This window comes from Allobosea eneae, assembly GCF_042657265.1.
GTDB lineage: Bacteria > Pseudomonadota > Alphaproteobacteria > Rhizobiales > Beijerinckiaceae > Allobosea > Allobosea eneae.
Genome location: NZ_JBHSLW010000026.1, coordinates 1 through 112,495, shown reverse-complemented (window position 1 = coordinate 112,495; position 112,495 = coordinate 1). Strand labels below are relative to the sequence as shown.

At 68.0% G+C, this 112,495-nt stretch carries 105 protein-coding genes, 1 other RNA gene, 1 pseudogene and 1 riboswitch (1 of these 108 cut by a window edge); of the genes and pseudogenes, 58 read left to right on the top strand and 49 right to left on the bottom strand.

Going from position 1 to position 112,495, the window contains the following annotated elements; translation table 11 throughout:
- The 5 genes from ACFPOB_RS16665 to ACFPOB_RS16645 form a co-directional block, all read right to left on the bottom strand.
- Positions 1–644 carry the start of a xylulokinase gene (locus ACFPOB_RS16665; protein ID WP_377799533.1) on the bottom strand. The gene continues 901 nt to the left of window position 1, outside the view, so the window shows 644 of its 1,545 coding nt (coding positions 1–644); it begins with the start codon at positions 642–644; its stop codon lies beyond the left edge, outside the window.
- Positions 645–675: 31 nt separating this feature from the next.
- Positions 676–1,977 (bottom strand): NAD(P)/FAD-dependent oxidoreductase, encoded by a 1,302-nt coding sequence (locus tag ACFPOB_RS16660; protein ID WP_377799532.1) that lies wholly within the window; start codon positions 1,975–1,977, stop codon positions 676–678.
- Positions 1,978–1,987: 10 nt separating this feature from the next.
- On the bottom strand, positions 1,988–2,719 hold the full coding sequence (locus tag ACFPOB_RS16655) for an amino acid ABC transporter ATP-binding protein (protein ID WP_377799531.1): 732 nt from the start codon (positions 2,717–2,719) through the stop codon (positions 1,988–1,990).
- Positions 2,716–3,378 carry an amino acid ABC transporter permease gene (locus tag ACFPOB_RS16650; protein WP_377799530.1) on the bottom strand — a complete coding sequence of 221 codons (663 nt, stop codon included), beginning with the start codon at positions 3,376–3,378 and terminating at the stop codon, positions 2,716–2,718. The genes ACFPOB_RS16655 and ACFPOB_RS16650 overlap by 4 nt, the downstream gene beginning before the upstream one ends.
- Positions 3,379–3,471: 93 nt before the next feature.
- Entirely contained in the window at positions 3,472–4,224 is a 753-nt protein-coding gene (locus ACFPOB_RS16645) for a substrate-binding periplasmic protein (RefSeq protein WP_377799529.1), read from the bottom strand.
- A 136-nt stretch (positions 4,225–4,360) separates the two neighbouring features.
- On the opposite strand from ACFPOB_RS16645, the gene ACFPOB_RS16640 reads away from it, so the two are divergent.
- The 4 genes from ACFPOB_RS16640 to ACFPOB_RS16625 all read left to right on the top strand — a co-directional run bounded on the left by ACFPOB_RS16640 (position 4,361) and on the right by ACFPOB_RS16625 (position 7,216).
- Positions 4,361–4,948, top strand: coding sequence for a helix-turn-helix domain-containing protein (locus ACFPOB_RS16640; RefSeq protein ID WP_377799528.1), 588 nt, complete (start codon positions 4,361–4,363; stop codon positions 4,946–4,948).
- A 313-nt stretch (positions 4,949–5,261) separates the two neighbouring features.
- Positions 5,262–6,131: an alpha/beta fold hydrolase gene (locus ACFPOB_RS16635; protein WP_377799527.1), complete on the top strand. Its 870-nt coding sequence runs from the start codon at positions 5,262–5,264 to the stop codon at positions 6,129–6,131.
- Between the two features lie 80 nt (positions 6,132–6,211).
- Complete coding sequence (locus tag ACFPOB_RS16630; RefSeq protein WP_377799526.1) at positions 6,212–6,601, top strand: c-type cytochrome; 390 nt, start codon at positions 6,212–6,214, stop codon at positions 6,599–6,601.
- Positions 6,602–6,769: 168 nt separating this feature from the next.
- Complete coding sequence (locus ACFPOB_RS16625; protein ID WP_377799525.1) at positions 6,770–7,216, top strand: NUDIX hydrolase; 447 nt, start codon at positions 6,770–6,772, stop codon at positions 7,214–7,216.
- A 9-nt stretch (positions 7,217–7,225) separates the two neighbouring features.
- Here the strand turns inward: ACFPOB_RS16625 and ACFPOB_RS16620 are convergent, their stop codons facing one another.
- A complete protein-coding gene (locus tag ACFPOB_RS16620) occupies positions 7,226–7,966 on the bottom strand; it encodes a 2OG-Fe(II) oxygenase (protein WP_377799524.1) in 741 nt (246 codons plus the stop codon).
- A gap of 182 nt (positions 7,967–8,148) precedes the next feature.
- On the opposite strand from ACFPOB_RS16620, the gene ACFPOB_RS16615 reads away from it, so the two are divergent.
- Together ACFPOB_RS16615 and cueR are read left to right on the top strand one after the other, a co-directional pair.
- Positions 8,149–10,689 carry a heavy metal translocating P-type ATPase gene (locus tag ACFPOB_RS16615; RefSeq protein ID WP_377799523.1) on the top strand — a complete coding sequence of 847 codons (2,541 nt, stop codon included), beginning with the start codon at positions 8,149–8,151 and terminating at the stop codon, positions 10,687–10,689.
- Positions 10,686–11,078, top strand: a complete 393-nt coding sequence (cueR, locus tag ACFPOB_RS16610; protein WP_377799522.1) for a Cu(I)-responsive transcriptional regulator — start codon at positions 10,686–10,688, stop codon at positions 11,076–11,078. The genes ACFPOB_RS16615 and cueR overlap by 4 nt, the downstream gene beginning before the upstream one ends.
- Positions 11,079–11,162: 84 nt before the next feature.
- Here the strand turns inward: cueR and ACFPOB_RS16605 are convergent, their stop codons facing one another.
- Positions 11,163–11,444, bottom strand: a complete 282-nt coding sequence (locus ACFPOB_RS16605) for a hypothetical protein (RefSeq protein WP_377799521.1) — start codon at positions 11,442–11,444, stop codon at positions 11,163–11,165.
- A gap of 213 nt (positions 11,445–11,657) precedes the next feature.
- Here ACFPOB_RS16605 and ACFPOB_RS16600 point away from each other — a divergent pair, with 213 nt between their 5' ends.
- The 3 genes from ACFPOB_RS16600 (at position 11,658) to ACFPOB_RS16590 (ending at position 15,807) form a co-directional block, all read left to right on the top strand.
- Positions 11,658–13,082 carry a cytochrome P450 gene (locus tag ACFPOB_RS16600; RefSeq protein ID WP_377799520.1) on the top strand — a complete coding sequence of 475 codons (1,425 nt, stop codon included), beginning with the start codon at positions 11,658–11,660 and terminating at the stop codon, positions 13,080–13,082.
- Positions 13,083–13,447: 365 nt separating this feature from the next.
- Positions 13,448–13,903: a glycine zipper domain-containing protein gene (locus ACFPOB_RS16595; RefSeq protein ID WP_377799519.1), complete on the top strand. Its 456-nt coding sequence runs from the start codon at positions 13,448–13,450 to the stop codon at positions 13,901–13,903.
- 68 nt (positions 13,904–13,971) lie between these two features.
- Positions 13,972–15,807 (top strand): hypothetical protein, encoded by a 1,836-nt coding sequence (locus ACFPOB_RS16590; RefSeq protein ID WP_377799518.1) that lies wholly within the window; start codon positions 13,972–13,974, stop codon positions 15,805–15,807.
- A 17-nt stretch (positions 15,808–15,824) separates the two neighbouring features.
- On the opposite strand, the gene ACFPOB_RS16585 is transcribed toward ACFPOB_RS16590, so the two are convergent.
- Positions 15,825–16,397 (bottom strand): hypothetical protein, encoded by a 573-nt coding sequence (locus ACFPOB_RS16585; RefSeq protein ID WP_377799517.1) that lies wholly within the window; start codon positions 16,395–16,397, stop codon positions 15,825–15,827.
- 203 nt (positions 16,398–16,600) lie between these two features.
- On the opposite strand from ACFPOB_RS16585, the gene ACFPOB_RS16580 reads away from it, so the two are divergent.
- The 6 genes from ACFPOB_RS16580 to ACFPOB_RS16555 all read left to right on the top strand — a co-directional run bounded on the left by ACFPOB_RS16580 (position 16,601) and on the right by ACFPOB_RS16555 (position 31,258).
- Positions 16,601–18,988 carry a hypothetical protein gene (locus ACFPOB_RS16580; protein ID WP_377799516.1) on the top strand — a complete coding sequence of 796 codons (2,388 nt, stop codon included), beginning with the start codon at positions 16,601–16,603 and terminating at the stop codon, positions 18,986–18,988.
- Positions 18,985–22,524 (top strand): hypothetical protein, encoded by a 3,540-nt coding sequence (locus ACFPOB_RS16575; protein ID WP_377799515.1) that lies wholly within the window; start codon positions 18,985–18,987, stop codon positions 22,522–22,524. Before ACFPOB_RS16580 ends, ACFPOB_RS16575 begins: the two co-directional genes overlap by 4 nt.
- Positions 22,525–22,764: 240 nt before the next feature.
- Positions 22,765–24,252 (top strand): hypothetical protein, encoded by a 1,488-nt coding sequence (locus ACFPOB_RS16570; protein WP_377799514.1) that lies wholly within the window; start codon positions 22,765–22,767, stop codon positions 24,250–24,252.
- The gene (locus tag ACFPOB_RS16565) at positions 24,249–26,906 is read left to right on the top strand and encodes a penicillin-binding transpeptidase domain-containing protein (protein ID WP_377799513.1); all 2,658 of its coding nucleotides are present in this window, start codon (positions 24,249–24,251) and stop codon (positions 26,904–26,906) included. The genes ACFPOB_RS16570 and ACFPOB_RS16565 overlap by 4 nt, the downstream gene beginning before the upstream one ends.
- A complete protein-coding gene (locus ACFPOB_RS16560) occupies positions 26,903–29,938 on the top strand; it encodes a hypothetical protein (protein WP_377799512.1) in 3,036 nt (1,011 codons plus the stop codon). The genes ACFPOB_RS16565 and ACFPOB_RS16560 overlap by 4 nt, the downstream gene beginning before the upstream one ends.
- Positions 29,939–30,094: 156 nt before the next feature.
- A complete protein-coding gene (locus ACFPOB_RS16555; RefSeq protein WP_377799511.1) occupies positions 30,095–31,258 on the top strand; it encodes a helix-turn-helix transcriptional regulator in 1,164 nt (387 codons plus the stop codon).
- A gap of 49 nt (positions 31,259–31,307) precedes the next feature.
- Here the strand turns inward: ACFPOB_RS16555 and ACFPOB_RS16550 are convergent, their stop codons facing one another.
- From ACFPOB_RS16550 to ACFPOB_RS16530, 5 genes are all read right to left on the bottom strand, one after another.
- The gene (locus ACFPOB_RS16550; RefSeq protein ID WP_377799510.1) at positions 31,308–32,840 is read right to left on the bottom strand and encodes a hypothetical protein; all 1,533 of its coding nucleotides are present in this window, start codon (positions 32,838–32,840) and stop codon (positions 31,308–31,310) included.
- A gap of 183 nt (positions 32,841–33,023) precedes the next feature.
- Positions 33,024–33,581 (bottom strand): hypothetical protein, encoded by a 558-nt coding sequence (locus ACFPOB_RS16545; RefSeq protein ID WP_377799509.1) that lies wholly within the window; start codon positions 33,579–33,581, stop codon positions 33,024–33,026.
- On the bottom strand, positions 33,578–35,140 hold the full coding sequence (locus ACFPOB_RS16540) for a hypothetical protein (RefSeq protein ID WP_377799508.1): 1,563 nt from the start codon (positions 35,138–35,140) through the stop codon (positions 33,578–33,580). The genes ACFPOB_RS16545 and ACFPOB_RS16540 overlap by 4 nt, the downstream gene beginning before the upstream one ends.
- Before the next feature lie 185 nt (positions 35,141–35,325).
- Complete coding sequence (locus tag ACFPOB_RS16535) at positions 35,326–36,276, bottom strand: hypothetical protein (RefSeq protein WP_377799507.1); 951 nt, start codon at positions 36,274–36,276, stop codon at positions 35,326–35,328.
- A 48-nt stretch (positions 36,277–36,324) separates the two neighbouring features.
- Entirely contained in the window at positions 36,325–36,672 is a 348-nt protein-coding gene (locus ACFPOB_RS16530) for an OmpA family protein (protein ID WP_377799567.1), read from the bottom strand.
- Here ACFPOB_RS16530 and ACFPOB_RS16525 point away from each other — a divergent pair.
- The gene (locus tag ACFPOB_RS16525) at positions 36,553–36,984 is read left to right on the top strand and encodes a hypothetical protein (protein WP_377799566.1); all 432 of its coding nucleotides are present in this window, start codon (positions 36,553–36,555) and stop codon (positions 36,982–36,984) included. The genes ACFPOB_RS16530 and ACFPOB_RS16525 overlap by 120 nt on opposite strands.
- A gap of 252 nt (positions 36,985–37,236) precedes the next feature.
- Complete coding sequence (locus ACFPOB_RS16520; protein WP_377799506.1) at positions 37,237–38,199, top strand: hypothetical protein; 963 nt, start codon at positions 37,237–37,239, stop codon at positions 38,197–38,199.
- Positions 38,200–38,210: 11 nt separating this feature from the next.
- On the opposite strand, the gene ACFPOB_RS16515 is transcribed toward ACFPOB_RS16520, so the two are convergent.
- Complete coding sequence (locus tag ACFPOB_RS16515) at positions 38,211–39,182, bottom strand: D-2-hydroxyacid dehydrogenase (protein WP_377799505.1); 972 nt, start codon at positions 39,180–39,182, stop codon at positions 38,211–38,213.
- Positions 39,183–39,287: 105 nt separating this feature from the next.
- On the bottom strand, positions 39,288–40,292 hold the full coding sequence (cobD, locus tag ACFPOB_RS16510; RefSeq protein WP_377799504.1) for a threonine-phosphate decarboxylase CobD: 1,005 nt from the start codon (positions 40,290–40,292) through the stop codon (positions 39,288–39,290).
- Between cobD and cbiB the strand changes: the two genes are divergently transcribed.
- Complete coding sequence (gene cbiB, locus ACFPOB_RS16505) at positions 40,291–41,271, top strand: adenosylcobinamide-phosphate synthase CbiB (RefSeq protein ID WP_377799503.1); 981 nt, start codon at positions 40,291–40,293, stop codon at positions 41,269–41,271. The genes cobD and cbiB overlap by 2 nt on opposite strands.
- On the opposite strand, the gene cobO is transcribed toward cbiB, so the two are convergent.
- Both cobO and cobU read right to left on the bottom strand, forming a co-directional pair.
- Positions 41,268–41,879, bottom strand: a complete 612-nt coding sequence (cobO, locus tag ACFPOB_RS16500; RefSeq protein ID WP_377799502.1) for a cob(I)yrinic acid a,c-diamide adenosyltransferase — start codon at positions 41,877–41,879, stop codon at positions 41,268–41,270. The genes cbiB and cobO overlap by 4 nt on opposite strands.
- A gap of 15 nt (positions 41,880–41,894) precedes the next feature.
- Positions 41,895–42,407, bottom strand: coding sequence for a bifunctional adenosylcobinamide kinase/adenosylcobinamide-phosphate guanylyltransferase (cobU, locus tag ACFPOB_RS16495; protein WP_377799501.1), 513 nt, complete (start codon positions 42,405–42,407; stop codon positions 41,895–41,897).
- A 57-nt stretch (positions 42,408–42,464) separates the two neighbouring features.
- Positions 42,465–42,645: riboswitch (cobalamin riboswitch) on the top strand.
- A gap of 35 nt (positions 42,646–42,680) precedes the next feature.
- On the opposite strand from cobU, the gene ACFPOB_RS16490 reads away from it, so the two are divergent.
- The 9 genes from ACFPOB_RS16490 to cobJ are packed head-to-tail and all read left to right on the top strand — an operon-like array spanning position 42,681 to position 52,097.
- Positions 42,681–42,854, top strand: a complete 174-nt coding sequence (locus ACFPOB_RS16490; protein WP_346364335.1) for a CbtB domain-containing protein — start codon at positions 42,681–42,683, stop codon at positions 42,852–42,854.
- A gap of 10 nt (positions 42,855–42,864) precedes the next feature.
- Positions 42,865–43,608: a CbtA family protein gene (locus ACFPOB_RS16485; protein ID WP_377799500.1), complete on the top strand. Its 744-nt coding sequence runs from the start codon at positions 42,865–42,867 to the stop codon at positions 43,606–43,608.
- A 48-nt stretch (positions 43,609–43,656) separates the two neighbouring features.
- Positions 43,657–44,082 (top strand): DUF1636 family protein, encoded by a 426-nt coding sequence (locus ACFPOB_RS16480; RefSeq protein ID WP_377799499.1) that lies wholly within the window; start codon positions 43,657–43,659, stop codon positions 44,080–44,082.
- Positions 44,079–45,128, top strand: a complete 1,050-nt coding sequence (gene cobW / locus ACFPOB_RS16475) for a cobalamin biosynthesis protein CobW (protein ID WP_377799498.1) — start codon at positions 44,079–44,081, stop codon at positions 45,126–45,128. The genes ACFPOB_RS16480 and cobW overlap by 4 nt, the downstream gene beginning before the upstream one ends.
- 4 nt (positions 45,129–45,132) lie before the next feature.
- Positions 45,133–48,630: a cobaltochelatase subunit CobN gene (gene cobN / locus ACFPOB_RS16470; protein ID WP_377799497.1), complete on the top strand. Its 3,498-nt coding sequence runs from the start codon at positions 45,133–45,135 to the stop codon at positions 48,628–48,630.
- Positions 48,627–49,931, top strand: a complete 1,305-nt coding sequence (cobG, locus tag ACFPOB_RS16465; RefSeq protein ID WP_377799496.1) for a precorrin-3B synthase — start codon at positions 48,627–48,629, stop codon at positions 49,929–49,931. The genes cobN and cobG overlap by 4 nt, the downstream gene beginning before the upstream one ends.
- Entirely contained in the window at positions 49,928–50,560 is a 633-nt protein-coding gene (locus ACFPOB_RS16460; protein ID WP_377799495.1) for a precorrin-8X methylmutase, read from the top strand. Before cobG ends, ACFPOB_RS16460 begins: the two co-directional genes overlap by 4 nt.
- The gene (locus ACFPOB_RS16455) at positions 50,557–51,309 is read left to right on the top strand and encodes a precorrin-2 C(20)-methyltransferase (RefSeq protein WP_377799494.1); all 753 of its coding nucleotides are present in this window, start codon (positions 50,557–50,559) and stop codon (positions 51,307–51,309) included. Before ACFPOB_RS16460 ends, ACFPOB_RS16455 begins: the two co-directional genes overlap by 4 nt.
- Positions 51,306–52,097: a precorrin-3B C(17)-methyltransferase gene (gene cobJ / locus ACFPOB_RS16450; RefSeq protein WP_377799493.1), complete on the top strand. Its 792-nt coding sequence runs from the start codon at positions 51,306–51,308 to the stop codon at positions 52,095–52,097. Before ACFPOB_RS16455 ends, cobJ begins: the two co-directional genes overlap by 4 nt.
- Here the strand turns inward: cobJ and ACFPOB_RS16445 are convergent.
- A complete protein-coding gene (locus ACFPOB_RS16445) occupies positions 52,040–52,801 on the bottom strand; it encodes a cobalt-precorrin-6A reductase (RefSeq protein WP_377799492.1) in 762 nt (253 codons plus the stop codon). The two genes, cobJ and ACFPOB_RS16445, sit on opposite strands and share 58 nt — an antisense overlap.
- Here ACFPOB_RS16445 and cbiE point away from each other — a divergent pair.
- The 5 genes from cbiE (at position 52,800) to bluB (ending at position 57,297) form a co-directional block, all read left to right on the top strand.
- Positions 52,800–54,050 carry a precorrin-6y C5,15-methyltransferase (decarboxylating) subunit CbiE gene (gene cbiE, locus ACFPOB_RS16440; protein WP_377799491.1) on the top strand — a complete coding sequence of 417 codons (1,251 nt, stop codon included), beginning with the start codon at positions 52,800–52,802 and terminating at the stop codon, positions 54,048–54,050. The two genes, ACFPOB_RS16445 and cbiE, sit on opposite strands and share 2 nt — an antisense overlap.
- Before the next feature lie 151 nt (positions 54,051–54,201).
- On the top strand, positions 54,202–54,582 hold the full coding sequence (locus ACFPOB_RS16435) for a cobalamin biosynthesis protein (RefSeq protein WP_377799490.1): 381 nt from the start codon (positions 54,202–54,204) through the stop codon (positions 54,580–54,582).
- Positions 54,579–55,346, top strand: coding sequence for a precorrin-4 C(11)-methyltransferase (cobM, locus tag ACFPOB_RS16430; protein ID WP_377799489.1), 768 nt, complete (start codon positions 54,579–54,581; stop codon positions 55,344–55,346). The genes ACFPOB_RS16435 and cobM overlap by 4 nt, the downstream gene beginning before the upstream one ends.
- Entirely contained in the window at positions 55,343–56,668 is a 1,326-nt protein-coding gene (locus ACFPOB_RS16425) for a cobyrinate a,c-diamide synthase (RefSeq protein WP_377799488.1), read from the top strand. Before cobM ends, ACFPOB_RS16425 begins: the two co-directional genes overlap by 4 nt.
- Positions 56,665–57,297, top strand: a complete 633-nt coding sequence (gene bluB / locus ACFPOB_RS16420; protein WP_377799487.1) for a 5,6-dimethylbenzimidazole synthase — start codon at positions 56,665–56,667, stop codon at positions 57,295–57,297. The genes ACFPOB_RS16425 and bluB overlap by 4 nt, the downstream gene beginning before the upstream one ends.
- On the opposite strand, the gene ACFPOB_RS16415 is transcribed toward bluB, so the two are convergent.
- The gene (locus tag ACFPOB_RS16415) at positions 57,294–58,490 is read right to left on the bottom strand and encodes an MFS transporter (protein WP_377799486.1); all 1,197 of its coding nucleotides are present in this window, start codon (positions 58,488–58,490) and stop codon (positions 57,294–57,296) included. The two genes, bluB and ACFPOB_RS16415, sit on opposite strands and share 4 nt — an antisense overlap.
- A gap of 147 nt (positions 58,491–58,637) precedes the next feature.
- Here ACFPOB_RS16415 and ACFPOB_RS16410 point away from each other — a divergent pair, with 147 nt between their 5' ends.
- Positions 58,638–59,552, top strand: a complete 915-nt coding sequence (locus ACFPOB_RS16410; RefSeq protein ID WP_377799485.1) for a LysR family transcriptional regulator — start codon at positions 58,638–58,640, stop codon at positions 59,550–59,552.
- A 194-nt stretch (positions 59,553–59,746) separates the two neighbouring features.
- Here the strand turns inward: ACFPOB_RS16410 and ACFPOB_RS16405 are convergent, their stop codons facing one another.
- Together ACFPOB_RS16405 and ACFPOB_RS16400 are read right to left on the bottom strand one after the other, a co-directional pair.
- Positions 59,747–60,400 (bottom strand): 3-oxoacid CoA-transferase subunit B, encoded by a 654-nt coding sequence (locus ACFPOB_RS16405; RefSeq protein ID WP_377799484.1) that lies wholly within the window; start codon positions 60,398–60,400, stop codon positions 59,747–59,749.
- 15 nt (positions 60,401–60,415) lie between these two features.
- Positions 60,416–61,123 (bottom strand): CoA transferase subunit A, encoded by a 708-nt coding sequence (locus ACFPOB_RS16400; RefSeq protein ID WP_092157350.1) that lies wholly within the window; start codon positions 61,121–61,123, stop codon positions 60,416–60,418.
- Between the two features lie 196 nt (positions 61,124–61,319).
- Between ACFPOB_RS16400 and ACFPOB_RS16395 the strand changes: the two genes are divergently transcribed.
- From ACFPOB_RS16395 to ACFPOB_RS16375, 5 genes are all read left to right on the top strand, one after another.
- On the top strand, positions 61,320–62,588 hold the full coding sequence (locus ACFPOB_RS16395; protein WP_377799483.1) for a phosphopantothenoylcysteine decarboxylase domain-containing protein: 1,269 nt from the start codon (positions 61,320–61,322) through the stop codon (positions 62,586–62,588).
- A gap of 6 nt (positions 62,589–62,594) precedes the next feature.
- Positions 62,595–63,080: a dUTP diphosphatase gene (dut, locus tag ACFPOB_RS16390; RefSeq protein ID WP_377799482.1), complete on the top strand. Its 486-nt coding sequence runs from the start codon at positions 62,595–62,597 to the stop codon at positions 63,078–63,080.
- Positions 63,077–63,529 (top strand): RrF2 family transcriptional regulator, encoded by a 453-nt coding sequence (locus ACFPOB_RS16385; protein WP_377799481.1) that lies wholly within the window; start codon positions 63,077–63,079, stop codon positions 63,527–63,529. Before dut ends, ACFPOB_RS16385 begins: the two co-directional genes overlap by 4 nt.
- Positions 63,530–63,635: 106 nt before the next feature.
- Entirely contained in the window at positions 63,636–64,610 is a 975-nt protein-coding gene (gene cysK, locus ACFPOB_RS16380; RefSeq protein WP_377799480.1) for a cysteine synthase A, read from the top strand.
- Positions 64,607–65,059: a GNAT family N-acetyltransferase gene (locus ACFPOB_RS16375; RefSeq protein WP_377799479.1), complete on the top strand. Its 453-nt coding sequence runs from the start codon at positions 64,607–64,609 to the stop codon at positions 65,057–65,059. Before cysK ends, ACFPOB_RS16375 begins: the two co-directional genes overlap by 4 nt.
- Positions 65,060–65,062: 3 nt before the next feature.
- Here ACFPOB_RS16375 and ACFPOB_RS16370 read toward each other — a convergent pair whose 3' ends face one another.
- From ACFPOB_RS16370 to rpmH, 6 genes are all read right to left on the bottom strand, one after another.
- The gene (locus ACFPOB_RS16370; RefSeq protein ID WP_377799478.1) at positions 65,063–65,917 is read right to left on the bottom strand and encodes a VOC family protein; all 855 of its coding nucleotides are present in this window, start codon (positions 65,915–65,917) and stop codon (positions 65,063–65,065) included.
- Positions 65,918–66,130: 213 nt separating this feature from the next.
- Positions 66,131–66,796 carry a ribosome biogenesis GTP-binding protein YihA/YsxC gene (gene yihA, locus ACFPOB_RS16365; RefSeq protein WP_377799477.1) on the bottom strand — a complete coding sequence of 222 codons (666 nt, stop codon included), beginning with the start codon at positions 66,794–66,796 and terminating at the stop codon, positions 66,131–66,133.
- Positions 66,797–66,946: 150 nt separating this feature from the next.
- On the bottom strand, positions 66,947–67,579 hold the full coding sequence (locus ACFPOB_RS16360; protein WP_377799476.1) for a CatB-related O-acetyltransferase: 633 nt from the start codon (positions 67,577–67,579) through the stop codon (positions 66,947–66,949).
- Positions 67,580–67,699: 120 nt separating this feature from the next.
- The gene (gene yidC, locus ACFPOB_RS16355) at positions 67,700–69,589 is read right to left on the bottom strand and encodes a membrane protein insertase YidC (RefSeq protein WP_377799475.1); all 1,890 of its coding nucleotides are present in this window, start codon (positions 69,587–69,589) and stop codon (positions 67,700–67,702) included.
- 44 nt (positions 69,590–69,633) lie between these two features.
- Positions 69,634–70,017, bottom strand: coding sequence for a ribonuclease P protein component (gene rnpA / locus ACFPOB_RS16350; protein WP_377799474.1), 384 nt, complete (start codon positions 70,015–70,017; stop codon positions 69,634–69,636).
- Between the two features lie 53 nt (positions 70,018–70,070).
- On the bottom strand, positions 70,071–70,205 hold the full coding sequence (rpmH, locus tag ACFPOB_RS16345; protein ID WP_038364779.1) for a 50S ribosomal protein L34: 135 nt from the start codon (positions 70,203–70,205) through the stop codon (positions 70,071–70,073).
- 232 nt (positions 70,206–70,437) lie between these two features.
- On the opposite strand from rpmH, the gene ffs reads away from it, so the two are divergent.
- The 4 genes from ffs (at position 70,438) to recR (ending at position 73,552) form a co-directional block, all read left to right on the top strand.
- An RNA gene (gene ffs, locus ACFPOB_RS16340) (signal recognition particle sRNA small type) lies at positions 70,438–70,534 on the top strand.
- 121 nt (positions 70,535–70,655) lie between these two features.
- Positions 70,656–72,506 (top strand): DNA polymerase III subunit gamma/tau, encoded by a 1,851-nt coding sequence (locus ACFPOB_RS16335; protein ID WP_377799473.1) that lies wholly within the window; start codon positions 70,656–70,658, stop codon positions 72,504–72,506.
- A gap of 15 nt (positions 72,507–72,521) precedes the next feature.
- Complete coding sequence (locus tag ACFPOB_RS16330; protein ID WP_377799472.1) at positions 72,522–72,842, top strand: YbaB/EbfC family nucleoid-associated protein; 321 nt, start codon at positions 72,522–72,524, stop codon at positions 72,840–72,842.
- A gap of 104 nt (positions 72,843–72,946) precedes the next feature.
- Positions 72,947–73,552, top strand: coding sequence for a recombination mediator RecR (recR, locus tag ACFPOB_RS16325; RefSeq protein WP_092157376.1), 606 nt, complete (start codon positions 72,947–72,949; stop codon positions 73,550–73,552).
- A gap of 6 nt (positions 73,553–73,558) precedes the next feature.
- On the opposite strand, the gene ACFPOB_RS16320 is transcribed toward recR, so the two are convergent.
- Positions 73,559–73,846, bottom strand: a complete 288-nt coding sequence (locus ACFPOB_RS16320) for a hypothetical protein (protein WP_377799471.1) — start codon at positions 73,844–73,846, stop codon at positions 73,559–73,561.
- Between the two features lie 211 nt (positions 73,847–74,057).
- Between ACFPOB_RS16320 and dapD the strand changes: the two genes are divergently transcribed.
- Complete coding sequence (dapD, locus tag ACFPOB_RS16315) at positions 74,058–74,900, top strand: 2,3,4,5-tetrahydropyridine-2,6-dicarboxylate N-succinyltransferase (RefSeq protein ID WP_377799470.1); 843 nt, start codon at positions 74,058–74,060, stop codon at positions 74,898–74,900.
- 121 nt (positions 74,901–75,021) lie between these two features.
- Positions 75,022–75,615: a hypothetical protein gene (locus ACFPOB_RS16310; protein ID WP_377799469.1), complete on the top strand. Its 594-nt coding sequence runs from the start codon at positions 75,022–75,024 to the stop codon at positions 75,613–75,615.
- Between the two features lie 37 nt (positions 75,616–75,652).
- On the opposite strand, the gene ACFPOB_RS16305 is transcribed toward ACFPOB_RS16310, so the two are convergent.
- Complete coding sequence (locus tag ACFPOB_RS16305) at positions 75,653–76,207, bottom strand: DUF1269 domain-containing protein (RefSeq protein ID WP_377799468.1); 555 nt, start codon at positions 76,205–76,207, stop codon at positions 75,653–75,655.
- An 85-nt stretch (positions 76,208–76,292) separates the two neighbouring features.
- The gene (locus ACFPOB_RS16300) at positions 76,293–77,786 is read right to left on the bottom strand and encodes an MDR family MFS transporter (RefSeq protein WP_377799467.1); all 1,494 of its coding nucleotides are present in this window, start codon (positions 77,784–77,786) and stop codon (positions 76,293–76,295) included.
- A gap of 160 nt (positions 77,787–77,946) precedes the next feature.
- Between ACFPOB_RS16300 and ACFPOB_RS16295 the strand changes: the two genes are divergently transcribed.
- The gene (locus ACFPOB_RS16295; protein WP_377799466.1) at positions 77,947–78,324 is read left to right on the top strand and encodes a hypothetical protein; all 378 of its coding nucleotides are present in this window, start codon (positions 77,947–77,949) and stop codon (positions 78,322–78,324) included.
- Positions 78,325–78,416: 92 nt separating this feature from the next.
- Complete coding sequence (locus ACFPOB_RS16290; RefSeq protein WP_377799465.1) at positions 78,417–78,821, top strand: hypothetical protein; 405 nt, start codon at positions 78,417–78,419, stop codon at positions 78,819–78,821.
- Here the strand turns inward: ACFPOB_RS16290 and ACFPOB_RS16285 are convergent.
- Positions 78,818–79,279 carry a winged helix-turn-helix transcriptional regulator gene (locus ACFPOB_RS16285; RefSeq protein ID WP_377799464.1) on the bottom strand — a complete coding sequence of 154 codons (462 nt, stop codon included), beginning with the start codon at positions 79,277–79,279 and terminating at the stop codon, positions 78,818–78,820. The genes ACFPOB_RS16290 and ACFPOB_RS16285 overlap by 4 nt on opposite strands.
- Before the next feature lie 115 nt (positions 79,280–79,394).
- Here ACFPOB_RS16285 and ACFPOB_RS16280 point away from each other — a divergent pair, with 115 nt between their 5' ends.
- Positions 79,395–80,672, top strand: coding sequence for an MFS transporter (locus ACFPOB_RS16280; RefSeq protein WP_377799463.1), 1,278 nt, complete (start codon positions 79,395–79,397; stop codon positions 80,670–80,672).
- An 85-nt stretch (positions 80,673–80,757) separates the two neighbouring features.
- Here the strand turns inward: ACFPOB_RS16280 and ACFPOB_RS16275 are convergent, their stop codons facing one another.
- Complete coding sequence (locus tag ACFPOB_RS16275) at positions 80,758–81,240, bottom strand: hypothetical protein (RefSeq protein WP_377799462.1); 483 nt, start codon at positions 81,238–81,240, stop codon at positions 80,758–80,760.
- A gap of 79 nt (positions 81,241–81,319) precedes the next feature.
- Positions 81,320–82,294 carry a sensor histidine kinase gene (locus ACFPOB_RS16270; RefSeq protein WP_377799461.1) on the bottom strand — a complete coding sequence of 325 codons (975 nt, stop codon included), beginning with the start codon at positions 82,292–82,294 and terminating at the stop codon, positions 81,320–81,322.
- Between the two features lie 200 nt (positions 82,295–82,494).
- Between ACFPOB_RS16270 and ACFPOB_RS16265 the strand changes: the two genes are divergently transcribed.
- The 9 genes from ACFPOB_RS16265 to ACFPOB_RS16225 all read left to right on the top strand — a co-directional run bounded on the left by ACFPOB_RS16265 (position 82,495) and on the right by ACFPOB_RS16225 (position 91,270).
- A complete protein-coding gene (locus tag ACFPOB_RS16265; RefSeq protein WP_377799460.1) occupies positions 82,495–83,298 on the top strand; it encodes a DeoR/GlpR family DNA-binding transcription regulator in 804 nt (267 codons plus the stop codon).
- A gap of 100 nt (positions 83,299–83,398) precedes the next feature.
- Positions 83,399–84,934 (top strand): glycerol-3-phosphate dehydrogenase, encoded by a 1,536-nt coding sequence (gene glpD / locus ACFPOB_RS16260; protein WP_377799459.1) that lies wholly within the window; start codon positions 83,399–83,401, stop codon positions 84,932–84,934.
- Entirely contained in the window at positions 84,931–86,016 is a 1,086-nt protein-coding gene (locus ACFPOB_RS16255; RefSeq protein WP_377799458.1) for an ABC transporter ATP-binding protein, read from the top strand. Before glpD ends, ACFPOB_RS16255 begins: the two co-directional genes overlap by 4 nt.
- A gap of 1 nt (position 86,017) precedes the next feature.
- Entirely contained in the window at positions 86,018–87,112 is a 1,095-nt protein-coding gene (locus ACFPOB_RS16250; RefSeq protein WP_377799457.1) for an ABC transporter ATP-binding protein, read from the top strand.
- The gene (locus ACFPOB_RS16245) at positions 87,109–88,008 is read left to right on the top strand and encodes a carbohydrate ABC transporter permease (RefSeq protein ID WP_377799456.1); all 900 of its coding nucleotides are present in this window, start codon (positions 87,109–87,111) and stop codon (positions 88,006–88,008) included. The genes ACFPOB_RS16250 and ACFPOB_RS16245 overlap by 4 nt, the downstream gene beginning before the upstream one ends.
- Positions 88,008–88,805, top strand: coding sequence for a carbohydrate ABC transporter permease (locus tag ACFPOB_RS16240; protein ID WP_377799455.1), 798 nt, complete (start codon positions 88,008–88,010; stop codon positions 88,803–88,805). The genes ACFPOB_RS16245 and ACFPOB_RS16240 overlap by 1 nt, the downstream gene beginning before the upstream one ends.
- Positions 88,805–89,161: a hypothetical protein gene (locus ACFPOB_RS16235; RefSeq protein ID WP_377799454.1), complete on the top strand. Its 357-nt coding sequence runs from the start codon at positions 88,805–88,807 to the stop codon at positions 89,159–89,161. Before ACFPOB_RS16240 ends, ACFPOB_RS16235 begins: the two co-directional genes overlap by 1 nt.
- Positions 89,154–89,435, top strand: a complete 282-nt coding sequence (locus ACFPOB_RS16230) for a DUF2160 domain-containing protein (RefSeq protein ID WP_377799453.1) — start codon at positions 89,154–89,156, stop codon at positions 89,433–89,435. Before ACFPOB_RS16235 ends, ACFPOB_RS16230 begins: the two co-directional genes overlap by 8 nt.
- 77 nt (positions 89,436–89,512) lie before the next feature.
- Positions 89,513–91,270 (top strand): ABC transporter substrate-binding protein, encoded by a 1,758-nt coding sequence (locus tag ACFPOB_RS16225; RefSeq protein WP_377799452.1) that lies wholly within the window; start codon positions 89,513–89,515, stop codon positions 91,268–91,270.
- A gap of 88 nt (positions 91,271–91,358) precedes the next feature.
- Here ACFPOB_RS16225 and ACFPOB_RS16220 read toward each other — a convergent pair whose 3' ends face one another.
- Entirely contained in the window at positions 91,359–91,763 is a 405-nt protein-coding gene (locus tag ACFPOB_RS16220; protein ID WP_377799451.1) for a VOC family protein, read from the bottom strand.
- Positions 91,764–91,830: 67 nt separating this feature from the next.
- Positions 91,831–92,295 (bottom strand): MarR family winged helix-turn-helix transcriptional regulator, encoded by a 465-nt coding sequence (locus ACFPOB_RS16215; RefSeq protein WP_377799450.1) that lies wholly within the window; start codon positions 92,293–92,295, stop codon positions 91,831–91,833.
- A gap of 68 nt (positions 92,296–92,363) precedes the next feature.
- On the opposite strand from ACFPOB_RS16215, the gene ACFPOB_RS16210 reads away from it, so the two are divergent.
- Positions 92,364–93,095 carry a DUF899 domain-containing protein gene (locus ACFPOB_RS16210; RefSeq protein ID WP_377799449.1) on the top strand — a complete coding sequence of 244 codons (732 nt, stop codon included), beginning with the start codon at positions 92,364–92,366 and terminating at the stop codon, positions 93,093–93,095.
- 115 nt (positions 93,096–93,210) lie between these two features.
- On the opposite strand, the gene ACFPOB_RS16205 is transcribed toward ACFPOB_RS16210, so the two are convergent.
- The 14 genes from ACFPOB_RS16205 to ACFPOB_RS16140 form a co-directional block, all read right to left on the bottom strand.
- Positions 93,211–93,492, bottom strand: coding sequence for a hypothetical protein (locus ACFPOB_RS16205; protein WP_377799448.1), 282 nt, complete (start codon positions 93,490–93,492; stop codon positions 93,211–93,213).
- Positions 93,493–93,616: 124 nt separating this feature from the next.
- Positions 93,617–94,651 (bottom strand): GSCFA domain-containing protein, encoded by a 1,035-nt coding sequence (locus ACFPOB_RS16200; RefSeq protein ID WP_377799447.1) that lies wholly within the window; start codon positions 94,649–94,651, stop codon positions 93,617–93,619.
- A 148-nt stretch (positions 94,652–94,799) separates the two neighbouring features.
- On the bottom strand, positions 94,800–96,260 hold the full coding sequence (locus ACFPOB_RS16195; protein ID WP_377799446.1) for a polysaccharide pyruvyl transferase family protein: 1,461 nt from the start codon (positions 96,258–96,260) through the stop codon (positions 94,800–94,802).
- Positions 96,257–97,456: a hypothetical protein gene (locus tag ACFPOB_RS16190; protein WP_377799445.1), complete on the bottom strand. Its 1,200-nt coding sequence runs from the start codon at positions 97,454–97,456 to the stop codon at positions 96,257–96,259. The genes ACFPOB_RS16195 and ACFPOB_RS16190 overlap by 4 nt, the downstream gene beginning before the upstream one ends.
- Positions 97,453–98,658 carry a polysaccharide pyruvyl transferase family protein gene (locus tag ACFPOB_RS16185; protein ID WP_377799444.1) on the bottom strand — a complete coding sequence of 402 codons (1,206 nt, stop codon included), beginning with the start codon at positions 98,656–98,658 and terminating at the stop codon, positions 97,453–97,455. Before ACFPOB_RS16185 ends, ACFPOB_RS16190 begins: the two co-directional genes overlap by 4 nt.
- Positions 98,659–98,798: 140 nt before the next feature.
- Positions 98,799–100,103 carry a glycosyltransferase family 4 protein gene (locus tag ACFPOB_RS16180; protein ID WP_377799443.1) on the bottom strand — a complete coding sequence of 435 codons (1,305 nt, stop codon included), beginning with the start codon at positions 100,101–100,103 and terminating at the stop codon, positions 98,799–98,801.
- Between the two features lie 2 nt (positions 100,104–100,105).
- Entirely contained in the window at positions 100,106–102,286 is a 2,181-nt protein-coding gene (locus tag ACFPOB_RS16175; RefSeq protein ID WP_377799442.1) for a hypothetical protein, read from the bottom strand.
- A 4-nt stretch (positions 102,287–102,290) separates the two neighbouring features.
- Positions 102,291–103,058, bottom strand: a complete 768-nt coding sequence (locus ACFPOB_RS16170) for a hypothetical protein (protein ID WP_377799441.1) — start codon at positions 103,056–103,058, stop codon at positions 102,291–102,293.
- Positions 103,055–104,308 (bottom strand): glycosyltransferase family 4 protein, encoded by a 1,254-nt coding sequence (locus ACFPOB_RS16165; RefSeq protein WP_377799440.1) that lies wholly within the window; start codon positions 104,306–104,308, stop codon positions 103,055–103,057. Before ACFPOB_RS16165 ends, ACFPOB_RS16170 begins: the two co-directional genes overlap by 4 nt.
- Positions 104,305–105,135: a class I SAM-dependent methyltransferase gene (locus ACFPOB_RS16160; protein WP_377799439.1), complete on the bottom strand. Its 831-nt coding sequence runs from the start codon at positions 105,133–105,135 to the stop codon at positions 104,305–104,307. Before ACFPOB_RS16160 ends, ACFPOB_RS16165 begins: the two co-directional genes overlap by 4 nt.
- Positions 105,132–107,447, bottom strand: coding sequence for a glycosyltransferase (locus tag ACFPOB_RS16155; RefSeq protein ID WP_377799438.1), 2,316 nt, complete (start codon positions 107,445–107,447; stop codon positions 105,132–105,134). The genes ACFPOB_RS16160 and ACFPOB_RS16155 overlap by 4 nt, the downstream gene beginning before the upstream one ends.
- A 70-nt stretch (positions 107,448–107,517) precedes the next feature.
- Positions 107,518–108,312 (bottom strand): calcium-binding protein, encoded by a 795-nt coding sequence (locus ACFPOB_RS16150; protein WP_377799437.1) that lies wholly within the window; start codon positions 108,310–108,312, stop codon positions 107,518–107,520.
- A gap of 309 nt (positions 108,313–108,621) precedes the next feature.
- A complete protein-coding gene (locus tag ACFPOB_RS16145) occupies positions 108,622–109,977 on the bottom strand; it encodes an HlyD family type I secretion periplasmic adaptor subunit (RefSeq protein WP_377799436.1) in 1,356 nt (451 codons plus the stop codon).
- Positions 109,974–111,716: a type I secretion system permease/ATPase gene (locus ACFPOB_RS16140; RefSeq protein ID WP_377799435.1), complete on the bottom strand. Its 1,743-nt coding sequence runs from the start codon at positions 111,714–111,716 to the stop codon at positions 109,974–109,976. The genes ACFPOB_RS16145 and ACFPOB_RS16140 overlap by 4 nt, the downstream gene beginning before the upstream one ends.
- 435 nt (positions 111,717–112,151) lie before the next feature.
- Here ACFPOB_RS16140 and ACFPOB_RS16135 point away from each other — a divergent pair.
- Positions 112,152–112,391: pseudogene (locus tag ACFPOB_RS16135) on the top strand (MarR family transcriptional regulator); the annotation flags it as partial.
- Between the last annotated feature and the right edge of the window lie 104 nt (positions 112,392–112,495).

The following is a 112,495-nucleotide window of genomic DNA, read 5'->3' as shown; positions in this document are numbered from 1 at the left end:
TGGACCGGCGCTACCTGCTCCCAAGGCTCCAGCATCTCCGGCAGGATCGTAACGGGAATGCCGGCCGCAGCCAGCAGATCATGGCTGCCATGCGGGCTCGCAGCAGCCAGCAAGCGCGCCAGCGAGACGGGGTCGCTGGCCCGCCGACCGGTCAGGCGGAAATTCAGATAGTCCTTCGGCTCGAGCAGGCAGGCGAGCCTGCCAAAAACCTCAGGCTCCTGCTCGCGCAGCCAGGCGAGGCGGGCGAGCGGATGGAAGGCGTTGACCGCCGCACTTTCGGGATGGGCCGGATCTAGTTTCTCGCGCAGGCGCGCCGCGAGCGCATCGGCGCGCGTATCCTTCCAGGTCATCGCGGGACGCAACGAGCTTCCATCGCGATGGAGAAAGATTTGCGTGCGGGTGACGCCGCAGATCGCGATGGCCTCGACTGCATCGAACAGCGCCGGCGCCTCGGATGCCAGTCCGGCACAGGCCTCGACCAGCAGGGCCCACCAGGCCTCCGGCTCGATCTCGGAGCCACCCGAGCGAGCGTCACGACTCACCGGCCCGGCAATGGCGTGCTGGGCGCGGATCGCGCCGGTGTCATCGACGAGGGCGGCGCGAAAGGAGGTGCCGCCGAGATCGCAGGCGAGGACGATGCTCATGTCCCCGCCCTGCGTCAGGAACCGGCGCCGGTCAAGCGGCGCGGTCCTTCATGCCGCCATCGGTCAGGCGATACCAGGCGATGATGGCGGAGACGTAGAGCTCGTTCAGCGCGTGCAATGGCAGCGGGGTGATCGAGGTCACCGGGAAAGGCAGGCTCGCTTTGTCGCCGGTCGAGAGATAGAGCGCCATCGCCCGGCCCATCGCCGTCTGCAGGCCGACGCCCCGGCCCATGCAGCCGATATCGACGAGCAGGCCGGGCTCCGGCTCGTGCAGATGCGGCAGGAAATCGCGGGTCAGCGCGACGCGGCCGCACCAGCGATAGTCGAAGCGCAGCCCCTTGGCCTGCGGGTACATCTTGCCGATGACACGCTCCAGATGAGACCAGTCGGCGGCGTCCCGCGGCTCGCGGAATGGGCCGCGCCCGCCCATCAGCAGGCGATTGGTGTGGTCCTTGCGGAAATAGAGCAGGAGCTGGCGGGTGTCGGAGGTGACCTGCCCCTCCGGCAGGATCGTGCCGGCGATATTGTCGGAGAGCGGCTCGGTCGCGACGATGAAGGAGTTCGGCCGGATCACGGTCTGGCGCAGCTTTGGGATCAGGTCGCCGGTATAGCCGTTGGTCGCGATCACCACGCGCGGCGCAGTAACGGTCGCTCCCTGAGCGGTGCGCACGATCCAGTTACCACCGTCGCGAAGAAGGCCGATCACCGGGCTCTGGCCGTGGATCGCGGCGCCTGCTTTCAGCGCGGTACGGGCGAGGCCGCGGGCATAGGCGAGCGGCTGGACGCCGCCGCCGCGCGGGTCGAGCCAGCCGCCGAGATAGCGGTCTGTGCCGATCAGGCGGCTGGCAGCATCGGCGTCGAGGAAGCGCGCGCCGACGCCGCGCATCGCCCATTCGTCGGCCCGGCGCTTCACCGTCTCGACCATGGCCGGCGTATGCGCGCCCTGGATCCAGCCGGCGCGGCGATGCGGCACCTCCATGCCGTGCTTCTCGATCAGCCCGAAGACGAGATCGGCCGTGGAGGCGACGAAGGAGACCAGGGCCGCGCCCGCTTCGGTCCCGTATTTCGCGACGATCTCGCTGGGGTCGTATTTGATGCCGGGGATGACCTGCCCGCCGTTGCGGCCCGACGCGCCCCAGCCCGGTTCGCGCGCTTCCAGCACGACGACGGAGACGCCGGCCTCGGCGAGATGCAGCGCGGTCGAGAGGCCGGCATAGCCGGCGCCGACGATGCAGACATCGGCGCGGGCATCGCTCGCGAGCGGCGGCGTCTCAGCTGCCGCAGGGGCGGTCGCATGCCAGAGCGAAGGCTGCAGCGGAAAGGGCTCGGCCATGTCGGTGTCCTCAGATCGGCTTGAGCACGCGGCGCAAAAAATCCTGCGTACGCGGATTGCGTGGCGCGCTCAGCACTTCGCGGGCAACGCCTTCCTCGACGATGACGCCGCCGTCGAGGAAGAGGACGCGATCGGCGACTTCGCGGGCAAAACCCATCTCGTGGGTGACGACCAGCATGGTCATGCCCTCCTCGGCGAGGCTCTTCATCACGCCGAGCACCTCGCCGACCAGTTCGGGATCGAGCGCCGAGGTCGGCTCGTCGAACAGGATCGCCTTGGGCTGCATGGCGAGCGCCCGGGCGATGGCGACGCGCTGCATCTGGCCGCCCGAAAGCTGGGCCGGATACGCTTCGAACTTGTCGGCGAGACCGACGCGGGCGAGCAGGTCGCGGCCACGCGCCAGCGCTTCGGCGGGCGGCTCCTTCTTCACATGGATCGGCCCTTCGACGACGTTCTCGAGCGCAGTCCGGTGCGGGAACAGGTTGAAGCGCTGGAACACCATCGCCATGGCGGTGCGGATGCCGACGATCGAGCGATCGGCGCGGTCGACCTTGGCGCCATCGACCGTGATCGCGCCGCCATCATAGGATTCGAGCCCGTTGATGCAGCGCAGGATCGTCGACTTGCCCGAGCCGGAGGGACCGATCAGGCAGACGACCTCGCCGCGCTGGACGCTGCCGGTGATGCCCTTCAGCACCTGATGGGAGCCAAAGCTCTTGGTGACGCCGGAGAGCTCGATCATCGCCTGGCTCCCTTGCCGAAGCGGCGTTCGAGCCAGCCGACGAAAGCGATCAAGGGCAGGCTCATCGAGAGATAGAGCAGCGCCACCAGCGTGTAGACCGTCATGTTCTTGAAAGTCGAGGAGGCCAGCAGCGACCCTTGCAAGGTCAGCTCCGCGACGGTGATGGTCGAGGCCTGCGAGGAATCCTTCAGCATCATGATCATGATGTTGCCATAGGGCGGCAGCACGACCTTGACCGCCTGCGGCAGGATCACCCGGCGCATCATCAGGAACCAGCCCATGCCGATCGACTGCGCCGCCTCGACCTGGCCGTGGTCGATCGCCTCGATGCCGGCGCGAAAGTTCTCGGCCTGATAGGCGGAATAGGCGATGCCGAGGCCGAGGATCGCCGCCTGCAGCGCGCTCAGTGCGAGGCCGAACTCCGGGAAGACGAAGTAGATGTAGAAGAGCTGCACCAGGATCGGGACGCCGCGCAGCGTGTTGACGACGAGCTTGGCGACCAGCACCAGCGGCGCCACGCCCGAGACGCGCATCAGCGCCCAGACCAGGCCGAGCACGGTCGAGAGCGCCAGCGAGCCGAGCGTCACGAGGATAGTGAACTTCAGCCCCTGCAGCAGCAGCGGCAGGAACTGGGCGGCATCGCGCAGAAAGGATTGCATCGCAGGTCAGTTTCGACGGGTGATCGCGGAAGCGCCGCCGGCCTCTCCTCGCCGATCAGACGGCGAGGCGAAGCCGGATTGCCACGGGAGCGCTTATTCCAGGCCCCACTTCGCCAGGATCTTGTCGAGCGTGCCGTCCGCCTTGACCTTGGCGAGACCGGCATTGACCTTCTTCAGCAGCTCGCCGTCGCTCTTGCGCACGCCGATGCCGACCGAGCCGGTGATGATCGGCTTGTAGGACTTGACGAGCCGGACGTTCGGAAACTGCCCCTGCTTCAGCGTGTAGGCCATGATCGGTGCGTCGGCGAAAGCAGCCTGGACGCGGCCGGCGTTGACGTCGGCAAGGATGTCCGGCGAGGTCTTGTAGAGCTTCACCTCGGGGAACAGGCCGGTCTTCTGCAGCGCATCGACATAGGCCGTGCCGATCTGGGCGCCGACCGTGTAGCCCTTCATGTCGGCGAGCTCGACATAGTCCTTCTTGTCCGAAGCCGGGACGAGCAGACCCTCGCCATACGTATAGATCGGGTCGGAGAAGTCGATCACCTCCTTGCGGGCCGGGGTAATGTACATCGCCGCCGAGATCAGATCGATCTTGTTCGCGGTGAGCGAGGCGACCAGCGTCGAGAACTGCATGCCCTCGACCTCGACTTTCAGGTCCGACGCCGCGGCGATCGCCTTGACCAGGTCGACCATCACGCCTTCGATCGTGTTGGTCTTGGTGTCGAGAAAGGTGAACGGCATGCCGGTCGGCGTCGAGCCGACCTTGAGGACGGACTGGGCGGCGGCCGGCGAGACCGCAGCGGCAGCGCCTCCAGCCAACAGGGTCAGGAAGGTCCGGCGTTCCATGGCAATGTCCCCTCATTTGTCCGTACGCCCAGGCAGGCGCCGGCTCATATTTTCATGAGTATGAAGATACGAGCATAGGACGAGCTTGCCGGCAAGCGATTTTCATGCACATGAAATAAGCCGAGAAGGAATTGCGATGAGCCTGCCTGCCGCCGACCTGCCGCATTTGCATGTCGACCGTGAGATCGGGGCGCGGCTGCGCCAGCTCCGGCGTGCGCGCCGGCTTTCGCTGGAAGAGCTCGCGAGCCGCACCGGACTGTCGATCGGCTTCCTCAGCCAGATCGAGCGCGGCCTGTCCTCGCCGACGCTGCGCGTGCTCGCCGCCGTCGCCGACGCGCTCGGCACCGCAATCTCCGAGCTCTTCCCGGCCGATCAGCGGCAGGCCGACCCGACCGCCACCATCGTGCGTCAGCCGGACCGCGGCGAATTGCAGCTCTGGCGCTCCGGCATCCGCAAGCAGTTGCTGACCCCGCAGGCGGAAGGCGCCAAGCTCAACCTCTTCATCGTCGAGATGGAGCCCGGCGCCAGCACCGGCGACGAGCACTACATCCATCACGGCGAGGAAGCCGGTCTCGTGCTGAGCGGCGCCATGCTGCTGAATGTCGAGGACGAGAGCTGGGTCATGCGCGAGGGCGACAGCTTCCGCTTCCTCTCGTCGCGCCCGCATCGCTTCGCCAACCAGCATGATGGCGTCACCCGCGTACTCTGGGTCAACTGCCTGTAGCGGCATCAACCTGCGTCAGACGCATGACGAAGCCCTTTTCAGCTACCCCGCTCTGCGTCTAAGCCAATGCCGCCATGAAGAAAGGCGGCTGGACAACACCGCCTCCCCCGGCGCGATCATTGGCCAGGGGAAACGCAGGGGAGGTCGGCATGGCAGGGCAAGCCGCCAACGGGACCGTCCCGCTCGGCTCTTCGCGAGCCGTCGCGATGCAAGTGCGATTTGATCCAAGTCAAGGAGCCGCGCAGGCACGCGCCGAACGATCACGCTCTTCCTGCCCGACAGACAGCCCGACCGCGCCAGAGGACAAGCAGCCATGACACAAGCGCGACGGCACCAGCACCAGCATCCCGAAGCAGCGCCCGGCGCGACCGGAGGAGGCGCGGTCAACGGCGAGTTCCGGGTGACTTTGCCGGACGGCGCAACCTTGCGCGCCCTGTCGCAAGGCGAGGGGCGGCCGCTGCTGCTGGTCAGCGGACTCGCCGGCAGCACCGCCTTCTGGGACGACAATGCCGCGACGCTCGCCCGCTCCTTCCAGGTGTTGCGTTTCGATCAGCGCGGCATCGGCGCCAGCGAGCGCGGCAGCGCGCCCTGTACCGTCGACCAGCTGGCCAAGGACTGTTTAGCTGTGCTCGACGCCGCCGGCGTCGACCGCGCCACGGTTCTCGGCCATTCGACCGGCGGCTGCATCGGCCTGTCGCTGGCGCGCCAGGCGCCGGACCGCTTCGACGGGCTGATCGTCAGCGGCAGCTGGCTAAAGCAGAACCGCTACATGACCGCCCTGTTCGAAACCCGCCTCGCCATTCTCGACCAGCATCCACGTGCCTATGCGGCGAGCGCGGCGCTGATGACCTATCCGCCGACCTGGCTCGAAGCGCACTGGAGCGTCTACGAGACCGCGGTCGCGTCGGCACCCGACACGCCGGACGCGAAGCAGATCGTGCGCGAACGGATCGGCGCGCTGCGCGCCTTCGACGCTTCGGGCTGGGCCGGAGAAATCGCTGCGCCGACTCTGATCCTCGGCGCGCGCGATGATATGATCGTCCCTGCTTTCCTCCAGGAGGAACTCGCCGCGGCCATGCCCGGAGCCCGCAAGACCCTGCTCGATACAGGCGGGCATTACTTTCCGATCTCGCGTCCCGATGCCTTCACCGCCAATGTCGCCGAGTGGATCGGCGCCCTGTAGCGGCCGCGACGAACTGCCCCGTATCCAAGGAGGCAGGCTGCGCTATCTCAGAAGGCGTCTAAACTGAGGAGAGACGCCTGATGAGACTGATTGCCAGCGCTACCCTGCTCGCCCTCGCCGCGATGGCTGCCTGCCCCGCCTCGGCGCAGGATGTCACAGCCGGCGAACGCTCGTGGAACAAGTGCCGCGCCTGCCACCAGCTCGGCGAGGGCGCCAAGAACCTGGTCGGCCCGCAGCTCAACGGCCTGTTCGGCCGGCACACCGGCTCCGTCGAGGGCTACAGCTATTCGACCGCCAACAAGAACGCCAACATCACCTGGGACGAGGCGGTCTTCGCCGACTACATCAAGGATCCCAGGGCCAAGATCCCCGGCACCAAGATGGTCTTCGCCGGCATCAAGAACGAGAAGGAGATCGCGGATCTCACCGCCTTCCTCAAGCAGTTCGACAAGGACGGCAAAAAGATGTGAGACGAGCAGGGTTGACCCGGCTCGCCAATTCGTGAGGGCAGCCAGCGGATTGCGGCGTCTGCACCGCCTCCACTGAAAAGAATTGCCGGCTACGGAATCTACTGGCGAGTTCAGATGCGAATCACCATATGCTGCCGCTTGGGCAGGATATTAGGTAGGTTGGCCAGAGTGGCGAAGGCGGCAGCCGGCAAGCGAACGGCGGAGCCGAAGGTGCAGATCGGCGCCATACCATACCGGCGCAGGCCGGATGGCATCGCCGAGATCATGCTGGTGACGACGCGCGAGACGCAGCGCTGGATCGTGCCGAAAGGCTGGCCGATCCGCGGGCTGAAGGGACATGAAGCCGCTGCGCGCGAGGCCAGGGAGGAAGCCGGGCTCGTCGGCGAGATCGGCAAGAAGCCCGTCGGACGCTACACCTATTGGAAACGGCGCACCCACGATTTCGTGCTCTGCAAGGTCAGGCTCTATCTGCTCGCGGTGACGGAACAGCTGCCGACCTGGCCCGAGCAGGAACAACGCCGCTGCCAATGGTTCATCCAGGCCGACGCCGCCGACCTCGTCGACGAACCCGTGCTCGGTGCGATCATCCGCGGGCTGAAGCTGGACGAGGCCTGAAGCGGCCCGTCAACGCGCATCGTGGAAGATCAGCCCGGTCGTGTAGCGCTCGCCGGAGCGCACCCGGCTGACGCCATGGCGCAGGTTGACACGATAGGTTCCGCGCGTTCCCTGCACCGGCCGATGCTGCACGGCGAAGATCGCCGCCTCGCCCTGCCGAAGCGGCACGACCTCCGGCCGCGATTGCATGCGCGGGCGCTGCTCGACCACGGTGAATTCGCCGCCAGTGAAGTCCCGGCCCGGCTCAGACAGCAGGATCACCATCTGGAACGGGAAGAACAGGTCGCCATAGAGATCCTGATGCAGGCAGTTGTAGTCGCCGGCGCCGTATTTCAGGAGCAGGGGCGTGGGCCGCTCCTGGCCTCGCGCGTGACAGAGCGCGAGGAAGTCGTCGAGCGCGTCTGGATAGCGCTGGTCGATTCCGAGCGAAGCGTTCCAACGATTGGCGATTGGCGCGAGCCGGGTATAGATCAGCGGCCGCAGCGCCGCGATCGCCTCAGGCAGCGGATGGGCGAAGTACTGATACTCGCCGCGTCCGAAGCCGTGACGGGCCATCACGATGCGGCTGCGGAAATGCTGCGGCTCGGCATAGAGCGCCCGCAGTGCCGCACAGGCGCCGGCATCGAGCATCGGACCAGTCAAGCCGACACCATACTCGTCCAGTTCGCTCTCTATCCCTTGCCAGTCGAGCGCCGCCACGCGCTCTTCGATCGTTTGCACTCTTGCGCTGCCGATCGCTGTGGTCGCCATCGTCCAATCCCTTCGCAAACCCTGGGCGGCGATGAAACGCCCAGCGGCCGGCTGGCGACACCCGGTTTCTGTCTCGCCAGTCGCTGGACGAACCTGCTCGTTGCCGGAAAAAACAACCGCTTGACCTTCCCATGATGGGAAGGTGTAGCCATCTTCCAGCAAGAGAAGGAAGATGATGCGTCATGACGATGCATGCGAAGCATAAAGCACCTGCAAGCGGCCTCAGCGTGATCGATATTCCGGTCGACGGGATGACTTGCGCGTCCTGTGTCGGGCGGGTGGAAAAAGCGATCACGGCCGTTCCCGGCGTGAATGGCGCCGAGGTCAACCTGGCCACAGGCAAGGCGCGCGTGACGCTCGCCGGGGCCGACACCGGCGCGGTGGCCGATGCGATCCGTGGCGCCGGCTATGAACCGCGCGCGACGACGATCATCCTGGCGATCTCCGGCATGACCTGCGCCTCCTGCGTCGGCCGCGTCGAGAAGGCCCTGCGCGCCGTGCCGGGCGTCCTGAGCGCGGACGTCAATCTCGCCACGGAACGGGCGACCATCCGCATCGCCGACGGCGGCATCACGGCGGCACTGGTCGCTGCCGTCGCAGCCGCCGGCTACGAGGCAAAGCCGCTTGATCAGGGCCGCAGCGACGGCGATGACGAGGCCGGCAAGCGCCGCGAGGCCGACCAGAACGCCCTCTTCCGCTCGGTCGTCGTCGCGGCGCTGGCGACCCTGCCGCTGATGATCCTTGAGATGGGGCCGCATCTGAGCGAAGCCTTTCATCACTGGCTCTATGCCCGCATCGACGCCTTCGTGCTGAAGCTGATCGCCTTCGGCCTCACCACCATCGTGCTGTTCGGGCCGGGCCTGCGCTTCTTCCTCAAGGGCTGGCCGGCGCTGCTGCGGGCTGCGCCCGACATGAACGCGCTGGTTATGCTCGGAGCCGGTGCCGCCTATGCCTATTCGGTGGTCGCAACCTTCGCGCCCGGCTGGCTGCCCGATGGCACCGACTACACCTATTTCGAGACAGGCGCAGTGATCGTCACGCTGATCCTACTCGGGCGCTGGTTCGAAGCCCGCGCCAAGGGTCGGACCAGCGAGGCGATCAAGCGGCTGGTGCAATTGCAGGCGCGTTCGGCCCGCGTGCTGCGCGACGGCGTCGAGAGCGAGGTCGCGATCGAACATGTCCGGGTCGGCGATCTCGTGCTGGTGCGACCGGGCGAAAAGATCCCGGTCGACGGCGAAGTCGTCGAGGGCGCGTCCTATGTCGACGAAGCCATGGTCACCGGCGAGCCCGCGCCCGCCCATAAGAGCGTCGGCTCGGCCGTGATCGGCGGCACCATCAACCGCAACGGCGCGCTGCGCTTCCGGGCGGAGAAGGTCGGCGCCGACACCTTGCTGGCCCAGATCCTGCGCATGGTCGAGCAGGCGCAAGGCGCCAAGCTACCGATCCAGGCGTTGGTCGACCGCATCACCAACTGGTTCGTGCCAGCCGTGATCGCCGTCGCGCTCATGACCTTCGCGGCTTGGCTCGCCTTCGGCCCTTCGCCCGCCTTGACCTATGCGCTGGTCAATGCCGTCGCGGTGCTGATCGTCGCCTGCCCCTGCGCCATGGGGCTGGCGACGCCGACCTCGATCATGGTCGGCACCGGCCGCGCCGCCGAGCTCGGCATTCTGTTCCGCCAGGGCGCGGCGCTGCAGGGCCTGAGCGAGGTTTCGACCATCGCATTCGACAAGACGGGCACGCTGACCAAGGGCCGGCCCGAAGTGACCCATTTCGTCGTCGCCGAGGGATTTGCGGAAGACGAGGCCTTGCGCCTCGCCGCCTCCGCCGAGAGCGCCTCCGAGCACCCCTCCGCGGAGGCGATCGTCGCCGAAGCGAAGCGGCGTGGCCTTGCGCTAGCACCAGCCACTGGCTTTGCGGCCGAGCCCGGCCTCGGCATCTCCGCCCGTGTCGAGAGCCGCGAGATACTCGTCGGCTCGCGGAAGCTGATGGCGCAGCACAGCGTCGCGCTCGGCGACCTGGCCGACAGGGCCGCCGCCTTCGCCCGCGACGGCGAGAGCCCGCTCTATATCGCGATCGACGGCAGGCTCGCCGGCCTCGTCGCAGTCGCAGATCAGGTCAAGCCGGGCACGCAGGCCGCAATCGCGGCCCTGAAGGCGCTCGGCCTGCGCATCGTCATGGTGACCGGCGACAACCGCGCCACCGCCGAGGCGATCGCCGCCCGGCTCGGCATCGACGCGGTCGAGGCCGAAGTGCTGCCGACCGACAAGGCGGCGATCGTCGAGCGGCTGCAAAGCGGCAGCAACAAGGTCGCCTTCGTCGGCGACGGCATCAACGATGCGCCCGCCCTCGCCCAGGCCGATATCGGCATCGCCATGGGCGCCGGCACCGACATCGCGATCGAGAGCGCCGACATCGTGCTGATCTCGGGCGATCTCACCCATGTGCCGGAGGCGATCGGCCTGTCCAAGGCGACGATGACCAATATCCGCCAGAATCTCGGCTGGGCCTTCGGCTATAACGTCCTGCTGATCCCGGTCGCGGCCGGCCTGCTCTACCCGCTCTGGGGGGTGCTGATGTCGCCGGTCTTCGCCAGCTTCGCCATGGCCTTCTCCAGCGTCAGCGTTCTGGCCAACGCACTCAGGCTGCGCCGCTTCGCGGCCCGGCAGGACATCACAGCGACAGCGCCGGGAACCCCGGCCACCGCTTTCGGGAGGATAGGATGAATATCGGACAAGCCGCCGAAGCCTCCGGCGTCAGCGCCAAGATGATCCGCTATTACGAGCAGATCGGGCTGATCGAGCCGCCGGCGCGCTCGCAATCTGGCTACCGGGTCTATGCCGAGCCGAACGTCCATACACTGCGCTTTGTGCGCCGTGCCCGCAGCCTCGGCTTCTCGGTCGAGGAGACCGGGGCGCTGCTGGCGCTCTGGCGCGACCGCTCGCGGGCGAGCGCCGATGTGAAGTCACTGGCGCTGAAGCATGTCACCGAACTGGAAGAGAAAGCCGCCGCATTGCAGGCGATGGCGGCGACGCTGCGCCATCTCGCCAGCCATTGCCATGGCGACCAGCGGCCGGAGTGTCCGATCCTCGACACGATCGGCTCGTCGAGCTGAGACGCCGAAAAGCAAAATGCCGGAAGCCTTTCCAGGCCCCCGGCATTCGCCGATACGGGAATAACGCGTGATCGGCTGCGGCGTTCAGCGCCGCATCGCATCGGCGAGGCGCGGCGAGAAGGTGCGGGTCGGACGGCGGACCACGACGACCGAGCGGTTCGGCGTCATCACGGTGGTGCGGTGCGCGGCCTTGCGGATCAGCGGCACGACATCGGCGACAGGCACGCCCATCAGCTGGGCGGCGAGCTCGGCCTGCTGCTCCGGCGAATCGCTCATGCACTGCGCCGCCGTCACCGCCTCCTCGAGAGTCGGCAGTTCGACGCGGGGGCGCAGGACGCGTGGGGGAGGATTCTTGTACTCGGGCATCTCGATAGCTCCTTGGGCGCCTAAAATAGCACTTATTGTGCACTGCACAAGATTGCGCTGCATTATTCTCTGCAATGCAACAATCGCAGAGCGAGCTGGCACGCGGCTTGCGCCTTCGGAATGCCTAAAACCATCAGGACATTGTCGCGCTCAGAGCCGGTTCCGATCGGACTGTTCGAAACGGCCGACCTCGGCTCCGCAAGGAGAGATCCCATGAGCGCAGCGAACGCGACCCTTTCGGCGGTCCAGGCTCGCCGGCGTCGGCCGCCAGCACCGGTACCGGAAGAACATGAATTCGGCAGGCTCGAACTGCTGCTGCGCCTGCGCCGCAATCCGCTGACGATCTGGCGCACGCGCCATTTCCGCGAGCCGATCGTCGCCGGCGAGGGCCTGTTCGGCTATGGCGTCGTCGTCTCCGACCCGGAGGTCGTCCGGCATGTGCTCGTCGAGAACGCGGCGAACTACCGCAAGGACGATCTCCAGCGCATTGTCCTCGCCCCAGGTCTCGGAGAAGGCTTGCTGACGGCCGAGGGCGAGGCGTGGAAGCGGGCAAGGCGGACCCTGGCGCCGCTGTTCACGCCGCGCTCGGTCGCGACGCTGGCGCAGCGCATGGTGGCACCGGCGGAGCGGACAGTCGAGCGCATGGCGCGCCGGCGCGGCGGCCGCATCGTCGACATCTCGGCGGACATGACCCGCGTCACCTACGACATCCTGGCCGAGACGATGTTCTCAAACGCGATCGCCGGCGGCGCCGACGCCTTCGGCAAGGCATTGACCCGCTATTTCGAGACGCAGGGGCGCATCGACCCGCTCGACGTGCTCGGCGCGCCGTCCTGGCTGCCGCGCATCGGCCGTTGGATGGCGCGGCCGGCGATCAGCTTCTTCGAGGCCCAGGTCAAGGCGATCATCGCCGAGCGCCAGGCGCTGCACGCGGGCGGAACTCGGCGGCCGGAGAAGCCGGATCTGCTCGATGCCCTGCTCGCGGCGCGCGATCCCGAGACCGGGACCGGGCTCAGCGACGCCGAGGTCGGCGCCAACATCGTCACTTTCATCGGTGCGGGCCACGAGACCACCGCCAACGCCCTGACCTGGTCGCTCTATCTCATCTCGCTCGCTCCGGACGTGCGCGAGGCGCTCGAGGCCGAGATCGATGCGGCCGGCGACGATCTCGCCGCTGCAGCCCTGTCTGGGAGCCGCCTGGCGCTCACCCGCGCCGTCATCGAAGAGGCGATGCGGCTCTATCCGCCGGTGCCGTCGCTGTTGCGCACGGCGCTGGCCGATGATGCCACGGGCGCATGCTTCATCCCCAAGGGCGCGCTGGTGGTGGTCTCGCCTTATCTCTTGCACCGGCACGAGACACTCTGGCAGGCGCCGGACCGGTTCCGCCCGGAACGCTTCCTGCCGGGAGCCCGCGAGGCCATCTCGCGCTTTGCCTACCTGCCCTTCGGCGCCGGGCCCCGGATCTGCATCGGTCAGCAATTCGCCATGGTCGAAGCGGTGATCGTGCTGGCCGCGCTGCTGCGGCGACTGCGCTTCGACCATGCCGGAGAGGAAACGCCGATGCCGGTCCAGCGCATCACGCTGCGCCCGGACCGGGGCATGCCGATGCGAGTGATGTTGCGACGCCCCGTGCAATGATGCTCGCCGCCGACCGAGGCGAATTAACCACAGCTGCCGGAAAAGCGTTAAAGATGAACTCGGTGTTTTTAAAGATGTCGCGCCAGCGGCGCTCGATGCGGCCGAACAGCCTTCAGGCGAAACTCCGCAAGGCCCTGTCATTCTTGGCTCGACGGGCCGTCGCCTGCACGCGAACAATTTAAAACTTGGCAAAATCGTGACAAACTGCGGCGGCCCTTGCCCAAAAAAGGCCAATATGGAACAGATGCCAGGTGTGGTGCCGTATGGTCCCGCCCGCTTCTGCGAAACTGGCTCTGCCGGCTGCAAGGGCTACCAGATTGTTGGCACCATCCATTTTGGAAGCAACTTTTTACTGGGGTGACGTGATGCATGCCAAGACCATGAAAGCCGGAACCATTCTCGTCGCGGGCGCGCTCGCGCTTGGCGGCTGCACCCAGTCGCAGGAGCGTGTCGCGGCTGGTGGCGCGCTCGGCGCCGGTGCCGGCGCCCTGATCGGCGGCGCGGCCGGCGGCTGGCGCGGCGCTGCGATCGGCGCCCTCATCGGCGGTGTCGCCGGTCTCGTCATCGCCGACGCGATTGAGAGGGAGCGGGCCCGCGAGGCGGCTTACATCGCCGCGCGCTCGGGTGGCTCGAACGTCCAGAGCTTCCGCAATTCGAGCGGCCAGGCGGTCGTCGTGCGCGCCCGCACGGTGCGCACTTATAACAACAGCCAGGGCCAGCGCATCCGCGTGGTCGAGCGCAGCGTGACCCGCGAGGGCAAGGCCGCCGGTACCGACCAGGTCGAGGTCAATCTGGCCACGAACGAAGCCTCCGGCATCTGAGCCGCGGGTTAAACCAGAACCGGTCCTCCCTCGTCCGCGAGGGAGGACCTCATGAGTACCGAACCGAAATGACTGCGAAAGCGCTGACGAGACGGATCCTTTGCCTGACGGTTGCCGGCCTCACGGCGGCATCGCCGGTGAAGGCGACGGCGCAGACGCAGATGATGCAGGGCTTCGACCCCTACAACCCGTTCGGCTCCGCAGCCCAGATCCTGTGGCAGCGCATCCAGCAGCAATGCCCCCAGCTCAAGCTGCCGGTCACCATCGGCATCGCCTCCCGTCCCGTGACGCGCGACGCGTTCACGACCGACCAGGGCAATAATATCATGCAGCAGATCCGGGCTGCATTCTCGAACATCCCCGGCATCACCATGGCGCCCTGGCTCGACCTCGACCCGATCAAGGGCATCGTCGACACCGGCGTGCTCGACAATCCGCTGGCCGGAGACAACAAGGAACAGCTCAGCAAGATCCAGATCGAGGTGCGAGCCTCCGGCTACAAGGTCGGTGCGGCGACGCGCTTCAACCTTTCTGCGCATGGCTGGAACGGCTATGAGAGCTGCTCGCCAAGCCTCGACCCCTTCCCCGTCTCGCAGGATTTCATCGGCGAGGAGTACAGCTCGACCGACGAGCTTTTCAACCGGGTCGCGGCCGGCGTCTGGGCCGCCTCGGTCGATACCTCCAATCCGGTCACGCTCTCGGTGAGGATGCTCAGCGGACTGCCGGTCAGCCCCGGCTGGCAGGAATTCTTCTCCGACAAGCTGCGGCGCGCGCTGAGCAAGCAGAACGCCGAGGAGAAGGAAACCAAGATTCGGGCCGAACGCCATGTTTCGCTCGTCATCGCCCATGATCCGGCCGGCGCCGAGGACAAGCGTTGGGAGGGCATGGTCACCGTCGACCCGCGCCCGCTCGGCTATCGCATCTCCGTCAGCGTCAACCGCCGGAACACCACTCCCGTCTCCGAGGACGGGTTGGTGACGCTCGACGAGCTGCCGACGATGCAGCAATGGGCTGCGCTTGGCCCGGAGACGCAGACTCCGCGGCTCGACCAGACACCGATGCGGATCAATGCCCGCATTGAAGGCGGCCGCGCCCTGCAGCAATATCCTTTCCTGGTCGCGCAGGAATCCTATGTCGAGGTCGACATCCCGACCGGCAGCGTGCGCGGGCCGCACCCGGCCGTCCCCGTCGACGTGCTCGGGCGCAACAACACGCCGATGAAGACGATCCACATCGCCAATCCAAGCCGGCCGAACCTGCGGCGCTACAAGCTTGGCCCCGGCGAGTATACGATCCGCGTCGCCAGCGCCGGCCCGGTCGCGCAGGACTTCCAGCTGCGGGCACGTGCGGTCAACACCAGCGACATGCTGATGCCGGAAGCGCCGGGCCGGTTGCTGCGCCGCTTCCAGGACTGGTACGCCAGCGTCTCTGAGGATCCGCGCACCGGCCAGCGCACCTGCTTTGCCTATACCGCGGCACAGGAAGCCGGGCCGCGCTACTGGCGCGAGCAAGCGCCGTTCATCCTGCTGCAGGCGAGCAGTGCCGGGGTCGGAAACGGCGATCTCCAGCACCTGATCGAGGACAAGCGCTACTACAAGCCCAATACGCCGTTCGAGGCGGTGATCCGGGAAGGCGGCGGCATGGCGCGCCGGCTCAACGCGGCGCCGACCGCGGCGGGCAACTTCATTCGTCCGATGAAGCAGGGCTCGAACGGCCAGCCGATCCTCGATATGGACGCGGTCGCCGGCTACAACCGGGGCACGACGCTCGAGATCAGGGGCACCGCGCCCGACGGCCGGCCGGCGCATGTGATCTATTCGCTGCAGGGCTATCGGGCCGCCGTCAACGCCATGTCGCTCGAATGCGGCCGGCGCGACCTCGCCAACGCCCTGGTCTGGAAGTAACCGGCCTGTCGATGCGCTCAGGCCAGTGCCAGCGCCACCCGCGCAGGTCCCGTATCATCGGCAAGCTCGAAGCGAACCAGGCCGCGACGGACCCCGGCAGCCGCGTCGAGCACGGCCGGAAGCGAACGGGCCGAGCGTTCGAGGACGCCGAGCATGGCGGGCACGAGTCGCGGATCGCTCCAGACCTCCTCGACGCGGCGGCTGAATGGCGCCAGGAAAGGCTCCATCCCACTCCAGGCGAGGATGATTTCGCGCGGGCGGGCCACCGCAGCCTCGAGCCCCGACAGGATCCGCTCGATGATCGGCGCCCAGACGCCATCGTCATAGCGTCCCACCGGCAGCAGGACGATCAGCCGGCCGGCACCCTGAAGCGCCTCCTGGGCCTGCGAGGCAACCTGGGCGGAATCGCGGAACAGCCGCGGCAGCAGGCGCGGCGCGATAAAGCTCGCTTCGATCTCGTGCGTCTCCGCCCCGGCAGCCTCGGACAAGGCCAGCCGGCGCAGCGCAACGTCCTCGCCGGCAATCGCCTGAGCCAGCGCGGCCGGCAAAGCAGCCGGCAGGGCGGCGAAGCAAACCGTTTCTGCGCTCATTGCATTCTGCTCCATTCGAGCCGCCACCATGCCGCAGCCCATGTCCCAGGCAGGCAGGTTTCCGCAGAGGTGGCCAGATGGCCGCAAGATCAGGCCCGCGTGACGAAAGTCGAGCCCGGGGCCTGTCTTGCAAGACGGCGGGCCATCGCGCAAGGTCCGTCCCCGTCGTTCCGCTCAGCTCGTCTTCCCCGGAGCCCGTTTCCGTGACTCTTTCCGTGGCGCCGGTCGCCGTCATCTGGGACGGCTCAGGTCATATCGCCGCGCTCTGGCGGCATAGCGCACCGGTCCGCTTCCTCGCGGCGGAAGAGGCCGGCGGGCGCATCAGCCTGATCGCCGCCGCCGACGCCGGAACGGCGCCGCTGTTCGCGCTTCTGCCTGCCGGGAGCCGGGCCGTGCACGCCGTGACGGTGGAAGCCGACGGCCGGCTGAACACGATCCCGGTGCAGCTCGACGACCGGCTCTCTCTCGCCGAGGCCGACCGGAACGCCGGCGGCCTGGCCCTGGTGCAGGCTCATCTCGACGACGCCGGTGCACTGACCGTCCAGACCGGACCGGCCGGTGCCGGCTCAGCTCCGGAAGCGGCGCCCATGGCCTCCGGGTTGAACCGCGCCAGCGGCTCGGAGAGCGAGGGCTATCGGCTGCTGGTCGGCCCGTTCCTGCATCCGGAGGACGAACGCGCCGCGACGACCGTGCTGACGGCGCGCCGTCGCGAGGCCGGCGGGCTGACGCTCGCTTTCACCGGCGATGGCAGCGAGACGATCGCCGAAGGGCTGCTGGTGGCGCATCTGCCGGCGGCGATGCGCGAGGCCAGGCAGGCACTGTCGCAGATCGACCAGGACCTGCGGCTCGCCATCGAGGCCGAGTTCGACACCTTGGCCGCGGCACCGGCTGACGAGCGCGACGTCGATGCGACGGGCCTTGGCCGCGTCGCCGCGCTGCGCCGCGGCTTTCGCCTGCTGCGGCCGCGCGCCGAGGCCAAAGATGGTCTGCTCTCGCTTCCCGACTGGATCGAGGAGGACGACATCATCGTCTTCGCCGAGCCGCGCCGCCAGCTCGTCTGGAACGGCGACGGCGAGGCAGTCAGCGGCAGCCCAATGACGTTGCGCTGGCAGGATGGCGCCTTCGCGGCGACCCCGCATGGCGCGCGCTACAGCGCGTCTGCCGCGACGGGGCTGACTATCGGCCAGGCCGGTGGCAATGCTCTCGTGGCGGCGGCGCCCGGCACAGCCGCGCCGCTGCACGACGATCTGTCGCTCGCCGCCGGGCGCCGGGCCGAAGAGCTGTGGCGGGCGACGAGCGCAAGCCGACCGGCGCGGCTCGGCACGCTGCTGGGCGAACTCGCTCTGCGAGCCGCTCACGCGCCGACCGGCCCGCTGGCTCGGCTCGATGCACGAGCCAAGACCTCAACGACCAAGGGCCCCGCGGCTTCGGCCGGCCTGCTCGAAGCCCTGGCGACCGCCACCGGAATCGATGCGGGCCGGATCGACGAGCTCGGCGAACGCGCGCTCGGCGAGCAGATCGCCATGCTGCTGCGGATGAGCGCGCAGCCAGAGCTCGCGGCCCGTGCCTGCGCGGTCCGGCTGCTCCTGCCCCTACCCGGGGCGGATCGATCGGAGGCGGAGCTGGCGCGGCTTCTCGCCTGGTACGAGGACCCGGCGCTTCCACAGGCGCTCGCCCGCGAGGCGATGGCGCTGGCCGGGCACGACCGGCGCGCCATGCGCCTGCTGCACGATGTCGCCGCCAGCGCCCATCAGAGCTGGATCGAGCCGGAACTCGCCGCCGAGGTCGAGCAGGCGATGGCGGACGCCGCCACGCGCAGCGGCCAACGCCGGTTCTCGCCCCTCGATGCCTTGTTGTTCGAGCTGCGCCGGCAGCCGCAACGGCAGCCCGCCCCCGGCCTCGAGACGATCGCCCGCATGCGCAGCGAGCTCAGCGATGCGGCGCGGCAGGCAAGCCAGCCGGCGGCGTTCACCGATGAGTTGGCGCGCCGGCTCGGCGAACTCACCCCCGGGGAGATCGTCCTGCTGCATGGCCATTTCGCCAGCTTGCGGCGGGAGGTGGAACAGGCCGCGGCCGCCGCAGACCTCATCCGCGATTGGGAAGGCGTGGCCGGATATCCCGGCCTCGCCGCCCGGGCCCATCGCAGCGGCGACCCCGTCAAGGGCGCTGCGCGGCTCACCGCGAGGAGTCGCCCGTTCGCGGGTTCGCTCGCACATATCGAAAGCCTCGCCCCAGCCCTCACGGGACTTTCGGCGCAGATCGACGCATTGCTCGGCCCGGCCGGCGGCGCGACGGAACGGAACCAGGCGCTGCGCGCGACCCTCGAAAGCTATGGCCGCCTGCTTCTGGCGCAGATGGCGCTGCATGAAGCGGATGCCGCCTTCGCCAGCGTGCCCTTTGCCGGAAAAGCGCTGGCTGATCCGCACGATACCGGTTTCGGCGCCGCCTATCGCCGGCTCAGGGCCGGCAGCGGCGACCTGCTGGCGCGCTATCTCGCCGCCGCTGCCGCGCTGACCGGGCTCGATCATCATTGGGGCACCGCGCTCGCCGGTGAAGTCACGGCAAACACCGGTTCGAGGCAGGACGCATGACCACTCTGCCCTGCTACAATCTCGAGACCCGGCTCGGGAGTTTTGCCGCGACCATCGCGCTCGACCGGAGCGGCGAGCTGATCGACCTCCTCGCCTTCGAGGCGCCAGAGGACATGGTCAGGGCGGTCACGGTCTCGCTGGTCTCGCATGCGCCGGGTCTCGCCAGCGGCGCCGACATCGGCTGGCTGCAGGGCAATACGCTGCTCGACAAGGCCGCGATCCGCGCCGGCGAGCGGCTGGTGCTAGGATTGAAGCGCGAGGCCGTGATGCGCGCGGTGGCGAGCCACCGGGCCCAGGCCGATGTCGACAGCGACGCCAGCCTCGAAATCGCCTTCTCCACCATTGTCGAGACCGCCGGCGGCACCCGCGCATCGCCGCGGCGCCTCATCAAGATCGCGGCGCTCGCCGGCGCCTCCCAGCCGGAATGGCGGATCGAGCCGGTCGAGATCGACCTGGATTCGCTGCAGACCGGCAAGCAGCTCGCGGTCGGCCAGATCGCGGTCGACATCCCCCGCGACATCGTGCTCGAAGGTCGGCGCGGGCTGACGATCGAGGCGAGCTGCTTCGGCCTGAAGGCGCAGCATCTCTCGCTCGGCGTCGCCGCGCCGATGGATCATTCGGTCTCGCTGCGGCACTTCCCGGATAGCGGCACCTCGACCAGTCGGCATCTGATCTGGCTCGCCGACGCCCCGGCGCTCGCCGGCCAGGAGGTGCGGCTCGATGTGACGTTGACGCGCGATGCCTTGCTCGACTTCGTCGACGAGACCAGCCAGGCCAATCCAAAGGCGCCACTGCAGATCAGGTTCACCGCCAAGCTCGGCGGCTGGGTCAGCCAGGACGGCGCCGGCCACGACAGCGATGGTCCGGCCAAGCCTTGGTCGAGCGCACTCGAATCGCGCTCGGTGCCGATCCGCAGCCCGAATCGCGGCGAGGTCGCGCTGACGATCGCCGGAGAGCATTTCACCTGCCCGCTCGGCGGCACCGCGCAATTCGAGATCGCGAGCGGTCTCAACGCCGAGGTCGACCCAGACGACGAGACCTCGATCGTGCGCTGCGACGGGCTGGTGATCGATCTGCGCCGCTGGCCGTTGACCCGGACCGCGCCGCTGACCGTCGAGGTCGGCAGCCGCATGGGCGAGAGCGAGATCGCCGAGCCGCCGACACCGTTCCCGCTCGAGATCGTGCGTGATGGCGATTTCGGCCGGCGCGGCCGCATCGTCGTGCCGATGCAGAACTTGACGACGAGCTTGTCGCGGGCTGTGCGCACCAGCGGCGCCAATGTGCTGCGCGGCGAGATCACCGTGTCGCTGGCGATCAAGGCCGGCGACGAGGGGGGCCGGGCCTTCGCGCAGGCGAGCCTGCCGTTGCGCTACAGCCGCCGCGTCCACCGCCTGCCGATCTGCATCGACCTTGGTGCATCCGCCACCTCGATCTGGTCGGGCGCACCGCGCGCCGCCGGCCGGGCGACCGAGATCAAGCCGCTGGCGCTGGGCACCTGGCTCGCCGCTCATGTCGATCCGCGCCATGGCGAGGCAGCCCTGCAGGATGCCGGCGCCGCGCCGCTGATCCCGAGCCATGTCGGCCTCGATTCCAGCAATAATCTGCGCGCCGACCATGCACCGCACAGCCTGCCCGACCTCGCCTTGATCGGCTCCGACCGCGCCAGCGTGGCGCGCCGTCTCAAGGCCTTCGCGCGGCGCTATGACGTCTCGGCACCGGCCCCGCCGCCGCAGCCCGGCCTGCCCGAAAGCGGCAAGCGGATCGACTCGCTCAAGCACGCGCTGACCTCGGGCGCGGTCTCGCTGACGCTGAACGATCAGGTCCACCGCTACGACGCCGCCACCGACCGCGTCGTCGCCACCAACACGGTCGAGATCGCGCCCTTGGTCGCTGATGTGCTCGACGAGCTGGTCGACCTTTATGTGCTGCGCCTGGGCGAAGACCGCCTGCGCGTCGAGGACCATGCGCCGCCGCCGGTGGTGCCGCGCATCCTGGTCTCCTGCCCGAGCGGCATCGGCGACGAGATCGCCTCGCGCTATCGTGCCGCGCTCGAACTCTTCGCCCAGCGGCTGGAGCGGCTCTTTCCGGGTGCGACAAGCTTCCCGGATGCCGCGGTCACCGTGCCCGAGGCGGTCGCCGCGGCGCGCTATGTCGCCAGCCTGCCGGAGGTGCGCGCCGCTGTCCCGGATCAAAGCGAGGCGTTGCTTGTCACGCTCGACATCGGCGGCGGCACCAGCGACGTCGCGCTTGCCACTTTGCGTCGAGACGGCGACCGGCTGAGCCATCAGACGCTCGTGACCTTCGGCCTGCCTGTCGGCGGCGACCTGATCGACGACGCGCTGACCGGCATCGCCGCGACCTTGATCGACCGGGCGATGGACGGGCAGGACGCCCATTGGCAGCCGGCCTTCGCCGAAGCCTCGCTCGCCCGCGCCATCCAGCGCGAGGACGCTGCCGCGCTCGCGGCTCGCAGCTGGCTCCGCAACGCGGTGAAGCAGGCCAAGGCAGATCTCGCCACCCGGCTGAGCGAGAAGGCGCAAGGCGCCGCGACGCGTTACCGCTGGGATGTCGAGGCTGCCGACGAGACCTTCGCCATCGTCCTTGCCGAGCTGAAGCCGGACGGCGATCCAACCGGCCTCTACGTCGCCCAGAGCGAGCCGGCATCGGCGGATGTCACGCAGCGGCCCGGCCTGCAGCTCGCGATCGACGGGCCCGACAAGGCCGGGACGCGCCGGCTGGTGCTGAAGGTTTCGCGGGCAACGCTGGAGAAGGGAGCCGGCGAGGCCTCGCAGCGCCTCACGGAGATCGGCGCGGTGCTCGGCGGCCTGCTGCCGCGACTCGCCCGCGCCGCCGGCCCGAACCCAGCGCGCCGGCCGACCGTGATCATGGTGCCGACCGGGCGCGCCGCGCTCTGGCCGCCGATCTTCGAGGCGATCGCCACGGAAGCCGGCGCCAGCCGCGCCGCGTTCCCGTTCGAGCGGCCATTCTCGCCGGCTGCGATGAAGAAGGCGGTGATCGCGGGCGCCGCCATCCTCGGCATCGAGGGCGACATGGCCGGCAGCGCCGTACAGTACAAGAACCCGCTCGGCATCGCCGCCATGGCGGTGCAGATGCGCGATCTCGGCGCCACCGGCCTGCGCACCGAATTCGCCGCCGAACGCATCCATTATCTCGGCTACGACATCGCGTCCGGCGCGCGCGTCCATGCCGAGCATGACGAGACAGCGCCGAGCTTGGGCGGACGCGCCAATCTCGGCCGCCGCTTCCAGTTCGTGCGCACCATCCCGGGGCTCGACCCGCAAGGCAAGGCACTGGCGTGCCTGCGGCCGCTGCTCGACGGCCAGGACCCGATGGTGCTGCTCGAAGGCGATTCGATCGTTGAAGCCCATCGCGAGGGGCTCGACGGCTTCGGCGTCTGCGAGATCATCAGCGAGGTGCTGTCGCCGGTGAGCCGCAAGGTCACGATCGTCGCCGCCAATGAGGGCTGGGAAGCCTGCTGGCGGATCGAGCACGACCGCGTCTCCCGGATTTACTGAGAATCGAGATGTGCCCCGCTCGCCATTCGAGGCCATTCCGGACAAGCCGCGAAGCGGCGCCGATCCGGAATCCATTCCGGAACCGCTCAGATAAGGGTTCGGGACTGGATCCCGGGTCTCCCTCCGGTCGCCCGGGACGACTCGCGTATTTGATGACGTCCGGTTCCGAAAATTGCTCCGGAGCGCACAAGAGCGATTGCGCCCTGCAAACCCTTCTCCCCGCCCGAGTGAGCTGACGCCATGGCCCTGCCCGATCTCATGGACCTGGTGATGCACGACCCGCGGCGGCTGACCTGCCTGCGCGCCGTCGCCGGCGAGGCGGGCGAGGCCATGCCCGGAATCGAAAATCTCTGGCGCAAGCCGGTCTTCAGCCTGACGGCCGGCGGCCAGCCGACCAAGGACGGCAAGGCCTCGCTGGAGGACCTGATCGACCGGCATCGCAGCATCGCCCTCACCGATGGCGGCAGCGGGCCGCAGCCAATCGACGTGCCCTTCACCTCGCTGGTGGTGCTGACCGCCGAGGCGCTGCCGGGCGCGCAGGAGCTCGGCCGCTTCCTCGCCGACCGGATCGAGCAGCGCTTCCGCGATGTGATCGACCCCGATATCGGCGTCACCGTCCATGTCGAGCAGAGCCTGCATGCGACAGCGCCGGTCGCGGTCTATCTCGGCCACGGCGTCTACGCCCCGCCGGCCGACAACCGGCTGCCGCATGGTGAGGTGGTGATCCGGCAGGATGCGGATACCGCGATCGGCCAGCCGATCATCGGGGTCAACACGCCGGGCGGGCTCTATTCCGGCCAGGCGCGCTTTGCCTTCTCGCGCAGCGAGATGCTGACGCCGGCAGTCCATCCTGACCTGCCGGGCGGCACCATCTTCTTCCTCGGCCGCTATCCGGTCGACGCCTCCGCCCGCGATGCCGGCGGCCTGCCTTTGCTCACCGCCCTGCCACAGACGCCAGAGGCGCGGGCCCAGGCGATCCAGGTCGAGACGCTGGCTTTGCCCGGCGGCAATATCGATGCCCGCTTCGAGATTTTGGGCGTGCGCCCGCAGGTCGGCCGGGTCACGCTCGGGCTGGTCGACGTCACGCTCGACCGCCGGCAAAGCCGCCTGCAGGCGCAACCGCCGAAGGGGCCGCATCTCGCCGTGGTCGGCCTCGCCATCCCCGAGAATTTCGGCGGGCGGCGCATGGCGCGCTATTGGGTCGAGCGCAGCCATGGTGGGCGGTTGATGTCGTCGGCCATGCTGGCGCAGCGCGACAGCATCGTCGTGCAGGGCCGCGACGCCCGACGCTACGACCGGCGCGAGCTGCGCTACAGGCGCGTCGGCGGTGAGTTCCGCGCCGAGAGCATGAGCTTCGACGGGCGCCGCCGATCGCTATTGATGCTGGAAGATGGCGAGTTCGGCTATATCGGCCTGCCGCGCGAGCAGACGCCGATCGCCTTCGGCCCGGACCAGTCCACGCGCGGCTACGGCACTTTCGACTGGCTGGGCGAGGCCGTGCGTGTCCAGTTCGGCTCGGGCGTGGTCGAGCGCCTCGACGATCTCTATGATCACAACCCGGTCGGCTTCATCGCGGCAGCGCCCGGCGGCGTCGCCGTGCAATCGGCCGGTGACATCTGGCTCCTCGGCGGACGCAAGCCGCAGGCAGCCGGGACCTCAATCATCCCGCCGAACGGCCCCTTCGTACTCGGGCCGCTGGTGGTCGAGCTCCGGGAGGCGACGCCATGAGCCATCCGCTCTTTCGCGGCCTGAAGCGCAGCGTCACCACCGTCGCGGTCGGCGCGGTTACCATTGCCGGCTTCCTCTGGCTCTCGGGCGGATTGATCGGCGAGCTCGCCGCCAGCCGCGCGTGGATCAAGCAGCCCGATTTCACCGAGACCAGCCGCTCGAACGAGGACCTGTTCCAGCAGGGCGTCGCGACCGGGCTGATCTGGCTCGATGCCGCCGGCCCGGTCATCCGCTCGCAGCCCTGCGAAGCGCTCTACGACCCGTCGCTGACCGTGCCGACGCCGCAAGGCACCAAGGAGTTCTCGCGCACTTTGCTCGACCGGCTCTGCAACCTGCCGGCCGGCGCGCAGATCCGCTCGGAAATGCTGGCCTGGAACAACTCCTTCCTGATCGCCGGCGCGCGCGACGACCGGGCGCCCGACCGGCGTTGCGCTGACGGCACGCCGCTGACGCTGCCGGTCGTCCCGGCCGGCTGCCGCCCGTCGAGCTGGACTGCGCGCGTCGCCCAGACCACCGACCTCGCCGCGCCGCTCAACGTGATGCCCAATGCGGTGCCGCCGCCGCGCGACTTCGCCGATTTCGCCAAGCGCCGGGGCAACCAGCTCTCCGATTGGGCGCTGTTCGGCCCCTTGCGTGCGCCTGACGACCGGCTCGTGCTCTCGACGCGGCTGCCGCCCGGCAATCGCCGCGTCACCGTCGACATGATCCTGGAGCCGGCCCGCATCGTCGTCGGCAATGAGCGCGTCAATCTCGACCCCAAGCGCGACGAGCAGACCGTGCGCATCGCCGGGCTCGCGATCGCGGCCGAGCGCGTCTGCTCCGACAGCGACGAATTCGCGACCTGCGCGGAGGAGGCCCAGCAGGGCCTGCCGCATGGCTGGCGCTTCACCATCACCGGCGCCCGCCGCCGCGATGTCGAGATCGGCTTCGAGGGCCAGCCGGTCCGGGCCGTGCCGCCGCGCGCCCGCGAGATCCTCGGCGGGCCGGGCGTGCAGAGCGAGGACGGCAAGGTCAAGCTCTGGCGCTCCTCGCATATCGAGGCCGATTGCGAGCGGGCCAAGACCAAGCTGGTCTGCGAACTCGGCTGGCGCGGCGCGGTCACGCAGCGCCGCAGCGGCGCGGCCCGGGCGCTTTACTTCGCCGACGGCACGCCGGCGCTCGACAATAACGGCGTGCCGCTGCCGATCGTCGACGAGCTCGGCCTGACCGCGATGATCGGCTACGGCGCCGGCGATGTCGGCTCGCTCTCGGCCGCGCTCGGCCGGGCCCGCACCCGCGAGAACCTGACGCTGACCATCGAGCCGCGCCTGCAGAAGCTGGTGCAGGACGCCGTCTACGAGCATATGGGCGAGCGCCTCGGCCGTGGGAAGCGTCCGCGCAAGCCCGGCCCGCTGCCGGTCAATCTCGCCCCCGAGCAGGAGCCGCCGGATCAGGGCGACGGCCGCGCCGTCGTGCTGCTGATGGATGCCGGCGACGAACCCGGCGCGCTGCTCGGCCTGGCGAGCTGGCCCGATTTCGTGCCCGGCATGCACAGCTGGGACATCCAGGCCCTATCGACCGGGCGCGACAGCGATTCCCCGCTAGCCGGCCATGGCTGGCGCGCCGGCGACGTCCACACCATGCCGGGTTCGACCTTCAAGCTGGTCACGGGCCTCGCCAGCATCCTCGGCATCCGCGAGCAGCCCCGTTTCGCAGACATGATCATGGGCCGGATGCCGCCGGGGCAGCAGGCGCAGGTCTTCGGCATCCCGGGCGGCGGCATCCTCAATGTCGACGGCGTCGCGATCGCCAATTATGGCGGCGCCGGCTTCAATGTCGGCATCCTCGCGCCGGCGCAGAGCGGCTGCCCGGATGCCGGCCGCGGCGCGCAGATCGGTTTCTGCGAGGCGCTGATCAAGTCGTCGAACCTGTGGTTCGCCGGCATGGCGCTGACCATGGACGGGCGTAAGGTCGGCGGCCGGCCGATGACAGTGCCGGGCCGGACCGGCACGATCCTCGCCGAAATGACCGAGCATCTCTATCCCATCACCCAGCCGGGCTCGCTCGCCCAGCCGGGCGTCGACCTGACCCGCGGCATCGTGCCGGGCGCACAGCGCCTGACCGGCGAGGCGCTCGACCTCGCGGTCGAGGACAAGCGCAACGCCCGCCGCATCGACCTCGCCACCAATTCCTACGGCCAGGGCGTGCGCGCGACGCCGATCGCCATGGCCTCGATCTACGGTTCGGTCGGCGCCCGCAAGGTCATCCTGCCGCGCGTGCTGAAGCCGGTCTCCGACGTCGCCGAGACGCCGATGCCGAACGAGGGCAAGCCGGTCATCCCCGGCATGGATCCGCGTCAGGCCGAACCCTTCCTCGACGACGCCCAGCGCGGCCTGCATGGCGTCGTCAACTCGCCCGGCGGCACCGCCGCCGGCGTGATGGCCTCGCTGCCGCCCGAGGTTCGCAAGCGCATCTTCGGCAAGACCGGCACCGCCGACACCACCGACGGCATGAACTCAGCCTGGTTCGCCGGCTGGATGGACAATGTCGCGGGGCGCAAGCGCGTCGCCTTCACCTGCCTGGTCTCGCATACGCGGGAAACCGGCGGGCGCGCCTGCGGACGCCTGATGGCCGGTCTGCTCGGCAAGGTCGCCGCGCTCGGAGACAAGAAGTGAGCGAGTCCACCGCGCTGCGCCAGTTGATGGGGCGCTGGCTGACCCTGCGGCCGTTCCGCCTGCCGCGCGTCCGCATCGGCGGCGCCGGCGGGGCCGTGACCGGGCTCGTGCTGCTCGCGCTCTGCCTGGCCGTGCTCGGCTTCTGGTGGCACAACGCCACGCATCTGATCGAGAGCGCCCGCCCCGTCGTCAGCCTGGAGCGGCTCGACCTTGCGCTTGCCCGCGGCGAGACCGCGACGATCGGCCGGCGTGAGCTCCTTCAGCCGCAGCGCTTCGACGCCGCCGAGGCGCGCCATGTCGCCCTCACCCGCCAGCCCGACGGGCGCGTCACCATCCGCAACGTCGCCAATACCCGCCGGCTCTGGCTGGACTACGCCAACGGCTCGGGCAGCTTCTCGGCGCGCTGGCGCTTCCAGCCCGGCGACCGCATCGCCGCAGGTGCACTCGCAATCGCGGTCGACGAGGCGCGGCCCGGGCGGCTGGCACTGACCCTGACCGAGGCCGGCAAGCAAGGCGCCCGCAAGCTCACCATCGACTCGACCGGCCCGCTCTCGACGATCAGGCTCGACGGCAATGCGCTGCCGGTCTGCCAGCCGCTCAGCAGCGCCGACCGCATCCGCGGGGTCGTCACCGGCCTGATCGCCACCGACGAGCGCGGCGAGGACAAGCTCGTCTCGCTGGGCGGCCGCCTGACCTGCTCGGTGCGCGAGGAAGTCCACATCGCCGCCAACGCCCTGCCCTTCAAGGCGCTGACCATCGTCGCGCGCGGCGGCGGCTATTTCCTTGCCCCGGGCGACGCGGTCGACGCGCCGCGACCGCCGGTGGTGTTCGCGCGCGGCAACCAGCGCATCACCGACTTTACCGACATCGCCTGGGAGCTCGATCCCGACGGGCCGTCGCGCCTCAGCCATATGATCATCGGCCGCACGCGCTATAGTGTCGAGGTCGGCCAGGAAACGAATGGGCGCCTGCCGCTGCGGCTGACGCCACTGAGCAAGACCCACCGCTTCGCGCCCGACGATGCCGAGATCCTGCGCGCCGCGGGAACAACCGAAAGCGTGCGCCCAGTGGTGACGCCGCCGCGCCAGCCGATGTCGGCCGCCGAGCTCGGCAACCCGCTCGCCTCGCTCAACGGCGTCGAGCGGATCGTACGATTGTTGCTGACGCTCGGGGTCGCCGTGTTCGGCGTGCTCTCGGCCATGCACCATGCCACTTTGTTCCGGCGCAGCGCCATCCTGGTCCGGCTCGTCGGCGCGCTCGGCTCGACCGCCTTCATCGGGGCGGCGACCATGCTGGTGCTGGCGCCGGAGCTGTCGCGGCTGGGCGGCGTCTCAATTTCCTATGAGGCGGCGCTGCACGCCACCATCCTCGCTTATGCGATCGTCTGCATCGCGATCATGATCGGGCCGCGCTTCACGACGCCGCTCAGGCTGACCTGGCTCGGCCTCGTCATGCTCTGCTGTCTCGGCAGCCTGACCCTGACGGCGCTCGGCATCGACGCCGAGAAGACCGACTTCACCATCCATGCCGAGAAGAACAAGCTTTTGTTCTTCGACCTGATCCCGGTCGTCGCGGTGGTGATCGCCTTCCAGCCGCAGCGCTCGATCGCGGCGTTGCCACGCTCCTTCTTCATGGGTGTCGGCTTCAAGGACCAGCTGCTGCGCGCCGTCCCGGCGATCCTGATCCTCGCCGCCTTCGTCGCCTGGGGCGTGCTCGGCACCGAGACCGGCGTCGCCGGCTTCCAGCCGGTCGAGCTCGGCAAGATCGCGCTCGTGCTGGTGCTGGCGCACATCTTCCTCGGTTTCTCGCGCATCGACTACTTCTACAACCAGCGCCACTACATCTCCTGGCTGACGGTCAGCCTCGCGACCGTGCTGGTCTTCATCCTGTTCCTGACCGCGGTGCCGTTCCTGAAGAGCGACTATTCGCCGGCGCTGATCATCATCATCACCGCCGTCGTCCTCGCCTTCGCTTTCCTGCTGCCGAGCACGCTGAAGCGCCTGGTCGAGATCATGCGGGTCTTCCTGCGCCGGGCCGATGCGCCGCAGCGCAAGATGCGCCGGCTCGGCTGGCCGCGCGGCGGCGTGCTGGCGCTGGTGCTCGTCATCCTGCTCGGCATCAACGCGGCGCTGATCTACGTCTTCCCCGGCCTTGTCACCTACGCGATCTCGGGCCAGTGGAACCTCCCCAAGGAGCGACTTGCCGCCATCGACGTGCTCGAGAAGGCGCGCGGCGGCCCCCTGCGCGTGCCGGCTGAGCGCTTGCTGACCTGGTACGACCTCGACCACGCCACCAAGCGCGCCGCGACCGCGGCGCAGGAGCGCAGCCCGGACGTGATCCATCGCGATCTCGGCTTCCAGCTGCTGCAGTCCAAGGTCGCGCTCGCCGAGATGCCGTGCACGCTGGCCAGGCTCGATCTCGGGCTCGACAAGACGCCGGTCGAGGTCCGCCGCGCGCTCGACGAATTGCCGCCCTCGCCCGTTTCGCTCTGCGCCATGCTGCCCGGCGCCCGCGTCACGCCGATCGCCGAACGCAAGGGCGAGGAGCAGGACGAGACCGTCAGCCGCTTCACGGTCAGCGACCTCGTGCGGCTGCCGGTGGTGCAGAACGACTTCATCGCCACCTTCCTGATGGTGCGCTTCGGCCTGCCGGCGGGGCTGGCCTTGTTGGCAGCGCAAATGATCACCGTCTTTGGCCTGCTGGCGCTGGCGGTCAGCCTGATGCGCGAGCGCGCGATGGGCTCGGCGCAGGAGGGGGCGAACAAGGGCATGGCGATCATCCTTGTCGGCATCGCCACGATCTTCTCGCTGCACTGGAGCATTTCCTGGGGCAATGCGCTCGGCCTCTTGCCGGTGATGGGCCAGCCGATGACCTTCATCGCCGCGGCGACCTCGCATCACATGCTGATGGCGCTGCCCTCGATCGCGATCGCGCTGATCGCCGGCCGGCTCGCCGCGATCCGCCAGCTCTCGCCGACCAGCGACCCGCCGCCCTGGGGCCTGTGGCGCGGGCTGACCCGCGGCGGGCTGTAGCGGCCTGGGCTCCGGCTAACCCGAACGGGTGAGTTACCAAGCCTGGGATTGTTCCAAACTGCGCAAGCTCCGGAAATCAGGCCCCTCAGCCGGCGAGCCTGATTGACGGGAGCCCAGCATCTGCAATCGTGGATGGTGGGCGGGGGGCAGGCGACGATGGGCGCACAGGTTTCCGACAGCATCGAGCGTGCGATATCGCGCCTCGGCGAACTGGTCGACGCGGCCGCGATCGCGCCCCATTGGCAGGAGGTCTGCCGCGGAATCCAGAACGTCCTCCCGGACGGGCGCGTCCTGATGCAGGGCTATGACGCGTCCGCCCCCTATGCCACGCCGCTTGCCGGCGTCGGCTGGGAGGATATCGATTTCGACGTCTATTTCGACCATTACGCCGCACTCAATCCGTGGATTCCGGCCTGGGCCGATGTGCCGATCCTGCGTAGCACGCTCTCCGACGAGGTCCTGCCGCGCCGCATCCTGGAACGCACCGAGTTCTACAACGACTGGATCAAGCCGATGGGTGGGGCCGAGTCCGCCAGCGGCATCAAGATCGTCCAGGACCGCTCACGGATGGCGACGCTCTGTGTCCATTATGACCAGCGGCGAGCGGAGAAGAGCCACGACGCGCTGGCGCCAATCCTCCAGGCCCTGGCTCCGAGGATGCGGCGCGCGCTCGACTGCAATCGCGCCGTGCTGCGCAATCACCGCTCGATGCTCGGGGTCTCGCTGATGCGCAATCTCATCGATCCGGCCTTGGTGCTGGACGGCGATTGCCGCATCCTCGACCTCAACGCCGCCGCGCAGGACCTTAACGAAAGCGACCGCTCCCTTCGCCTCGCCGCCGGCGACAGGCTGGTCCTCGGCGATGCCGAGGCGCAGGCGAAACTCGCCCTCGCGGTGGCGGCCGTCTGCTCACGGCGGCCCGGCTCGATCGGCCGTCACGACGTCTCTTTCCGGCAGGGGCCGGAACGGTTTTCCCTGTCCGTGCTGCCGGTCACGCAGAATCTGCGTGAATACGCCTTCGCCGGAGCGGCCGGCCTTTTCATCCCCGGCACGATCGCACTTGTGATCGTGCGGCGGGAACTGGTCGATGCCAGCGTCGAACTCGACGCGCTCAGGCAGCGTTTCGACCTGAGCCTGCAGGAGGCGCGCATCGCGCTCGCCTTGCGCGACGGCGGCACTGTCGCCGAGATCGCCCTGCGCCTGGGAATGGCTTACGAGACGGCGCGCGTCCATCTCAAATCGGCCTTCGCGAAGACCGATACTCACAGGCAGCGCGAATTGCTGGCGCTGGTACTCGACACGACCGGCCCGCGCGGCTGAGCCGAAATGCGCATGGCCGTGCCTGCCTTCGGCGGCGGGGCGATCCGGCTCAGCGCCGCTGAATCTGGACCGAGAGCGCCTTGGGCTCCTCGAACTGGATCACGGGGAAGGCCGTGATGCCGCCGCGGATCGCATTCGGATTGAAAACGACGCGGGTCGCCGTCGACTTGGAGGCCACGACAGCCGGGCCGGTTCCGTTCTGGAACTTCGCCTTGGCCGGCGCGACCGGATCGAGCGCGAGTCCGCAAATGTCCTGGCCGTCGATCAGAACACTCGCCATATCGCCGACGTCCACCGCGTTCTCGCTATAGCGCGGACGCAGCTCGTAAATCTGGGCCTCGCAGGTGCTGCCGGCCGGCGCGGACAAGGTCACCAACCGCGCCAGAGCAGAGCCCGTCATCGCCGCGGATCCGCCTTGGGCGCCGGGATTCTGCTGTCCCAGCGAGGGCGCAGCCTGCTGCGCCAGGGAGGGCGCCGTCGCGCTTTGCTGATTGCCAGTCTGCTGACCGGTGCTCGGCTGCGTCGTGCCGCTGGTCCCGGGCTGGGTCAACGTGGGTGGGACCTGATAGGGATCCTCGGTCGCGGTACCACGGGTCAGATACCAACCCGCGCCCGCTGCGCCTGCTACGAGCACCAGGCCCGCAGCCGCGATCAAGGGCAGGCGCGACGAAGAGCCGGTCGATGTTGGCTTGTCGCCCAACACCTGGCGGCGTGACCGCGGAGCCTGCGGGCTCTTCAGGACATCGGCGATCGAGGGCTCGTCCCCGGCCGGGCGCGGCTGGACCAGGGTCTGCTCCGGCTGCGCCGCGGCCATGTGCGCGGGCTGCGGCTGGGCGGGCTGCTCGGCGGTTTGGGGCTCGAACGGTTTCAGGGCCATCGAAGACGATCCCGGTGCGGCCGGCCGCTCCGGCGCGGACGCCGCGGCCTGCGGTTCGAAAGAGCCGCTGCGCAGGAAGAGATCGATCGGCGCAGCGATGTCCGCGAGGGAAGAGACCACCACGATATGATGCGGCTGGCCACCGAGGATCTTGCCGAGGATCGCGACGGCGCGCTCGGCCTCCTCGCCCCGCGGCACCAGCGCCAGCACCGGCGTGGCGCCATGCTCGGCATCGGCGAAGAGATGGCGGCAGCGGTCGATCTTGGTGGTGAGGTGGTATTCCTGCTGGGTGACCCGCGCCTCGCCCGCCGTATCGGCGACGGAGAGGTCGATCGCACCGGTACCCCAGATCATCAGCTTGGCTTCCGAGGCTTTGTGCGTCACAGCCTCGCCATGGGCGAGCGCGCAATGGGCCGCGAGCGTCGGCACCATCCAGCTCTTGCCCTGATCGATCGAGCCGGAGGCGGCAAGGCGATAGCTACCGCCTTCGGGCAGGTCGAGGATCTGACGCAGGGGCTCGCCCGGGCGCAGCAGGTTGCTGTACTGCGTGCTCCAGGGCTCGCAGACCTCGGAGCTCTCGGTCGCCAGCACGACGCGCGAGACCGGCACGCGGGCCGACCAGGCCAGCTTCTTCAGGATGATCGGCTGGTCGGTCGTCGGCACGACGACGAAGACGCCGGAGCGCCTGACGTTCTGATCTCCCATCGTCCTCTCTCGCAGGCCCTGCCGTCCCCTAGAGCACGCGCCGATCAGACAGTGACGCCATCTGATCGGATAACGCGTTCTCTATCATAACCTTAGAGACGGGTTCACTGATCAGGTTGATTCAACCTGATCAGATCCGGCTCTAGCCAGGCAGAAGCGCTGCTTGGAGCAGCGCTCCTGACGTTACAGCAGATAAACGCCCGCGAGCGGGTTGGCGAGCATCAATCGCAAGAGGTCGCGCTCCGCATCCTGCCGCGGCAGGTCGATGACGATGTGCTTGTCGACCGGCGCCGGCAGCGGCAGGCGCACGACGCCTTCGATCGAGACGACCTCGATCATGGTCGGGGCGGGATCGGTCTCCGACAGGCACTGGATGACCAAGGCCGGCGGCGCATCGTCCTCCTCGATCACGTCGAGCTCGAAGGAGCCGATGCGACGATGGGTGGCGCTGCTGTCATAGGCGGCGGCGGCCAGTTCGCTACGCGCCACGGCCTGGAAGGAGAGCAGGCGGCGATAAAGCCGCGCCGCCTCCGGATCGGTGCGGATGGCGCGCTCCGCGGCGAAATTGACGGGCTCGCCGCGGACGCGGCGGGCATGCGCCCAAAGATCGGCGCGGCTGATGCTCGCGGCGGCCGCCTCTTCCGGCTCGGCGCTCGCGAGCGCCGCCAGAACCAGGCGGGCCGTGGCGCGGCCGACGCGCGGGTCGTCCTCGAGCGGACCCTGGTTGAGGAAGTCTGTCATGGCCGTTTCGATCGCCCTTGATAACGCTGCGAGAAGACGTCGGTGAACCGCGCCTCGTCGCTGGCGGCCTGGGCTGCCAGGTCCGTCGTTTCTCCGAAGCGCTTCTGTTGCCTGTTGATCCGGTGCAGGGCTGCTGCGACCGTTCTCAGTGCTCCCCCATGCCTTGCGAAGATCAGCGCCAGTTTCGCATCGTCGATCCGGAAGCTGGCGCGATCATGGCGCCAGCGCCGCAGCAGCTTCTGGCCCTCGGCCGTCGCCGCCTCGCTCTGCGGGCCCTCGAGCGCCTCGAGCGCGGTGCCGATCAGCAGCAATTCGTCGAGCCGGCGCCCCAATGCCGCCAGGCCGGCTGCAATGCCCGGATAGTCGAAGGGCTCGGGACTTTGGTCGACCTGGCCGCGATTGGAGCCGGCGACGCGGCGGCTCGCCTCGACCAGCCGGTTCTCCCAGGGCGCGACGGCGCGCGAGCGGACCAGCGTCAGCGGCTGCTCATGCGCGAGCGGCAGGATGGCGAGCGCCCGCCCGATCGCCTCGCGCTCCTCCTTGTTGAGGAATTTCGGCTCGGCCGGCAGACGCATCAGCGCGGCATAGACCCGCTCGCGCAAAACGCCGTCTTCATCCTCCTCATCCTCCGGCTCGTCATCCTCCTCCGGCTCGTCGTCTTCGAGTTCGCCGAGGATCGCCTGATGGTCGAGCCAGGCGATCAGCGCCTCCTCCGGGTTCTCCGAGGGCTGGCGCGCCATCAGCGTCTCCATCGAGGCCGGCGCCATGAAGTCGCGGCGGCCGACGCTTGAGCGCTCCTCGCGCATCAGCGCGCTGAAGCGCTCGGTGAAGCGGGCGAAGCTCCAGGTCTCGCCATGCAGCAAGGCGAAGCTCCAGAGCGAGATCAGATCGTCCGGATCGAACTCGCGCTGGCGCTCGCGCCGGCCCGACGCGTTGAGGAAGGCCTCGCGCTGGCGGATCAGGTCGGCGAAGGCGAGCAAGGGGAGATGGCGCCGGCGCCAGGCCCGCATGAAGCGGGCCGGCTCCTGGACGGCGCGCTTCATGCCGTCCTCGTCGAAGGACGACAACGCGAAGACGGCGTCGAGCGCGGTGCGCAACGCCACGAGCCCGCCCTCCGAGCGCTCGTCGGCCTCGGCGGCGAAGAGGAAGTCGGCGAGGCCGAGCGCGCGCCTGATCCGGCTCCAGGAGAAGGAGCGGGTCTTGGCCTCGACCTTGCCCGCGCCGTAGGACAAAACGATCTCAGCCGCCGAGGCCTCGATCGTCGCGCCGGCGAGCACAGCGCGCACCGGCCCCTCCTGGCGCAGAGGCCGCAGCAAGATGCCGCTCTCGTCGAGCAGGCAGCCGATCGCTGCATCGCGGGCCGGCATGCGCGGGTTCGCCGTCAGCGCGCCGAGCGAGAACAGCACCTGCAGCATGTCCCAGAGCGGCAGGTCGGCATTCTCCGAGCCGCCACCGGTGATTGCGAGAACGAACTTCTCGGTGTCCCGCGCGGAAAACCGGCGCGAAGACGCGATCGTGCTGATCTCCGCGACCCGTGCCGGGTCAATGCCCCAATCCATGTCTCAAATATCCGCATCGAACGCTGACCCGGTGGCGGCGAACGGAACCCCTCCTGCCCCGTTCGCGCCCAGCCGGCGCATATTGCTGCCACATTTAAAGTAACAAGCCGCCCGGTCGATGTCGACTGGGCGGCTTTTTCGCAAAGGCAGGCCAGGTTTTATGGTTACCCGGCTCCAGCTTCCGATCAGCGGGTCGCCACCTTGCTGACGACCAGCCGATTGCCGGAGAAGGTGACCTGACCGTTCAGGCCGACGAGTTCCAGCATCAGGCGGAAGTTGCGGGTCAGGCGGGCCGAATCGGCGGACGTGCTGTAGAAGAAGTCAGCCGAGGTCGATGTCGTCTGGGTGGCGCGGTGGGCACGGTAGCAGCCCCAGCGGACGAACTCGCTCTCGACCCGGTCGACTTCCGTGGCGGTGAAGTCGCGCAGCTGGATCACGTAGTCGGTCGGCAGGCTGGTGCAGCCGTCGCCGCTGGCCGCGACCGGCGCAGCGCCGCCGGCGCCACCACCGAGCACGATGCCATCCTTGCCGACGCCCGCAGCGCCACCACCGGCGGGGCGGGCGAAGCCCTCGAGCTTCTGTGCGATGGCCGCGCCGAGATCGGCGGCGAGGACACGCGACTGCGCGCCGACGGTCTCGAGCAGGCACTCGGCGCTGCAGGGGTTCGGCAAAGCGGGCAGCTGGAAGCCGCCCACCTCGAAGGCCGCGATAAACTGGCCGGAGCGGACGTTGAGCACGCGGCCGGCAATGCGGATCTCGGGGAAGCGGATGTCGGCGGCGACGGCGCGGCGCGCCGAGGCGTAGATCTGGTAGACGACCATCGCGTCGATCGGTGTCGAGACGGCACGGGCGATCTCGATCAGCTCGGCGTCGCGGCGGCGGACGCGGGCGGTCTGGGTGATGCCGAGCGCCAGGCTGGTCTCGTCATAAACCTGGAAGCCGCGGGTGTTCAGGTACTCCGAGAGCTGGAGCTGAACCCGGTTGAAGATGCGGTTGTTGCGCGGAACCGTGTCCGGATCGGCGTCGTCCGACATCACCAGGAGGTTGATGCGGGAATTTGGCGATTGGGCCTGAGCGACGGCTGCGAAGGAGATCAGCAGCGCGAGGCCGAGCATGAGACGCTTGAACAAAGCCATGACGGGTGCCCCCTGAGGCGAATGGTTGTTTCGGAACGACGGTAGAACTCAGCCGGTGATGGCGATGACCTCGACGCGGCGGTTGACGGGCGAATAGGGACTGCGCGGATTGCGCAGCATGTCCGGGCCGAAGCCGTGGGCGACGAGCCGACCGGAGTCGATGCCGCCATAGGAAACGAGCCAGTCGCGCACGACGGATGCCCGCTCCCGGGAGAGCTCGACATTGTAGTCATAATCCCCGTCCGCACTGGTGTGGCCACCGATCAGGAAGCGCTGATCGAGCAGGATCGGGTCACGCAGCGCGTCGGCGAGCCGCCGCAGCGTGGCCTCGGCGCCCCGGCGCAGCACCGAAGAGTCGTTGTCGAAGAAGACGGTGACCTCGACGCGGCGCGTCAGATCGATCACGACGTCCTGGCCGTAGCCGCGCGGTCGCACCCGGCGCGGGACCGGAGCGGTGCGGCGCACGACGACCCTGCCGCCTCCACTGCCCGGCACGCGATCATGCGGCGCCAGCGAGCGCAGGATGTTGGTCGCGCCCTGGTCAGTCTGCGCCAGCGCAGGAACGGCACTGAGCAGCGGCAGCGAAAGGACGAATCCGCCGAGCGCGCGGCGCGACATCATCTGCGGAAGCTCGACGTTGTCCTTGCGCTCATCTGCGATCTTCATAGCCAGATCCCCTGTTTACCCTCTCTTCGCATAGTCCTGTAGCCTCGACAATGCGACGGCCCCTCGGGTGAAAGCGGGGCGCAGCAATGGCGTTTCCCGAGCTTTGCCACGGTTTGCTGGATTTTCGCTGCGCGCAGCATTTTTTCCTGAATAGTGGATGAATGCGCGGCTCCCTATGCGCGCGCGTTCATCATTGGGGCTCCGCCTTCGCGCCGGCATTCGCGAAACCGGCTCAGGGATCACCAAGGGTCTGACAACGTGCCCAGCGCACACCCCGTCATGAGGAGACCCGCCATGGGCTTCCAGCTCGACCAGACCGCCCGCCAGCGCAGCAGCCGCCTGCGCCTCGCCGTTGCCGCCCTCGCCGTCATCGTCTCTGCCGGCGCCGGCTTGGCCCAGAGCGATGGTGGTATCCCGGATGCACCGAAGGTCGCCGAGCGGCCGCAGTCGTTGAAGCTGGAGTTCTCCTCGCGCACGATCTCGTTCGGCGTCGCCCAGGCGGCCCGCGAGATCATGACGACGCGCCAGATCCCGTTCGCGCCCGGCAGCTGGGAGGTCACCTCCGATGCCCGCCGCGCCATCACCCAATTGCGCGACATCTTCCGCGGCAATGCCCCCAAGGGCGCGCCCTTCGCCATCCTGGTCTCAGGTGGTGACGAAGTCGTCAACTACCGCCGCGCCCGGGCGCTCCGGACCCAGCTGATCGAGATGCAGCTCGAGGATGCCGGCAAGGTGGTGATCGCCGCCCGCGCCACGGGCGAAGGCCAGGCTGCCGATGACGGCAAAGCCCGCGTCGATCTCGTCCCGCTCGATCCGGCCCGCTGCGGCGGCTGTGGCGATGCCTCCTTCCGCACGCTCGCCCTCGACACCGGCGTCCAGAAGCTGGTGCGCGCCAGCGCCGAGGACGCGGTCGTTCCGGCTTCGCAGGTCGCCGGCAAGGACGGCAAGGACACCGACGTCGCCACGGCGCCGCTTCCGCCGGTGCGCCAGCAGGCCACCGAAAAGGCTCCGCAGCGGGTTGCAGCTCCGGTACCGCGCCCGGCCCAGAAGCTGGCGGTCGATCGCTCGGGCGAGCCGCGCTATGACGGCCGCACCGTGCTGGTCGAACCCGACGATTACGGCCAGCAGCGCCGCCGTATCTCCCGCAGCGTCAGCCGTGGTGGCTGCCAGATGCCGGACATCATCATCGACGACTATTATCCCGGCGGCCCGCTCGTCGGCTGCGATGGCAGCTACGGCCCGCGCCCGCGCTGGTAAGCCGGGCTTGCTCAGACGATCTGGTTGAGCAGCGCGGCCTCGCCGCGCTCCAGCCGGCCGAGATTGTCCAAGAGGATATCGACGACATTGCTCTCATAGGCGCGGGTCTCGCCGGCGCTGTGCGGCGTTAGCAGCACCTGCGGCATCGCCCAGAGCGGCGAGCTTGCCGGCAGAGGCTCCTCGTACACGCAGTCGATGCCGGCGCCCGCGATACGGCCCGCTTCGAGCGCGGCGATCAGCGCAGGCTCGTCGACGACACGCCCCCGCGCGACATTGATCAGATAGGCCGAGGGCTTCATCGCCGCGAGCGCGGCGGCATCGATCAGCCCTTCCGTCTCCTGCGTCAGCGGGCAGGTCAAGGCGACGAAATCAGCCTGCGCGAGCGCGGCGTGCAGCTCCGCCGGCGGCACGATCGCCTCGACATTCGGCTCCGAGCCCGGCCGGCGCCGCACGCCGATGACGCGCATGCCGAAGGCCGAAGCCAGCGCCGCGAGCCGCAGGCCGATGCGGCCGAGCCCGACGATCACCAAAGTACGCCCCCCAAGCTCGTCCTCGCGACGGGAACGATCGCCGATCATCGGCCGCCAGTGGGCTTTCGCCTGGTTGTCGCGGGCGAGATGGAGCTGGCGCGCCAGCGCCAGGATCAGCGAGATCGCGTGCTCGGCGACGGCGCGCTCATTGCCACCCTGGGCGCTGGCGAGCCGCACACCGGCGGCGGCCAGCTTGTGCTTGTCGAACTGGTCGGTACCAGCGCTGATCGACTGGATGAAGCGCAGCTTGCTCAGCCCTTCCAGCATGTCATTGCGCCAGAGCCCGGAAACGACCAGCACATCGGCTTCCGGCGCGCGGGCCCTGAGGTCGTCGAGATTGCGGACCTCGAAGCTCGCCGCCTGGCCATTGCGGGCGAGATACTCGTCGCGCATCTGATAAGCCGGATGGGCGAAGCCGATGGTGAGGGCGGACTGCTTCGGCCAAGGCTGCATGCGACTTGTCTCCGGATCGCTGGAATCAGCTGACGATAATGTCGGCGCGCGGCTTCGTCTCCTACGCCTCCGCATGCGCCTGCTGCGATGACTGCGCAGCGACGTTCAAGCCGACACGAGTGCTTTCGCCAAACGAGCCCACTCTGCCTCGTTCCCCGGCAGGCCGAAGCGCAGATGTGACGGATCGTGCTGGAAGCGGCGGACATAAATCCCCGCCTGGCCGAGTGTCTCAAACAGCGAAGCGGCGCTTGGCGTCTCGAGCAGGCGGTAAAGTGTTGTCCCACCGACGATCCGGCCCTGCGGAGCAAGGAGTGCGTCGAGCCGCTTGCTGTCGGCAGCGCGGGCCTCTCCTGCGTGGGAAAGCCACGCCGCATCGCCGAGAGCGACCGCTCCGACATGCAGCGCCGGCCCGGCTACCGCCCAGGGACCGAGCATCGCCCGAAGGGCGTCGGTGAAGCGCTCTTCGCCAACGGCGAAGCCGAGTCTCAAACCGGCAAGCCCATAGGCCTTGCCGAAGGAGCGCAGAACGAGAGCTCCCTCCCTCAGGATCGGCAGCAGGCTCGTCTCGGGCGCGAAATCGGCGAAGGCCTCGTCGACCACCAGAAGACCGCCTCGTGCGGCAAGCGCAGCGGCCAATTCAACCAACCTCTCCTGCGCGATGATGCGCCCGTCCGGATTGTTCGGGTTGACCAGCACGACGACGTTGGCATCGCCGGCCTCCGCGAAATCGCCGATCTCACGCACCGTCGCGCCAAGCTTTCGCCAGGCCGGCGCGTGCTCGCCATAGGTCGGGCCGAGCACGGCGACATTCGCTGCCGGTATCAGACGCGGCAGCAACTCGACCAGGATCTGCGTGCCGGGCGCGGCGACGAGGCCGCTTTGCGGACGAATGCGGTAGGCCTTGCGGGCCGCCGCCAGCAGCGCGGCCTCGTCCGACTTGCCGGGCAGGCGCTGCCACAGGCTTAACGGCAGCGCCGGAAAGGGATAGGGGATCGGGTTGATACCGGTCGAGAGATCGATCCAGGGTTCCGGCGCCTGCGGAAACAGCGCCTTTGCCGTGGCGAGATCGCCGCCATGCCAGATCGCTTCCTTCGTCTCCCCGGCCGCCATGTCGCTCTCCGCCAGCCTGCCGCTCCTCCTCGCCGCCCTCCTGATCGAGGCGGCGATCGGCTATCCGGCGCGCCTGTTCGCATGGATCGGCCATCCCGTCACCTGGATCGGCGCGCTGATCGGCGCGCTGGATCGCAGCCTCAATCGCGAGACCATGGGCTTCGCCACGCGGCGGACGGCCGGCATTGTCGCCCTCCTGATCTTGCTGGGTGTGACACTTGCCGCCTCGCTGACCCTCGTCGCGCTCTGCCGCCTCGCCGGGCCGTTCGCCCTGCTGCCGCTGGCGCTGTTGGCCTCGAGCCTGCTGGCGCAGCGCAGCCTGCATGAGCATGTCGCCCGCGTCGCCCAAGGATTGGAGCAAGGCGGCCTCACCGGGGGGCGCAAGGCGGTCGCGATGATCGTCGGTCGCGATCCGGAGAGCCTCGACGAGGCCGGCGTCGCGCGCGCTGCGATCGAGAGCCTCGCCGAGAACTTTTCCGACGGGATCGTCGCGCCGGCCTTCTGGCTCGGCCTCGGCGGCCTGCCTGGTGGAGTGCTCTACAAAGCGATCAACACCGCCGATTCGATGATCGGCCACAAATCGCCGCGACATCTCGCCTTCGGCTGGGCTGCCGCCCGGCTCGACGATCTCGTCAACCTCCCCGCCTCCCGGCTGACTGCTTTGCTGCTGATCGCCGCCGCAGCGCTCAACCGGCAGGCCGAGGCCGGCGCCGCCTGGCGCGCCGTGCGCCGCGACGCCCGCCGCCACCGCTCGCCCAATGCCGGCTGGCCGGAGGCGGCGATGGCAGGTGCGCTCGGCCTGCGATTGGCGGGACCGCGTGTCTACGGCGCGGTCAGGGTCGAGGATGGCTGGATGGGCGAGGGCCGGGCGGAAGCGACGGCGGCGGACATAAGGCAGGCGCTCGCCCTCTACCGACGCGCCTGCCTGCTGCTCTGGGGGTTGGCGGCAGTTGCAAGCGTGGCCGCACTCGCCCTCTAGAACTCGATCCCTTCCTGCGCCTTCACGCCAGCGGCGAAGTGGTGCTTCACCAGCGTCATCTCGGTGACGAGGTCAGCCGCTTCGATCAGCTCCGGCTTGGCATTGCGGCCGGTGACGACGACGTGGAGATCGGGCCGACGAGCCTGCAACGCCGCCACGACCTCGGCGAGCGGCAGGTAGTCGTAGCGCAGCGCGATGTTGAGTTCGTCGAGCACCAAGAGCCGGATGCTCTCATCGGCCATCAGCTCCCTGGCCTTGTCGAAAGCGCGCGTCGCGGCGGCGATGTCGCGGGCCTTGTCCTGCGTCTCCCAGGTGAAGCCCTCGCCCATCAAATGCCAGGAGACCTGATCGCCGAAGGCCTCCAGCGCCTTGCGCTCACCGGTCGACCAGGCGCCCTTGATGAACTGGACGACGCCGATGCGCCAGCCATGGCCGAGCGCCCGCAGGATCAGGCCGAAGGCGGCGGTCGACTTGCCCTTGCCGGGGCCGGTATTGACGATCAGCAGGCCCTTTTCCAGCGTCTTGCCGGCGACCTCGGCGTCCTGCACCGCCTTGCGCTTTGCCATCTTCGCCTTGTGGCGGGCAGCGTCCTCAGCTTCGTCGGTCATCGTCACGTCGCGCTTCTACTTCACCTGCATGGGCAGTCCGGCGACCATGAAGACCACGCGCGCGGCCTGCGCCGCAAGCCGCTGATGCAGCCGGCCGGCCTCGTCGCGGAAGCGGCGGGCGAGTGCATTGTCCGGCACGATGCCGAGGCCGACCTCGTTCGAGACCAGCACCACCGGTGCGCTCGCCTCGCGGCAGGCCGCGACGAGCTCGCCGGTGGCGATCGCGATGTCGCGTTCGGCGAGCAGCAGATTGGTCAGCCAGAGCGTCAGGCAATCGACCAGGATGGGCTGCCCGGCCCGCGCATTGCGAATCGCCTCGGGCAGCGCGACCGGCGCATCGACCGTCTGCCAGTCGCGCGAGCGGCGAGCCCGATGCTCGGCGATGCGGGCACGCATCTCGTCGTCATAGGCCTGCGCGGTCGCGATATAGGTCCACGGCGCCGGCAGCGCCTCTATCAGCGCCTCGGCATGTCGGCTTTTGCCGGAACGGGCGCCGCCGAGGACGAGGGTGAGCTGAGGCAGGGTCATGCGTACCACAATGCGTTCTGGCCGGGGCACTGCATTGCACACCGCCGCGCCTGTGGCTAATGATCATCCGAGACGGTGCCTCGACGACGAGGTGAAAAGGGAACGCGGTGAAAGGCCGCGGCTGCCCCCGCAACTGTAAGCGGCGAGTTCCGCGCCATCGGCCACTGGTTTCGACCGGGAAGGCGGCGCTGGACACCAAGCCGTGAGCCAGGAGACCTGCCGTCTTTCGATGTCGTCCAGCAGGCTGCCGGTGGGGTGGCCAAGGAGAACCAGATGAATACGGCTACCGTCACCAGCCAAACCAGCGTTTCGGAGCGAGCGAAAGCCGTCGCCGCCGCGCTGATCCTCGGCTTCGTGCTGATCTACACCGTCGGCTTCGCCGCCTCGTCCACCGTCCACAACGCGGCGCACGACACCCGTCACGGCCTCGCCTTCCCCTGCCATTGAGGGGGAGCACATGGTCACGCGTGTTCTCACGGTCAGCATCCTGGCCGGGCTTCTGGCTGGGCTGCTGATCTCGGCGCTTCAGCACGTCACCACCACCCCGCTGATCCTCAAGGCCGAGACCTATGAGGCGGCGCTGCGCGCGCAACCGGGGGCGACACTCGCCGCCTTCGATGGTCAGGCCCGGGTCCACCTCGCGCACGGCCCGGCCGAGCATGCCGGCGAGCACGAATGGAAGCCGCAGGACGGCCTCCAGCGCACCGCCTTCACCAGCCTGGTGACGATCGGCACCGCGATCGGCTTCGCCGCATTGCTGCTGGCCGGGATGATCGCGGCGAACGAACAGATCGACCAGCGCCGCGCATTGGCCTGGGCGGTGTGCGGCTTCTTCGCTTTCGGGCTCGCCCCGGCAATGGGGCTGGCACCAGAACTGCCTGGCTCCGCCGCAGCCGAACTGCAGCAGCGCCAGCTCTGGTGGCTGCTGACGGCGATGGTCACCGCCGGCGCGCTCTTCGTCTTCCTGCGCGTCGAGGCTTCCTGGGCCCGAGCACTCGCCGTCCTCGCCTTGCTGCTGCCGCATCTGATCGGCGCGCCGCATCCGGCCGCGCCGGAAAGCAAGGTCCCGGCCGAGATCGCCGCACATTTCGCCGCACTCTCGCTCGCAATCCAGGCCGCGCTCTGGCTCGTCACCGGCTTTGCCGTCGGCGTGCTCTGGCCCTGGGCCACGCGCCGCAGCGCCGCTCCCGTAGCGGCTTGACGCCTCGTGCGGCCGGCGACGGCCGCGCCAGCGCAAGGAGGCGTTGTCATGCTCGAAGGCGACCTCGCCCTCGCGACGCAAGTTCGGCAGCAGCCGGGCTGCACCATCCATGTCTGCACCACCTGCCGGCGCCAACGCGAAGACCTGCCGGAGGGTTATGACCAGCCCGGCATGGCGCTCGCAGCCGTGCTGGACGAACGCCTGGCGGGCAGCGGCATCGCCGTCGTGCCGGTCGAATGCCTCTCGGTCTGCAAGCGGCCCTGCACGATCGCGCTCGCGGCGGAGGGCAAATGGACCTATCTGATCGGCGATCTCGACGTCGGTCTTCATCTCGACGAGATCGTCAGCGGGGCGGAGAAATTTGCCGCCAGCGCCAACGGCATCGTTCCCTGGAAGGAAAGACCCGCCTCGTTCCGCAAGGGCGTGGTCGCGCGCGTGCCTCCGCTGCCGCGCACACAAGGATCAAACGAATGAACGCTCCTCAGACCACGACGCTCGGCAAGGTGCCGTGCACGATCATCACCGGCTTCCTCGGCGCCGGTAAGACCACCCTCGTCCGCCATCTCCTGGAGAATGCCGGCGGCAAGCGCCTCGCCGTTCTCGTCAACGAGTTTGGCGATCTCGGCTTCGACGGCTCCTTCATCGCCGGCTGCGGCATCGAGGGCTGCACGCAGGACGACATCGTCGAATTGCCCAATGGCTGCATCTGCTGCACGGTCGCCGACGATTTCGTGCCGGCGCTCGAGACGCTGCTCAACCGACCGAACCCGCCGCAGCACATCCTGATCGAGACCTCAGGGCTCGCTTTGCCCAAGCCGCTGGTCAAGGCCTTCAACTGGCCGGCGATCCGCTCTCGCGTCACCGTCGACGGCGTCATCGCCGTGGTCGACGGGCCGGCCGTGGCCGAAGGCCAGTTCGCCGATGATCCCGAGGCGCTGAAGGCGCAGGCCGCACAGGACCAGGCGGTCGACCATGACAACCCGCTGGAAGAGGTGTTCGAGGACCAGATCCTCTGCGCCGACCTGATCCTGCTCAACAAGAGCGACCTCGTCGACGCCGCCGCGCGCAAACGCGTCAAGGCCGAGATCGCCCAGCATTTGCCCAAGGCGATCAAGGTGGTCGAGACCGCCCATGGCAAGGTCGAGCCGGCGCTGATCATCGGTCTCGGCGCCGCGGCCGAGGCCGACCTCGCCGCCCGGCCCTCGCATCACGGCGAGGGCGAGGATCATGACCATGACGATTTCGACAGCGTCGCACTGCCGCTGCCGCAGGCCGGTTCGCCGGAAGAGCTCGTCGCCCGCGTCGCCAAGGCGGCCGAGGCCGAGGGCGTACTGCGCCTCAAGGGTTTTGCCGGCATTCCCGGCAAGCCGATGCGGCTCGTCGTGCAGGGCGTCGGCCGGCGCGTCGGCCACCATTACGACCGGGCCTGGGGCGCCGATGAAGCGCGCGACGGCCGGCTCGTGGTGATCGGCCTCAAGGGCTTCGATCGCGCCGCAGTCGAGGCCGCGCTCGCCGGCTGATGCCATGCATCTTCTCCCGACCAGCGAGGTGAGGCTCGACGACGGCGAAGACGCCGTCGACCTCGCCTTGCCGCCGGGAGACCTCGTCGTCCTCTCCTTCAGCGACAGCGATCTGTCGGCACTGGCGGCGGCCTATTCGTCATGGTCAGGCTTGTCCCGACCATCCACGTCTTCATTCGGGCAATGCGATGGTCGAGACGTGGATGCTCGCCACAAGGGCGAGCATGACGGAGGGGGCTCCGCACTCGCGCTCCGTCTGGTGCCGCTCAGGCGTTTCAAGCACCCGCTCTCGATAGACCTGCTGATCGAGAAGACGCTTGTCCGCTCGCGCTTCGTGCTGCTGCGCTGCCTCGGCGGGCTCGACTATCTGCGCTATGGCGTCGAGCAGATCGCCGCAGCCTGCCGGCAGCATGGCGTCGCATTGGCGGTGTTGCCGGGCGACGACCGGGCGGACGAGCGACTAGCTGCATACGGCACGGTGCCGCCGGAGTTCGCGGCAGGCCTGCTCGGCTATTTCCACGCCGGCAGCGGCGCCGAGAACATGCGGCGGCTGCTGGGGCGGGTGGATGCCTATCTCGCCGCGCAGCCGCCATCGCCCGGGCGCAACCTCAGCCCCGTCCCGCTCCCCACGCTCTTCGCCCTCGGCGCCAACGCCACGCCTCTTCCCTGGCGGGAGGCGCTCGCGACTATCCCGACAGACGTCCCGCTCGTCCCCATCCTCATCTACCGCTCCGGCGTTGCCGCCGGCGACACGGCGGTGGTCGAGGCGATCGCGGCGGCCCTTGCCGCGCGCGGCCTCACGCCGCTGCCGCTCGCCCTGACCAGCCTCAAGGACGCGAGCGTCGCTGCCGAGCTCGCCGTGCTGATCACGACGCGCAAGCCGGCTCTGATCGTCACCACCACCGCGTTCTCTGCCCGCGACGGTGACGGTTTTGTGCTCGATGCCGCCGATTGCCCGATCCTGCAGGCCGTGCCGGTCGGCAGCGCCCGCGAGGCCTGGGAAGCGTCGCCCCGTGGCCTCTCCGCCGCCGACCTCGCGATGCAGGCGGCGCTACCGGAGTTCGACGGACGGCTCGGCGCCATTCCCGTTGCCTTCAAGGAGGACATCGTCGATCCGGCGACCGACCTGATGCTGCGGCGGCTCACACCGGATGCCGAGGGCATCGCAGCGCTAGCCGGCCTCGCGGCCAGCTGGGTCGCCCTCGGCCGCAAGCCGCGTGGCGAGCGCCGGCTCGCTTTGGTGATGTCCGACTATCCCGCCCGTGGCGGCCGCGCCGGCTTCGCCGTCGGCCTCGACACGCCGGCGAGCGCGCTCGCGATCCGGGAATTGTTGGGCGCGGCGGGGTATGATGTCGGCGAGGCCGCCGATCGTCATTGCGAGCGAAGCGAAGCAATCCAGAGTCGGCAGCGCGAGCCCTTCTGGATTGCTTCGTCGGCTGCGCCTCCTCGCAATGACGGACAGGGCCTCTGCCTCATGCAGGCCCTCACCGAGGGCCCCACCGACTTCGTCCTCCCGCTCGCCAGCTACCGCGCCTGGCTCGCGACCATCCCGGCCGCCGCACGCGAAACCCTGGTCGCCAGCCACGGCGCGCCCGAAACCGACCCGGTCTGCAACGATGGAGCCTTCCGCTTCCGGCTCGTCCGCTTCGGCAAGCTCGCCATCGCGTTGCAGCCGCCGCGCGACGCTTCGCCCGATCGCAAGGCGCGCTATCACGACCCCGATGCGCCGCCGGGCCACGCCTATCTCGCCTTCTATCTCGGCCTGCGCGAGGTCTTCCGCGCCGACGCACTGGTCCATCTCGGCACGCATGGCACGACCGAGTGGCTGCCCGGCAAGGCGGTGGCGCTCTCGGCCGCCTGCTGGCCGCGGCTCGCGGTCGGCGCGCTGCCCGTGATCTACCCCTATGTCGTCGACGATCCCGGCGAGGCGGCGCCGGCCAAGCGCCGGCTCTCGGCGCTGACGCTCGGCCATCTGCCGCCGCCCCTCGCGAGCCATGACGCCGGCGGCGAGGCCGCGCGGCTGCGCGACCTCGTGGAGGAATACTCGCAGGCGCAAGTGCTCGATCCGCGCCGGGCCGAATTGGTCGCGCGCGAGATCCTCGACCGCGCCGAGCGCACCGGCCTCGCCGCCGCGAGCGGCGTCACACCCGGTCAGGACATGCCGAGCGCGCTCGCGGCACTCGGCGCCCATCTCTGCGACCTCGCCGAGACCGCCTTCCGCGACGGCTTGCACATCTTCGGTTCCTCCGAAGCCGATCCAGCATCGGCGGAGAACGAACGCCGCAACCTGCTGAAGGCGCTCGATGCCGGCTTCGTGCCGCCGGGACCTGCCGGCGCACCGCATCGCGGCCGGCCCGACGTGCTGCCGAGCGGGCGCAACCTCTCGACGCTCGACCCGCGCGCCTTGCCGACCCGCTCGGCCGCCAGGCTCGGGGCGAAGGCGGCCGAGGCCGTCATCTCCCGCCATCTCCAGGACGAGGGCGACTATCCCCGCCGGATCGTCATGGATCTCTGGGCCTCGCCGACGCTGCGCTCGGGCGGCGAGGACATCGCCCATGCCCTGCACCTGATGGGTGCCGAACCGCTCTGGGACCACGGCTCGACCCGCGTCACCGGCTTTGCGATCATCCCGCAGGCCAAGCTCGCCGCGCCGCGCGCCGACGTCACCATCCGCATCTCCGGCGCCTTCCGCGACACCTTTCCGACGCAGATCGCCCTGCTCGACGCGGCAGCACGCGCCGTCGCATCCCTCGACGAACCGGAGGAGTGGAATGAGCCGGCGGCCGCCCACCGCCGCGGCGAGGCAAGCGCGCGCATCTTCGGCGCCGCGCCCGGCCGCTACGGCGCCGCCATGGCCGACCGGGCGCTCGATGGTGATTGGCAGGCGCGAAGCGAACTGGGCGAGGCCTATCTTGCCGCAACGAGCCACGCCTATGGCGGGCCTGACGGTGCAGCCGTGCCCGATGACGGCTTCACCGCTCGGGTCAAGGAAGCCGAGGCCTTCATTCATGTAAGCGACACGGCCGGGCGCGACATTCTGGAAGCGACCAGCGCCGCCGACGTGATCGGCGGCTTCGTCGCGGCGATGCAGGCTGAAGGAGGCAAGGCGGCGCTCTACAGCCTCGACACGTCGGACCCGCAAAAGCCCAAGGCGAGAACGCTGGCCGAGGACGTCTCGCGCATCGTCCACGGCCGGCTCTGCCATCCCAAGTGGATCGAAAGCCATCTCGCCCATGGCTGGCGCGGCGTGGCCGAATTGGCCGAGGCGGTCGACGCGCTCTTCGTCTATGCGGCCGCTACCGACGCGGTCTCCAACGGCCTGTTCGACGCGGTGTTTCAGGCCTATTGCGGCGATCCCGCCATCTGGCAGGCGCTGGAGCAGGCGAATGCGCCGGCCGCCGTCTCGATCCGCTCGCGCCTCGCCGAGGCGCAGGAGCGCGGACTCTGGACAAGCCGCTCGAACTCGGCGGCGATGCTCAGAGGTCGGGAGGCGGCTGAATGAGCGCCCCGGCCCGCGAGACGATGCGGCGCGGCTGGTGCCCCGGCACCTTGCGGCCGATGCTGACCGGCGACGGGTTGCTGGTGCGCCTGCACCCGCCGCGCAATGCGCTGACGCCGGACCAGCTCGCGCACATCGCCGAGCTGGCGCACCGTCACGGCAACGGCCAGATCGAGATCTCCGGCCGCGGCAACCTGCAATTGCGCGGCATCCGCGAGGAAGCGCATCCTGTGCTGGTCGAGGATCTGCTCGAAGCCGGCCTCGTCGACGAAGCCGAGGGCGACGGCCCGAACCGGCTGGTGCTGACGTCGCCGCTCGCCGGCCGGGCGGCCGACGAACTGCTCGACGCCGCCGCGCTGGCTGCGGCGGTCGAGCGTGCCGGCCGCAGCGTTTCGGGCCTGCCGGCGAAATTCTCGATCGCGGTCGATGGCAGCGGCGCGCTGGCGCTCGATGCCTTCGCCGCCGATCTCAAGCTGCGGGCGGTTTCGACCGACGTGATCGCGCTGGGCCTGCCGGGCGGGCTTTGGTTCGGTCCGGTTGCAATGGATAAGGCTCCGGCACTGGTGACCCGTTTACTCGGTGCTTTCGCCGCCGTCAGCGGGCAAAGCGCAGGGCGAATCCGCCGCATGCGCGATCTCGCGGCAGACGCAGTGAACATGCTGGCGACCTCGTCCGGACTCGAATCGATGCCGGCCCCTGCGACCCGGCCGAAGCCATCACCGGTCGGCCTCGTCGCCGAGCGGAACGGCAGGGTCGCCGTGCTTGCGGGGTTGCCCTTCGGCCGGACCGACGTTGCGGGCTTGCATCGTATGAGCAAACTCGCCCGCGACACCGGCATCCACGAGATCAGACCATCGCCCTGGCGCGGCTTCGCCTTCTGCGGACTTTCGGCCGAAGCGGCGCACAGCTTGCAGGAGGCCCTGCGTGATGAGAACCTGATCGTCGAAGCGGTCGATCCGCGCCTTGCGGTTTCGGCCTGCACCGGGTCCCCTGCCTGCGCCCGCGGCGAAGCACCTGCGCTGGCCGATGCCGCGGTCCTGGCACAAGCGATCGCGCCGCTCCTCGCCGACGGCCTCGGCCTCCACGTCTCCGGCTGCGCCAAATCCTGCGCCCAGCCCGGCAGCGCCGACCTCACCTTGGTCGGCCGCGACGGGCGCTATGACGTGATCGTCGCGGGGAGCACCAGCGACATCGCCATCGCGCATCTTTCGCTTGGGGAACTTGTGCGCCGGCTCGAACCGGGTCAGGACATCCGCGCGCGCCTGGAAGCGGCGCGCCATCAGAAGCAGGTCTTTCGAGTTTGAGCACGCGTCACGCCTATATTCGCGACGGGGCCGCGATCTATGAGCGCTCCTTCGCCATCATCCGGGCCGAGTCCGACCTGTCGCGCTTTTCCGGCACCGCCGAACGCGTCGTCGTCCGCATGATCCATGCCTGCGGCATGACCGACCTGCCCAAGGACGTGGCGATGTCGCCGGATTTCGCCGAGGCGGCCGAGGCTGCGCTGGCAAAGGGCGCGCCGGTCCTGTGCGATGCCCGGATGGTCGCCGACGGCGTCACCCGCGCCCGCCTGCCGGCCAGGAACGAGGTGATCTGCACACTGCCCGACGCCTCCGTGCCGAAACTGGCAGAGGAGATGGGCACGACGCGCTCGGCCGCGGCGATGGAGCTGTGGCGCCCACATCTCGCAGGCTCCGTGGTCGTCATCGGCAATGCGCCGACCTCGCTGTTCCGCCTGCTCGACATGCTCGACGAGGGCGCGCCGAAGCCGGCCGCCGTGATCGGCATCCCCGTCGGCTTCGTCGGCGCGGCGGAATCGAAGGAGGCGCTGGCGCAGGACGGGCGCGTGCCCTTCCTCGTCGTGCACGGGAGGCGCGGCGGCTCGGCCATGGCGGCGGCGGCCGTCAACGCACTGGCGCAGGTGAAGGAATGAGCGGCGTGAGCGTTGAGGCGCCCCGCACCCTCCTCTACGGCGTCGGCCTCGGCCCCGGCGATCCCGACTACATGACGGTGCGCGCCCGCGACATCATCCTGAAGGCCGACCGTCTCGTCCATTTCTGCAAGCGCGGCCGGCGCGGCAATGCCCGCGTCACGGCGGACGCGATCATCGCCCCCGATCCGACCCGCGAGATCGAGCTCGCCTTTCCGGTGACGATCGAGGTGCCGGTCGAGGACGAGGGCTATACCGGCCCGATCGCCGCCTTCTACGATAAAGCAGCCGAGCAGCTCGCCGGCGAGATGGCTGAAGGCCGCAGCGTCGCCGTGCTCTGCGACGGCGACCCGTTCTTCTACGGCTCCTTCATGCATCTGTGGCGCCGCCTCGCCCATCGCTTCCCGACCGAGGTGGTGCCGGGCGTCACCGGCATGGCCGGCGCCTGGGCCCGTGCCGAGGCGCCGATCAGCTGGGGCGACGACGTGATGACGGTGGTGCCGGGCACGCTGGCCGAGGGCGAACTGACACGCCGGCTCGCCGATACCGATGCCGCCGTGATCATGAAGCTCGGCCGCAACCTGCCCAAAGTGCGCCGTGCACTCCAGGCGGTCGGACTGATCAACCGCGCCATCTATGTCGAGCGCGCCACCATGGCCGGACAGGTGGTGACACGGCTCGCCGAGAAGCCCGATGACGAAGCGCCCTATTTCTCGATGATCCTCGTCCCCGGCGAAGGGCGGCGGCTATGAGCGGCTCGCTCGCCATCATCGGCCTCGGGCCAGGCGAGGCGCGCTACCTCACGCCCTCGGCGCTGGCGGCGCTCGAAGCCGCCAGCGATCTCGTCGGCTACGGGCCCTATCTCGACCGCGTTCCGGCTCACGCCCGCCAGACCAAGCACGCCTCCGACAACCGCGTCGAGGTCGAGCGCGCCCGGCACGCGCTGATGCTGGCGGCGGAAGGCAAGGCGGTTGCGGTGGTTTCCGGCGGAGATCCCGGCGTTTTCGCCATGGCGGCGGCAGTGTTCGAGGCGCTGGAAGCGGGCGAGCTGTCCTGGCGCAAGCTCCCCATCACAGTCGAGCCCGGCATCACCGCCATGCTGGCGGCCGCGGCCAAGGTTGGCGCTCCACTCGGCGGCGATTTCTGCGCGATCTCGCTCTCGGACAATCTCAAGCCCTGGGAGGTCGTCACCGCCCGGTTCACGGCCGCACTCACCGCCGATTTCGTGATCGCCCTCTACAATCCGATCTCGAAGGCGCGGCCCTGGCAGCTCGGCAAGGCGCTGGAGCTGGCGGCGACGATCCGCGCGGCGGAGACGCCGGTGATCTTCGCCCGCGCCGTGGGGCGGCCCGACGAAAGCTTGCGCATCCTGACGCTGGCGGAGGCGATTGCGGCAGCCGAGACCGCCGACATGGCGACTTTGGTGATGATCGGCGCCAGCGCGACGCGCCTGATCGCCCGCGAGGGCGAGAGCCCGATCGTCTATACGCCGCGCTCGGTGACGAAGAGCCCCTGCGTCACCAGCCAGGGCAGGACCTGATCGATATGCTCGACGGTCTCGACATCGGGCTTGGGCGGCCGCTCGACCATCACCACGGGAAGTCCGAGCCGCCGCGCCGCGACGAGCTTGCCCAGCGTCATCGGCCCGCCAGCATTCTTGCTGACGAGGATCTCGACGCCTTCCTCCCGCATCAGCGTCTCCTCGGCCTCCGCCTCGAAAGGCCCGCGCTGCTGCAGCACCTTCGCGTGCGGCAGCGGCAGGTCGTTCACGGGCTCGATCACGCGGATCAGATAGTGGTGCTGCGGAGCGGCGAAGAAATGCGGCAGTTCGAGCCGGCCGATAGTCAGGAAGACCCGGCGCGGCTCGTCGCCGAGCGCCTCAACGGCGGCATCGATGTCGGGCACGCTCTTCCAGCGGTCGCCGTTCTGAGGCTTCCAGCTTTCGCGCCGGATCGCCAGCAAGGGCACGCCTTCAGCCTTGCAGGCAGCTTGGACATGATAAGGCATGATCGCGGCGAAGGGATGGGTGGCATCGATGACGGCGACGACGCCCTCGTCGCGGAGATATTGCCTGAGGCCGGCAATGCCGCCGAAACCGCCGGTGCGGGTCGGCAAGGACAAGGGACGCGGGTCGGAGGTATGTCCCGCGAGCGAGATCACCGCGCGAATCTCGGGTGCCTGTTCGGCCAAGAGCTGATCGAGCGCAGCCGCTTCGCTGGTGCCGCCGAGGATGAGGACCGTCATGGAACAGTTTTCGCCTGAAACCGCCACGCTGTCGAGCACGCCGCCTGGCCCCTGGCTATCGCTGGTCGGGCTCGGCGAGGATGGCCGTGCCGGTCTCTGTGCCGAAGCCTTGGCCGCGCTGGAGAGCGCCGAGATCGTCTTCGGCGGCGAGCGCCACCTCAAGCTGATCGGCGACGTGCCCGGTGAAGCCAGGCCCTGGCCACAGCCTTTCCGCAATGCGCTGCCGGCGATTCTGGCCGAAAAGGGCCGGAATGTCTGCGTGCTCGCGACCAGCGACCCGTTCCATTACGGCATCGGCGCCGGGCTGACCAAGGCGGTGCCGGCGGCGGAGATGCGCGTCATCCCGCAGCTCTCCTCCTTCTCGATGGCCTGCACCCGCATGCGCTGGCCGCAGGAGGAATGCGGGCTGGTCTCGCTGCATGGCCGCGCTCTTCAGAGGATCATCCCTTTTCTCCAGCCGGGCGCGCGGGTGCTGGCCCTGTCCTGGGACGATTCGACGCCGCTTGCCGTCGCCCAGCTGATGAGCGCGCGCGGCTTCGGCGAAAGCACGATCACCGTGCTGGAGACGATCGGCGGCCCGAACGAGCGCATCCGGCAGACCCGCGCCGACGCCTTCGCGCTCGACGGCATCGTGCCGCTCAACCTGCTGGCGATCGAGGTCGTCGCCAGCCGCGATGCCCGCATCCTGCCCCTGGTGACCGGGCTTTCCGACGACTGGTTCGAGCATGACGGCCAGCTGACCAAGGCCGATATCCGGGCGATCACGCTCTCGGCGCTGGCGCCGCGCGCCGGCGAACTGCTCTGGGATGTTGGCGCCGGCTCTGGCTCGATCGGGATCGAATGGAGCCTGCGCCATCGACACAACCGCGCCATCGCCTTCGAGGAGCGGCCGGAGCGTGCCGCCCGCATCGCCCGCAACCGCCTCGCGCTCGGCGCGCCGCCGCTCGAAGTGGTCGAAGGCAAGGCGCCGGAGAGTTTCGCCGGCAAGGCCTCGCCGGACGCCGTCTTCATCGGCGGCGGATTGACCGATCCCGGCGTGTTCGAGGCCGCCTTCGCGGCGCTGAAGCCGCGCGGACGGCTGGTGGCGAACGCCGTGACGATCGAGGGCGAAGCCCGGCTCGCCGGGCTGTTCGCGGTTCATGGCGGGGATCTGCGCCGCATCGGCGTTTCGCATCTCGACCCGATCGGGACGATGCATGGCTGGCGCGCTGCGATGGCGGTGACGCAATGGCGCGTGGTGAAGCCGTGAATTCGTGGCCGATCGCCCAACTGTTCTTTGTCATCCCGGGCGACCGAAGGGAGACCCGGGATCCATTCCGGAGCTTTTCCGAAGGAGGTTCCGGAATGGATCCCGGATCTCCGCTACGCTCCGTCCGGGATGACCGGGAGAGGTCGGAGGCATGATCACGGCTGGGATCGGGCTGCGCCCTGGTACGTCGGAGGCTGATATTCTCGACTGCTTGCGCCAGACACTCAGGGCCGCAAGACTCGAACCGAATGCGATCAAGCGCCTCGCCACCCTTGCCTCGCGCCTGGACGAGCCGGGGCTGGCGGCAGTGGCGCAGGCGCATGACCTCTCCCTCGTCGCCATCCCCGACGAAGCGCTCGCCGGCTTCGAGGCCGCCTGCGCCACGCGCTCGACCCGGATTTCCGGGCTCTACGGCGTCGGCTCGGTGGCCGAGGCTGCCGCGCTCGCTGCGGCCGGACCGGGCGCCACTCTGATCCAGCCGCGCATCGCCACCGCCCGTGTCACCTGCGCCCTTGCCCGGAGCGTCGCGTGACGGTCCATTTCATCGGTGCCGGCCCTGGCGCGGTCGACCTCATCACCCTGCGCGGACGCGAGCTGATCGGCGCCTGCCAGGTCTGCCTCTATGCGGGCTCGCTGGTCCCCAAGGCGATGCTGGGCTGGTGCCCGCCGGGCGCACGCATCATCGACACTGCCCCGCTCGATCTCGACGCGATCGTCGCCGAGATCGAAGCCGCTCATGCCGCGGGCAAGGACATCGCCCGGCTGCATTCCGGCGACATCTCGATCTGGAGCGCGACCGGCGAGCAGATGCGCCGGCTGGGTCAGCTCGGCATCCCCTACGAGATCACGCCGGGCGTGCCGGCCTTCGCCGCCGCGGCGGCGGCGCTCAAGCGGGAACTGACGCTGCCCGGCGTTGCGCAGTCTCTGGTGCTGACCCGCACCTCGGGCCGTGCCTCAGCCATGCCCGACAAGGAAAAGCTCGCGACTTTCGCGGCATCAGGTGCGACGCTCGCGATCCATCTCTCGATCCATGTGATCGAACAGGTGGTGGAGGAACTGACGCCCTTCTATGGCGCCGACTGTCCGGTCGCGATCGTCTTCCGCGCCTCCTGGCCGGAGGAGCGCATCCTGCGCGGGCGGCTCTCCGACATCGCCGATCAGGTCCGGGCGGCCGAGCTGGAGCGGACCGCGCTGATCCTGGTCGGGCCGGCGCTGGCGGCCGAGGACTTTTCCGAAAGCGCGCTCTATTCGACCGGTTATGACCGCCGCTTCCGGCCGCGCGGAGGCCAGGCATGACGACCCGCGGCCTGCTCATCGCCGCGCCGCGCTCCGGCTCGGGCAAGACCACGATCACGCTCGGCCTGCAGCGGGCGCTGACCCGGCGCGGCCTCAAGGTGCGCGGGCTGAAATGCGGGCCGGATTATATCGATCCGGCCTTCCACGCCGCCGCGACCGGCGCGCCCAGCGCCAATCTCGACAGCTATGCGATGCCGGACGCGCTGCTCGGCCAGATCGCCAACGAGGCAGCCGGGGCGGCCGACATTATCGTCGCCGAAGGCTCGATGGGGCTGTTCGACGGCGTGCCCGGCCCTGACGGACATACCGGCACCGGCGCCGACATCGCGGCGCTGCTCGGCTGGCCGGTGGTGCTGGTCGTCGACGTCTCCGGCCAGGCGCAATCGGCGGGAGCGGTCGCGCTCGGCTGCATGCTCTACGACAAGCGCATCCGCGTCGCCGGCGTGATCCTCAACAAGGTCGCGAGCGAGCGGCATCGCCGGCTGGCTGCGGCCGGCATGGAGCGAATCGGCCTGCCAGTGTTCGGCGCGCTCCCGCGCGAAGCCAGCCTGATCCTGCCCGAGCGCCATCTCGGCCTGGTCCAGGCCGGCGAGACCGAGGATCTGCATCAGCGGCTCGATGCGCTGGCGGAAGCGGTCGCGGCGGCAGTCGATCTCGATGAGGTGGTCGCGGCTGCGGGTGCGACCGTTTTGCCGGCTTCCGCCCGTCAGCTGGCGCCATTGCCCGCGCCGGGCACGCGCCTCGCCATCGCCCGCGACGCCGCTTTCAGCTTCGTCTACCCGCATGTCGAGGCCGGCTGGCGCACGCAAGGAACCGAGCTCGTGCCGTTCTCACCGCTCGCCGACGAGCCGCCTCCGGAAAGCTGCGACGCCTGCTGGCTGCCGGGCGGCTATCCCGAACTGCATGCCGGCCGGCTCGCCGGCGCCTCGCGCTTTCTCGATGGTCTGCGCGATTTCGCCCGCACCCGTCCGGTCCATGGCGAGTGCGGCGGCTATATGGTGCTCGGCAAGACTCTCATCGACGCCGGCGGCGCGAGCCATGCCATGGCAGGGCTGCTCTCGGTCGAGACCAGCTTCGCCAGGCGCAAGATGAACCTCGGCTATCGCAACGCCGTGCTCGCCACGGACGGGCCGCTCGGCCGCGCCGGCACGCAGCTCAGCGGCCACGAATTCCACTATGCGACCGTGATCTCGCAGGGCGAGGACCCGCCCTTCGCGGAGGTCACCGATCCGCATGGCTCGGCGCCCGCGCCAGCCGGCAGCCGCCGCGGCCTCGTCTCGGGCTCGTTCTTCCACGCCATCGCGGTGCGGGAGGGGGCGTGAGCGCGACGCCCGTCTTCGATGACGGCTTTCGCGACAAGCTCGGCGAGCTCTTCGCCTGGCGTCGCGATGTCCGGCGCTTCCGCCACGAGCCGGTGCCGGAAGCGCTGCTCGCCGGGTTGCTCGACCTGATGCAGCTCTCGCCTTCGGTCGGCCATTCGCAGCCCTGGCGCTGGCTGAGGGTCGACGATCCCGAGCAGCGCCTCGCGGTTCAGGCGAGCTTTTCCCATTGCAACGCAGATGCGCTGGCCGAGTACGAGGGCGAGCGCGCGGCGCTCTATGCCCGGCTCAAGCTCGAAGGCCTGCGCGAGGCGCCGGTGCAGTTCGCCGTGTTCTGCGACCACGCCACGGCGCAGGGCCACGGCCTCGGCCGCCGGACCATGCCGGAGATGCTGGATTATTCGGTGGTGGCGGCGATCACACAGTTCTGGCTCGCCGCCCGGGCACATGGGCTCGGGCTCGGCTGGGTCTCGATCCTCGATCCCTGCGAGATCGCGACCATCTTCGGCACACCGCCGGAATGGAAGCTGATCGGCTATCTCTGCCTCGGCTATCCCGAGGAGGAGCACGACGTGCCGGAACTCGTCCGCGCCGGCTGGGAGAACGATCCGCGACGTAGCGGCGGTCGCTAGGCTGTCCGACGCAGCGAACTGCGCAGGCCAAGCGCCGTCAGCATGGCAAGCAGCGCCGCGGCGCCGACCAGCCCGGCCGCCGAAGGCCAGCCCAGCGCTTCGATAATGCCGCCGATCGCGACGGGACCAACAACCTGGCCGAGGTTGCTGCCCTGCATCATCAGGCCGACCACGACCGGCAACAGCCGTGCCGCCGGCGCGGCGAGCGGAGCGGAAGCGAGCAATGTCGCCGGGATCAACCCACCCGCCGCAGCGAACAGCACGCAGAGCAGGAAGGTCGCGGTATCGGGCAAGAGGCCAAGGAAGATGCCGATCCCGCACAGGCCCATGGCGAGGCTGGCGGCGATGATCAGCTTGACCCGCCCGACGCCGCGCGACAGCAGCAGGCCGGCGATGAGATTGCCGGCGATGTTGCCGATGGTCGCAAGCGCGCTGAGCAGGCCGGCCGTTGCCAGCGAGACCTGCATGCGCTGCATCAGCAATACAGGCAGGAAGCTAAACAGGGCGAAGAACATCAGCGCATAGAGCGCGAAGGTCAGCGCCAGCAGCAGCGGCCCGCGCGCGCTCAGCGCCGCGCCGGCATCACCAGCGAGGGCGATCCAGGAAGGCGTAGCGCCGCTGTCGGACCTCGGCACGATCAGCACTGTCAGCACGATCGCAATAACGGCGAGGACGCCGGTGACCTGCCAGATCATACGCCAATCTGTCAGCCAAAGCCCGGCCAGCATGGCGAGCGCGATGCCGGTCGGCATGAAGCAGCTCCACACGGCCATGGCGAGGTCGCGCCGATCCGGGCTGGCGACACGCTGGAGGATGGCCGGCCCGGCAATGATGATCAGCAGGAAGCCGAGCCCCTCGACGACACGCGAGGCGAGCAGCATCGGAAAGCGCAGCGCCGCCGCGCCCAGGAAAGCGCCGACGGCCACGGCCAGCAGGCCGAGCAGGAGGACGTTTCGCGCGCCGAGCGCGATGGCGAGCGTGCCGACCGGGATGCCCCCGACCATGCCGAGCACAGCGAAGATCGAGGCGAGCCAGCCAAGCGCAGCCAGATCCAGTCCGAACTCGGCCTGCACCAAAGGCATCGCGATCGCCGCCTTGCCCACCTGCAGCGCCGCAACGATGCCGCTGGCGACGACCACGGAGACGGCGAGCCAGTCGGTCCTGGCATCCTGTGTTGAGACGGCGGCCGTCATGAGCGCGATCTTGCGACGATGATCTCTGCGGGATGATCGGCCATGCTCGGCTCCTTGGATGGCGCTGCGGCGTAGCCCGGAGATGTGGTTTTCAGCCGATCTCGAAAAGTGAGATAATTAGCATCGAGTCGATCAAGGAAATCGATCATGCTCGATGCGCTCACCCTCGACCAGATGCGAATCTTCGTGACCGTAGCCGAAGCCGGCAGCTTCCGTTCGGCCGCGGCGCGGCTGTCGCGGGCACAGTCGGCGATCAGCCATGCCATCGCCAATCTCGAGGCTCAGCTCGGCCTTTCCCTGTTCGACCGCTCCGCCCATCGCCCTGCCCTCACGGCGGAAGGCAAGGCTCTGCTCGCCGATATCAGGGAGGTGTTGCTGAGGGTCGGCGCCTTGAAGGCCCGCGCCCATGGCCTGAGCCGGGGCGTCGAGATCGAATTGTCGCTGACGATCGACGTGCTGTTCCCGTTTCCGCTGATCGGGGCAGCGCTCTCCGGCCTGCGCGAGCTCTATCCTTCCGTCTCGATCCGGCTCGCCATCGAGCCGCTCGGCGGGCCGATCGCGGCGCTGCTGGAGCGACGCAGCGCGCTCGCCATCACCGTCGGCGAGAACTTTCGCGACCCGCGCATCGCGATCGAGGCGCTCACGTCGATCGAGGTGATCGCGGTCGTCGCAGCGACGCATCCGCTCGCCCGGGCCGGCGATGGACGCCAATTGACCCGCTCCGAGCTCGCCCAGCATCTCCAGATCGTCCAGATCGACCCGACGCCGATCTCGGGCGCGCAGGATTTCAACGTGCTCTCGCCGCAGACCTGCCGCGTCACCGGGCAGGACACCAAGCATGCAATGATCCAGGCCGGACTCGGCTGGGGGCGGCTGCCGCACTGGCTGATCGAGCGCGATCTCACTGAGGGCAGGCTGGTCCGGGTCGCGACCGGGGCGCTCGGCCGGAACGCGCAATTGCCGGCAGAAGCCTATCTCGCCCACCGCCTCGACGAGGCGATGGGCCCGGCCGCGCGCGCTTTCGCGGAAGCACTGGCGCGGCTTTGCGCGGAGTGCCGCTAGAGGGCGCTGCCTCCGATATCGCGCGCCGTCTTTCCGGGGCGCGGCGAAGCCGCGAGCCCGGAACCCATATCCGCAAGGCGATCAAAAAAAGGCGGCAGCGCTGCCGCCCTTGTAATCAGGAGCCGTGTTCATGGGTTCCGGGCTCAGGCCTGCGGCCTGCCCCGGAAAGACAGCGGGTTTCCTTTGCGAGGAAACTACACCGCGACCTTGAACGGCGCTTCCGTCTTGGCCTTGATCTCGTCGAGTGACACGCCCTCGGCGCGCTCGATCAGGGTCATGCCGCCGCCATTCTCGTCGATCGTGAAGACGCCGAGATCGGTGATCACCATGTCGACGACGCCGGCGCCGGTCAGCGGCAGGTCGCAGGCCTTGAGCAGCTTCGGCGATTCCGAGCCGTCCTTGTTCTTGGCGACGTGCTCCATCACCACGACGACCTTCTTGACGCCGGCGACGAGGTCCATGGCGCCGCCCATGCCCTTCACCATCTTGCCGGGGATCATCCAGTTGGCGAGGTCGCCATTCTCGGCGACCTGCATGGCGCCGAGGATGGAGAGGTCGATATGGCCGCCGCGGATCATGCCGAAGGAATCCGAGGACGAGAAATAGCTCGTCGTCGGCAATTCGGTGATGGTCTGCTTGCCGGCATTGATCAGGTCGGGATCCTCCTCGCCCTCATAGGGGAAGGGGCCCATGCCGAGCATGCCGTTCTCCGACTGGAGCTGCACGCTCATGCCGTCGGGGATGTAGTTGGAGACGAGGGTAGGTATGCCGATGCCGAGATTGACATAGAAGCCGTCCTTCAGCTCCTTGGCGGCGCGAGCGGCGATCTGTTCACGGGTCCAGGCCATGTGCGTGATCTCCTCTTAGGCCGTTTCGCGCTTGCGCACGGTGCGCTGCTCGATGCGCTTCACCGGATTGGCGACGTGCACGATGCGCTTCACGAAGATGCCGGGGGTATGGATTTGGTCGGGATCGATCTCGCCGGCCGGGACGAGATGCTCGACCTGGGCGATCGTCATGCGCGAGGCGCTAGCCATCATCGGATTGAAGTTGCGCGCCGTCTTCCGGTAAACGAGGTTGCCCTCGGTATCGCCCTTCCAGGCATGGACGATCGAGATGTCGGCGAAGAGGCCGCGCTCCATGATGTAGCGCTCGCCGTCGAACTCGCGCTCCTCCTTGCCTTCGGCGATCAGTGTGCCGACGCCGGTCTTGGTGAAGAAGGCGGGGATGCCGGCGCCGCCGGCACGGATGCGCTCGGCCAGCGTGCCCTGAGGGTTGAATTCGAGCTCGAGCTGGCCGGAGAGATACTGCTCGGCGAAGAGCTTGTTCTCGCCGACGTAAGAGCTGATCATCTTCCTGATCTGCTTGGTCTCGAGCAGGATGCCGAGGCCGGCGCCGTCGACGCCGGCATTGTTGGAGATGAAGGTCAGGTTCTTGGCGCCGGAGTCGCGGATCGCCTCGATCAGCGTGTCGGGAATGCCGCAGAGGCCGAAACCGCCGGCCATGATGGTCATGCCGTCCTTGACGACGCCGGCGAGCGCCGCCTTGGCGTCAGGAAAAACCTTCTTCATCGGGATGCCTTCGTCGCTGGTGATCGTAAGGGACGCCCGAAAACAACTAGCCGAGCGCATGGTGCGGTTGCAACATCAGTCGCTGACGCGCCCGTCATGCGACGATGCGCAGCCGAGAGCGGCTAATGGCGAGACATGACAGCCCGGCCCGGCCGATGCTACCAAACGGCGCGCCCTGCCTTCCGGAGCCACGCCCTTGTCCGCTTCCCGCTCCATCCTGCTGATCATCGGCGGCGGCATCGCCGCCTATAAGTGCCTGGAGCTGATCCGGCGCCTGAAGGATCACGGCATCGCCTGCCGCTGCATTCTGACCAAGGCCGGCGAACAGTTCGTCACGCCGCTCGCGGTGTCCTCGCTCGCGGGCGAAAAGTGCTTCACCGATCTGTTCTCGCTGACGGACGAGGCCGATATCGGCCATATCGCCCTGTCGCGCTCGACCGATCTCCTGGTCGTCGCGCCCGCCACCGCCGACCTGATCGCCAAGATGGCGAACGGCCATGCCGACGATCTCGCCTCCACAGCGCTACTGGCGACGAATAAACGGATCCTGATCGCTCCGGCCATGAACCCCAGGATGTGGGAGCATCCGGCGACGCGGCGCAACATGGCGACGCTGCAGAAGGACGGCGTTCTCGTCGTCGGCCCCAATTCCGGCGCCATGGCCGAGCGCGGCGAGAGCGGCCCCGGCCGCATGGCCGAGCCGCATGAGCTGCTCGCCGCGATCGAATTGGCGCTCGCCGGCGACAGCAGGCAGACGCCCTCGATCGGCTTTCTGGGCCGTCTGCCCGGTGGCGCGCCATCCGGGCCGAAGCCGCTGGCGGGCAAGCGCGTGCTCGTCACCTCCGGCCCGACACATGAGCCGATCGACCCGGTGCGCTATATCGCCAACCGCTCCTCCGGCAAGCAGGGCCACGCCATCGCGGCAGCCGCGGCGGCCGCGGGCGCGCAGGTGACGCTGATCTCCGGGCCGGTGACGATTCCCGACCCCGTCGGTGTCAACACCGTCCATGTCGAGAGCGCGCGCGACATGCTGGCGGCGACTGAAAGCGCACTGCCAGCCGATATCGCGATCTTCGCTGCGGCCGTCGCCGACTGGCGCAGCGCCGATGCCGCCGGCCAGAAGATGAAAAAGGACGGCAAGGGCCCGCCCAGCCTCGCTCTGGTCGAGAACCCCGACATTCTCGCCACCATCGCGGCGCGCGAGATTGACCGGCCGGCCCTGGTCGTCGGCTTCGCCGCGGAGACGCAGAACGTCGTCGACTATGCCCGCGCCAAGCTGGCGAAGAAGGGCTGCGACCTGATCGTCGCCAATGATGTCGGCGGCACCGGCGTAATGGGCGGCGACGGCAACACCGTCCACCTTGTCAGCACAGACAGCGTCGAGACCTGGCCGACCCTGCCCAAATCGGAGGTGGCGACGCGCCTCGTCGCGCATTTCGCCGATCTGCTGGCGCATAAGGGCTGACGGTCGATGGCGACGCTCCGCATCAGGCGCCTGCCGCACGCCCACGACCTGCCGCTGCCGGCCTATGAGACCGCAGGCGCCGCCGGGCTTGATTTGCGGGCCGCCTTGCCGGACGGGCCGCTGCGATTGGAGCCGCGCGCGCGCCTGCTGGTGCCGACCGGGCTCGTGCTCGAATTGCCGGAGGGTACAGAAGGCCAGGTGAGGCCGCGCTCCGGGCTCGCCTTGCGCCACGGCGTCACCCTGCTCAACACGCCCGGCACGATCGACGCCGACTATCGCGGCGAGGTCGGGGTCATCCTGATCAATCACGGTCGGGAGGCCTTCACCATCCAGCATGGCGACCGCATCGCCCAACTCGTCGTCGCCGCGGTGCTGCAGGTTGGAATCGTCGCGGCCACAGAGCTCAGCGAGACCGAACGCGGAGCCGGCGGTTTCGGCTCGACCGGAGTGAGCGATTCCGCCTTGCGGCAGGCGGCTGGAGACAAGGCATGATCCAGCTCTCGCGCCGTAGCCTGCTGGCGGTCACCGCGGTCGTCGACATCGCCCTGCACGCCCGGCCCACCCCGGTTGCGGCCAAGGCACTGGCGGCGCGGCATGAATTGCCGCCGCGCCATCTCGAAACCGTGCTGCAGGCGCTGGTCAGGGTCGGGATCCTCAAGGGCGTGCGCGGGCCGCGCGGCGGCTACGAACTCGCGCGTGAGCGCCGTCGCATCACCGCCGGCGAGATCGTGCGCGCCGCGATGCAGGCCAATGCCGACGAAACCCTGCCGCCACTGCCGCGTTCGGCCTTGGTGGACGCCGTGGTCGACCCGATGATGCAGCAGGCCATGGAAGCCTGGCTCGCCAGGCTCGACGCCGTCACCGTGGCCGATCTTTGTCGCGAGGCCGAAGAGCGCGCCGCGACCGGAGAACCGATGGCCAGCACAGATTTCACGATCTGATCTGTTAAATACCTCATTTCTCGACATATTCTGTGATTTGATGCTAGCCTGAACGCCGTTTCTTGAGCCAAGACTGACCACCAAGAGCACAGCAAGGGAGGCCGCCATGGCCGATGCAGCGCAGAAGCCCGCCCATATCCCCGGCCGCGGCCGTATCTACGATTCGATCACCGACACGATCGGCGATACCCCGCTGGTGCGGCTCAACCGCCTGCCGGCTGAGCGCGGCGTCACCGCCACGATCCTGGCCAAGCTCGAATTCTTCAACCCGATCTCCAGCGTCAAGGACCGCATCGGCGTCTCGATGATCGACGCGCTCGAAGCCTCCGGCGCGCTGAAGCCCGGCGGCACCCTGATCGAGCCGACCTCGGGCAATACCGGCATCGCGCTCGCCTTCGTCGCCGCCGCGCGCGGCTATCGCCTCATCCTGGTCATGCCCGAGACGATGTCGCTCGAGCGCCGCAAGATGCTGGCCTTCCTCGGCGCCGAGCTCGTGCTGACGCCCGGCCCCGGCGGCATGCGCGGCGCTGTCGCCAAGGCCGAGGAGCTCAAGAACGAGATTCCCGGCGCGATCATCCCGCAGCAGTTCGAGAACCCCGCCAATCCGGCGATCCACCGCAAAACCACGGCTGAGGAGATCTGGAACGACACCAATGGCGCGGTCGACATCGTCATCTCCGGCGTCGGCACCGGCGGCACCATCACCGGCGTCGGCCAGGTGCTGAAGGCCAAGAAGCCGTCGGTGAAGATGGTCGCGATCGAGCCGGAGGATTCGCCGGTGCTGTCGGGCGGCCAGCCCGGCCCGCACAAGATCCAGGGCATCGGCGCCGGCTTCGTGCCGGGCATCCTCGACCGCGGCGTCATCGACGAGGTCGTCACCGTTGGCAACCAGACGGCGTTCGAGACCTCGCGGGCGCTCGCCAAGACCGAAGGCATCCCGGCCGGCATTTCCTCGGGCGCGGCGATTGCCGCGGCGCTGGAAGTCGGCGCTCGGCCGGAGAATGCCGGCAAGACGATCGTGGTGATCATTCCCTCCTTCGCCGAGCGCTACATCTCCAGCGCCCTCTTCGAAGGTCTGTGATCCCAGCGAGCCTGCAGATCGTCCGGCTGAGCGAGGCCCTGCCGGACGATCTGCCCGCCTTGCAGGACGAGGCGGCGGCCGAAGGCTACCGTTTCGTCGAAGGCATCCTGGAGGATTGGGACGCCGGACGCTATGCCGGCACGGACGAGCGGAGCACGCTGGTCGCCGTCTATCGCGAGGGCATCTTGGCGGCGATCGGCGCGGTGACGCCCGACCCTTACGACCCGGCGCCCGATCTGCTGCGCATCTGCCATGTCTATGTCCGGCCGGGCAAGCGGCGCGAAGGCGTTGGTCGCGCGTTGGCGAGTGCGCTGATCCAGCAGGGGCTTGCGCTGGCACCGCGGCTCTCGCTCAACGCCGCCGATGCCGGCGCCTCCGCCTTCTGGGAGGCGATGGGTTTCCGGCCCGACAGCGGCGGCACACGGCGCAGCCATCTGCTGGAGCGCTGAAAGTTAGCCTCGCAGCGTGATCCGGTTGCCCCAGGGATCGACGGTCGAGGCCGCATCGCCACCGGACGCCGCCATGCGCCGGCTCAGCGCAGCGCGGGCCTCATCGTCACGCGCGACAAGCTCGAAACTCGACAAGCCAGCCTCATTGTCCCGGCGTGGGCCGGCGCCGCGGCTGTGCCAGGTGTTGGTGGCGATGTGGTGGTGGTAGCCGCCGGTCGCCATGAAGCTCGCGCCGGGATAGTGCACCATCACCTCGAAGCCGAGCGCATCGCGATAGAAGCCTTCGGCCTGCGCGAGATCGCCGACGCGCAGATGGATGTGGCCCATGATGGTGCCCTCCGGCATGCCGGCATAGGCGCGCCCGTCGGCGTCACCAAGCAGCGCGTCGAGATCGAGCCGCTCGGTCGCCATCTTGAGCCGGCCGCCATCGAGCCGCGGCCATTCAGGGCGGCTGCGGTCGCGATAGACCTCGATGCCGTTGCCCTCGGGATCGGAGAGATAGAGCGCCTCGCTGACGAGATGGTTCGAGGCGCCTTCCAGCCCGATGCGCGCCTCGGCTGCATGCCTGAGCCAATTGCCGAGATCGCGGCGCGAGGGCAGCAGGATCGCCATGTGGAACAGGCCGGCGGCCGAGGATGGGTGCTGCGCGCCGGCTTCCAGCTTCACCAGCGGCTCGCCGCCGGCACCGAGCACGGCATGGTCGGCATCCTGCCCGATCACCGAGAGCCCGATCGCATCGCGATAGAACGCCGTCAGCCCGGCAAGGTCGCGCACGCGCAGGCTCACCGCGCCGATATGGACGGGCGCGTCGAGCGCCTCGTTGCGGGGCTGGGCCTGGGTGTCGGTGGCTACGGACATGGGGCTGCTCCAAACTTGCGGCGGCAGGGCCGAACGCCAGCAAGATGGGGCTCTCAGCCGCGCTTGTCGTCCCCTCGCGAGGCAAGTCCGAGATTGCATAGCCGCAATGCTGTTCCACCGTCATTGCGACGAGTGATGCGACGACGCGACTCAGGACCGAGGAGCTCTACAAGCTGGATGCTTCGCTTGCGCTCGCACTGGCGGTCAAAGCCGTCAGGCCCGCTCCGCCAGCGTCCGCGCGATCGCGGCGCGGAATTCGGGGATGCCGAGCCCCTTCTCGCTGGAGGTCAGCAGCACCTCGGGAAAGGCAGCTGGCCGGCGCCTGATCTTCTCGGCCGTCGCCTCGATCACCGCCTCCTGCTCGGACTTCTTGAGCGCATCGCCCTTGGTCAGGATCACCTGATAGGACACGGCGGCCTTGTCGAGCGTTTCCAGCACGTCACCGTCGACGTCCTTGATGCCGTGGCGGGCGTCGATCAGCACATAGACGCGCATCAGATTGGCGCGGCCGCGCAGATAGTCGTGGATCAGCTTCGTCCAGGCCGCGACCTTCTCCTTGCCGACGGCGGCATAGCCATAGCCGGGCATGTCGACGATGGTCAGGCGCTCGTCATAGCCGACCTGGCGGAAGAAGTTGAGCTGCTGGGTCCGGCCCGGCGTGTGCGAGGTGCGCGCCAGGGCATTGCGGCGGGTCAGCGCGTTGATCAGGCTCGACTTGCCGACATTGGAGCGGCCGGCGAAGGCGATCTCCTGGCTGACCATGGGCGGCAGGTCGTCGATGCGGGTCGAGGCCCAGACGAAATCCCACGGCCCCTCGAAGAGTTTTCGGGCGGATTCGAGTTCGTCGTCCTTGAAAGGAAGATGTTGATCCGAGGTCATGGCTTCTGCCTGTTGGAGAAAACAGAAGCCCTCATCCTGAGGAGCAGCCGTCAGGCTGCGTCTCGAAGGATGCTCCAGAGCGCGCTGGAAGCATCCTTCGAGACGCCGCTTCGCGGCTCCTCAGGATGAGGGCTGAGGATGGTCTAGCTGTTACACGGCAGCGCGCAGCGCGTCGATGTCCGCGCCGGCGATCAGCGGCAGGTTGCGCGCGATCCTCTGCGGCTCCCAGTCCCACCAGCGGATCTCGAGCAGCGCCTCAACCACCTCCGGCGCAAAGCGCATCTTCACGACGCGGCCGGGATTGCCGACGACGACGGCATAGGGTGGAACGTCGCGCGAAACCTGCGCGCGGGTGCCGATGATCGCGCCGTCGCCGATGCTGACGCCGGGCATGATCACCGCCTCGCGGCCGATCCAGACATCGTTGCCGATCACGGTGTCGCCACGCAGGCCGAGGCCGTCGCGGGTGAAGTCGGGCACGTTCTCGAAGCCGAACATGCCGAACGGATAGGTCGAGAAGCCGCCCATCGGGTGGTTGGCGCCGTTCATGATGAACTGCGCCGCCTGGGCGATCGCGACGAACTTGCCGATGATCAGCCGGTCGCCAATGAAGTCGAAATGATAGCGCACGCAGCGGGCGAGGAAGTGCTCGGGCCCGCGCGAGTCGTCATAGTAGCTGTAGTCGCCGACCTCGACGAGCGGATGGTCGACCACCGCCTTGAGGAAGGCCGTGCCCTTCCAGCCGGCGATTGGATGGCGGGTCTTGGGATCGGGAAGTGGCATGGCGCGGCACTAAGCATATAGCCGGCGCCTAGGACAAGCCGGGAGGCGAAACGCAAAACGCCGGAGCCTTGCGACATCCGGCGTTCTGTTCCGTCTTGGCAAAGGCTTTCGCCCCTCGCCTCACTTCTTGTTGCTGTTCGCGGGCTTTGGCGTCGCGGCGCTCGGCGTCGATGGGACCGGCTTCTTGCTAAACATGCCCTTGAGATTGTCCCACAGCTCGATCTTCACGCCGTGCTTCTTCATGATGTAGCCCTGCTGGGCGACCGAGAGCAGGTTGTTCCAGGTCCAGTAGATCACCAAGCCGGCCGGGAACGAGCCGAGCAGGAAGGTGAAGAACACCGGCATCCAGGTGAACATCATCTTCTGGACCGGATCCGGCGGCTCCGGATTCATCTTCATCTGCACGAACATCGTCACGCCCATCAGGATCGGCCAGATGCCGAGATGCAGCATGGCCGGCGGTGTGAACGGCAGCAGGCCGAACAGGTTGAAGAGATTGGTCGGGTCCGGCGCGGCAAGGTCCTTGATCCAGCCATAGAACGGCGCATGCCGCATCTCGATGGTGATGAACAGGATCTTGTAGAGCGCGAAGAAGACCGGGATCTGCACAAGCACCGGCCAGCAGCCGGCGAGCGGGTTGATCTTCTGGGTCTTGTACAGCTCCATCAGCGCCTGCTGCTGCTTCATCTTGTCGTCAGCATAGCGCTCGCGGATCGCCATCATCTCCGGCTGAACCGCCTTCATCTTCGCCATTGAGGCGTAGGACTTGTTGGCGAGCGGGAAGAACAGCAGCTTCAGCAGGACGGTCACGACCAGGATGGCGATGCCGAAATTGCCGACATGCTTGTAGACCCAGTCCATCACGTAGAACATCGGCTTCGTGATGAAGTAGAACCAGCCCCAGTCGATCATCAGCTCGAAGCGCTTGATGCCGAGGTTCTTCTCATAGCCGTCGATCGCCGCGACTTCCTTGGCGCCGGCGAATAGGCGCGAGGAGGCGCTGGCCGAAGCGCCCGGGGCGACATTGACGGCCTCGCCGAGGAAGTCGGCCTGATAGGTGCGCACCGAACCGGTTTGCACCGAGGAGTAGCGGCCCTCGTATTTCTTGCCCTGGTCGGGGATGGCGGCCGCTGCCCAGTACTTGTCGGTGATGCCGACGAAGCCGCCGACGACATCCTTCCAGGCCCTGCCATGCGTCGCCGAGCCGAGCGCCGGCTCCTTGTCGATGGCGTCATAGGTGTATTCCTGCAGACCCTGCTCGCCGAGCGAGCCGATCATGCCCTCGTGCAGCACGTAATAGCCCAGCGTCGCCGGCTTGCCGACGCGCACGACCTGGCCATAGGGGTAGAGGGTGACGGCGTTGGCGCCCTTGTTCTCGACCTCGTCGCGGATCGAGAACATCGCATTGTCATCGACCGCGATGGTGCGCTTGAACGTGAGGCCCTGGCCGTTGTCCCAGCTCAGCACCACCGGCTTGGCCGCGGTCAGGACCTGGCTGTCGGCGGTCCAGACCGTATTGGCGTTCGGCAAAGCGACATTGGCGCCCGGCCCCGCAACCCAGCCGAAATCGGAATAATAGGCATTCGGCCCGCCGGCCGGCGAGAGCAACACGATGATCGGGCTCTTCGGATCGACCGTCTCGTGATAGGCCTTGAGCGAGACGTCGTCGATGCGCGCGCCGGTCAGCGAGAGCGAGCCGGCGATCTTGCTCGTATCGATCCTGAGGCGCGGGCCGGCCGCGAGCGCCGCCTCGCGAGTCGCGGCGACGGGCGCAGCCGTGACGGGCGCCTGGCCAGGCTGCGCCGGGGCGGTCCCCGGAGCCGGAGCGGTGCCGGGCGTGGTCGGCGCGCCGGACGGCTGGGCTACCTGCTGGCTCTGCGTTTGCTGGTTCTGCTGCGCGATCTGCTTCTGCTTCTCGGCCTGGGGCAGGCCGTAGAAATATTGCCAGCCGAGCAGCACGACGACCGAGAGCGTGATCGCCAGCAGCAGATTGCGGTTGTCTTCTTTCATCATCATCGTCTGAAAACGGTCTCGCTGGCGGCCCTGGCGGGCGTCTATGAGGCTTGGCGCGAAGCGGAGCGCCGGTCGGGGCGTCGCTTGCCGCCGCTCGGGCGGGCGCGGTCGAGCGCGACCGCGATGTCGGCGACCATGGCCGTGAACGCGGCGCTCACGGTCTCTGGTCGGGCGACGATCACGAGATCGCAGGGCTTGCCGGTCTGCCCCGCGAGGGCAAGTGCAGCGGCAGCCCGGAGGCGGCGGCGGATGCGGTTGCGCACCACGGCGTTGCCGGTCTTACGCGAGGCGGTCAGGCCGAGGCGCAAACCCTCCTGCTCCGGCTTGTCGAGGACCTGCGCGGTGAAGGCGGACGAACGAAAACGGCGACCGTGCTCGGCCGCCGCGAGAAAGTCCTTGCGTTGCGTCAGACGGGCGAGGCGCATGGCGATTGGCCAGTCTTCCGGAACGGGCGCGCCTGAAGCGCGCCTTGAGTTCATCAGGCCGACAGGCGCTTGCGGCCGTGGGCGCGACGAGCGGCGATGACCTTGCGGCCGCCCTTGGTCGCCATGCGGGCGCGGTAGCCGTGGCGGCGCTTGCGCACCAGCTTGCTGGGTTGATAGGTTCTCTTCACGGTCCGTCTCCGGGGCCTTGTTCGGCAGGGCGAACACGGCTCCCGGAGGGAAAGCCCGCGCCAGCCAAGCCTGTCATGCAATAAGGGTCAGCGCTGCCGGGGCAGCGCAGGTCGCGGGCTTATGGCGGATGGGAGACCCCGAGTCAATGCCGAAACGCCTGCGCCGCGCCGTCGCAGCGACGCATTTTGCCGCGGACTTGCACTCGCGCGCCAAAGCGACGATATAGCGCTCGGGAGGTTGGCGAGGGACGTCTCACTCGCCAACCCGGTCAGGTCCGGAAGGAAGCAGCCGTAACGAGACCGAACGGGTCTTCGTCCAACCTCCTACTTCAGCGCGAGCTCGCGAGCCGCATCTTCTCTCACATTGCTCATCTTCTCTCACATTGCTGACGTGTTCGCGCCGCCTGCGGCAGATGCGGCGTTGACCACCGCGCCGCGATTGGCGAAAGCATGGTCATGACCGACGAAATCGTCCCCGCCGACGAGCCGGGCTTCCCCGGCATGGCTCAAGCGCCCACCCCGGCGGCAGCGCCCGCGGGCTATCGCGTGCTGGCGCGCAAGTACCGGCCGGCGCATTTCGGCGACCTGATCGGCCAGGACGCCATGGTCCGGACGCTGACCAACGCCTTCGCGGCGGGCCGCATCCCGCAAGCCTGGATGCTGACCGGCGTGCGCGGCGTCGGCAAGACGACGACCGCCCGCATCCTGGCGCGCGCCCTGAACTACCAGAATGCCGACGGCACGGGCGCGCCGACCACCGATCTCTCGCAATTCGGCGTACATTGCCAGGCAATCGTCGAAGGCCGGCATATCGACGTGATGGAGATCGATGCCGCCTCGAACAACGGCGTCGACAATGTCCGCCAGATCAACGACGCGGTGCGCTACGCCCCGACCAGCGCACGCTACAAGGTCTACATCATCGACGAGGTCCACATGCTCTCGGGGGGCGCTTTCAACGCCTTCCTGAAGACGCTGGAGGAGCCGCCGCCGCACGCCAAGTTCATCTTCGCTACCACCGAGATCCGGAAAGTGCCGGTGACGGTGCTGTCGCGCTGCCAGCGCTTCGACCTGCGCCGCGTCGATGCGGCGCTGCTGGTCGGCCATCTCGACAAGATCTGCCGGGCGGAAGGGATCGAGGCCGAGGAGGAGGCGCTCGCCGCCGTGGCGCGCGCCGCCGAGGGCTCGGTGCGCGATTCGCTCTCGATCCTCGACCAGGCGATCGCCCATGCCGGCGGCAGGATCACCCTGGACGAGGTCCGCACGATGCTCGGTCTCTCCGACCGGGCGCGCGTGATCGACCTGTTCGAGCTCACGATGAAGGGCGACATCGCCGGCGCCCTGACCGAGCTCAGGGCACAATACGACGCCGGCGCCGATCCGGCGGTGGTGCTCGCCGACCTCGCCGAGTTCAGCCATCTCGTCACCCGCCTCAAGCTCGTGCCGGAGGCGGCCAAGGATAATAGCCTGTCCCAGGCCGAGCGGGTGCGCGGCGCCGATTTCGCACAGCGCCTGTCGATCCGCGTGCTGGCGCGGGCCTGGCAGATGCTGCTGAAGGCGATCGGCGAAGTCCGCCAGGCCGACCGGCCGGTGATGGCCGCCGAGATGGCGCTGGTGCGCCTCGCCCATGCCGCCGACCTGCCGACGCCCGACGAGGCACTGCGGATGCTGCGCGACGGCAGTGGCGCCGTCGGTGGCAATGGCTCGCCCGCGCCGCGCTCGCCCTCGGGCGGTGGTGCGACCGCGCTCGCGGCCCGCCCGGTGCTGGCCAGCGCCAATCCGATGCCTGCCGCCGCGCAGCCGCGCGCCAGCGCCCTGCCGCAGCCGCAGAGCTTCGAGGAGGTCGTCGCGCTCGCCTCGCGCCAGCGCGACATCACCATGAAGCTGGCGCTGGAGCGCGATGTCCGCCTGGTGCGCTTCGAGCAGGGCCGGATCGAGTTCGCGCTGGCCGAGCATGGCAACCGCATGCTCGCCAACGATTTGTCGAAGCGGCTGAAGGAATGGACCGGCCAGACCTGGCTGGTTGCCGTCGTCAACGCCGAGGGCACGGCGACACTGCGCGAGCAGGCGGCGGCGGCGCGCGACAAGCGCGAGAACGACGCCGCCAACCACCCGGCCGTGCGCGCGGTGATGGAGCGTTTCCCGGGCGCACGCATCGTCGACGTCCGCGATCCGCGCGCGGCGGAAGCCGAGACGCCGGCCACTACTGCCGGTGGCGACGAGGATCTGCCGGAAACCGAGCCGCTCTTCGACGACAGCGAGCCCGATTTCGACGGCGTCGAATTCTGGACCGACAACTGACGAGGGAGCGCCGCCATGCGCGACATGATGGGCCTGATGAAGCAGGCGCAGGACATGCAGAAGAAAATGGCCGACATGCAGGCCCAGCTCGAGACGCTCGAATTCGAGGGCTCGGCCGGCGGCGGTCTGGTCAAGGTGGTGATGACCGCCAAGAACGTGCTGAAATCGGTGAAGATCGACCCGAGCCTGATGGTTCAGGGCGAGGAGGAGATCCTCGAGGACCTCGTCATCTCCGCCAGCAACGACGCCCGCACCAAGGCCGAGCGCTCGGTGCAGGAGCGGATGGCCGAGGTTACCCGCGGCCTGCCGATCCCGCCTGGCATGAAGCTGTTCTGAGGGTCGAAGGCCGTCATGCCCGGGCTTGACCCGGGCATCTCTTGCAGAATGCCTCTTGTCCCGAGATGGTCGGCTCAAGGCCGACCATGACGCCCCAGAGACCCATGTCGAAAGCCATCGCCGGCCCCGAGATCGAGCGCCTGATCCAGCTCCTGGCCAAATTGCCGGGCCTGGGCCCCCGCTCGGCCAGGCGCGCCGCGCTCCATCTCGTCAAGAAGCGCGAGCAATTGCTCGGCCCGCTGGCCGAGGCGATGGCGGTGGCGCGCGAGCGCATCGTCGTCTGCTCGACCTGCGGCAATGTCGACACCAGCGACCCGTGCGGGCTCTGCCGCGATCCGCGCCGCGACGACAGCCTGATCGTCGTGGTCGCGGACATCGCCGATCTCTGGGCGCTGGAGCGCTCCGGCGCGGTCGGCGGCCGCTATCACGTGCTGGGCGGCGTGCTCTCGGCGCTCGACGGCATCCGGCCTGAGAACCTGACGCTCGACGCGCTCGTCGCCCGCGCCTCGGAACCGGCGGTGAAGGAAGTGATCCTCGCGCTCAACGCCACGGTCGAGGGCCAGACCACCGCGCATTTCATTACCGACCTGCTGGCGCATCTCGAGATCAAGGTGACCAAGCTCGCCCATGGCGTGCCGGTCGGCGGCGAGCTCGACTATCTCGACGACGGCACGCTGGCGGCCGCGATCCGCCAGCGCACGGGCTTCTGAGGCTTTTCAGTCGTCCCAGGGCCGATTGCTCTTGCAGCGGTAGCCAACGAAGCATTGCGGGGTGTCGCGGGCCGGCACCCAGGCCGGATCGGCGTATTCGTCGAACTGGCAGAAGCCGCGATGGACCACGAAGCGGTCATAGGTGTAGCCGCCGGTGCCGAGCACGATCGCGCCATTGGCAAGAACGCTCTGGCGGTTGGCGGCGCAGCTGAGCGACGGGGATTGCGGGCGCCCTTGCGCCAGCGCCGTACCGGCGAGACCGAGGGCAAAAAGCATCGTGAGAATCCGGGTCATCTGTCGCGTCCGCTGAATTGGCTCCGCTGGCATTGTAACATGCTTGCGCCCCGGGTGTTCCTGCTTTGGCTTGACGGCGCCGCATGGTTCCGCCATCGCTCACCCTCGTCATGCTCGGGCTTGGCCCGGGCATCCACGTCTTCCCCTTTTCATCCACGTCGCAGGACGTGGATGGTCGGCACAAGGCCGACCATGACGAGAGAGCCGCTCCATGTCCCTGACCGATCTCGCCGCTACCATCGACGCCGCCTGGGAGAACCGGGCCGAGATCGGCATCGACACCAAGGGCGCCGTGCGCGATGCGGTCGAGCAGGCGATCGAGCTGCTCGATTCCGGGCAGGCTCGCGTCGCCGAGAAGGTCGGCGGCGAGTGGGTGACGAATCAGTGGCTGAAGAAGGCGGTGCTGCTCTCCTTCCGCCTCGCCGACAACGAGATCATGGCGCATGGCCCGGGCGAAGGCGTGTTCTGGGACAAGGTGCCGTCGAAGTTCGCCGGCTGGGGCGAGAACCGCTTCCGCGCCGCCGGCTTCCGCGTCGTGCCGCCGGCGGCGGCGCGCAAGGGCTCCTATCTCGCACCGAACGTCATCCTGATGCCGTCCTTCGTCAATATCGGCGCCTATGTCGATTCCGGCACCATGGTCGATACCTGGGCGACGGTCGGCTCCTGCGCCCAGATCGGCAAGAACGTGCATCTGTCGGGCGGCGTCGGCATCGGCGGCGTGCTCGAACCGCTACAGGCCAACCCGACCATCATCGAGGACAATTGCTTCATCGGCGCCCGCTCCGAGGTGGTCGAGGGCGTCGTCGTCGGCGAGGGGTCGGTGCTCGCCATGGGCGTCTTCATCTCGGCCACGACCAAGATCGTCGATCGCGCCACCGGCCAGGTCCATGTCGGCAAGGTGCCGCCCTATTCGGTCGTCGTCGCCGGCTCGCTGCCGGGCAAGCCGCTGAACAACGGCACGCCCGGTCCCTCGCTCTACTGCGCCGTGATCGTCAAGACGGTCGACGCCCAGACCCGCGCCAAGACCGGCATCAACGAATTGCTGCGCGACTAGGGTCGGTTCCTGTCAGCCTGCGGTGCAGGCTGATGGTAGAACCGCTTCTGACTAACGTAAGGACGGCATTCGGTCGATCGAACCGACCGGATGCCGTTTCAACCCGACGGAGGCGGAGCCTTTGAAGAGCCTTTTGAGCGTCGCCGCCCTCTCGCTCTTCACATTGTCGACGCAACCGCTCCGGGCCGAGCCGGTCAATCTGACGCTGAAGCTGATCGACGAGGCCGGCAAGCCGCTTGCAGGCCATGCGGTCAGGGTTGCGATCGGCTCGGAGGCTGAAGCCAGTGCCCCCGGCGCGGGGCAGCGCCTGTCGACCGATGCGTCCGGCGTCGTGCGCATGCAGGCCGACGCCACGGTCGATCGCCGGAGCATTTCCTCGACCAGCGTGTTCACCCGCCATCCGGCCGAGCACCTCGTCGTCGGCGTCGAACTCGATCTGATCGGGCGGCGCGCGCTCTACCGTGTCCGGCTCGACCAGACGAGGGCCGGCACTGTCGGCCAGATCAACGCTTTCCTGGCCGGCGCCAGCGGCCGTTTCGACCTGCCGCTCGCCTTCCATGCCGACACGCAGAGCTGGAGCCTGCCCGACGATCCGGCGGGCCTGCGCCTGACCGGTATCGGCGCCGAGCTCAAGGTGCACAATATGGAAGGCTCGGCCCAGACCGGCCGCACCGTCACGCTCACCATCGCCAAGCAGGGCTTCAAGCGGCGGTAGACGCGAGGTTACCCTCGCGCTCACCCGTAACAAGCGCTCAGGCACCGGGGACCGGATTCGGCGTCGGCTCGGTCGAACCGGGCGCCAGCTCCTGGCGTTGCGCAGCCGGCGAGGCGGCGAGCGCGTCGCGCAGCTTCTGCTCCTGCGAATGGTCGAGCGAGGTCTTGAGCACGACGCCACCGGTGCCCTTGATCGCCTCGAGCACCTTGTCGGCCGTCATCTTCTGGATCAGCACGAAGAGCGCGGCATTGCCCGGCTGCAGATTGGCGGCGAGCTCCTTCATGAAGCCGTCATTGACGCCGTAATCGGTCAGCGCGCCGCCGAGCGCGCCCGAGGCGGCACCAAGCGCCGCGCCGAACACCGGCATCAGAAAGATCGCACCGATCAGCAGGCCCCAGAACCCGCCCGAGGCGGCACCGAGCGCAGTGGTGTTGAGCAGCTGGTTGAGCTTGACCTTGCCGCCCTCGTGCATGACCGCGATGGCGGCATCGCTGATCTGGATCAGATACTCCTTCTGCAGGCCGATGAGTTTCTGCCGCATTTCCTCGGCCTTGGCCTCGGTCGGGTAAACGATGACGACGAGATCGGACATGGCGCACTCCTCTGACACGACGAGACAAGCTGCCGCCGCTCTGTGACGGGCTTGCGGCAAACGCGCGACGAATGCGGGCGTTCCGCTACTCGCCCGCCACCTCCTTCGCAGCCGCAAGGGCCGAACCGCGCAACGGCAACTCTTTCATGCGTAACAGGAAGATGAGCGCGAACGCGAATCCGGCGAAGGTCGCGGCGAAGACGTACTGGAAAAGACGGATCATCGTCTCGCGATCGACCGCTCCGGCCTTGAGCGTCTCGGCCGAAAGGCCGGCACCGCTCGCGCCGATGCCCCCCAGCACGATCGCGCCGAAGATCGCGACGATCAGCGCTCCGCCGATCTGGCGGAAGAAGTTCGCAGTCCCGGTCGCGGTGCCGAGCTGGTGCGGAGCGACGGCGTTCTGAATCGAGACCGTCGCGACCGGCAGCAGCGTGCCGAAGCAGATGCTGATCAGGCCGAGCAGCAGGGAAAAGGGCATCAGCGGCAGGCGGCCTGCGGTTGCGATCAGGATCGCGGTGCCGACGAGCGCCAGGGCAAGCCCGATCACCGGCACGCGCTTGTAGTGATTGAGCCGCGTCATCGCCCGCCCGGACGCCGTGGCGCCAAGCACCGTGCCGCAGGTCAGCGGAAGCAGGCCCATGCCGGAATTGGCTGCCGAGAGCCCGGCGACGGTCTCGAAGTAGAGCGGCAGATAGATGGTCAGGCCGATGAACGTGCCCATGCCGAAGCCGGCGGCGATGGTGCCGTCGCAAACCACGGGGTTGGCGAGCAGCGCCAACGGGATGAGCGGCTCGGCAGCGGTACGCAGGCGCCAGGCGAAGCAAAGCCAGAGCAGGACCGAACCGGCGATGAGCCCAAAGATAGGCGGCGAGCTCCAGGGATAATGCGTACCGCCCCAGGACAGCGCCAGCAGCAAGGTCATCGTCGCGCTGGTCATCAAGAGCGCGCCGAGCACGTCAAGCTTGTGCGGCCGCTCATGCCGCGGCAGCCGTTTCAGCGCGGTATGCGTCATCCAATAGGCGCCGAGACCGAGCGGCAGGTTGATCCAGAAGATCACCGACCAATGCAGCGCCTCCGAGATCACCCCGCCAAGCACCGGGCCAAGCAGCGAGGACGAGAAGAACACGCTGGCGATGTAGACTTGGTACTTGCCGCGCTCCTTGGGCGGGACCATGTCGGCAATGATGGTCTGCGCCATGGCGATCAGTCCGCCGCCGCCGAGCCCCTGCACGAACCGCGCGACCACCAGCAGCCAGAGCGACGGCGCGAGCGCGCAGGCGAGAGAGCCGAGTACGAAGATGGCGATACCGCCAAGCAAGGTGACACGGCGTCCATGGATATCGGCAAACTTGCCGTAGAGCGGCGTCACCGCGGTCGAGGCGAGCAGATAGGAGGTGACGATCCAGGGCAGGTGGGCGACGTCTCCGAGCTCGCGGCCGATCGTCGGCATAGCGGTCGCGACGATGGTCTGGTCGAGCGCTGCCAGGAACATGGCGAGCATGATCCCGATCAGGATCGACCGAATGTCGGCATGAGAAAGCGGTGCCTGCGTCGGCGGCGTCTCGACCCGCTTGTCCATCGGTACCTGTCGTCCTGTGCCTGGGGAATATCTGAGGTTAGGAGCCCTCCCCGCCATGCGCCAGAGTCAGGAACGCAACGCCGCCGCGAAGTGAGCGCAGCCCGGCATTGGCGCAGGCGATGAAGTGCGGCTAGCATCGCCTTACTTGCTGCGAGGGCCCATGCGCGCGCATTTGCTCTTTGTCCTGCTGCCGATGCTGCCGACGACGGCCAAGGCGCTCGAGCTCACGGGCCGCTACGGCTATGTCGGCGAATGGGCGCTGTCGGCGCAGCTCACCGCAACGGAAGCGAACGGCCCCAGGCGCAATCGCGATTTCGCAGGACCGGTCAGCCTGAAGCATCTGGCCCTGTGCGGGCCGGGCGAGGTCGCGGAGAAATCCGGCACACTCAGCCTGCGCCGCGATGGCCAGCGCTATGCGGCGATGCTGACGATCGGCGAAGACCGCTGTGCGGTCTCCGGCACCTTGTCGGAAGACGGCGTCGCCTTCGCCGATTGCGGCAAGTCCGGGAAGATCCCGCTCAGGCTCTGGCTGAAATGATCGACCTGCGCTGTCTGATTGCTCTCGCGGCAGCTTTCGCCTGCGGCTCCGCCCTGGCCGATACACGGCCTTCGCTATGCCGATCCAGCGAGATGGCGATCTTCTCCTGTGCGACCGGCGGCAAGATCGCCTCGCTCTGCGCCTCCGCCGACCTCGGGCCGAGCCAGGGCAGCCTGGCCTATCGCTTCGGCCGCAAGGGCGCGATCGAGCTGAAGCATCCGGAGGCGCGCGCACTACCGGACCAGGCCTTCAGCACGGCAGTCATCGGCGATGCCGGCTTCGCCGGCGACATCGTCCGCTTCTCACGCGGCGAAACCCGCTACACGCTCTACTCGATCATCGTGAAGGGGCAGGGCGAGCGCGACGGCATTCTCGTTTCCAGAGGCGGCCGCCGGCTCGCCGAACTGAAGTGCGAGGATTCTGCGCTCGGCGCCGATGCCTGGAAACTGCTCTACCGCGCCAAGCTGCCCAAGGCGGAGCCGGCCTCGCTCGACTAGCGCTGTTTCTCCGAGGCAGGCACCTTCAGGATGATCGCCTCGTCCGCGCCGATCGGGCGGCCATCCTCGGTCTGCACGGTCAGGGTAACCTTGCGGCCGCTGTCGCGCTCGATCAGCGAGGAGTGCAGCTCGCCCGGCCCGAACAGGTGCTGCTCGCCCCATTGGCGAAGCGCCACCATCACCGGGAAAAGGTCGCGCCCCTTGGCCGTCAGCCGGTATTCCCGGCGTGCCCCGCCGCCGGCCGCCGGGACGGCTTCGAGAATGCCGCGCGCGGTCAGCGTGCGCAGCCGCTCGGAGAGGATGTTGCGGGCAATGCCGAGGCTCGTCTGGAACTCGCTGAAGCGGGTCATGCCGTCGAAGGCGTCGCGCACAATCAGCAGCGACCACCAGTCGCCGATCGCATCGAGCGCCCGGGCGCTCGGGCAATAGTCGCTAACCAGGCTGCGGCGCTTCACCATGACTGCTGTGGTCCCCCTCAAGGCTCCGTGATCGACCAATAGGTTGCAAGATAAAACTCACACAGCTACACCGCAATCAGTTTCATTATGAAACTCATTTTCCGGAGATTTGTCCATGCGACTGGACCCTGAGGCGGCGCCCGCCGGCGCCGCGAGCGCTGACTCACGCCCAGCGCCTACCCCGCCGGCAGCGCGGCTTTCAGCCGGCATGATCCTGCTCTTTGCCGTGGCGAGCGGGCTCGCCGTCGCCAACGCCTATTTCGCCCATCCGCTGCTCGACATCATCGCCAATGACCTCGGTCTCTCGCGGGCGACGGTCGGCCTGGTCGTGGGCGCGACCCAGATCGGCTACGGGCTCGGGCTGATCCTGCTGGTGCCGCTCGGCGACCTCGTCGATCGCCGCAAGCTGGTCGTGCTGCAATCGCTGCTTTCGGTCACGGCGCTGATCTGCGTCGCCGTCTCGGTATCCGGCGCGGTGCTGCTGGCGGCGATGGCGGCGATGGGCTTCCTCGCCGTCGTAACGCAGGCCTTCGTCGCCTATGCCGCGAGCCTCGCAAGGCCGGAAGAGCGCGGCCAGGTCGTTGGCTCCGTCACCAGCGGGATCGTGCTCGGCATCCTGCTCGCCCGCGCCATTGCCGGCGCGATGGCCGATCTCTCGGGCTGGCGAGCGGTCTATCTGCTCTCGGCGGCAGCGACGCTGATCATCGCCTCGATCCTGTTCTGGAACTTGCCGGCCGAGCGCAAGCCACCGGCACGGCTCTCCTATGCGCGACTGATCGGCTCGCTTGTCACCCTGTTCCGCGACGAGAAGGTGCTGCGGATCCGGGCAGTGATCGCGATGCTGATCTTCGCCGACGTTACCACGCTCCTGACGCCGCTGGTGCTGCCGCTGGCCGCTCCGCCCTTCTCGTTGTCGCATACGGCGATCGGCCTGTTCGGCCTCGCCGGGGCGGCGGGCGCGCTCGGCGCGATGCGGGCCGGCGCCTGGACCGACCGTGGCCACGGCCAGCGCCTCACCGGGATCGCACTGGCGCTGATGCTGTTCGCCTGGCTGCCGATCGGCTTGCTGCCGCAGTCGATCCTCTTCCTGGTCGCCGGCGTGCTGATCCTCGATTTCGGCCTGCAGGCGGTGCATGTCACCAACCAGGCGATGATCTACCGGGCTCGGCCGGAGGCGCAGAGCCGGCTGACCGCCGGATACATGGTGTTCTATTCGATCGGCAGCGCGCTGGGCTCGTCGAGCTCGACGCTGGTCTATGCACAGGCCGGCTGGACTGGCGTCAGCCTGCTCGGCGCGGCGATCGCTACGGCCGCGCTGGTGTTCTGGGCCGCGACGCTGAAGGCCATGCCGATTGAGGCGACGCGAGCCGTGACGACGAAGCCTGCCGCCTGAAACGATCAGGGCCGCTGCCTTGCGGCAAACGCTCTGACGCCCCCTCACCGAAGACTGGTCACTTCAGCTTGGCGGCGATCGCCTTTCAAATCGATGAGGAGGGCAGGCGCGTAATGGCCGACGCCGTCTGTGAGCGCCCGCTTGACCAGAAGCAGCCTGTTGCCACCATCGAGTGCAAGCGTGCGCAGGTTCGATCCGACCGCCTGCTGCGCCTCCTCCGCGACAACAGCGACGTCGGCCGCATGAGCAGCGAGCGCGGCGGACTCAAGGCGAGATCGACAACATCGATGCCGACAATGCGCGGATAGAAACGGATGATGCTGGCCGCCACCTGCTCGACCGTCGCGACACGGGCGGGCTTGGCCGCCTGCACCAGCGCCGATAGGCTGGTCAGATGCGCGTCGTGGTGATCGACCCCCTGCGAGATCAGGCGATGCGGGGTCCGCCCAGCTTCCTCCAGCGCGGCCGCGTCATGGCTGTGCCGGTTCAGCGAATAGGCGGCGCAGGCGAGCCCGAATGCGACAAGGTCCGCTACGAGGATGGCGGCGCGGCGCGACCTCCTCAGCATCTGCGTGTCGTTCTCTGCCGGAACCTGCCGCCGAGACCAGCCGGTTTCGCGCCGCCATACAGCGGCTGGTCGCCGGAGATTAGCCTTCGGCCAACGCTGCTATCGGCGCATCGAGCGACAGGACGATGCCATCAGGCGCGAAATCGAGCTTCGCAGTGCCGCCGAGATAGTTGCCGAGCACCTTCTCGATCATTTGCGAGCCGAAGCCGCGCCGCTGCGGCGCCGTCACATGTGGCCCGCCGCTCTCCTGCCAGCGGAAGTGGAATTCACCGTCCTGGTTGCTCCAGGAGACGTCGACATGACCGCCATCCACGGAAAGCGCTCCGTATTTCACGGCGTTGGTACCGAGTTCGTGCAAAGCGAGCGCCATGGCCAGCGCACATTTCGAGGACAGCGTCACCGAGGGGCCGTCCGCGTCGATGCGCTCGCCGGAGCGATGCGGCGACAGCACGACCTCGACAAGCTGCTTGAGCTCGGCGCCGTGACGACTCGCCATCATCAGCACGTCCTGCGCCGCCGCCAGCGCCTGCAAGCGGTCGGAGAGGCGCCGTTTGACAATATCGAGCGGCTCTTCCGCGCCGCGCAGCGACTGGTTGACGATCCCCGAGACCATGGCAAGCAGGTTCTTGATCCGGTGGTTCAACTCACCCGCCAGCAGGCGATAGCGCTCCTCGCCGGCATGCATCTGGGTGATGTCGCGCGAAACCGAGAGAATCGCCTCCGGCTTGCCGTCCGACGCGATGATCGGTGTGACCTGGACATCCCAATAGCGCGGATTGCCGGCGGCGGTATTGGCCGGACCCTGGAAGCGATAGCTGTGACCGGCCCGGGCCGCATCAAGGGCAGCCTCCGCTTCTGCCTTGCTCGCGCCCTCCCAGAACTGCATCCACGGACAGCCGCGGATCGCCTCGAAATCTTGCACCTCCATCACACGCTGACCGCCTTCGCTCATGAATTCGAGCGTGCCGTCGAGACCGATCACCTTGATGCAGTCATCCGATGCGGCCAGCACGGCACGCAGGAAGCGGGCATCCTTGTCGAGCTGTGTTGGCAAAGGCGGGGCCTTCGAGTCGGGGGTGAAGACGAGACAGTTCGACCGCTAGCGCAGTGTCTGTCAAACATGCATGTCTTTTGACATGCCTTGCCATCATGGCGGCACGGCCCAGTGCCGCCGGTGCTTAGCCGCCGAACAGCCTGAGGTTGACGCTGCCGGTCGGCGCGGTCAGCTTGGCGCCACGTCACGAGGAGCCGGATATGGAGAGCATCACGCCACGCCAACGCGAGATCGTGGCGCTGGCAAGGGCGCAAGGACGGGTCAATGTCGAGGAATTGGCGGCGCGCTACGAGGTCAGCGCCCAGACCATCCGCAAGGACCTGAACCAGCTCTGCGATCAGCGCATCATGTCGCGGGTGCATGGCGGAGCTGTGGTGGCGTCCGGCGTTGAGAACCTCGCCTATGAGGCACGCCGCTTCATCGCCCGCGACGAGAAGGCGGCGATCGGCCGGGCCGCGGCAGCGCTGATCCCGAACGACGCCTCGCTCTTCATCAATATCGGGACCACCACGGAAGAGGTGGCGCGCGCGCTGTCGGACCATCACGGCCTGCTCGTCATCACCAACAACCTGCATGTCGCGACGCTGCTTTACCCACACCAGAACATCGAGGTGATCGTCGCTGGCGGGCCGGTCCGGCGCTCGGATGGTGGCGTGATCGGCGCCGCCGCCGTCGATCTGATCCGTCAGTTCAAGGTCGACTATGCGGTGATCGGCACCTCCGCCATCGACGAGGACGGGGCGCTGCTCGACTTCGACTATCGCGAGGTCCGCGTCTCCCAAGCGATCATCGAGAACGCCCGGCAGTGCCTGCTCGTCGCCGACAGCACCAAGTTCGAGCGTTCCGCTCCGGTTCGCATCGGCCATCTGCGCGATATCGACGTCTTCGTCACCGACCGCCTCGATCCACCGCCGCTGCGCGAGCTCTGCCGCAGCGAGGGCATCAAGCTGGTCGAAACCGAAACGCTGATCAGGCATGCTGCATACAGCCAAAGCGAAACCTGATATTTTCGCTTTGGCTTTCGTTTTGCCGTTGCGCGCAAAAAAATCACGCTCTACCGTGCGTTGAAAGGGAGCTCTCAGGAGCGCCTGCGGGAGGAAGCGTGTGACGGCTCCGGTGTTCGACATCGCCATCATCGGCGGCGGCGTGAACGGCTGCGGCATTGCGCGCGATGCCGCCGGGCGCGGAGCCTCGGTCGTGCTGTTCGAGCAGGGCGATCTTGCCAGCGCAACCTCCTCGGCCTCGACCAAGTTGATCCATGGCGGGCTGCGCTATCTCGAGCACTATGAATTCCGGCTGGTGCGCGAGGCGCTGACCGAGCGCGAGGTGATGTGGCGCGCCGCGCCGCACATCATCCGCCCCCTACGCTTCGTGCTGCCGCATCATGCGGGCCTGCGGCCCTGGTGGATGCTGCGGCTCGGCCTCTTCCTCTACGACCATCTCGGCGGCCGCCAGCTGCTGCCGGCGACGCGCTCGCTCGATCTCAAGCGCGACGCCGCCGGCGAGCCGCTGCAGCCGCGCTTCGACCGCGCCTTCGAATACTCCGATTGCTGGGTCGAGGATGCCCGCCTCGTCGCGCTCAACGCCCGCGACGCGGCCGAGCACGGCGCCAGGATCCTGCCGCGCACCAAGGTGATCGGCGCCCGCCGCCAGGGCGAGCTCTGGGTGGTGTCGACGGAAGCAGCAGACGGAACACGAGCCGAGACCAGCGCCCGCGCGCTCGTCAACGCCGGCGGCCCCTGGGTCGCCGATGTGCTGAACGGCATCGTCGCCAGCAATCGTCCGGCCTCGGTGCGCCTGGTCCAGGGCAGCCATATCGTCGTGCCGCGCCTGTTCGAGCATGACCGTTGCTACATCTTCCAGAACGCCGACGGCCGCATCATCTTCGCCATCCCCTATGAGGACGACCTGACCCTGATCGGCACCACCGACAAGGATTATGACGGTGACCCGGCCAAGGTCGCCGCCAGCGAGGACGAGATCACCTATCTCTGCGCCGCGGCGAGCGAGTATTTCCGCAAGCCGATCGAGCGCGAGGACGTTGTCTGGACCTATTCTGGCGTGCGCCCGCTCTATGATGACGGCGCCAGCAAGGCCCAGGAGGCGACGCGCGACTATGTGCTGACGCTGGACGAGCCGGCCGGTTCGGCGCCGCTACTCTCGGTCTTCGGTGGCAAGATCACCACGGCACGCCGGCTGGCGGAAGCAGCGGTCGAGAAGCTGTCCGCCGCCGTGCCGGCCCTGCGCGCGCCATCCTGGACCGCCACAGCGCACCTGCCTGGCGGCGATTTCCCGGTCGAGGGCTTCGACGGGTTGCTCGAGCGCATCTGCGCCACCCGTCCCTGGCTCGAGCGCAAGCTGGCGCGCCGGCTCGCCCGCGCCTACGGCACCCGCGCCGAGACCCTGCTCGAAGGCGCCAAGGCGATGGCCGATCTCGGCCGCGTCTTCGGCGCCGACCTGACCGAGCGCGAAGTCGCCTGGCTGATGAGCCAGGAATGGGCTGTCAGCGCCGAGGACGTTTTGTTCCGGCGCAGCAAGCTCGGCCTGCGCTTCTCGCCCGAGCAGCGCCGGGCGCTCGACGATTATATGGCCGCGAAGGCTGCGCCACCCGCTTCCGCCCGGATGGAGGCGCGCGGATGAGCCTGACGCTGGACAGTATCGACCTGACGCGCGGCGCCCAGACCCTGCTCAGCGACATCTCGCTGACGCTGGAGAGAGGCTCGCTCAACGTCCTGCTCGGCGCGACGCTTGCCGGCAAGACCTCGCTGATGCGGTTGATGGCCGGGCTCGATGCGCCCAGCAGCGGCAAGGTGCTGATCGAGGGCCGCGACGTCACCGGGCTGCCGGTGCAGAAGCGCAATGTCGCGATGGTCTACCAGCAGTTCATCAACTACCCGGCGCTGTCGGTCTACGAGAACATCGCCTCGCCCCTGCGCGTCGCCGGCCTGCCGGCGAGCGAGATCGAGACGCGGGTGAAAAGCGCCGCGGCGCTGCTGCAGCTCGAGCCCTATCTGCAGCGCAAGCCGCTCGAACTCTCCGGCGGCCAGCAGCAGCGCACCGCGATAGCCCGCGCGCTGGTGAAGCGCGCCGAACTGGTGCTGCTCGACGAGCCGCTCGCCAATCTCGACTATAAGCTCCGCGAGGAGCTGCGCGAGGAATTGCCGCGCATCTTCGCCGAATCCGGCGCGATCTTCGTCTATGCCACCACCGAGCCGAGCGAGGCCCTGCTGCTCGGCGGCAACACCGCGACGCTGTTCCAGGGCAAGGTCACGCAGTTCGGCCCGACCGCGCAAGTCTATCGCCAGCCTGATGACCTCGTGACCGCGCAGGTCTTCTCCGATCCGCCGCTCAACACGCTTTCCGGGACCAGGCAGGGCGGCGAGGTCAGGCTCTCGACCGGCCAGAGCATCCCGGCGAGCGGCGCCTTCGCCAGCGTGCCCGATAGCGCCTATACGATCGGCTTCCGTGCCCATCATCTTGCGCTCGACGCGCTGCCGACACCGGCGATCGAGCTCAAGGCAAACGTCTCGGTCTCCGAGATCACCGGCTCGGAATCCTATGTCCATCTCGATGTCGGCCAGCATCGCCTGGTCGCGCTGGTGCCTGGCGTGCGCCGTCTCGAGCCGGGTGCCGCCGTGACCGCCTGGCTCGATCCCGCCCGCATCTTCCTGTTCGATGCCGCCGGCAGGCTGGCGGCGGCGGCTCCGGCAAAGGCGGCGTGAGATGGCCAGGATCACGCTCGACAAGCTGGCCCATTCCTACAAGCCCGATCCGCAGGGGCCGCAGGACTATGCCTTGCGCGAGGTCGACCATGTCTGGCGCCAAGGCGGCGCCTATGCGCTGCTTGGCCCGTCCGGCTGCGGCAAGACCACGCTGCTCAACATCATCTCCGGTCTCGTCGTGCCGACGCGCGGGCGCATCCTGTTCGACGACAAGGACGTGACGAAAGCGCCGACCGAGGCGCGCAATATCGCCCAAGTCTTCCAATTCCCGGTCGTCTACGACACGATGACGGTGCGCGAGAATCTCGCCTTCCCCTTGAAGAACCGCGGCGTTCCGAAGGCGCAGATCGAGGCCCGCGTCGCCGAGATCGCCGGCCTGCTCGATCTGACCTCGGCGCTCGACCGCAAGGCGAGCCGGCTCGGCGCCGACGCCAAGCAGAAGATCTCGCTCGGGCGCGGGCTGGTGCGGCCCGACGTCGCCGCGATCCTGTTCGACGAGCCGCTGACCGTCATCGACCCGCATCTGAAATGGCAGTTGCGCTCGATGCTGAAGGAGCTGCACCGCAAGCTCGACCTCACCATGATCTATGTCACCCACGACCAGACCGAGGCGCTGACCTTCGCCGACACGGTGGTGGTGATGCATGATGGCGGGGTGGTGCAGACCGGCACGCCGGAGGAGCTGTTCCAGCATCCGGCGCACACTTTCGTCGGCCATTTCATCGGCTCGCCCGGCATGAACGTGCTGCCCTGCAAGGTCGAGGGCGCGCAAGCGAGCCTCGCCGGGCAGGAGATTGCGCTCACTCGGCACTATCCGGCGCTCGCCGGCAAGGTCGAGCTCGGCATCCGGCCGGAATATGCGACGCTCGCGCCACGCGGCGCCGGATTGCCGGTCCGGATCGCCAGGATCGACGATATCGGCCGGGCCCGCATTGCTCGCGTCGAGCTCGATGGCTTGAAACTCGCCGCAAGCGTGCCGGAAGGCACGAGCTTCGATGGAGATCAGGCGGCGCTGGCGCTGCAGGCCAGCCAGATCCACATCTACAGCGACGGCCATCTGGTGAAGGGGCAAGCGCTGCCGGGAGGCCAGCCATGAAGCCGGTCAACCAGAAGGCCTGGCTGCTCGTCCTGCCGGTGCTGCTGATCGTCGCCTTCTCGGCGGTGATCCCGCTGATGACGGTGGTGAACTACTCCGTCCAGGATTCCTTCGGCAACAACCAGTTCTTCTGGAACGGTGTCGGCTGGTTCGCCGAGCTGCTCGACCCGAAGAGCGATCTCGGCTCGCGCTTCTACGACTCGCTCTGGCGCAACCTCGCCTTCTCGGCGATCATCCTCGCCATCGAGATCCCGCTCGGCATCCTCGTCGCGCTGTCGATGCCGCGCGAGGGCTGGACCGTCTCGGCGACGCTCGTCCTGATGGCGCTGCCGCTGCTTATCCCGTGGAACGTGGTCGGCACGATCTGGCAGATCTTCGCACGCGGCGACATCGGGCTGTTCGGCGCGGCGGTGAACGGCCTCGGCATCGACTACAACTATGTCGCCAATCCGGTCGCCGCCTGGTTCACCATCATCGTGATGGACGTCTGGCACTGGACCTCGCTGGTGGCGCTGCTCTGCTATGCCGGCCTGAAATCGATCCCCGACGCCTATTACCAGGCGGCGCGCATCGACGGCGCCTCGCGCTGGGCCGTGTTCCGCACCATCCAATTGCCGAAGATGAACCGCGTGCTGCTGATCGCCGTGCTGCTGCGCTTCATGGACTCGTTCATGATCTACACCGAGCCTTTCGTCGTCACCGGCGGCGGCCCCGGCAATTCGACGACCTTCCTCTCGATCGAACTGGTCAAGCTGGCGCTGGGGCAGTTCGACCTCGGCAAGGCCGCGGCGCTCTCGATCGTCTACAACCTGATCATCCTCGCGGTGTGCTGGGTGTTCTACACGGTGATGACCACCGCCGATGCGCGGGCCGATTCGGAAGCGGGGAGGGGCTGATGCGCGGCGGCCGATTGATCCTCTCGCTCTACCTCATCGCGCTGATGTTGCCGATCTACTGGCTCGTCAACATGAGCTTCAAGACCAACACCGAGATCACCAACGCGCTGACGCTCTGGCCGCATCGCTTCACGATCGACAATTATGTCAAGATCTTCACCGATCCGAGCTGGTATTCCGGCTACATCAACTCGCTGCAATATGTGGCGCTGAACACCTTGCTCTCGCTCGCCTTCGCGCTGCCGGCGGCCTATGCCTTCTCGCGCTACCGCTTCCTCGGCGACAAGCACCTGTTCTTCTGGCTCCTCTCGAACCGGATGGCGCCGCCGGCGGTGTTCGCGCTGCCCTTCTTCAACCTCTATTCCGCGATCGGCCTGTTCGACACCCCGCTGGCGGTGGCGCTGGCCCACTGCCTGTTCAACGTACCGCTGGCGGTCTGGATCCTCGAAGGCTTCATGTCCGGCGTGCCGCGCGAGATCGACGAGACCGCAGCGATCGACGGCTACTCGTTCCCGCGCTTCTTCACGAAGATATTCATGCCGCTGATCGCATCCGGCATCGGCGTCGCCGCCTTCTTCTGCTTCATGTTCTCCTGGGTCGAGCTCCTGCTGGCGCGCACGCTGACCAGCGTCAGCGCCAAGCCGATCGCCGCGACCATGACCAGAACCGTCTCGGCCGCCGGCATGGACTGGGGCGTGCTCGCGGCGGCGGGCGTGCTGACGCTGATCCCCGGCGCGCTCGTGATCTGGTTCGTCCGCAACTACATCGCCAAGGGCTTCGCCCTGGGGAGGGTGTGATGACGGACAAAACCTTGAGCATCGCCGAAGTGAGGGAATGGACGAGTACCGTTTTCGACGCTCTCGAACGGCAGGGTATGGGCAAGATCGTTCTGGAGCACAATGAGCATTGGGGTGTGTTTTTCGAGGATGCGTTAAATCTCGCCCAGCAACCTGAACTCATCGTCGGGTCGCTTGCCGATGACATAGGCGATCTGCGGCGCGAGATGCTCGCGTATAGATCCGAAGATCATGGGATGATCATATCTCACGCCTGCCACCATCTCATCGGTATCATGAAGTATCTCGCATTCACGGCAGGCGGTGCGACTGCCAATGCCTCTGACGTTGATGCTGGGGGGACTTCCCATGCCTGAACTCGCCTGGATGGCCTGGACCTGGCAGACCGGCGTCTTCTTCGCCGGCATCGCCAGCCTGCTCCTGATCCTGACGCTGCTCGCGATCTTCCGGCCCGAGACCGAACGGGTCGGCGTGCTCGGCATCGCCACCACCCGCGGCGACCGGCTCTTCATATCGCTGCTCGGCAGCGCCTTCATTCACCTGGCCTGGCTCGGCATCGTCGGCCAGCCGCTGTGGTGGGCTTCCGGCCTCGCACTCCTCTATGCCGTGGCGGTGTTCCGCTTCGTCTGAGGAGGCAAGCCCAAGAACAAGAAACGACCGAACCCGGAGAACGGGCGGCACATCCTAGGGAACATCGGAGGACAACGATGACGACGCTCAAGACACACCTCTCCTGCCTCGCCGGCGCCAGCCTGTTCGCGCTGACGCTCGCCGCCGGGCCGGCCCTCGCCGGCCCCGAAGAGGCGCGCAAATGGATCGACAGCGAGTTCCAGCCCTCGACGCTCTCCAAGGACGAGCAGATGAAGGAGATGGAATGGTTCATCAATGCCGCGAAGCCCTTCGCCGGCATGGAGATCAACATCGTCTCGGAGACGATCACCACGCATGAATACGAGGCCAAGACCCTGGCCAAGGCCTTCAGCGAGATCACCGGCATCAAGCTGACGCACGACCTGATCCAGGAAGGCGACGTGGTCGAGAAGATCCAGACGCAGATGCAGTCCGGCAAGAACATCTATGATGGCTGGATCAACGATTCCGACCTGATCGGCACGCATTTCCGCTACAAGCAGGCGACCAACCTGACCGACTGGATGGCCGGCCCAGGCAAGGACGTCACCAACCCGAACCTCGATATCGACGACTTCATCGGCAAGTCCTTCGGCACCGGGCCGGACGGCAAGCTCTACCAGCTGCCGGTGCAGCAGTTCGCGAACCTCTACTGGTTCCGCTACGACTGGTTCCAGCGCGCCGATCTCAAGGAGAAGTTCAAGGCCAAATACGGCTATGATCTCGGCGTGCCCGTGAACTGGTCGGCCTATGAGGACATCGCCGAGTTCTTCACCAACGACGTCAAGGAAATCGACGGCACCAAGGTCTTCGGCCATATGGACTATGGCAAGAAGGACCCGTCGCTCGGCTGGCGCTTCACCGACGCCTGGCTGTCCATGGCCGGCAACGGCGACAAGGGCATCCCGAATGGCCTGCCGGTCGACGAATGGGGCATCCGCATGGAGGGCTGCCGCCCGGTCGGCTCCGCGGTCGAGCGCGGCGGCGACACCAATGGCCCGGCTGCGGTCTACTCGATCACCAAATATGTCGACTGGCTGAAGAAATACGCCCCGCCGCAGGCGCAGGGCATGACCTTCGGCGAATCCGGCCCGGTGCCGGCGCAGGGCTCCATCGCCCAGCAGATCTTCTGGTACACCGCCTTCACCGCCGACATGGTCAAGCCCGGCCTGCCGGTGATGAGCGCCGACGGCAAGCCGAAATGGCGGATGGCGCCCTCGCCCAAGGGCGCCTACTGGAAGGACGGCATGAAGCTCGGCTACCAGGATGCCGGCTCGGCGACCCTGCTGAACTCCACCCCGGTCGAGCGCCGCAAGGCGGCCTGGCTCTACCTCCAGTTCATCGTCTCCAAGACGGTCAGCCTGAAGAAGAGCCATGTCGGCCTGACCTTCATCCGCGAGAGCGACATCTGGGACAAGAGCTTCACCGAGCGCGCCCCGCAGCTCGGCGGGCTGATCGAGTTCTACCGCTCGCCGGCGCGCGTGCAGTGGACCCCGACCGGCAACAACGTCCCGGACTATCCGCGCCTCGCCCAGCTCTGGTGGCAGAACATCGGCGACGCCTCCTCCGGCGCCAAGACCCCGCAGGCGGCGATGGATGCGCTGGCCGCAGCGCAGGACTCGGTGATGGAGCGCCTGGAACGCTCCGGCGTGCAAGGCGATTGCGGGCCGAAGCTCAACCCGCGCACCACGGCGGAAGAGTGGTTCGCCAAGGCCGAGAAGGCCGGCACGCTGGCGCCGCAGCGCAAGCTCGCCAATGAGAAGCCGAAGGGCGAGACGATCGACTACGACACGCTGATCAAGAGCTGGCCAGCGTCTCCCCCCAAGCGCGGCTGAGCCCCCTCCTCCCGGCTCAACAGCGCGAAAGGGGCGCGGCAGCAATGCCGCGCCCCCGATTATTGAACCTCTATCGCTCGGCCAGCGGTTATGACTGCGTCGTGCTCTCTTCCATCCACATCACCTCCCAGACATGGCCGTCGAGGTCCTGGAAGCCGTGGGCGTACATGAAGCCGTAATCCTTCGGCTCGCTGAAGGTCGTGCCGCCGGCGGCCAGCGCGGCCGAGACGATCTCGTCGACCGCCTCGCGGCTGTCGCGCGACAGAGCGGTCAGGACTTCCAGCGACTGGCTGGTATCGGCGATCGGCTTCGGCGAGAAGCTCGCGAACTTCTCATGGGTCAGCAGCATCGCGAAGATCGTGTCGCTGATCACCATGCAGGCGGCGGTGTCGTCGGTGAATTGCGGGTTGAAGGAGAAGCCGAGCGCCTCGAAGAAGGCCATCGATTTCTTGAGATCCTTCACCGGCAGGTTGACGAAGATCATCTGGGGCATTGCGGCTCCTTGGGTCGGCATTGCTCTTGTGGATGCACGGCCAGTGGGCCGGGGCGATGTGGCGCGGCTATGACACGGCCTGAAGCGCCTGCCTGAGCCTGGCGGGTTCGAAGTCGCCGAGACGGGCGTCGACCTCGTCATGCGTGCGCTGCCAGATCGGCATGGCCTTTGCCAGCAAGGCAATTCCCTCCGGCGTAATTGCCAGAAGCCGGCTGCGGCGGTCCTTCTCGCCGGCGGTCACGACGACGAGGCCGCGGCGCTCGAGCGGCTTCAGCGCGGCGGTCAGCGTCGTCCGGTCCATGCCGAGCAGGCTGGCGACCGGGCCGAGCGGCGGCGGCTCCGGCCGGTTCAGCGACATCAGGAGGGAGAATTGCTGATTGGTCAGATCGACCGGGCGCAGGGCCTCGTCGAACAATCGCGCCAGCGCGCGCGCCGCACGCTGGACATGCAGACACAGGCAATGGTCGCGCACATGCAATGTCGTGGCGAAAGGGACGAGAGATCCCTGAGGGGCTTCAGGTGATTTTGACATCGTTCAGATATGTTGATATCAACGCAACCAATCTAGGCTGGGTGGCTGGGTGCTGCAAGGAGACGGTGATGGAGCATCAGGTTGTTTCCCGTTCGCAATGGCTGGATGCGCGCAAGGCCCTGCTCGCTCGTGAGAAGGAGTTCACCCGGCTGCGCGACGAGATCAATGCCGAGCGGCTCGCCCTGCCCTGGGTCAAGGTCGACAAAACTTACGCCTTCGATACGCCCGCGGGCAGGAAGACGCTGGCCGAATTGTTCGATGGCCGCTGCCAGCTCGTCGTCTACCATTTCATGTTCGGGCCGGATTGGGAGGCGGGCTGCCCCGGCTGCTCCTTCATGGCCGACCATTTCGACGGCACGCTGGCGCATCTCAACAACCACGACGTCACACTAGTGATGGTCTCCCGCGCGCCGCTCGCCAGGATCGAGGCCTACAAGGCGCGGATGGGCTGGAGCGTGCCCTGGGTTTCGTCCTTCGGCAGCGAGTTCAATTTCGACTACCATGTCTCCTTCACCAAGGAGGAGCTTGGCCAGGGCGGGGTGACGTACAACTTCACCCGGACGCCGTCGGAGCAGGCCTGCGACGAACTGCCCGGCCTCAGTTCCTTCATTCGCGATGAAACCGGCGAGGTCTTCCACACCTATTCGGGCTATGCCCGCGGCGGCGAGGAGATGCTGGCGACACTGATGATCCTCGATCGGGCGCCGAAGGGCCGCAACGAGACCTCGACGCTGAGCTTCGTCAAGCGCCACGACGAATATGAGGATCAGCCGAAGGCTCACGCCTGCTGCGCCGCCTGACGGCGCAGCGAGCCAGACCACGCGCATAGGGTCGGTGGGATGCCCGCTCCCGAGAGGGACCGGGCTTGGGGCGCGTGTTTTTCACGACCGGAGCTTAAGGCCGACCGCAGACCACTCAGGTGGTGCGGCCGACCTCGCGCGCGACGTCCGAGAAGGGCCGCATCCCGCTGTCCGAGCGCGTCGCGATCGACAGGAAACGGGCGGCGAACGCGAGCGAGTCGCGCTGGCTCGGGCTGAGCTGGTCGCAGCGCTGACGATCACCGAGCCCGGTCTGCTCGGCCTTGGCCAGCGCGGCCTTGAGCTGGGTGTCGCTCAAGGCGCCGGACGCCACCAGCGAGCGCAGCACGGCGGTGAAGGCCAGCAGCATGCCTTCAAGCTGGAGATTGGCAACGTTCATCTCGTCCTCCCGACGCTTTCGATCGGGCGGTCGGACGGCCACCGGACAAGCCTGCGCCGGGGGCCGTTCGTCGGCGCCCTGCGCATCTTGGCATGGCAGGTCGGCGAGGGCGACCCGCCTGTGGTCAGGCCGCCTGCGGCTGCTCGGCCGGCGGCAGATAGGCGCCCTGGAAGGTCGTCATCACATGCGCGACCATCTCGCGGGCGATGTGGAGCTGGTCGTCCTCGAAGGCGAGGGCGCGCGGGGAGTTGAGTACGATCTCGTAGCTCGGGAAGTAGTCGACATAGTCGAAGCGGCGGAACAATTCCTCGGCCACGGCGCGCAGCAGCGACTTCGAGGCGCTGTTGGCGACGATCACGTCGGCATCCTTGAAGGTCGCGCCGAACGGCACCGGCGAGACGGTGACGACGAAGCGCATCTCCGGATTGCAGTGCTCGCGGATCAGCCCGATGATGTCGAGCATGTCGGCCAAAGTCGCGTCATAGCCGTAATCGACGAAGCGGAAACGCTCCGGCATGCGCTGCAGCCAGCTCGGCCCGGGATGGGCGTTCATGGCGATCCCGGTCTGCGCATCGAGCCAGGTCTCGGTCAGCCCGAGCGTGAAGAAGCAGATACGCGCCTGCTTGATCGTTGCCGTCGCCTCGCTGAGGCGCTTGCGGTTGGCGAAGGCGGTGTCGCGGTCGAGCAGCCTGAGACCGCTGGCGTGCGGATCGAACCATTGCCCGGGCGCGAGCTCGATCAGCCCGTCATTGGGATAGCTCTCGCCGCGCAGCACGCGCTTGAGCTCATGCGTCATCGAGCGGACGGAGTACTTGTTGAGCGCGCCGCGGGAAAGCTGGCCGCGATCGGCGCCGCCGCCGCGGCCCGTCGCCTCGTCCCAGCTCTCGAAATGCTCGGCCGGCACGCCATGGCCACGCAGCAGCAACGGCAGGCCACGCATCATCAGGATGTTCTCGACCTCGCGCGCGAAGCAGGAGCCCATGGTGAAGATCGGCCAGGTCGGGTCGATCTTGAATTTCGGCTTATGCTGGACGGCAAGATAATTGCCGGTGGTCAGGCGCTCCTTGGCCATCTTCTCGGGCTTGCCCGAAATCCAGCCGCGCACCGGATTGCCGCGCATGATGGTAAGGGCCGTGCCTGCATCGTATTCGATCTTCATCGATCGTCTCCTGGTTCGTGCAAACCTCTCGGGCTCGACACTGCGGACCTCGGAAAGTCGCTTAGCTCGCCGGGCGGTTGCTGATGGCCCGGTGACCTCCGGGCGTTTTCCTCCAATCGGCGCGGTCGTCGCCGCGCCGGACCTGACCTCACATGCGATGCGGGATGCCGTTGCGGTCGAGGAAGCCGCGCATCCGGTCGTAGGAGGCGGCATAGCTCTTCGCGAGAGTGTTCAGCGCCGCCTCCTGGTAGACGGCGCGCCAGCCGCCCTCGGCCAGCGCCGCTTCCGGCACGACCGGGATCTTCAGCGTCTCCGCCAGTTCCTGGCTGCGCGTGTCATAGGCGACGAGCACGCCGGGCACGCCGTGCGCGACGGCCGGCAGCACGCCATGGACGCGGTAGCCGACGGCAAGGTCGATCGAACGAGCGAACTCGTCATAGCGCTCGACGTCGAAGAAGGAGAACAGCTGCTTCTCGTAGATGCGCCGCATGGCGGTGTCGTCCGGGCCGTCCCACCACTTGGTCTTGACGAACTCCGCGACGGCCTTCTCCTTGGCGGCGCCGTCGCGCAGGAAGAAGGCCTTCTCCTCCTGCTCGCCATGCGAGGACATCACCATCTCGCTTTGGCTATCGACCTTGAGCAGCGCGGCTTTCTGGTTGCGCAGATAGGCTTCGGGATCGGCGGTGTAGCTCTTGTCGGCCTCGCGCCGCAGGCTGAAGGCGACCTTGCGGATCTCGCGCTGATCGGGGATGCGGATCTGGAGGTCGCGGTTACGAGTGCGGAAGATCGAGGGGCAGCCGACGACCTCGACATTCTTGATGCCGTTCTGGCGCAGCGTCTCGGCGCTGAAGGCGCCGCGCACGCCGATCGAGGCGCAGCGCTCGGCGACGATCGACCAGAAGCGCCTGGAAGGCTCCGGCAGCTCGATCCTGCGGTTCTGGCTCGCCTGCGCGCCGACGCCGATGGCGTAGACCGGCAGCTTGACCCGCTCCAGCACCTCGACGGCGCGGAACCAATCCATGTTCTCGTGGATGAAGTTCGAGCCGCGCACGAAGACGTAATCGAATTCGCTGGCATAGCGCTCGATGTCGGCCTCGGTCGGGGACATGATCTTCATCGGCTCCAGATGCGCATAGCGCAGGAGCTTCAACGTCGAATCGTAGACGATCATGTCGCCGATGTTGAAATAGTCGCTTAGCAGCTTCTCCATTGGCGCCCGGTACCAGCGCACCTTGTCGTGCTCATGGACCTCGCCGGCCGGATAGATTACCAGCGCGCGCAGTTTGGTCTCGGTCGCGATAGGGCGCAGGTTCGAGCCCGGGGCGAGCGTGCCTGTGGCGGCGTCGGCGATCGCGACCGAGTGCGGGCGCCCATTGGGCATGGCTGGCAGCGGGATCGTCAGCTCGGCGACATCGGCCTCAGCCGTAACGATCGCGCCGGGATGGATGGTGGCGTAGTCCTGCCCGTCGAGGATCAGCTTGAGCGCCGGCCAGCTCCGGTCGGGCCGGCGCCCGATGGCGACGACGACCTCGCCGGTGGTGGTGCGCAGGATCTTGATGGCGTTCTCCGCCGAGACCACCGAGCCGAGATTGAGCACGGGCGCGTTCATGGCCCCTCCTTGACGAACTGAACCTTGAGGCGGACCAGATCGCGATCGGGTCCGAGCTTGCAGTCGGCGACCTTCATCCTGGTCATGAAGAGATAGGCCTCGTCGCCGGTGGTCTCGAAATTGCGCGAGCGCGAGGCGGGATCGGCGAGGGCGCCATAGCCGTAGCGCAGCCGGTCGCTGCAGTTCTTGCTCCACATCGTCGGCTGCACCAACAGGGTCTGCAGCGGCGACCAGCGGATCAGGTCGTCGGACCAGCTATAGGCGACGCGGCCGCCGGCAATGTTCTGGCTCGGATCGGGCCCCAGATGGAGCAGCGCGAGCCATTTCCCGCTCGGCTCGTGCCGGGTCAGCGATCCCACAGTGGTCGGCAGCGGCTTCAGCGTCTGGCAGGGCCGCGCCTCACTGAGATCGTCGCGATAGGGATCGACAGCGCGGATGGTGAAGTCCTGCCCGTCATAGGCGCGCCAGGAGGTCGGGTCCTTGATGTCGGCCGAGCGGAACAGGCAGACGCCATTCTTCTGGCCCTCGCCGCCAGTCGTCATGATCAGCGCATACCAGGCGCCGTCCTTCTGGACGATGTTGGACGGATTGAAGAAGCCGCGGTGCCGGCCCTGGCCGACATCCTGGGGGAAGCCGGGAGCGGCAACCAGCGGGCGCGGCTCGTCGGTCTTGAAGCTCAGGCCGCCATCGACGGAATGAGCGGCGGTGACGACATTGTACCAGCAGCTCATCGCATCCTTGAAGCGGCAGGCGCCGGGATGCTTGTCGGCATGGTATTCGGCGTGCAACAGCGCGTCGACGCGGCGGCCATCGCCGGTCCAGGTCGCGGCGATCCAGCTCTTGTCACTGAACTGGCTGGGATCGGCGCTGCTCTTCGCCTCGAAGGAGACCGCGCAGCTCTTACGGATCGCGGTGAGGTCGCCGCCGATCAGCGGCCGGCTGCGGTAGTGGCTGGCGAAGGCGACGACCTCGCCCTTATTGTCGCGGAAGGCGCGCAAGGGCGCGTCCGGCAGGTCCCATTCCTCGCAGCGCTCGCGCGCCCAGGAGACGACTGTCTCCTCCTTCGCGTCAGGCGCGACGACGAGCCGGTAGCCCGATGCCTGCTGGCCCGGCGCCTTCGCGAAGCCGGCGACCGGAATTCCGATCGCCAGCAGGGCTGCCGGCAGGCAGGCGAGAGCGGTACGGACGCTCCTCATGCCACCTTCCTCTCCGGCTCGGGAGCCGGCGGAGCGGACGGGGCAGCGGCGGCGGGCCTGGCCATCTTGTGGTCGACCTTGTTCTCGCTGAGGAAGGCGCTCATCGCGCCATAGGTCCGGGCATAGGCCGCGTTGAAGCGGTCGAAGCGCGCCTGGTCCCAGTACTCCTCCAGCTTGAACGGCTTGTCGCCGAAGACGTCGACGCTTGGGATCTGGAAGGTCTCGGCGAACTCGACGGTGCGGCTGTCATAGGTGAAGTAGATCGAGGGCGTGCCGTTGGCGAGCGCCATCAGATTGCCGTGCAGCCGGTAGCCGAGCACGAGATCGAGCTTGCGGACGAGCTGCTCGTATTCGGCGACCACGTCCGAATAGAACATCCGGTCGCGATAGAGCCCTTCCATCTGCTCGTCGAGATACCAGGACATCGCCCAGCCGTTCTCGCGCAGCGCGGCCATGCCCTCCTGCTTCTGCTCGGGCGTGCCAAGGGCGAGCTTCTTCTCCTCGACCTCGCCCTGGGACATCAGCGTGACCTCGAAGCGGTCCGCCATCGCCTTCACCAGGTCGCGGTGGAAGGTCAGATAGCGTTTGATGTCCTTGGCGTAGTGCTTGGAGACCTCGCGGCGCAGCGTGACGCCAACCTGCTTCACGCTGTCGAGCGCTGGCAGGCGGATGGCGAGGTCCGGACGGTTGTTGCGGAAGGCAGTCGGGCAGCCGATGATCCGGGCGTTCCTGATGCCGAGCTCGTGCATCACCTCGGCGGAATAGGTGCCGCGCACGCCGACCGAGGCGGTGGAATCGGCGATCAGCTTGAGGACGGTCTTGCTGTCCTCACTGAGTTCGAGCTTGCCGCTGACCGGCGCCTGCGCGCCGATGCCGAAGGCGAGCACCGGCAATTTGAGCCGGCGCAGCACCTCGGCGGTGCGGCTCCAGTTCATGCCGGCGTGGACATAGTTCGAGCCGCGCAGGAAGACATAGTCGAACTCGGCGTTGAACCGGTCGATCTGCGCGGAGTCCATGCTGGTGATCGGCAGTTCCTCAAGCTTCTCGAAGTTGAGCAGCTTCAGCGAGGAATCGAAGACGAAGGCGTCGCCGATATTGTGGTAGTGGTTGATATGGCTCTGCAGGTCGGCGTGGCGGTACCAGCGAACATTGTCGTGGTTGTAGACCTCGCCCGACGGGCTGATCACGAGGATGCGGGCCATGGTTGCGTTCTCCCTTCTTGTCTGCGCGCAGCTGGAGCAGGATGCGAAAAAGTGGGAACCGGTTTTCGCATCAATCCTGCTTTAGCTCTTTGTTGAGAGACGGATTCAGCTTTCGGATGAACATCCGAAAGCATCCGGCTCTAGGCGATCATCGGCGCGGCGGCGCGGTTGGCCGGGTTCGGCACGCCCCGCTCGGCGATCAGGCGCTGGTAGAGCGCCATGTGCTGATTGGCGCAGTCGACATGGCTGAGCGGCTTCTTGATACCTGCGCGCAGGCGCTCCCATAGCCCGGGCTCGCTCAACGCCCGGGTCATGCAGTCGGCGAGATCTTCCGGGCTGCCGGAGCGGAAATGCAGCCCATCGACCTCGTCGGTGATCTTCTCGGCCATGCCGCCGAGATTGCTGGCGAGGATCGGCCGGCCATGGAAGAAGGCTTCCTGGATCACGACCGGCGAGTTTTCCCACCAGACCGAAGGCATCACCATCCAGTCGACCGAACGCATCAGGTTGGGCATCTCGTGGTTCTGGAAGGCGCCGCAGAAGCGCACGCGCCGCCCGGCGGCCTCGACCAGGTCGGCGAACTTCTTCTTGTAGGCCTCCGGCTGACGGTCGAGATTGCCGCCATACACGAGGAGCAGGCTGTCTTCGCCCCAGACCTCCTCCGGGATGCGGGTCACGGCGTCGATCAGCACGTCGGCACCCTTATAGGGTGTGAGCTGGCCGAAATAGGCAAAGCGCGAGCGCCGGCCGTTTTCCTGGGGCCCCGGCCGCGGCGGCGCGACCTCGGCGACGTCGATGCCGTTCTCGATCACCGAGAAGCGCTCTGCCGACAGTCCCCATTGCTGATAGCGCTCGGCGAGGAACCGGCTCGGCGAGACGAAATGGTCGGCGAGGTTGAGGACGCCCTTGATGAAGGTCTCGCGGGCGAGGAAGCGCGACGGCGAAATATCCGGGAAGCAGGCGTTGCAGTCGCTCGGCGAGGCCCGGTAGCAGAGTTTGAAGGCGCCGGTCTTCACCATCTGCCCGTGATGGTGGCAGATCGAGAGATATTCGTGGAAGGTCACCACGATCAGCGCATCCGGCAGGGTGTCGCGCACCGCGAAGATGCATTCGAGGCCGAGCCCGATGAAATGGTGGAAATGCACCACGTCGGGCTTCAGGTCGCGCAGCACGCGGACGAAATCGCGCTCGATCTCGTCGGTGGCCCGGTTCGAGAGTAGGAAGTGGTCGTACTCCTCGGCGTAGTAGAGCAGTTCGCCGCCGCGCTGCCGGAGGCTCATCAGCGCCGTGCCGGCATGGCGCGGCGTCGGCGCCCCGACCCGGGCGAGGTAGTGCGTGTCCACCTCGCTATTGGCCTGGAAGCCCTTGTGCAGGTTGTACGAGGCCACTTCGGCGCCGCCGAGCGAGAAGGAAGGGTGGCCGTGCGAGACGACGAGGATACGCATGCTCATCCTCTCATGTTGGAAATGGCCAGCGCCCAGCGCCGGTCGAAACTGGTGCGGTCGGCGAGATTGATCAGCGCGCCGACATGCGGGCGGGTCTCCCCGTCCTCGACAACATAGACCTCGACCTCCGGCACCCAGAGCGACGGCACGCCGTTCATCCGCAGCTTCAGGCAGAGATCGAGGCCCTTCTCACTGGGCGTGAAATAGCTGCGCGAGAAGCCGTCCGCCTCGAGGAAGGCGTTGCGCGACATCACGCAGCATTCGGTCGCGCCGGCCGCGACTTCCATCGGCCCGAGGCTGCCGATCGCATCCAGGGGATAGCCGACGAAGCGGTTGTAGACGCGCCGGTTCGCGCCTTCGCCTTCGAGCCAGGCGCCGGCCCAGCGGATCGAATTATCCTCGAAGAGCAGGGTCGGCGACGCCACACATTGACCGCCGCGGCCGCGATAGGCGCGCTCCAGCCGGCCGAGCCAGCCGGGCATGCGGATCTGGGCCGCGCCGGAAAGCAGCGCCACGGTCTGGAAGCGGCAAGCGCGCACGCCGGCCTCCAGCGCATCGCAGCTGTCCTCGACGCCATCGACCAGAACGAGCCTGACCTGGAGGCCGTAGAATTTCGCCAGCCGGCGCGCCTCGGCGCCGAGCCGGTCAAAGCTCTCGCCGGGCGCGGCGACGACGATCGGCAGCGGCCTGATCTCGGGATCGATCGCCAACAAAGCGAACAGGCTGGAGAGCTCGCGCTGGCGCTGGTCGAGCCCAATCACCAGGCCGAGCGCCGCATCGGCGTTGAAGCGGCCGATATCATGCGTCTCGCTCGCTTTGGGCGGCGCGATCTCGGCGGCCTGCAAAGCCGGTGCGATCTGCTTCTCGACCACGGCGGTCGCGGTCGAGGAGCGCGGATCGAGCAGGCCGAAGACCCGCTCCAGCGCGCGCCGGGCCGGGCTGCGCCCGGGCGCCAGCGGCAGGAAGGCGGGACCGTGACCCTCGACCTCGAATTCCAGATAGAGCGGCTGGCCGGGCTCCGGCAGCAGCTTCGGCGCGAAGACGATGAAGCCGTGGCTGTTGCGCCGGCTCGCCATGGCCGGGCCGAAGCGTGGATCCTCGGCGAAGGCGGCGGTGACGTCGGGCCGTGCGGCGCGCGTCCAGAGTTTGTCGACGACACAGGACTGGCTGCCGCTGCGCAGCGTGACAGTGCCGGTGAGGCGGTCCGGGTCGAAGAGCCAGCCGATCACCAGGACGCCGCTGCCCTCGACGACGGTGGCGTCGTCGATGCCGGCACGGACCGGCTGCTCCAGGAAGGAAATGGTGTCGCGCCCGTCGAAGCGCTGCGAGGCGTGCTTCAGCTTCTCGGCCGTCGCCGGCGGGGCGCTGCCGCGCTGCAGCCCGTCGCGCAGATGGCCGGGCACGGTGATCTGCTCGAGCAGGACGTGGCGGTCATAGACCTCGAGCGCCCGCCAGCCGTCATTGGCGCGGAAGAACAGCCGCTCGATCTCGCTGGGATGGCGGATTGCGCACTCTTCCAGCAGGCCGAAGAAGCCGCAGGCGCCTTCGCCGAGATCGTCGCGCTGGAAGGTCCCCGCTTCCAGCACGGCCGGCGAGAGCCCGCCATGGGCGATCAGCAGCTTGGTGCGCCCGGCGGTGAAGTTCGATGTCCAGCCCTGCAGGAAGATGCCCGCGTCGAGCGGGCCCATCACCTCGACGAAACCGCCGGGCTTGGCGACCGATTGCAGCAGCATGCCGACGGCGCGCAGGCGGCGCGGGTTCGACTTGCCGGCGAGCAGTACTTCGAGTAGCCCGTCGACGACGGTCGGGAAGGCCTGCCCGGCCTCGTCGGCCAGCGCCGCGAGGAAGGCCTGCAGCGGCATGGGCTTTGGCGCCAGGATCAATCGCAAGGGGCGGCCAGGCCGGCCGAGCAGGATCGCGCCGGAGCCGGCGCGGTCCGGCGAGGGGGCAGGTGCCAGGCAGAGGAAACCGGTGGCGTGCGCCGCGTCGGCCTGCGGCCGGCGCCAGGTCAGCGCCATCGTCTCGACCCGGTTGCGCGGATTGCCGTCAACCGCCACCGGCACCTTGCCGGGCAGCGCATCGCAGGCGCTCATCACCAGGATCGCGTTTTCGCCGAGCGGGGTCCAGGCGACGGTCGGCGCCGGGCTGATCAGGGTCCGTTCGGGGATGATGACCTCGTTCATCGCCTCACCTGCCCATCAGCATGACGGTGAGGGTGACGAAGGAGAGCACGGCCGACAGGCCCGAGAGGAAGCCGAGGACGACGGTGACCTGCCGCAGCGGCGCCTTGGCCTCCTTGCGGATCGCGACCAGCCGGTCGTCGAAGGCGCGCAAAGTCTGGTCGAAGCGCATCTGGAAGACATCGATCTCGGCGAGGCGTGAGGCAATCGCGCCATTGCCCTCGGTCTCTTCCGACTGCTTCGTCTCGGCCTCGCGCTGGCGATGCTGCGCCAGCTGCACGCCGAGCTCGCCGACCTTGTCGAGCAGCTCCTTCTGGGTCAGCTGCGAGCGCCGCTGCAGCGCGATCAACGCCTCGACCCGGTCGAAGAAGCGGGCGAGCGGCACGGCGATCGCCGCCTCCGCCGCGAGCTCCGCCGCCGGCGGCAGGCGCAGTTCGAGTTCGGCGCCGGTGCTCGGCGAGATGCCGACGATGGTCAACGCATCGCGCGCCGCCACCGTCCTGTCGTCGAGCTCCATGGCGAAGGCGTGCCGGCCGTCGCCGATGCCGTTCCGGCGCAGGTCGATACGGCCCTGGTCTGCGACGACTTCCTGCACCTTGAGCCCGTTGCGCATCAGGCGCACGGTCAGCCGCTCCTCCGGCCGGGCCTCGTCCCAGATCCAGCCATGCAGCCGGTTGCCGTCGAGCGCATCGACGCGCCCGTTGAGCTTTGCCGGGGTCTCGCTCGCGTCGCTCACGGTACCGTCCGGACTGTGCATCGTCGTCATGCTGGTCATGCCGCCTCCGCCAGTTTGAGTTGATCGAACAGGGCAAGATGCGCCTGCGCGCAGTCGTCCATGCCGGGTTGCGGCGCGATGCCGTCGACGAGACGGTGCCAGAGCCCGTCCTCGCTCGCGGCGCGCCGCAGCACCTGCGCGAGATGGCGGGGATCGCCGGGGCGGACGTGCAGGCCGTCGACGCCGTCGCTCACCATCTCGGCCATGCCGCCGATATTGCTGGCGATCACAGGCCGCAGGTGCTGGAAGGCTTCCTGGATGACGAGGGGGGCGTTCTCGTACCAGATCGAGGGCATCACCACCCAATCGACCTCGGCCATCAGCGTCGGGATCTCGTCGCGGCGATAGGGGCCGCAATGCGTCACCTCGGCGCCGGCTTCTGCCAAAGCCTTGTCGAGCGCGGTGGTGAAGGCCTCGCTCTGGAATGGCGCACCGCCATGGATGCGCAGCTCGAACGCCTCGGCGCCCTGCTCACGCATGAGCTTGGCGGCCTGCAGCAGTGGCAGCACGCCCTTCCACGGGTTGAGGTTGCCGAAATAGCCGAACCGATTGCGGGGGCCATGGGTGTACCGGTGCGGCACCGGCATCTGCGCCGGCCTGGCATTGGCGATCACGTCGATCTTCTCGGCCGGCAGGCCCCAGTCGACATAAAGCTGGCGCAGGAACCGGCTCGGCGCGACGAAGCGGTCGACAGCGGCAAGATGGGTCTTCAGGAAGCGCTCGCGCAGCAGGAAACGATCGGGCCCGATCTCCGAGAAGCAGCCATGGCATTTTGCCGGCGAGGCACCGGTGCAGCGCTGCCTGTCGCCGGTGCGCACCATCAGCCCGTCATGGTGGCAGATCGAATAATAGTCGTGCAGCGTCATCACGATCGTGGCCTGCGGCAGCAGCCGCCGCGCCAGCGCCAGGAACTCGGCGCCGATCAGCACGAGATGGTGGATGTGGATCACATCCGGCCGGAACTCGGTCAGCAGCGAGCCGAGATCCTGCAAGGTGCCGTAATGGTCGATCTGGCTGAGATGGAAGCGGTCGAAATGGCCGCTCCACAGCAGGAGGTCGCCATCCGTTCCGGTCGCCTGGAAGGCGGTGCCGGGATGCGGCCGGCGGTGGATCGCATTGGTCGCGCCGAGGAAGAGCACCTCGCAACGCTCGCCGCGATAGGCGCTCGCCAGATCATGCGCGAAGATCTCGGTGCCGCCCGGGTGCAGGTCCGGGTGGTTATGGGCGATGACGAGGATGCGCCGGCTCATCGCGCGCCCCTCGGTTTCACCGCCAGCAGCAGGTCCTGGTAATGGGCCGCGCTCTGGCCGCGCCAATGGCCGGGGTCGAGCCGCTCGACCGTGAGGCCGGCCTGGACGGTGTACTCGAGCAGGAAGCCGGCATCGATCCCGGCAGCCGCCAGCGGCGCCTCCTCGATCGCGTACCAGCCCGGCCCCTCGCCCCAGCGCCGGAATTTCAATCGCTCCTGGCCGGTGCTCTGGCCGTCGAGCGCGAAGGCAGTGAGGAAGAGCCGCCCGCCGGGAGCGAGCAGGCGCGACGCTTCGTTGAGGTAGACCACGAGCTCGTCAGGCGGCAGATGCGTCGCTACCGAAGTCATGATGATGAAGTCGAAGCTCTGGTTGGCGAAGCCGAAGCGCACCTCGTTGCCGGGCAGCGAGCCCTGCGGGTTGTAGAGCGGATGGGCGATGTCGAGGCGCTGGAAGCGGAAGCGCGGATAGACGGGCGTGATCGTCTGGGCGCACCAGAGGATGCCGTCCATCACCGGGTCGACGCCGTCATAGCTGCCGCGCTCGGGGTCGAGATACTGCGTCAGCGGCACCGCCATGCGGCCGATGCCGCAGCCGATGTCGAAGACGCGCTCATGCGGCTGAAGCCGGCCGATCCGGACGAAATGGCCGAGGAATTCGGCGCCGATGGCGCGATAGTCGCCATCGCCGACGAAGATCGAATCCGGCGGCGGATGCGGGAGGAAGCGGTTGGTCTGGACATGGGCCATCAGCCAGGCGAGCTCTGGCGTCGCCGGCACGATCGCGGGCGCCGGTTCCGTGGTCTGTCGCAGGGCGAGGGTCGCCGTCATGCCGCAGTCGCCCTTCTGAGATTGGCGCGGGAGAGAAGGAATTCCGGATCAGGGCGCAGGCCCGGCGCCGGGATGGGCTGCCGCTGCGGTGCGACCTTGTCGACCGTCGCCATCAGCGCTTCGATCTGCGCGTCCCAGCGCTTGGTCTGGAGCCAGGAATTGTGCTGCGAGGCGACGCCGCGGGTGTAGTCGAGGCTCTTGGAGATCGACTGGCGCTCGAGATGGTAGAGCGATACGCTCGGCACATAGACGATGCCCAGCCCGGCCCGGGCGATCTTGAGGCAGAGATCGCTGTCCTCGTAGTCGCCGATGACGTAAGCGTCATCGAAGCCACCGATCTCCATGAACAGCGCCCGCGGCATCACGATGCAGGCGCCAGTGACGCCCGGCACCGGCCGCTCGACATTGGCCGGAGCATACTGGCTCGGCATGCCCTTGAAGTAATGATGGTTGAGCCAGGTGCCTTTACTGTCGCGCTTGAAGTAGAGCCCGGCATGTTGCAGCGAGCCGTCGTCATAGAGCAGCTTGGGGCCGACCGCGCCGGTGCGCCGATGCGGCTCGATGCGCTGCAACAACGCCGGCAGCCAGCCCTCGCTGTCGGGGATGACATCGGAATTGACCATGGCGAGCGCCTGGCCGCGCGAGGCGGCCGCGCCGGCATTGCAGGCGGCCGAGAAGCCGCCATTGCGGCCCATCACCACAAGCTGCATCGGTAGCCCATAAGCGAGGAAGAGGCCGCCGAGGAGATGCGCGACCTCGCCCTCGTGCTCGGGCGAATCGAGCACATAGATCAGCTCGGCCTTCTCGGCGAACCAGCGATCGGCGGCGAAGGCCGAGACCTGGACGCGTAGGAAATCGTAGACACGGTAGAGCGGGATCACCACCGAGACCGCCGGGTTCGCGGGCCCCTTGCCGAAGCTCCTGCTGCGCGGTTCCGGCAGGCTCTCGCGCAGCGCCTTCTGGCACTCGGCCAGCACCGGCGCGATCGTCCGCTCCAGCATCTGCGCGGTCAGATGCTGCGGCGGGATCGCCGCCAGCGCCCGGGCGCGGATGGCGACGGCGTCGGCCGGCTGCGCATTGGGGCGTAACGACAGGACGGTGCCGGATTTCAGCTTGAGCTCCACCCGCGGCTGCAGCACTGGCGCGCCGGCCGCATAACTGGGGATCAGCGCAGCGAAGCCGGTGGCGCGCATGACGTCACCCTTTTTGGCGTCGCCTTTCGAGCCGGCCGGCAGCAGCGCCGGGAAGCGATCCAGCCGCTCGAGCACCGGCATCGGCTCGCCCTCGGAGCGGTGCAGCAGCATCTCGTCGAGCAGGCCCTCTGCGTCGCGATACCAGCCGCCGAGCAGAAGCCCGGCCGGGGTGGTGACGGCGAGGTCGAGCTCGGCCGAGGGCAGGTCGTCATTGCGGCGCACGCTCTGGGCCGCGAGCGGCAGCCGCCTTTGCATCTCGATAGCCAGCAGGCGCCCCTGCTCGGACAAACCGGCGAGCTGCTCGACGAGCCAGCTGCGCAGCCCGTCGCGCTGGCTGGCCTTGCCGGCCCACCAGCGTCCCAGCGATGGAATGTCCTGCCGGCCGCCGATGGAGCGGACGATCAGGCCGGATTCGGCCTGCAGGATCAGCAGGCCGCCGGCCTGCGGCGGAAACCCATCGATGACCAGGTGCAGCGGCCGGTTGCCGGCGCGATCGGCGCGGCCTAACCGTGGCCGGCCCGGCAGGCGCGAGAGGCCGGCGGAATCAAGCCGATAGGCCGTGCGAATGCCGGAGAGCCGGCCGGGAACCACCGATTCCAGCAGGAGCTTGCCTTCGGTCAGCTTGGCGACCGGTGCCGCCGCCGACGGCTTGCCGGCGAGGATCAGCAGGAACTGGCGCAGGAAGCCGAGATAGCCGGCGGCGTGGCTGAGCCCGAACAGAGTGGGCCAATGGCCGACCAGCGCATTGGCGAGCATGCGGCGCGCATCGGGCGTCGCATCACGCACCAGATCCTCCGCGTCGGCCATACCGTGCACGAGATCGGGGTCGAAGCGAGCGGTGGTATCGCCGCCGGGGTTGCCGTCGGACAGGGTCGCAACGACCTCGCCGGGCCCGCCATGGCGGAAGGCGACGACGGCGCGCATGCGCCCATCGCCGAGGGGAAGCACAACCGAGGCGGAGACGAGGCGCTTCTCGTGCGTCGCGAGCATGATGCGCGGCCGCGACAGCACGGGAGCCTCGATGGTCCAACTCAGCAGGAAGACCGAGCCGCTCAGCCTGGACAGATGCAGCTGCGGGCTCAGGCCGTCCGCCACTGGCGCAGGCGCGAGAGAAAGCATGGGTGCCATGTTCCGAACGAGCAGGAAGGTGGCGCCGGCCGGAACAAGGCCGGCCAGCGCCGTATCGTCGTCAGGCGACCGAGAAGTAAGAATTCGGGTCGGCCTGGAGGTCTTCGGCGGTGACACCGACGATGGTCACGGTGTCGCCATTGCCGAGATCGACGACAGCATTGCCGCCGACGGTGGTGGCGCGCGCCGCCACATCCTCGGCCGAGCCGATATCGGTGCCGTTGATGCCGCTGGAGATCTGCAGCAGATCGTTGCCGGCCTCGAAGTCGAGCACGACGTCGTTGCCGCCGCCGCCATTGAAGATGAAGACATCGCTGCCGGCGCCGCCGGAGAGGACATCGTCACCCGCACCGGCGAAGAGCAGATCGTCGCCCGCGCCGCCCTGGATGACGTCGTTGCCGGCGCCGCCTTCGAGCACATCGGCACCGTCGCCGCCCTGCAGGACATCGTTGCCGGCACCGCCGAGCAGGATGTCGTCACCCGGCCCGCCCTGCAGGATGTCGTCGCCGTCGCCGCCACGCAGCACGTCGTCGCCATTGTTGCCGCGCAGGATGTCGTTGCCTTCGCCGCCGTCAAGGACGTCGTTGCCCTCGCCGCCAAACAGGCTGTCATTGCCTTCGCCGCCGGTGAGGACATCGTCATCCAGACCGCCGAAGAGGGCGTCGTTGCCCTCACCGCCGGACAAGAAGTCGTTGCCGGCATCACCGTAAAGCAGGTCGTCACCCTCTTCGCCGAAGAGAGAATCCACCTGGTTGCCGCCGCGGACGATGTCGTCCCCGGCGCCTGCGAGGATCACGTCACTGAAGCGTGTCCCAATCAAGAAATCATCGAATGCACTGCCTTCGATCGTGGCCATTCGTCACCTCCTCGGTGATCTGAGAGCACCACCAGATATGCGGAGAACTCCGCCGCTCGTTCTGGGTCACGGTGCGGTTGCGACAGCGAGCAATTGGCTCGCCATCATGCGACACTCGCGAGATTAGCCAATAACAATGTCGTATCAAGCAATATATTATGACGATTTTGCGATGCAGCAAAGTTTACGTCGCATTATATATTATTGAAGCGCGAGTTGTTTCTCGAAGTTGCTCTGAATTTCGAACCATTTTGGTTTCATTTATTTCAGATGACGGCACACGCTGCCAGCCTGGCCAGCCCCGGCGGCTCAATCCTCCCTGAAGGCGCGATTGAAGCTGTCGCGGATGGGCGCGAGCAGGTAATCGGCCGCAAAGCGCCGGCCATTGACGATCAGCACCTCTGCCGCCATGCCGGCATGCAGCGTCACCTTGTTCTCTTTCAGGCTTTCCGGCGTGATCTCGGCGCGGACGATGAAGAAGGCATTGCCGGTCTTGTCGTCGATCAGCTGGTCGGCTGCGACGTAAGAGACCTTCGCCAGGAGCGGCGGCATCAGCCGGGCATTGAAGGCGGTGAGCCGAACCTGCGTGTCGGCGCCAACGCGGACCGAATCGATGTCGCGCGGATCGACCTTGGCCTCGACGATCAGCGGCTCCTGCTCGGGCACGATGTCGAGGATCGCCTCGCCCGCCGTGACGACGCTGCCGGCGGTGCGCATCCGGATATTGGCGACGATGCCTTCCTGCGGCGAGGTCACCACGAGCCGGCGCAGCACGTCCTGCGCCTGGACGATGCGCTCGACCACCTCGGAGAGTTGGAGCTGGCTGTCCTGCAATTCCTTGGCGATCTCGCTCTGGCGCTCCAGGCTGATCGACTTGATCTCGAGCTCGGCGCCGGCGACAGCCTGCTCGGCCTTGGCCTTGCGCGCCGCCATCTCGCCGGCGCGGCCGGTGAGCTCGCTCTGGCGGGTCTGCAACTCGACGAGCTGGGAGCGCTTGGCGTAGCGCTTCTCATAGAGCTCGGCGATCGTCTTGACCTCTTCGTCGATCAGCGTGCGCTGGTTGCGCACCGCGTCGATCTGCGCCTGCAGCGCCTCCGACTCGGCCTGGTGCTGCTCGATCACGCGCTGCTGGATGCGCGTCTTGCCATCATAGACCTGGGCGCGAGCGCGGAAGAGCGTTTGCTCCGCCTTGATCACCTCGCGGGCGATCGGCGTGCGGGCTTTCTCGATATCGTCGGGAAAATCGATCTCAGCCGCATTGCTCTGCTCGGCCCGGAGCCGGGCGAGCCGGGCATCGAGACCGACTCGCTTGCCTTCGAGCTGCTGCAGCTCGGCGCGAGCGCGGGCGTCCTCCAGCCGGAGCAGCGGCTCATCCTGGGCGACGCGTTCGCCCTCGGCCTTGAGCAGGGTCTTGAGGATGCCGCCTTCGAGATGGCTCACCGTCTTGCGCCGGCTGTCGACGATGACGGTTCCCTGTGCGACCGCGGCATTGTCGAGTCGCGCGGTCACCGCCCAGGCGCCGAAACCGCCGAAGCCGATCGCCACGGCGCAGACGCCGGCGAGAACGAGGTTGCGCAGCGAGGGCATGCGCTCCTCGGGCTCAGCCTCGACCGTCATCGGCACGAGCGCACGGTCGGGCCGGCGCAGCGTCGGAAGCTCGCTCATGCGCTCACCTCACGCGGGGCAGAGGGCTGTTTCGCCGGTTCGAGCTCCACCACGCCGGCGGGCGTGATCATCCCGGAGATCGCCGAGCGCGGACCGAACTGGGCGACGCGGCCCTCGCGCAGCACCAGGATCTTGTCGACGACCTGCATCACCGAGGGACGGTGCGCGATCAGCACCACGATCGCCCCGCTGTCGCGGGCAGCGTTGATCGCGCGGATCAGGCTCTGCTCGCCCTCGGCATCGAGATTGGCGTTGGGCTCGTCGAGCACGATCAGGCGGGGCATGCCGTAGAGCGCCCGCGCCAGGCCGATGCGCTGGCGCTGCCCGCCCGAGAGCTTGAAGTCGCTGTCGGCGACATTGGTGTCGTAGCCGAGCGGCAGGCGGCCGATCAGCTCGTGCACGCCGGCGATGCGCGCCGCCGCGAGGATGGCGTGCGGATCGGGCTTGCGCATGCGGGCGATGTTCTCGGCGATGGTGCCGTCGAGCAGCGAGACCGATTGCGGGAGATAGCCGACCATGTCGCCGAAGGAGCCGCGCTCCCACAGATAGGTGTTGTGGCCATCGAGATAGACGCCGCCGACATTCGGCTTGAGCACGCCGACGATCAAGCGCGCCAGCGTCGATTTGCCGGCTCCGGACGGACCGACCAGGCCGAGCACCTCGCCGGGCTGCAGCGTGAAGGAGATGCCCTTGATCACGGTCTGCTCGCCGCCCTTAGGCGCGTAGACCAGCCGGTCGATGACGAGGTCGCCCTCAGTCGCCGGGGTCGGCACGCTCTGGCGCTGCGAGCTCTGCGACTGAAGGAGGTCGCGCACCCGCTTCCAGGCCGCCGCCGCGAGCACCCATTGCCGCCAATCGGTGATCATCGAATCGAACGGCGCCAGCAGGCGGCCGAGCAGGATGCTGCCGGCCATCAGCGTGCCGGCCGAGACTTCGTGCCGGATGATCAGCACTGCTCCGGTCGCATAGATGGCGAGCTGCATGGTCATGCGGCTGGCGCGGGTGATCGCGGCGATGAACTTGCCCCGGCGGGTACCGAGGTCGAGATGCTCCAGCATGGCGATCTGCTTGGCGCGCCAACGGCTCGACAGGGCCGGCAGCATGCCCATCGCCTCGATCGTCTCGGCATGGCGCAAGGTGGCGCTGATCTCGTTGATCGAGGCGACGCCCTCCTCGTTCGCCTCCTTCAGCGCCCGCCGCGTCAGCATGTCGGAGACGACGCCCAGCAGCAGCAGGATCAGCAGCGAGGCCAGGCCAACCAGGCCGTAGATCCAGTGAAAGGCGAAGAGCACGGCGAGGAAGATCGGCGACCACATCGCCTCCAGCGGCGTCGCGATCGCCGAGCTCGCGATGAAGTAGCGGAGTTCGTTGAGATCGCGGATCGCCTGCGTCGCCTGGCCGGAGCCCTTCTCCAGCGAGGTCGAGACCGCGGCCTGCAGCGCCGGCAGGTTGAGCCGGCGCGCAAGGATGCTCGCCATGGCCTGGAAGGTGAGAGAGCGGATGAACTCGATCGTGCCATAGAGAGCGAGCGCTCCGACCGCGATCACCAGCAGCATCGTCAGCGTATCATAGCTGCGGCTGACGATGACGCGATCCTGAACCTGCAGCATGAACATCGGCACCGTTAGCAGCAGGATGTTGATGCAGAAGCTGAGGAAGGCGGCATAGGCCAAGCCGCCGGCAAAACCGCGCTGCAGACCTCGAATCAAGGCATCGGCAGGCTGGATCGCAACCTTCATGCAGGTCTCCGAATGGGGCTGGCCATCAGATGGCGCAATCGACACAGATGCCGATACGGCAAGTTCTGAACGCTATATAAAGCGTGCCACACAAGTCGTGTCTATAATATGACAGATGAAGCCTTACGAAATATAGGCAATTATCGGAAATATGGCCGAAAGGTGCTAAATTTCAAAATTTGAAACAGTTCATGACTATGTTGATTCCGATAAAATCTTAACATCATCCCATTCGGGGTGGCATGTGCTTTGCGTATAGGCTATTCGTCAGCCGAAGCGGCTCGGAGGGCTGACTGCTCATTTCGAGATCAGGCGGAGTAGGGAATGCATCTAAAACCCCATGACGGCGCTCGATTCCTAGGCAATGCCTTCAACGGCGATCACCCCGACGGGGTTCGCCGACTCGAAGCCGAATCAGGGCCGGCGCGGGCGCCGGTGTCGCAGCTCGACCTTGCCCGCATGATCGAGCGGGTCAGTCGGCGCTTCCTTGATTATCTCCGGCTCGAACTGACCAAGCTCGGCGTCGACGACATCTCACCCTCGCAGGTGATGGTCCTGTTCACCATCGGCCAAGGCGAGATCGCGGTACGCGACTTGCTCGACCGCGGCCATTACGTCGGCTCGAACGCCTCCTATAACCTCAAGCAGCTGGTCGAGAGCGGTTATCTGGAACGCGGGGCCTTGTAACTCTCATCTTGCCTCATCTGCTATACCAGCGGTTGCGGTGGCAGGCGGAAGACCGACAGCCCTGAGGGACATCAAGCCCGTGGGTGAGCTTG

Coding starts and splice junctions, on each gene's coding strand:
- ACFPOB_RS16235 (WP_377799454.1), top strand. CDS start 88,805: ATGACGGACAAAACCTTGAGCATCGCCGAAGTGAGGGAATGGACGAGT.
- cysK (WP_377799480.1), top strand. CDS start 63,636: ATGGCCGATGCAGCGCAGAAGCCCGCCCATATCCCCGGCCGCGGCCGT.
- ACFPOB_RS16250 (WP_377799457.1), top strand. CDS start 86,018: ATGGCCAGGATCACGCTCGACAAGCTGGCCCATTCCTACAAGCCCGAT.
- ACFPOB_RS16185 (WP_377799444.1), bottom strand. CDS start 98,658: ATGGCCCGCATCCTCGTGATCAGCCCGTCGGGCGAGGTCTACAACCAC.
- ACFPOB_RS16150 (WP_377799437.1), bottom strand. CDS start 108,312: ATGGCCACGATCGAAGGCAGTGCATTCGATGATTTCTTGATTGGGACA.
- ACFPOB_RS16620 (WP_377799524.1), bottom strand. CDS start 7,966: ATGGCGACCACAGCGATCGGCAGCGCAAGAGTGCAAACGATCGAAGAG.
- ACFPOB_RS16410 (WP_377799485.1), top strand. CDS start 58,638: ATGCTCGATGCGCTCACCCTCGACCAGATGCGAATCTTCGTGACCGTA.
- ACFPOB_RS16280 (WP_377799463.1), top strand. CDS start 79,395: ATGCGACTGGACCCTGAGGCGGCGCCCGCCGGCGCCGCGAGCGCTGAC.
- ACFPOB_RS16540 (WP_377799508.1), bottom strand. CDS start 35,140: ATGGATTGGGGCATTGACCCGGCACGGGTCGCGGAGATCAGCACGATC.
- ACFPOB_RS16330 (WP_377799472.1), top strand. CDS start 72,522: ATGCGCGACATGATGGGCCTGATGAAGCAGGCGCAGGACATGCAGAAG.
- ACFPOB_RS16515 (WP_377799505.1), bottom strand. CDS start 39,182: ATGCAGCCTTGGCCGAAGCAGTCCGCCCTCACCATCGGCTTCGCCCAT.
- ACFPOB_RS16405 (WP_377799484.1), bottom strand. CDS start 60,400: ATGGCCTGGACCCGTGAACAGATCGCCGCTCGCGCCGCCAAGGAGCTG.
- ACFPOB_RS16480 (WP_377799499.1), top strand. CDS start 43,657: ATGCTCGAAGGCGACCTCGCCCTCGCGACGCAAGTTCGGCAGCAGCCG.
- dapD (WP_377799470.1), top strand. CDS start 74,058: ATGTCCCTGACCGATCTCGCCGCTACCATCGACGCCGCCTGGGAGAAC.
- ACFPOB_RS16615 (WP_377799523.1), top strand. CDS start 8,149: ATGACGATGCATGCGAAGCATAAAGCACCTGCAAGCGGCCTCAGCGTG.
- ACFPOB_RS16415 (WP_377799486.1), bottom strand. CDS start 58,490: ATGACGGCCGCCGTCTCAACACAGGATGCCAGGACCGACTGGCTCGCC.
- ACFPOB_RS16145 (WP_377799436.1), bottom strand. CDS start 109,977: ATGAGCGAGCTTCCGACGCTGCGCCGGCCCGACCGTGCGCTCGTGCCG.
- ACFPOB_RS16165 (WP_377799440.1), bottom strand. CDS start 104,308: ATGAGCCGGCGCATCCTCGTCATCGCCCATAACCACCCGGACCTGCAC.
- ACFPOB_RS16570 (WP_377799514.1), top strand. CDS start 22,765: ATGGCCCTGCCCGATCTCATGGACCTGGTGATGCACGACCCGCGGCGG.
- cobG (WP_377799496.1), top strand. CDS start 48,627: ATGAGCGCCCCGGCCCGCGAGACGATGCGGCGCGGCTGGTGCCCCGGC.
- ACFPOB_RS16535 (WP_377799507.1), bottom strand. CDS start 36,276: ATGGCTTTGTTCAAGCGTCTCATGCTCGGCCTCGCGCTGCTGATCTCC.
- yidC (WP_377799475.1), bottom strand. CDS start 69,589: ATGAAAGAAGACAACCGCAATCTGCTGCTGGCGATCACGCTCTCGGTC.
- ACFPOB_RS16635 (WP_377799527.1), top strand. CDS start 5,262: ATGACACAAGCGCGACGGCACCAGCACCAGCATCCCGAAGCAGCGCCC.
- ACFPOB_RS16210 (WP_377799449.1), top strand. CDS start 92,364: ATGGAGCATCAGGTTGTTTCCCGTTCGCAATGGCTGGATGCGCGCAAG.
- ACFPOB_RS16490 (WP_346364335.1), top strand. CDS start 42,681: ATGAATACGGCTACCGTCACCAGCCAAACCAGCGTTTCGGAGCGAGCG.
- ACFPOB_RS16205 (WP_377799448.1), bottom strand. CDS start 93,492: ATGAACGTTGCCAATCTCCAGCTTGAAGGCATGCTGCTGGCCTTCACC.
- ACFPOB_RS16605 (WP_377799521.1), bottom strand. CDS start 11,444: ATGCCCGAGTACAAGAATCCTCCCCCACGCGTCCTGCGCCCCCGCGTC.
- ACFPOB_RS16140 (WP_377799435.1), bottom strand. CDS start 111,716: ATGAAGGTTGCGATCCAGCCTGCCGATGCCTTGATTCGAGGTCTGCAG.
- ACFPOB_RS16240 (WP_377799455.1), top strand. CDS start 88,008: ATGCGCGGCGGCCGATTGATCCTCTCGCTCTACCTCATCGCGCTGATG.
- ACFPOB_RS16655 (WP_377799531.1), bottom strand. CDS start 2,719: ATGATCGAGCTCTCCGGCGTCACCAAGAGCTTTGGCTCCCATCAGGTG.
- ACFPOB_RS16275 (WP_377799462.1), bottom strand. CDS start 81,240: ATGCTGAGGAGGTCGCGCCGCGCCGCCATCCTCGTAGCGGACCTTGTC.
- cbiE (WP_377799491.1), top strand. CDS start 52,800: ATGGAACAGTTTTCGCCTGAAACCGCCACGCTGTCGAGCACGCCGCCT.
- ACFPOB_RS16400 (WP_092157350.1), bottom strand. CDS start 61,123: ATGAAGAAGGTTTTTCCTGACGCCAAGGCGGCGCTCGCCGGCGTCGTC.
- ACFPOB_RS16445 (WP_377799492.1), bottom strand. CDS start 52,801: ATGACGGTCCTCATCCTCGGCGGCACCAGCGAAGCGGCTGCGCTCGAT.
- ACFPOB_RS16585 (WP_377799517.1), bottom strand. CDS start 16,397: ATGAGCGCAGAAACGGTTTGCTTCGCCGCCCTGCCGGCTGCTTTGCCG.
- ACFPOB_RS16640 (WP_377799528.1), top strand. CDS start 4,361: ATGAGCCTGCCTGCCGCCGACCTGCCGCATTTGCATGTCGACCGTGAG.
- ACFPOB_RS16155 (WP_377799438.1), bottom strand. CDS start 107,447: ATGCTTTCTCTCGCGCCTGCGCCAGTGGCGGACGGCCTGAGCCCGCAG.
- ACFPOB_RS16180 (WP_377799443.1), bottom strand. CDS start 100,103: ATGCGTATCCTCGTCGTCTCGCACGGCCACCCTTCCTTCTCGCTCGGC.
- ACFPOB_RS16370 (WP_377799478.1), bottom strand. CDS start 65,917: ATGTCCGTAGCCACCGACACCCAGGCCCAGCCCCGCAACGAGGCGCTC.
- ACFPOB_RS16220 (WP_377799451.1), bottom strand. CDS start 91,763: ATGCCCCAGATGATCTTCGTCAACCTGCCGGTGAAGGATCTCAAGAAA.
- ACFPOB_RS16385 (WP_377799481.1), top strand. CDS start 63,077: ATGATCCAGCTCTCGCGCCGTAGCCTGCTGGCGGTCACCGCGGTCGTC.
- ACFPOB_RS16190 (WP_377799445.1), bottom strand. CDS start 97,456: ATGAGGAGCGTCCGTACCGCTCTCGCCTGCCTGCCGGCAGCCCTGCTG.
- ACFPOB_RS16195 (WP_377799446.1), bottom strand. CDS start 96,260: ATGAACGCGCCCGTGCTCAATCTCGGCTCGGTGGTCTCGGCGGAGAAC.
- ACFPOB_RS16225 (WP_377799452.1), top strand. CDS start 89,513: ATGACGACGCTCAAGACACACCTCTCCTGCCTCGCCGGCGCCAGCCTG.
- ACFPOB_RS16595 (WP_377799519.1), top strand. CDS start 13,448: ATGCATGCCAAGACCATGAAAGCCGGAACCATTCTCGTCGCGGGCGCG.
- ACFPOB_RS16360 (WP_377799476.1), bottom strand. CDS start 67,579: ATGCCACTTCCCGATCCCAAGACCCGCCATCCAATCGCCGGCTGGAAG.
- ACFPOB_RS16425 (WP_377799488.1), top strand. CDS start 55,343: ATGACGACCCGCGGCCTGCTCATCGCCGCGCCGCGCTCCGGCTCGGGC.
- ACFPOB_RS16175 (WP_377799442.1), bottom strand. CDS start 102,286: ATGAACGAGGTCATCATCCCCGAACGGACCCTGATCAGCCCGGCGCCG.
- ACFPOB_RS16295 (WP_377799466.1), top strand. CDS start 77,947: ATGCGCGCGCATTTGCTCTTTGTCCTGCTGCCGATGCTGCCGACGACG.
- dut (WP_377799482.1), top strand. CDS start 62,595: ATGGCGACGCTCCGCATCAGGCGCCTGCCGCACGCCCACGACCTGCCG.
- ACFPOB_RS16650 (WP_377799530.1), bottom strand. CDS start 3,378: ATGCAATCCTTTCTGCGCGATGCCGCCCAGTTCCTGCCGCTGCTGCTG.
- cueR (WP_377799522.1), top strand. CDS start 10,686: ATGAATATCGGACAAGCCGCCGAAGCCTCCGGCGTCAGCGCCAAGATG.
- ACFPOB_RS16645 (WP_377799529.1), bottom strand. CDS start 4,224: ATGGAACGCCGGACCTTCCTGACCCTGTTGGCTGGAGGCGCTGCCGCT.
- ACFPOB_RS16285 (WP_377799464.1), bottom strand. CDS start 79,279: ATGGTGAAGCGCCGCAGCCTGGTTAGCGACTATTGCCCGAGCGCCCGG.
- ACFPOB_RS16435 (WP_377799490.1), top strand. CDS start 54,202: ATGATCACGGCTGGGATCGGGCTGCGCCCTGGTACGTCGGAGGCTGAT.
- ACFPOB_RS16555 (WP_377799511.1), top strand. CDS start 30,095: ATGGGCGCACAGGTTTCCGACAGCATCGAGCGTGCGATATCGCGCCTC.
- ACFPOB_RS16590 (WP_377799518.1), top strand. CDS start 13,972: ATGACTGCGAAAGCGCTGACGAGACGGATCCTTTGCCTGACGGTTGCC.
- ACFPOB_RS16305 (WP_377799468.1), bottom strand. CDS start 76,207: ATGTCCGATCTCGTCGTCATCGTTTACCCGACCGAGGCCAAGGCCGAG.
- cbiB (WP_377799503.1), top strand. CDS start 40,291: ATGTCGCTCTCCGCCAGCCTGCCGCTCCTCCTCGCCGCCCTCCTGATC.
- ACFPOB_RS16600 (WP_377799520.1), top strand. CDS start 11,658: ATGAGCGCAGCGAACGCGACCCTTTCGGCGGTCCAGGCTCGCCGGCGT.
- ACFPOB_RS16485 (WP_377799500.1), top strand. CDS start 42,865: ATGGTCACGCGTGTTCTCACGGTCAGCATCCTGGCCGGGCTTCTGGCT.
- ACFPOB_RS16215 (WP_377799450.1), bottom strand. CDS start 92,295: ATGTCAAAATCACCTGAAGCCCCTCAGGGATCTCTCGTCCCTTTCGCC.
- ACFPOB_RS16170 (WP_377799441.1), bottom strand. CDS start 103,058: ATGACCAGCATGACGACGATGCACAGTCCGGACGGTACCGTGAGCGAC.
- ACFPOB_RS16290 (WP_377799465.1), top strand. CDS start 78,417: ATGGCGATCTTCTCCTGTGCGACCGGCGGCAAGATCGCCTCGCTCTGC.
- ACFPOB_RS16255 (WP_377799458.1), top strand. CDS start 84,931: ATGAGCCTGACGCTGGACAGTATCGACCTGACGCGCGGCGCCCAGACC.
- recR (WP_092157376.1), top strand. CDS start 72,947: ATGTCGAAAGCCATCGCCGGCCCCGAGATCGAGCGCCTGATCCAGCTC.
- ACFPOB_RS16545 (WP_377799509.1), bottom strand. CDS start 33,581: ATGACAGACTTCCTCAACCAGGGTCCGCTCGAGGACGACCCGCGCGTC.
- ACFPOB_RS16265 (WP_377799460.1), top strand. CDS start 82,495: ATGGAGAGCATCACGCCACGCCAACGCGAGATCGTGGCGCTGGCAAGG.
- cobD (WP_377799504.1), bottom strand. CDS start 40,292: ATGGCGGCCGGGGAGACGAAGGAAGCGATCTGGCATGGCGGCGATCTC.
- ACFPOB_RS16630 (WP_377799526.1), top strand. CDS start 6,212: ATGAGACTGATTGCCAGCGCTACCCTGCTCGCCCTCGCCGCGATGGCT.
- ACFPOB_RS16160 (WP_377799439.1), bottom strand. CDS start 105,135: ATGACGGCGACCCTCGCCCTGCGACAGACCACGGAACCGGCGCCCGCG.
- ACFPOB_RS16245 (WP_377799456.1), top strand. CDS start 87,109: ATGAAGCCGGTCAACCAGAAGGCCTGGCTGCTCGTCCTGCCGGTGCTG.
- ACFPOB_RS16520 (WP_377799506.1), top strand. CDS start 37,237: ATGGGCTTCCAGCTCGACCAGACCGCCCGCCAGCGCAGCAGCCGCCTG.
- ACFPOB_RS16575 (WP_377799515.1), top strand. CDS start 18,985: ATGACCACTCTGCCCTGCTACAATCTCGAGACCCGGCTCGGGAGTTTT.
- cobN (WP_377799497.1), top strand. CDS start 45,133: ATGCATCTTCTCCCGACCAGCGAGGTGAGGCTCGACGACGGCGAAGAC.
- ACFPOB_RS16550 (WP_377799510.1), bottom strand. CDS start 32,840: ATGGGAGATCAGAACGTCAGGCGCTCCGGCGTCTTCGTCGTCGTGCCG.
- cobW (WP_377799498.1), top strand. CDS start 44,079: ATGAACGCTCCTCAGACCACGACGCTCGGCAAGGTGCCGTGCACGATC.
- cobO (WP_377799502.1), bottom strand. CDS start 41,879: ATGACCGACGAAGCTGAGGACGCTGCCCGCCACAAGGCGAAGATGGCA.
- ACFPOB_RS16320 (WP_377799471.1), bottom strand. CDS start 73,846: ATGACCCGGATTCTCACGATGCTTTTTGCCCTCGGTCTCGCCGGTACG.
- yihA (WP_377799477.1), bottom strand. CDS start 66,796: ATGACCTCGGATCAACATCTTCCTTTCAAGGACGACGAACTCGAATCC.
- ACFPOB_RS16230 (WP_377799453.1), top strand. CDS start 89,154: ATGCCTGAACTCGCCTGGATGGCCTGGACCTGGCAGACCGGCGTCTTC.
- ACFPOB_RS16335 (WP_377799473.1), top strand. CDS start 70,656: ATGGTCATGACCGACGAAATCGTCCCCGCCGACGAGCCGGGCTTCCCC.
- cobU (WP_377799501.1), bottom strand. CDS start 42,407: ATGACCCTGCCTCAGCTCACCCTCGTCCTCGGCGGCGCCCGTTCCGGC.
- ACFPOB_RS16200 (WP_377799447.1), bottom strand. CDS start 94,651: ATGAAGATCGAATACGATGCAGGCACGGCCCTTACCATCATGCGCGGC.
- ACFPOB_RS16660 (WP_377799532.1), bottom strand. CDS start 1,977: ATGGCCGAGCCCTTTCCGCTGCAGCCTTCGCTCTGGCATGCGACCGCC.
- rnpA (WP_377799474.1), bottom strand. CDS start 70,017: ATGCGCCTCGCCCGTCTGACGCAACGCAAGGACTTTCTCGCGGCGGCC.
- ACFPOB_RS16455 (WP_377799494.1), top strand. CDS start 50,557: ATGAGCGGCGTGAGCGTTGAGGCGCCCCGCACCCTCCTCTACGGCGTC.
- cobJ (WP_377799493.1), top strand. CDS start 51,306: ATGAGCGGCTCGCTCGCCATCATCGGCCTCGGGCCAGGCGAGGCGCGC.
- ACFPOB_RS16300 (WP_377799467.1), bottom strand. CDS start 77,786: ATGGACAAGCGGGTCGAGACGCCGCCGACGCAGGCACCGCTTTCTCAT.
- ACFPOB_RS16565 (WP_377799513.1), top strand. CDS start 24,249: ATGAGCCATCCGCTCTTTCGCGGCCTGAAGCGCAGCGTCACCACCGTC.